This window comes from Prosthecobacter sp. Pr1 (assembly GCF_057652315.1).
Genome location: NZ_JBYFBS010000005.1, coordinates 1 through 115,343, shown reverse-complemented (window position 1 = coordinate 115,343; position 115,343 = coordinate 1). Strand labels below are relative to the sequence as shown.

Sequence of the window (115,343 nt, the reverse complement as noted above, 5' to 3'; positions counted from 1 at the left end):
AACCGCTTTCCCGCGGCGAAATGACCAAGAAGCTGTGGGAATACATCAAGAAGAACGGTCTGCAGGACCAGGCCAAGAAGACCAACATCAATGCTGACGAGGCACTGAAGGCTGTCTTTGGTGGCAAGAGCCAGGTGACCATGTTTGAGATGACGAAGCTCGTCTCGGCTCACGTCAAGTAAGCCCGGCGTCCGCAGTTCCCTGAGCATCGGGGAAATCGCGGTGAAAGGCACCCTTTCCAAAACCCGCAGATCAAGCTGATCTGCGGGTTTTTTGCGTCTGGGTGAGGCTGTCTGCTGGGAGGGGATAGGGCATTGACCGAGGGCTGCCGCATGAGCGCTCAAATCTCCCTTGCATCGTCCGCTCTTCCGAGTCATCTCAAGGGAACCTGCTCGTCACCACCACACCTTGGCAACCACCGACTCTTCACGCACTCTCGTAGCCATTCCTGCCCGCTGGGGTTCCACCCGCTTCCCAGGCAAACCGCTCCACCTCATCGCCGGCAAACCGCTGGTGCAGCACGTCTGGGAACGCTGCCAGGAGTGCCGGCAGATCGACGACGTGATCATCGCCACGGATGACGCCCGGATTGCGGAGGCTGCGGCTGGATTTGGGGCGAAATTTGTCCTGACTGCCCCGGAGCATCCGAGCGGCACGGATCGCATCGCCGAGGCGGCGAATTCGTACCCGGACCACCGGGTTATCATCAATGTGCAGGGGGACGAGCCGCTGATCTCACCGGCGCTGATTGATGAACTGGCGCGTACGCTGCGTGATGACCCAGGTGTGAAGATGATCACTGCTGCCGCGCCGATTCAGGATGCCGCGCAGATCAGCGATCCGAACGTGGTCAAGGTCATCTTCGACACGCAGGGAGATGCGTTGTATTTTTCGCGCTCGCCGCTGCCGTACCTGCGTAATCCGGAGGCCTGGCCGCGAAGCTACCGCCATCTGGGCATCTACGGCTTTCAGCGCAGCTTCCTCTTTCAGTTTGTGGCGTGGCCGCCTTCGCGGCTGGAGCAGACCGAGTCTCTGGAGCAGCTACGCGCCCTGGAAAACGGCTCCCGAATTCGTGTGGTGCTGACGGACGAGCTCTCGCCCGGCGTGGATACGCCGGAGCAAGCTGACGCGATTGAAAAGCATCTTCAAAAACAATCTTCTTGAACTGCGCCCCGACAACCTCCAACCGAAGAGAATCCATGAAATACATTTTTGTCACAGGCGGCGTCGTTAGTTCACTTGGCAAGGGGCTTGCCGCCTCCTCTCTGGGCACGCTGCTCGAACTCCGTGGCCTGCGGGTCATCATGCAGAAATTTGACCCGTACCTGAACATCGACCCGGGCACGATGAACCCGTACGAACATGGCGAGGTGTATGTGCTGGATGACGGTGCGGAGACCGATCTGGACCTGGGCCACTATGAGCGTTTCACCCACACGAATCTTTCGAAGCTGAACAACCTCACCTCCGGTCAGGTGTACCAGAGCGTGCTGGACAAGGAACGCGCCGGGAAATATCAGGGGCGCACGGTGCAGGTGATCCCGCACGTGACCAACGAGATCAAGGCGCGCATGCACGAGGTGGCGGAGAAGATGGGCGGAGACGTGATCATCACCGAAATCGGCGGCACCGTGGGTGACATCGAAGGCCTGCCTTTCCTGGAGGCCATCCGTCAGTTTGGCCATGAGGTCGGCGTTGGCAATGTGCTGTTCATTCACGCCACGCTGGTGCCGTACATCAAGGCCGCGCAGGAACTGAAGACCAAGCCCACGCAGCAGAGCATCGCCAAGCTGCGCGAGATCGGTATCGCCCCGCACATCATTCTCTGCCGCACCGAGCATCCGCTGGACCTGGATGTGCGGGAAAAAATCTCCCTGTTTGGCAACGTGCCCATCGACTCCGTGGTCGAGGTTCGCGACGTGAAGCACACGATTTACGAGGTGCCATTGAAGCTGCATGAAGAGCGGCTGGATGACAACGTCTGCCGCCTGCTCAATCTCACCACCCCGCAGCCGGATCTCACCCGCTGGCGCAACTTTGTGCAGCGCGTCATTCACCCCACGCACCACGTGCGGATCGGGGTCGTGGGCAAATACATCGAACTGCAGGATGCTTACAAGAGCATCTACGAATCTCTAACGCACGCAGGTGCCTCCCACGACTGCAAGGTGGACATCATCCGCGTCGATGCCGAGAGCATTGAAAAGGCCGGTCCTGAGCTTTATCTTACTGGTTTGCAGGGCATTCTCATCCCCGGTGGCTTCGGTGACCGTGGCACAGAGGGGAAAGTGGCCGCCGCCCGCTATGCCCGCGAAAAAGGCATTCCATTTTTTGGCATCTGCCTCGGCATGCAGATCGCCGTCATTGAGTTTGCCCGCAACGTATGCGGCTTGAAGGGCGCGACCAGCACCGAGTTTGACAAGACTACGGCGCATCCGGTCATCAGCCTCATGGAGGAGCAGAAGAAGGTGAAGCTGCTTGGCGGCACCATGCGCCTCGGATCCTGGGTCACAGATCTCGTTCCCGGCAGCAAGGCCTTCGATCTTTATCGAAGCGCCACCATCACGGAACGTCATCGCCATCGCTTCGAGTTCAATTCTGATTACAAGGAACTCATGGAGCAGAAGGGCATGCTCATCTCAGGCACTTCACCGAAGGGTGATCTGGCTGAAATCATTGAACTGCCCTCGCACCCCTACTTCGTTGGCTGCCAGTTCCATCCTGAGTTTCTTTCGAAGCCGAACAATCCGCATCCGTTGTTCTTCGGCTTCGTCAAAGCCGCCATGGATCACCATGCGGTGGCGGATCCGGTGTGCTGAGCGGAGGCTGCTTGAACTCCGTTTTGGTGCCTTTCGTGGGTGCTTCAATCTGAGGAAAAGCATCAAAGAGGTCGATTGACCAACCCACGGGGCGTCTTGTAGTTTGTGGTTGCAATCACACTCACAAATCATGCGCTCTTCCAATCCTACGCTTAGCGACCATGTCTTTGAGAAATCACGCTCCGGGAATCCGGCCGATGGAGTGATGACGCTCAATGGCACCGTGCTCAAAACCGCCATTCTCACCCTGCTGCTGGTCACTTCGGCCAGCTGGAGCTGGAAGATCCTCATGGGGGGCAGTGCTCCTGCCTGGTTCGGCTCTGCTCTCACCTATGGCTGGATCGTTCCTCTGGCGCTTGCGCTCATCATTTCCTTCAAGCCCACCACGGCACCTGCACTCGCGCCGGTGTATGCGCTGAGCAACGGTGTCCTCGTCGGCATCATCTCCGCCCTGTATGAGAAGGCCTTCGGTGGCATCGTCCTCACCGCCGTCATGCTGACCTGCGGCATCCTGTTTGCCCTGCTCGCCGCTTACTCGACTGGGATGATCAAACCGACCGAGAATTTCAAGCTGGGTGTTTTTGCCGCAACTGGTGGCATCGCGATTTTTTACCTGGCCACCTGGGTGCTTGGCATGTTTGGCATCCAGATTCCCGGCTTGTTTGGCAACGGATTGGTTGGAATTGCCTTCTCGGCATTCGTGGTCATCCTCGCCGCGCTCAATCTGGTGCTGGACTTCGATTTCATTGAAAACGGCTGTGCTGCCGGTGCGCCGAAGCACATGGAATGGTATGCCGCCTTTGGCCTGCTCGTCACCCTCGTCTGGCTCTATCTTGAAATTCTGCGCCTGCTTAGCAAGCTGAGCAGCCGCGATTGAATATCTTTTAGACTGCTGAACTCCAACCCGCCTCCTACCATGAAAACATCCCTCTTCTTCAGCCTCCTGCTGGCCAGCGCTACATTGAGCCAGGCCAATCCCGAAATCGCCACGATCATCGATCAGGAATACGGGGCGGCGACCTCCGAAGGCGTGGTGCTGCTGCAATCACCGGCCAGTGCCGCTGATCCTACGCATTGGTCCGTCTATGCGCGTGACCCATTCCGTCAGGGCGAACTCGTACGTGCCATCCTCACTGCTGAAAAAAGCGGCTGGGCGCCGAAGGCCGCCGGTGGCGGCACCAAGCTGCTCACGCGCGTGCCCCCGCAGGTCATCGCGTTCAACCGCATCAGATTCCGTTCTTCCGACGCGCTCAAAATCGCGCAGCAAAACGCGGCGCTGGCCAAGACGAACTTCGTCACTGCTGCTTACCAGCTCGCCGCCAATGCCACCACCGGGGCGCCTGAGTGGGGGCTCGCGCTCAATGGCACGGATGGCAATGAAGTGGGATTCATCGTCATCTCCGCCGAGACTGGCGCGGTCATTCATCAACAGTGGGACAACGGTCTGGCCAGCAATGTGCCCGGCGCGCCGGTTTCTTCTCCTGAGCCCGGTTCGAAAGGTGAACGTGCTGCCGACAACGTGAGACGTGCCGCGCGCAACGCCTGGGAATGGACCGGCGACACGGGGCTCGAGGTCGGGCACTTCTTCAAGCGGTTGTTTAAGGGCGGGAATTGATGCTGATGCGGGCTGCTGCCCGCAGTTCGAATGTCACCCTGAGTGATGCGGGCAAGAGCGCCCTCATCACTCTTCGGTATCCGTTTATAGCTCCACGGCCTGGTTCATCACTGCGATTTTCACGCTGCTTTCTCCGTGCTTTGCATCCAGGGCGGCTTTGAGGGCGGTGGAGCGGTCGGGTTCGCCGTGGACGAGGAAGACGTTTTTCTTTGGACCCTGGACACGATTGAACCAGCCTAGCAGTTCGTCGTGGTCGGCGTGACCTGAGAAGGAGTCGAGGATTTCAATGCCGGCGTGGACCTCAAACTCGTCGCCGAGGATGTTCACGTGCTGGTGGCCTTCACGCAGCTTCCAGCCGAGCGTGTTCTCGGCGCAGTAGCCGACGAAGAGGATGATGTTGTGATCGTTGCCGACGTTGTTGCGGAGGTGGTGGAGGATACGGCCGGATTCGGCCATGCCTGAGGCGGAGATGATGATGGCCGCGCCTTTGAGTTTATTGAGGTTCTTCGACTCATTGACATCCCGCACGAGCTGCAGCCCCTCAAAGCCGAAAGGATCATTCCGCATGAATGCCGCCTCATGTACCGTGGGTTTGAGCTCATCAACGTGCAGTCGGAAGATCTCGGTGGCTTTTACTGCCAGCGGGCTGTCCACAAAGGTGGGGATCAGGGGGAAGCAGCCTTCGTGGCGCAGTTGATCCAGCGTGTAGAGAAGCTGCTGCGTGCGCTCAACCGCAAAGGCGGGGATGATGAGCTTGCCCTTTTGCTGCAGGATGCGGCGGATGATCCGGCAGATGTGCTCATTGGAATCCGTGGCCAGTTCGTGGTGCCGCCCACCATAGGTGCTCTCCATGATGATGTGGTCCACCTTCTCGCAGGCTTCGGGATCTGCCAGCAGGTCATTGTTGGGGCGTCCGATGTCCCCGGAGAACAGCAGGCGAGATTTTCTGCCGGTCTGGCGGTCGTCGATGTCGAGGATGACCTGCGCGGAACCGAGGACGTGGCCGGCATCGATGAAGGTCATGGTGACACCGTCGGCGATGATCATGGGGCGGTGATAGCCCACGGACACAAACTGGCGCATGCAATTCTCCGCATCCTCCATGGTGTAGCTGGCTTCCAGCAGCGGCAGGTTGTCATTTTTGCGGTGGCGGTTGAGCCAGTTGATGTCGCTCTCATGAATGTGCGCCGCGTCCGGCAGCATGATGCTGCACAGATCGCGCGTGGCGGGAGTGGCGAAGATGTTGCCGCTGAAGCCGCGTTTGCACAGGTGAGGCAGATTGCCGCTGTGGTCGATGTGCGCATGTGAGAGCACGACCACGTCAACCTGCTGCGGATCAAAGGGGAAGTCGCGATTGCGCTCAAAGGCTTCACTGCGCCTGCCTTGGTAGAGGCCGCAGTCCAGCAGGATGCGCTGGCCGTTGACGGTGATGAGATGCTTGGATCCGGTGGTGGTGCCCGCAGCACCGCAGAAAGTCAGTTTCATGGTTGGATAAAAGGTGGCCAGTTGCGCCGCAACTGACTGTCTGTCTGGACCGGTTGCGGCGCAACCGGGCAACTTTATTTCATCCGATACGCCTCCACTTCCGTGGTGAAGGCAAATGTGTTCGGATACTCTGCAGAAAGCTTTTCGTGATGATCAAGGTAGCTCAGGCGGATGAAGCGTGCTTCCGCGTCAGGGAAATTCAGGTCGGCGCGTTCTGCCTTGCCGAGCGGAAACACATGCCTGCCGACTTCGCGGAAGGTCCTGCCATCCGTGCTGACGGAGACAGCGATGGTCTTGGTCGAGCCGACGGTGGGAACACCGACGCGAACGAGGTTGAGAGGGTGGGCTTTTTTGAGATCAATCGTGACGTGCTTGGGAAACGTGTCGGCGTTGCTGGTGGCGTAGCAGTTCGGCGGAAACTCTGCATAGGAGCCGTCGGTCAGGCCGGTGTCCCAGCCGTAGGCGTTTTTGTCGCTGCTTTCCCAGGTGCAGCCACGGGCGAGGTTCTCACCAAGATCCGGGTCCACCGGCCAGTGTGTGTGGAAGGCGGTGGCGGGAAGGCCGTCCTTGTTCATGAGATTGGCGATGGCGAGCTTGCTCCAGGCAAAGCGGGCACGGCGGGGTTCTGGGACAGCGGCGGTGCTGATGAGGACGCTGCTGCCGTCGATTTTGGCTTCGGCGGGGTGGAAGATGCCGTCCTTGCCGGCGATTTCGAAATGTGTGAGCGGCTTGCCATCACGCGCAGCGAGGCCGCTGGCTGCGTGATCAAATTTCACGCGGATGGAGCTGCCTTCAGTGGCGTGGCTGGCATAGAGCGGGCCGTTGGGTTCGATCTCACTGCGGCCGTAGTTCTTTGCCAGCGCCCAGAGTGACAGGCGGCGGGCGACTTCCTTTTTATGCGCGGGGTGGATGTCGGATGCTTCACCGATGTCCGAGATGGTTGCCATGCCGGTGTTCGGGATGTTCAGGCATTCGCGCTGCGCCTGCCAGAACTGCGGCAGGATTTCCACGTCTTCCGCGCCATATTGCCATGGGGCGATCTGCACAAAGTAGAAGGGCAGATTTGGCTGCTGAAAGACGCTGCGCCAGGAGGCGAGCAGGGCCTTCGTTTTCTCTGTGTAGGTGAAGCCTTCCGCATGGTTTGACTCCCCTTGATACCAGATGGCACCACGAAAGGCGTAAGGCACCAGCGGGTGAATCATGGCATTGTAAAGCGAGGTCGGCGTGACTTGGTTCAGCGGCAGCACCGCAGGCTGTGCTGGCATGGCGGGCACGGCCTGTTTCTGACTCAAGGCAGCGCGTGCGGCCTGCGTCCAGCTTTCGATGGCGGCCAGATACTTCTCATTCTCGGCGCGGTAGGAATCGCTGCCGGGAAGCTTGGAGCGGATGTCTGCGGTGAAATCCTTCAAGGCGGGCACGGCTTCAAAGCCCTCCAGGCTGGTCCAGGGTTCGATCCGCGTGCCGCCCCAGGCGCTGAGAATGATGCCGACTGGGACTTTCAGCTCCTCCTGCAGCCGCACGCCAAAGTAATACCCAATGGCAGAGAATGAGGCGGCGCTTTCCGGTGAACTGCGCGCCCAGGCGGTCTTCACGTCATCCTGCGGAGTCAGCGCCACGGTCTTCGGCACTTCGATGAGGCGCAGATTGGGATGCGTGGCTTTGGGAATGTCTGCGGCGCTGTCCGGCTTCATCTGCATCTCCCACTCCATGTTGGACTGGCCGGAGGCCAGCCACACCTCGCCGACGAGCACATCCTGAATGGTCACGTTTCCTGCTTTCAGCACCTGCGGCTCGGCATTGGCGGCAAGCGGGTCCAGTTTCACCATCCACTTGCCGTTTGCATCGGCCTTCGTGGTTTTTTTCTGCCCGGCAAACTCGACTGTGACGTCCTCGCCCGGGGATGCCTTGCCCCAGACAGGCACCGGCAGATCGCGCTGCAGCACCATGTGATCGGTGAAGATGGACGGCATTTGCACTGCAGCATGTGTTGTGGTCAAAACAGCAAGGCAGGTGCAGAGAAGCAGCATTTTCATGGTTGTTCGCGAATTCTGGCAGGCTTGCCGAATTGCGCCAGCAAAACGGTGCGATGAATTGCGTACTCATTTCCTGCTTGGCATTCACCACTCAGTCCATCATCGTTCCAAGTTCCAATCATGCGCCTCCTCCTCACCCTCGCTTTTCTCGTTCAATCTGCCACCGCCGCCGAATGGACCATCTCAACCTTTGCCGGGAATGGCACCCAAGGGGGCAGTGGTGATGGCGGTCCTGCCACTGCGGCGCAGATCGACAATCCCTTTGGCGTCACACGCGGGCCGGATGGTGCCATCTGGTTCTGCGAATATACCGGCCAGCGCATCCGCCGAGTGGCCCCCGACGGTACGATCAGCACCATCGCGGGCACGGGAAAGAAAGGCTACAGCGGTGATGGTGGCCATGCTTTGGAGGCGACCTTCAATCTGCCGCATGAGTTGCGTTTTGATGCGAAGGGGGATCTGTATGTTGTCGATATGTCGAACCACGTCGTGCGCAAGATCGACATGAAAACGAAGATGATCACCACCTTCGCAGGCACCGGCGTGGCGGGGTACAGCGGCGATGGCGACCTGGCGGTAAAGGCTCAGTTCAAACAACCCCACAGCATTCAGTTCGGCCCCGATGGCAGCCTCTATGTGTGTGACATCGGCAACAATGTCATTCGCAAGATCGACATGAAGACTGGCGTGATCAGCACCTTTGCCGGTACCGGGAAGCCGGGCGCGACACCGGATGGTGCGCCTATCGCAGGCACGCCGCTCAAAGGCCCCCGCTCACTGGATTTCGACAAGATGGGCAATCTCTGGCTGGTCACGCGCGAGGGGAATCAGGTCTTCAAATTCGACCTCAAGGCGGGCACTATTCATCACATGGCAGGCACGGGGGCCAAAGGTTTCAGCGGCAACGGTGGTCCGGCCAAACTGGCGACGCTGAGCGGGCCGAAGGGGGTGGCGATTGACGCGGCTGGCAATGCCTGGCTGGCGGACACGGAGAGCCACAGCGTGCGCATGATCGATGCGAAAACCGGCAATCTCGAACTCATCGCCGGCACTGGTGAAAAAGGCGACGGCCCGGACGGCAATCCGCTTCAGTGCAAAATGGCGCGCCTGCATGGCATCTTCTGCGATGCAGACGGCACCGTGTATATCGGCGACAGCGAAACGCACCGCGTGCGTCTGCTGAAGCAGAAGTAATACCACTACGAGCGGTGGAAGGCAGAAATGGACAGGTTTGCCTGACGCAGGCGGCTGGCGATTTCCTGCGTCATTTCCTGCAGCAGCGTGATCTTCAGCGAGGGGTTGCGCTCGTTCAGGGAATCAAACCAGGCTTTGGTGATGACCACGCATTCCACCGGCTCCAAGGCCACGATGTCTGCCGAGCGCGCTGAGCCGTCCAGAAAAGCCATCTCACCCACGGTCATCCCGGCGGTGAGGACGTCGATGCGCTTGCGTGTTTGATGATCGGTATGGATCTGCACCTCCACGGTGCCGCCGACCAGCACCAACATCTCAGCGGCCATCTCTCCCGTGCGGATGATCGTCTGATTGCTCGCATACTGACGCCGCTGCAGTTCTTTTTCGAGAAAGGCGATGTCTTCATTGGTGCACTGGCGGAAAAGGGAGCAGGATTTAAGCGACAGCGGTGCATGCGGACGCCACGAGACGCCTGAGACTTCGAGCAGCAGGGAATCCTCACAGTGCTCCAAGGCGGCATCCATGGTGGGGAAGATGTCCGTTTCAGCGATGCCGACGGTGCGCAGGGAGGTCATGAGCTTGGCGGGCTGGCAGAAGATCACGCGTACTCCGTGGGGGGCCAGGCGAGCGCCGAGGTTGGCCAGCAGGATCAGGCTCACGGAGTTGGCGTTGACGACTGCACGCAGGTCAAAGATGATGTGCTTGCACTCTGCGGCAAGCGACGTGGCGTGGCGAATGACGGGCTCAATGGTGGTGAAAGTGAGCCCGCCCTGAAGTTCCATGACCTGGATCATGGAGCCGTTTACACGCAGCAGCTCGCGCGCCTGCGGTGTCAGCCGACGGCGTGAGACCACCTCGCCACCATGATAGGCCAGGCGGATGGCTGAGAGAGGAGTCGCGGTCGGATTGAGCATGTGCAGCGCCAGCTCGCGAGAGAGATCCATGCAGACTTTGATGCCGCGATCGCTGTTGCCCTGCTTGTCCAATGGTGGTGAGAAAATGCCGATGCCCAGCTGGCCGGGCAGCACGGCCAGAATGCCGCCGCCGACGCCGCTTTTGGCGGGCAGGCCCACGCGGTAGATCCATTCGCCGGACCAGTCATACATGCCGCAGGTGGCCATGACGCCCAGCACGTTGTCCACGTACTCGGAGGGGATGACTCGTTTGCGAGTCAAGGGCTGGATGCCTTGATTGGCCAGTGTGGCCCCCATCAGCGCCAGATCCCGGCAGGTGACCTCCACCGAGCATTGCTGGAAATAGGTTTCCAAGGTCTCATCCGGGTCTTCATCCAGGATGCCGAAATTGCGCAGCAGCCAGCCGATGGCGCGGTTGCGGTGTCCGGTTTCGCTTTCACTGCGATAGACTGACTGATTGATCTCCAGGGGCCTTCCGGCAAAGCCGCTGAGGTAATTCACCACACGGTCGATGCGGCTCAGGCCGTCTTTTTTCAAAATCTGCCCGGCGGTGGCGATGGCCCCGGCATTGATCATGGGGTTGAAGGGGGCGCCGGTGCCTTCCTTGAGGCTGATGGCATTGAAAGCTTCGCCCGAGGGCTCCACGCCGATTCGCGACAGGACATGGTTTTCACCACGGTCTTCCAGCGCGAGGCCGTAAACCAGGGCTTTGGAGATGGACTGGATGGTGAAGGCATGGCGGGTGTCGCCAACTTCATAGACATGGCCGTCGCGCGTGGCGATGCAGATGCCAAACAAGCGTGGATCGGCCTTGGCCAGTTCTGGGATATAGTCTGCGACATGACCGTCCATGCTGGACGCGTAGCGTGAATACAATTGTTCGACGTACTCTTGGATGGGAGAGAGCATCCTAATGTTAAAGCAATCGCCATGCCGAGTGCGTAAAATTCTGAAAATGGATGCATTGGCGATGTGAATATCGGTTGGAAAAAACCGGTGCTTCAGCAAGTATCTCTCTTCACCACCATGATCTCACTCCGCACCTGTCTCTTTGCCCTAAGTCTGCCAATCTTTGCTCACGCAGATCAAATCGTGCTTGTCGCCGGCGGGGGGGCGCAGCATGCCATGGACATCGCAGCGACGGATGCTGTGTTGAAGGAGCCCTTTGGCACCGCTTTTGACTCCGGCGGGCACATGTGGATCGTCGAGATGGTGTCTGGCAACCGCCTTCTGCAGGTGGATGGCGGCGGCACCATCCAGCATGTGGCCGGTCAAATGAAGCCCGGAGACAGCGGTGACGGCGGGCAGGCCATTCGTGCGCAGTTTAATGGGCCGCACAATCTGGCCGTGCTGCCCAATGACAATGTTTTGATCGCTGACACCTGGAACGGCCGGGTGCGTGTGGTGGACGTGAAGGCGCGCATTGTTTCGAATCTCGAAGGCTGGCGTGCCCCTGCTGGCAAGGAAAAGGGAAATGGCCCTTATTGCATCACGCTGAACTTTGAGGGGACCAAGCTCTACATCGCGGATCTGCTGCAGGTGCATGAACTCGATCTGGCCACTCATCAGAGCAAGGTGATCGCTGGCAATGGCAAACGTGGCAGGCCAGAGGATGGTGCCGTGGCCACGGATGCTCCGCTCTCAGATCCACGTGCTGTGGCGCCCGACCGTCAGGGAAACATCTATATTCTCGAACGCGGTGGCAACGCGCTGCGAGTGGTCGATAAAACCGGCCATATCCGCACTGTGGTCAATGCCAGCGGCAAAAAGGGTGGGGAAGGGGATGGTGGTCCCGCGCTCGAAGCCACGATGAATGGTCCCAAGCATCTGTGCGTGGACAAGGATGACAGCGTCATCATTGCGGATGCCGAGGCTCATCTGGTGCGCCGGTACGTTCCGACCACGGGCAAGATCGAGCGCATCGCCGGGACAGGCAAGCAGGGCAGTGCGGGAGTGGGTGGAGATCCCCGGCAGTGTCAGCTTTCGCGTCCGCATGGCGTCACCATCAAGCCGGACACGGGGGAGCTTTACATCACGGACAGCTACAACAATCGGGTGCTGAAGATTGTGAAGCAGTAGGTGGCTTATTTCCCCGGGTCATTTCAAAATCGGCGCTGGGCTGATTTTGAGGACCAGGGGGCGGTGATCGCTGGCTTTGTAAAAATCGCGGTCGGCGTGGACGAAGGAGTTGCGGGTGTCGATGTGCGGCCGCAGCAGGCGGCTGGTGAAGCAGTAGTCGAGGCGTGAGTAGATGTCCGCAGTATCCCAGAAATGGGTCCAGACCTCGCCATTGGCATCGCGCAGGAGGACATCTGTCAGGGACGTCTCGGCGGATCGCGGGCTGCCCATGATTTCCGCGAGGGAGGGTTCGTTGCGGTGGGCGTTGAAGTCGCCGTAGGCCAGGATGCAGGCTCCTGGCTCCTGGGTGAAGATGGAATCGATGTGCAGGCGCAGAAGACGTGCTTCATTGCGGCGCATCTCGGCCTGGTCGGCCTCGGAAACCGTGCGCATGGACTTCAGGTGCACTCCCAGGAGATGCAGGTCAAAGGTGGGCGTGATGGCGATCGTCACATCGAGAATGCCACGCTGAAACGGCAATGTCTGGGCACCGATTTGATAGGTGAGCGTGGTTTGCGTGTTGCGTGTCTTGATGGGCAGGCGCGAGAGGAGTGCGAGACGGCGTGCAGGATCGCCTCCATGGGCTAGTTCGGTGTAGGGCAGATCCACGCCTGCTGCTTGCAGGCGCTGCTGTAGTTCCGCCAAGTCATCGGCGGTGCCGATTTCACAAATGCCGAGGATGTCGGGGCGGATGGCGGCCAGTGTTTTCACCACCTGGGCGCGCTCAGTTTCGGGCTTTGGGGTGGGAGGTTTGCCGATGGATCGCTCCATCGTCAGCCAGTTCTTCAAATTGTAGGAGCAAAAAGTGAGGCTCTCCGGCTCTGCGGCGGACAGGAGTGCCGCGAGAGCAAAAAAAACGGCGGGTCCCAAGACCCGCCGCGTGAACTGTGGAAGTGGCAGCATGCCAGCGGATGGATTCGACTAGGAATCTTCGACGTTGGCTACGGGCTGACGCTTTTCCTGAGGAGGCGTGATTTTTGGGCGCTCGACTTCTTCCTGGGCGTTCTGGAGCTCCTGCTCGAACTCGGTGCGGGCCTTTTTGAACTCGCCCATGCTCTTGCCCAGGCTGCGGGCAAAGGTGGGGAGCTTTTTCGCGCCAAACAGGACGAGAATGAGAATGCCGATAATGATCATCTCAGGCGTGCCGAGAGGACCGATTGCAAGGATGGATGTGGGGTTCATGATGGTACTAGGTTTGCATTGTTCGTGGTGACGTGCAACGCGGACTTTAAGTCGTTCCCAGTGGGGCCATGGTCCTTTGCGCGGAGTGAAAACGACCCGGCAGGAACGCCGTGGTGATGTCTTCTGTGTTATTTAACGCCGCAACGGGCTGGAGGTTAGCAAAAAACACCCAATTTAGATATTTTTGTTTGGCTCAGCTGCCTGAATGGCCCCGTCTTCGTCTGGTCCTGCGTTGGAACCAGAGTTTGGCGATTGCACAGGCTCTCTGTGCGCGTACCAATGCGCTCACTATGATTCATAACGTTTATTTCTGGCTCAAGCCTGATCTTTCTGCGGAACAACGCGCCACTTTTGAGACGGAGCTGATGCATCTGCTCGAAATCGACTATCTCGTGCATGCCTTTGTGGGCAAGCCTGCGGACACGGAGAAGCGGCCCGTGACCGACCATTCCTTCAGCTACTCGCTGACGCTGCATTTCAAGGACCTGAAGGACCATGAGTTCTACCAGAAGGAGTGCCCGAAGCACCTGCGCTTTGTGGCGGCGTGCAAGACGTTCTGGGAGCGGGTGGTCATTTACGACAGTTCTCCGCTGCATTGATTTCTTTTTTTCACGGCCATGTCCTACACTTTTCCGAAATCCGCGGAGCTCTTCGCCCGCGCCCAGCTTAGCATCGCAGGTGGCGTCAACAGCGGCATCCGCAAGATGGAGGTGCCGGTGCCTCTTTATTTTGACCACGGCAAAGGCTCGCGTCTTTTCGATGTCGATGGCAATGAGTACATCGACTTCCAAATCGGGCAGGGGGCCATCCTCTACGGTCACGCGCCGGAAGGAATGGCCAATGCCATTGGCACCCAGGCGCACAAAGGCACGCACTGGGCTGCGCAGAGCGAACTGGAGATCGAGGTGGCCGAGAGGCTGCAGAAGATGATCCCGGGTGCGGAACGCGTGCGCTTCAACAACAGCGCGACCGAGGTGGTGCTTTCAGCGCTGCGACTTGCGCGTGCACACACCGGCAGATCGATGATTTTGAAGTTTGAAGGTCACTACCATGGCTGGGGAGATGAGGGCCTTGTTGGATATGCGCCACCTCCGGGACAGTGGGGAACCGAGGACGATCCCTCCCGCCTGCATCCCAGCAAAGGGGTGATTCCCGAGGTGCTGAACACCTTTGTCGTGGCCCGCTGGAATGATCCTGCGCATTTGCGTCAGCGGGTGGCGGAGCATCACGATCAGATCGCCGCGATCATCTTTGAGCCGGTGCTGTGCAACACGGGCTGCATGCCTGCGGTCGCTGGCATGCTCGAAACGATCCGTGAGTTGTGTGATGAGAACGGCATCGTCATGATCGCGGATGAAACGATCACCGGTTTTCGATTTGGAGCGGGCTGCGCGCAGTCGTATTATGGCTTCACGCCCGATCTGACGATCCTCGGTAAGGCCATCGGTGGCGGTGTGCCGTTTGCCGCGCTGGTGGGCAAGGAGAAGATGTTTGCCAAGATCATGAGTGGCGAGGTCGTGCATGCGGGCACTTTGAATGCGAACCCGCTCTGCCTTTCCGCTGCGAAGTGGTGCCTGGATGAGGTGATTGCGCTCGGTGACAAGCATCCTGCATCCATGATTGCGCTCGGCGAGCAGTTGATGGCGGGTTTGAGCAAACTGGCTGCGCAGCATGACATCCCGCTGCAGCCGCAGGGGCCCGGCCTCGTCTTTCATGCCACCATGCTCAAGCCTGGTGCGCCGGAGGGGGCGATCACGAACTACCGTGACTACGCCCTGCGTCAGGATGCGCCGCGCTGGGCCCATCTGCGCCGCTGCCTTCTTGAAGAGGGTGTGCGCGCCATCGAGCGCGGCCTGTGGTTCATCAGTCTGGCTCATACCCAGGCGGACATTGATGAAGCCCTGCAACGTGCCGCGCCCGCCTTTGCCCGCCATGCGGCGGAGTGGAAAGCCCCGTGATATGAGTCATGATCAGAGTGATGCTGCCTTTCCAGGCGAGGTGAAGACCTCGCCTGTATCACTCCTGATCGCGACGATTTCCTGTTTGGGTATTCTTCTGGGCATTTGGTATTCTTGGGAAGACTGCCTGCATGGTGAAATATCACCGCAGACAGCCTCCCTGTTTTTTGCTCCGGTCGTTTGGATCGCCTCGCGCCTACCTCTTGTGGATCACCGATTCCATCGCTTCTCACTGGCCTCGGCTTTGTGTTGTTTTGGGCTTGGATGGTTTGTTTATCTGACTGGCATTCGTATGGGTTACATGGACTGGGTCGCGGTACGCGGGGCGGTGCAAAATCCACATTCACAGAGCCTTTTGCTAGGTTATTTGGGGTTCTCGGTTTTGGTCTGCGCTCTGGCGGTTTGTTATCCTTTCAAATCTAGCAATACTCTGGAGCCATGCTGATCTCCGAGACCTTTTATTCCGTGCAGGGTGAAGGCTCGCTCGTGGGCGTGCCTTCTGTGTTTGTGCGGACTTCCGGCTGCAATCTGCGGTGTACTTGGTGTGACACGCCGTATGCCTCGTGGAAGCCGGAAGGTGTCGAGATGAGCTTGGAGGAAATCGTTGCCGTGGTGCAGCGTGAGCCGACGCGCTTTGTTGTCGTCACCGGCGGCGAGCCGATGGTGGCGAAAGGGATGCCGGAGTTGCTGGCTCAGCTGCGGGGAGCGGGGAAGCATATCACCATTGAAACGGCAGGCACGATCGCGCCGCAGGGCGTGGCCTGTGATCTGGCCTCCATCAGCCCGAAGCTGGCGCATTCCACGCCGAGCGAAGCGAAGGCTGGCAAGGCATGGGCGGAGAAGCATGAGCAGTTACGTCTGCAGCCGGAAGTGCTGCGTGCGTGGTGCGAGAGCTACGACTACCAGCTCAAGTTTGTTGTCGCCACAGAGGCGGACGTGGAAGAAGTGCGCGCGGTGGTGACGTCCATTGGTGTGTCGGTGCCGCCGGAGAAGATTTTGCTGATGCCGGAGGGTATCACCCAGGAGGCGCTCAAGGCGCGGCAGGCCTGGCTGGTGGATGTGTGCAAGCGCACGGGCTGGCGTTACTCTCCGAGGCTGCACATTGATCTGTTTGGCAACAAACGCGGGACATGAAACGGCGGTCGTCGAGCGGGTCGCGATTTTTGTGGTGGCTGCTGTGGCTGTCTCTCGCGCTGCTGCAGGCTTGGAATCATTACCGCGACAAACCGGTGTCGACCCAGTCGCCGGAAGCGGAGAGCCGGTTTGTGACGCTGGCCGATGTTCAGCTTGTCGAGGATTCTGGCAATGATGGCGACAGCTTTAGGATAGCGTACGAAGGCGGCGAGCATGTGCTGCGATTGTACTTTGTCGATTGTCCGGAAAAGCGGTTGTATCCGCTGGTGAAAAACCGGCTGAAGGATCAGGCTGCTTATTTCGGGGGCTTGAGCATTCCGCAAACGGAGCACCTGGGGTTGGATGCGAAGGTCTTCACTGAGAAACTGCTGCATGAGCAGCGCTTCACCATTCAGACTCGCTGGGAGCGCGTCTATGACAGCGCCCGCTCCTATGCACTGGTGTTTTTTGATGATGGCGAGGAACTCTCTGAAAAGCTGGTGAGGGCGGGACTGTGCCGGATTCACACCAAAGGGACGTGGATGCCGGATGGTCGCGGGGAATTCGACTTTGAAACGCATCTGCGTGCGCTGGAGAAAGATGCGAAAGCCGGGAAGCGCGGTGCGTGGGGGAAGCCGAAGCCGGTGCCTTCTACATCAAACCCGTGAGCAACGGCACATCCGCCGGGGCGAGATTGTAGCTTTGTAACTGGGTGCGCTCCAGCCAGACCAGCGCGGTGTGCTCATGAGGATGGGGCTCGGAGCTTTCAGGAGTGAGTTCGCAGATGAAGGGGATGAGTTCGATGCTGCCCCAGTCGTAGGCGTGGACGAAGGGCGTGAGGGTTTGCGTGATGCGCACAGTGCAGCCGAGTTCCTCTTGAAGTTCACGGTGCAGGGCGGTCTCGGCGGATTCACCGGGCTCGACTTTGCCACCGGGAAACTCCCACAGGCCGCCGAGCTTTTTGTCCGGGGGACGTTGTGCGAGCATGATGTGCTCATCACGCACAATGATGGCGCAGACGACGGGCACGGGGGGAGCTGGTTCCATGAGCGTGTCTCAGACCTTTGCGACGGTCAGCGCGGCCTTGGCGGTGCGCACGGCGGCGTCGGGCATGCTGATCTTGGCCATGTTTGCCCGCATGCGGCGGCCTACGGCGCTGTTGTTGGTGAGGATGCTTTCGACGGCGGCGGCGGTTTCCCTGGCGGTCTTGGTGACGATGCCGCCATCGTGCTTGGTGAGCATCTCGGCATTGCCCTCCTCCTGGCCGGGGACCACGTAGTCGATGACGGCGGGGATTTTGGCGGCGAGCACCTCATGAAGGATGGCACCACCGGCCTTGCAGATGACGACGTCATGCGTGCGCAGAAATTCCGGAATGCGCTTGGTCCAGCCGATGATCTCGATGGTGCCGGGCGGCATGGAGTCCATGAAGCGCCGCAGGACGTGGTAGAGGCGCTTGTCGTGCTTGCCAACGGGCAGGGTCATCGTGACGCCGCTGCGGAAGAGGGGCTTAAGCGCCTCCAGCGTGGCTGCGACGCGTCGGCCAGTTGTGGAGGGCAGGTAAAGAATGCGGGCATGCGAAACCGGTGGCTGCTCGGGAAGAGGCTCTGTGAATGCGAGATCCACAGGGAACCCAGTGACGCGGATCTTTGATTCCGGCACGCCGTAGCCGACGACTACTTTTTTTGTCTCGTCATCGGCCACGCAGAAGAGCTCGCTGCCAGACATGACCCAGACGCGGTTCACGCTGATGGAGTCGGTGATGACGGTGCAGAGCGGCGGCACGGCCTGCTGTTTGGAAAGGGTCTCAAGCAGGATGGCATACAGCGGATAAGTGCTGATGATCAGTCGTGGCTGCTCTTGCTTGATGCGCGCTTTGAGAGCGTTCACCATGGCGGTTTGCCAGAGGGCGTCCGGCCCGGTGACGGAAGGCTTGCCCATAAGGTCATAGGTCATGCGCCAGCCGGCCGGCCAGTGGGTGATGGCGAATTGGTACAGGCTTTTGCACACATCGGATATGCGAGGCATGGACTCGCTGATGAGATCGCTGGTCTCGATTTTCTCATTGGGGCACAGACGGGTCAGAGCCTCCGCCACAGAGCGTGCGGCGGTGTTATGCCCATCGCCAAAACCTGCGGTTAGGATCAAAATCACTGCGCATCGCTGGCTGAGAAACGAGTGAAAACAAGCGAAAAGGGCAGGCAAACTCGTGGGTTGACATTATTTCGTATTTGTTAATAATCAGGATTTAACATGACTCGGCAACGTGCCAGAACCACGAGCCAGACGCTCGCAGCCACCGTGACCCTCGCAGTGGTGCTGATCATGCTCACGCCGCTGCGCCGAGGCGCACTGGAAAATCAGTCGCGGCAGGCAGGCTGGACACCGCTGCTCAATCTGGGCGGCATGGCTGACAGCAATTCATTCCACCGTTTGTACGCCTCTCCTGCACACTTTGCGGCGAGCGATCGGCCTCTCTGCCGCCAACCTTCCTCCATTCCGGTGCCATGAGCGGCCGGTTCAAGCCTCCGGGGCAGTGTCCGGTGTGTGGTGAGTGGGTGCCCCGAGGAGCCGCTGCTTGCGATGACTGCGGAGCTTGTGCGAAGTCTGGCTGGAGCGGCGACACCCATACGGATGGTCTGGATCTGCCCGATGACGAGTTCGACTATGATGACTTCGTGGCGCGTGAGTTTGGCGGCAAGACCTCCAAGCAACCGCTGGGCATGAACCTCTGGTGGTGGGTGGCGCTGGTGCTGCTGCTCATCCTGGTTGTCGGCGTTCTGATGCCGCTGTTTGGGTGAGTGGGGGATCTCTCCGCTTCACTCGGCGCTCAAGCAGTCAGGGGCATCAAGGAGGCGGAACTCTCAGAAATTCCATTGATCGGATGGGTCCGAAAGACCTGAGCGGACTTCATTGGAGGTGGCGCAAAGATGCGGCTGAGAACTTCTGCAAGCTGGTGTTCATCACAGGGTTTATCCAGAAAGCTGGTGACCCCTAATGCTCTAAATTGGCTCTGGATCTCATCCTCCAGGCGACCGCTGGAAACGATGATTGGAATTTTGGGCAGGATTTTTCTGAGCATGCCCACAAAGGAGAGTCCGTCCTGGTTCGGCATGTGCAAATCGGTGATCACGGCGTGGACAGACGGATGCTCTGCCAGCCATACCAAGGCTTCGAGACCGTCCCGGGCCAGCACGACCTGGAAATTCATGCGCTGCAGCACTTCTCGGGCGATCTCCCGCACCGTCGTTTCGTCGTCCACGAACAAGATGATTTCGCCCTGACCGTAAAAAGGCATCTTCTTCTGAGGCACCTGCTCGGGCTCGGCGGCGGAAGCGTCGGCAGGCAGAAAAGCGGTGAAAGTCGTCCCCTGGCCGGGGGCGGAGGACACTTCAAGAAAACCATCGTGGCCCTTGATGATGCCCATGACGGTGGACAGGCCCAGTCCGGTGCCTTTGTCGGGTGTTTTGGTGCTGAAAAAAGGATCGAAAATGCGGTCGCGGATTTCCGCAGAAATACCTGTGCCTGTGTCATTCACCTGGATTGCCACAAAAAGACCGACCCTGGCATTGGGGGGCATGCCAGGATGCACGCTGCTGATTTCCACCTTCCTTGTCGCCAGTGTGAGCCTGCCACCCGAAGGCATGGCGTCCCTGGCGTTGACGCAAAGATTCAAAAGAACCTGATGAAGCTGTGTGGCATCAGCCAGTACCGGGGGGAGGTTTTTTTCACGCTCCACCGTGATGGTGATGTTTTTTGGGAAGGTACACTCCACGATGGCTCCCATTTCCTGGAGGAGGTAGTTGACCTGAATGGGACTGCGTTCTCCCTCCGAGCCCTTGGCAAAGGTAAGCAGCTGGCGGATCATGGCTGCGGCGCGTCTGACACTGCTGTCAAACAAGTCCACGATGCCGGGTGCGCCCGGATACTTCGCTTTCAGCAGATCCACTCCCATCATGATGGGGGCCAGTGCGTTGTTCAGGTCATGTGCAATGCCGCCCGCCAGTGCGCCGAGGGCTTCCTGTCGCTGTGAACGAAGCAGCTGCTGTTCCAGCGCCTTGGCTTCGGTAAGGTCATGATTGACGGCGAGAATGCCGTCAGGAACGCCTTGTGCGTCTGTCAGCAAAGTGAGCTGACAAAAGACGACCAAGGCACGCCCTTCTTTGTTCTTTTGGCGTGTCTCACCATGCCACTGACCGACGCGCAGCACTTCTTGAAAAATAGCGCCGATCCGTTCCTCGGGTTCGCGGAATATCACACGTAGCACGGAATCGCCGCAGATCTCAGACTGCGTGTAGCCGTAGAGCTTCGTGGCCGAGGGATTCCAAAAGCTGAGTGTCATGCTTTTGTCGCACACAAAAATGGCATCGGTGGCCTGGTCGATGAGGCGGGCCTGACGGCGGATGTGTTCGGTGGCCTGCTTGCGCTGTTTCAACGCATGGTATTCTTCCAAGGCACGCTGGACGGCCGAAGGGAGCCGTTCCAAGCGCTGCTTGAGAAGGTAGTCTGTGGCACCTGCTTTCAGGCATTTGACCGCTTCTTCGGCCTCGATCGCTCCAGAGACAATGATGACCGGAACGTCGGGACAGCTTGCCCTGGCCAGGATCAGAGCAGTCAGGCCGTCGAAGTCCGGAAGATTAAAGTCACAAAGAATCAAATCATGACCCCGTTGTGCCAATGCCTGCTCATAGGGCCCGCGGCTCATGACATGGCTGATCTCACAACGAACACCGTTGTCATCCAGCAGATCGGCCACCAGCGTGGCATCACGCAGGCTGTCGTCGAGATGCAGGATTCGGGTGGGCGTGGATGGAGCGTGCATGGTGTCGGCCTGGCTCTGCGATTACTTTCTCACTTCATGGCTGGGCTGCACGCTGCACGGAGGCGGTTCGTTCATCATCGCCCAGAACCCGCCGACCATTTTCACGGCTTCGACGAATTCATGGAAGCCCACAGGTTTCACCACATATGCATTGACCCCCAGATGGTAGCTCTTGACCAGGTCCTGCTCTTCGCGCGAGGAAGTCATCATGACCACGGGAATGACTTTGAGGTCCGGGTCACCTTTGATCTGACGCAGCACCTCCAGTCCGTCGACCTTGGGCATCTTCAAGTCGAGCAGGATGACGGCTGGTTGTTCGTTGGTGCGGTCCGCGAACGGGCCGCGCCTGTACAGGTAGTCAAGTGCTTCGGCACCGTCGCGCAGGGTGACCACTTCATTGGCCAGATTGTAGGTGGCCAGCGCATCCAGCGCCATTTCAGTGTCGCGTGGACTGTCATCGACGAGGAGGATTCGTTGGAGGTGTGACATGGATTGGGTCGGGTTGAATGCTATGAATTCGTTGATCGTTTCAGGGTGAAGTAGAAGGTGCTGCCTTCACCTGGTTTGCTTTCCGCCCAGACACGGCCGCCGTGCCGGGCGATGATGCGGCGCACGTTTGCCAGGCCGATGCCCGTGCCTTCGAATTCATCCGCGCGATGCAGCCGCTGGAAGACGCCAAAGAGCTTGTGCGCGTACTGCATGTCGAAGCCCACGCCATTGTCGCGCACAAACAGGATGAGCCGTCCATCCTCCTCACCAGCCGTGCCAATTTCGATCAGGGCCGGATCGCGCGGGCGGGTGTATTTCACCGCGTTGCCCACCAGATTGACCAGCACCTGCCTGAGGACAGCCGCATCTCCGGTGACCACGGGCAGCGGTGCGATCTTCCACTCGATGTTTCGATTCTGAGTCGTTGGCTCAAGCCCGTGAAGGGCTTCCTGCAAAAGGGTGTTTAGTTCAACCGAGCCTTCACTCATTTCAATGCGGCCCATGCGGGAGAAGGCGAGGAGATCGTCAATGAGCTGGCCCATTTCCGTGCTCGCTTCGTTGATGATTTTGAGATAGCGCCGGGCTTTCTCTGACAACTGGCCGTCGATGTGTTTTTGCAGCATTTCGACATAGCCCTGAATGTGCCGCAAAGGCGCACGCAGGTCGTGGGATACCGAGTACGAGAAGGATTCCAGCTCCTTGTTGGCTTCGAGCAGCTGTTCGGTTTGATGCTTTAAGTTCGCGTTGAGCCGTGCAATCTTCGCGTCTGCTTCCTTTTGTTCGGTAATGTCACGGCCCGTGGCATAGGTCAGACCTCGTTCGGCCTCTCGCTGGGCTTTCCAGGAAATGCAACGCCATGAGCGGTCTTTGCGCTGATATCGGTTTTCAAAATGAATGGTTCGTTCGCCGCGATTGAGTTTTTCCATTGCAACGAGTGTGCTGGCATGTTCCTCCGGATGGACAAAATCCAGGATGGGCTTTGCCTGCATTTCATTGGATGTGTACCCGAGTGTCTGGGTGAAGGCCGGGTTGACTTGCTTGAAAAAGCCGTCCGTTCCGGTGATGCACAGCAGATCAAGTGAGAGGGTGAAGAAGCGTTCGCGTTCGGCCTCAGCCTGCTGGCGGGCGGAGGTTTCCTCGTCGGCGCGGCGATGCAGCCGTTGATTCTGACGTGAGACATAGAAGGCTCCAAGCGCTGCCAGAGTACTTGAGACTGCAATCGTCATGGCATGCGACTGCCAGAGGGTGATTTTTGGAAAAAACCACATCTTGATGAACTGGTAAACGGTCATCAAAACCGCGGTGGCCAGCAGCACCATGAACGAATGAACGTATGAGTTTTTAGAGCTCATACGAAACAGAACTGGTGCCAAATGGTGAAGCGGCCTTCCTGAGCTTTCAGTTGCTCTGGATTCAGACGATCTGGATCGAGATAAACAACGGACGTGGGTTTGCCTTGCGAGTCATTGTTGTGATGTAGCAGCAGAGGCATTCAATATGTGGGCTGGCAAAAATGTGCTCCACATCATATCCTTATACATGCTGATAATTGTTACAGTTGTGTGATCCTCAATGATCTAAGGCTATGCTTATGCATTTTTGGGCGCAGGTGATAAGTGGTAATCCAAGTTGCCAGATCTCCCAATGATTGGTCCCGGCTTGGCCGCGCTGCTAATGGCGAATGTTCATGGGATAGAGGTGATGATAACGCCCGGATTTGACGGATCACTTCTTCCTCAGACGCTCGTTCAATGATCGAGGATGATCACGGGGTCGCCGCGCCCATGTCCTTGCCATTCAGCACGGCCAAGAGTGTCAGATCGACGAGGAGCTTCTGCACATTGCAGCTCGATGCCGCGAAACTTTTCTGCAGATCTTCCAGTGTTTGCGGCCCATAGGCCAGCGGCTGCTGTTTGACGAAATGATTGAAGAGCTGGCGGATGAAGGCGCGATGGCCGTAGGGGCTGCTGGCGACGTAGTTCACGATGTCGCGCGGACCGCTCAGGTGCACCACCTTGCCTTCGTCATCGGCAAATTCGCCAGCGGGATTCACCGGCTTGTTGTTGTCCTGCGTGCGCCAGCGGCCGATGGCATCGAAGTTTTCAAGGCTGAAGCCGAGCGGGTTGATAGTGGAGTGGCAGGACATGCAGGTCTTGTTGCGCGTCAGCTCGGTGATCTTTTCGCGCATGGTCAGCTTCGGATTGAAGTGGCTCTCATCAAAGGTGACCGCCATGGGTGGGGGACGCAGCGAGAGGCCGACGATGTTGCGCGTGAGAAAGACACCGCGATGGATAGGCGAGGTGGCACGGCTGGAAGCCAGTGAGGAGAGCAAGTATGGATGGGTGACCACACCGGCGCGCTGCTTGGGATCAAACGCCACCTGCTGGAAGTCGCTGCCCTGCACTGGCTTGCCGTAGAATTTGCCGAGGCGGTCGTTGAGCAGCAGGTAATCGGCCTGCAAGAGCTGGCGGTAGTCGGACTGAGGGCTCCAGACGACTTGGTCGAGAAATTCGAAGAGGGATTCGCGCAGGTCTGCCAGCACGCTGTCATCAAAGCCGGGGAAGATCTTCAAGTCCTTGGCATTGCCCTCGGCACGTTCGAGTTCCAGCCAGTGGTGGAAGAAGCCGTGCAGCTTTGCCTTCGTGCGCGGGTCTGGCAGCATGCGCTGAGCCTCAGCACGGATCTGCTCGGGAGTGTGCAGTTTGCCTGACGTGGCTGCCTGCATGAGTTTTTTGTCAGGGATGGAGTCCCACAGCGTCAGGGCCAGACGTGAGGCAAAGGCGAAGTCGTCGGGCTTTTCGATTTCGCGCAGTTCGGGGTAAAGAAACTGCGGGGACTTTAGCGTGAAGAGCACCACGCGCTTCACGGCCTGCTCCGGGCTCTTGGCGGAGGTGAACAGTTTTTCCACGTAGAGCTGCTTTTGTTCATCTGTGAGTGGGCGGCAGAAGGCGGCCTCGACGAAGGTGAAGGCGAACTTCTTGAGTTTCTCCAGGCGGTCTGGCGCGTCAGCTTTGGTGCCGGCGAGTTCGTTCAGGTTTTCCTCCACGTGTTCGGCGGTGGAGATGGCAGCCTCCGTGGCGGATTGATCCCAGCCTTTGGAAATGGAGGTGCCGCGCTCATAGCCCACGCTGCGGTCGTCGGCTGGAAAGTTGGTGCGCACGATCATGAGCTCGCGTGGGCGGTCGGTGCGCAGCGCGTGCTGAGGGATGATCTCTGTGACGCCATGGGGCGGCTTCCACAGGAGTTCGATGGAGGCGGACTGCTCCTTGAATTTGAAATGGTCCAGCCGCAGCCGGTAGGCGCGGCCACCGACGAGGAAGATGCTTTTCTTTTCCTCGCGCACGGTGGGGCCGGCGCTCACCCAGGCATCAATCAGGGCATCGTTTTCGGTGGTGTCATTGATCCACAGGCGTGCGCCGTTTTCGGTCTTCAGGATGAATTCGTAAACGCCCGTTTCTTCGGCAACCACGCTGCCTTCCCAGGTGTCCTGAAACTGCTCGGCTTCCATCTTCGCATTGTCCGGACTGCCTGCGTCAAAGTGAAAGGCCACCTGCGGATCGACACGTTCAAACTTGTAGTTTGGGCGCTTGGCTTTGATGCCGTCTTTCGGCGTGGTATCCACCGCCTTCTCGCCGGGCTTAGGCAGTTCGACGCCGCGATAATTGGCTTTCAAGCCTGCCTCGGCATTGACGGGGCGGTCAAATCCCGGGCCCATGCGGAAGCGTCCGATGAGGTCCATCACCGAAGCGCGATACTGAGAGATGGTCAGGCGGCTCAGGTCCTGATCTGGCGGTTGGCTGCGGGCCTGTGCTGCGGCGGAATAAAAGGACTCATAAATGTAGGCGGCCACCTGTTTGGCGTCCTCCCCCACGCAGGTGCCTTCCTTGTCCTCCGGCATGGTGCGTTCGATTTTGCGCGTCAGCGCATCAAGGGTGAGATCGCCGGTGAGGGGATCGTCAAACTTGTCCTTCACCCCCTGGCCTTTGGCGCCGTGGCACTCCTGGCACATCTTTTGGTAAATGACGGCACCGGGATGCTCTGCGGCAGGAGCGTACGCCGTCAGCAGGCCAAGCGTGAGCCAGGCAAATCGAGAATGGGGGGATGTTTGAGCCATGAAAGGGGGTGAAACTTGGCTAAGAGAATAATCCCTTCACCGCAACCCTCTTTCATCAGGCTTACGGTTCCTTGGGCTCCTTGGAGGTGTCCTTGTAGGCTGCTTGTTTGGTCCGGATTCCCTCAATGGGCCAGCCAGTGAGCCGGGCGGCCGTTTCTGCCTCTTCCGCAAATCGTTTGGGCAGTGCTTTGAAATAGGCTTTGGCCTCCTCGGTTATTGCTTTGCCGCGCCAAGGATGATTGATGATGTAGCGGCCTTGGATGAACTGAGGGTCTCCCGTTTCCTGAAAGACGATGTCCTCGGGAAAGTGCGCATTGTCATAGCGCACATGCAGGCGGGTGATGAATGTGCTGCCCTGCTCGGGGCGTGCATTGTCTTCGCCTTTCAGCCAGTCGCAGCCCAGCTCTCGGAGTTCCTTGAGGGGGACGGGATCGCTGCTGCAGGGATCGCACCAGCCCATGTCCCAGTAGTACTCGGTGATGACGGAACTCATCTTCTCGCTCTCGACCACGCGGTCGAACATGGCGCGGTAAAAGTTGGCGAAGTCTGCCTTGATGAATTCCGGCACGTTCTTGTTTGTGTGCATCTGGATGGTCCGGTAATTGGTGGATTCCACCCGCCCGTTGCGGTTCAGCACATACACGATCATGTCCTGCGGCCCTTTGGCGTTCACCGTGCCCAGCCGGAGGGGCAGCATGAATTTGCGGCTTTTGAAGCTCACTCGAATCGGGCGCAGCCATGTGCGGCCTTCCTTGGCCTGCCTCTCCATATTCACCTTCGCCACAAAGAATTTCATGTTCTGGCGGATGTAGCTGTCCAGCACCGGCTCAGCGCCTTCGGGCATCTTGTAGCTGTTTTCATTCAGCCAGATCACCAGCCCGTCACTCTGCTTGGCGGACAGCACCAGGATGTCGTACTCACCTGCGGTAAACTGCTTCTCTATAGTGACTCCGCGGGCACGCGCACCGTCGGAGAAGATGCGTTTGGCGCGCGAGTCCTCCATCATGGGTGCAGGCGCAATAGGGTTCTTCGGCGCGAAAGACTCATTCGGATCCGGGTCCCAGTACTCCACAAGACGCGGGGCCGAGTAGGCATCCAGATGATCGAGCAGTGCTTTCTCCACCACCTTCACATCCTCTTTGTCGATCACCGTCGGCACAGGAATCACCAGCGCGAACTCCTTCGGATCTCCCTGATAATCACTGGCCATCGTGATGGAGGTGGTCTTGCCATCCCGCACCAGCGCGACCTGCGATGACTGGTTGTAAAGTTTGCTGTCAGCACGCGCGACGTAGAAGCCGCAGAAGGCGGAGGCGGTGGCCGGCAGCAATGCGGTGGTGAGCAGGATCAAAAGAGGATGTTTCATGCGGTGGCGGGATTGATCTCAAGTTTGTCGGGTGTGGAGTCGCCCGGCCAGGAGTAGCGCCCGGCGGGCAGCAGAAAATCGAACAGGGGAGTCAGCAGCGAGCAAACCGCCAGCGACCACAGCAGCCCATTGGTGCCAAACATGCGGAACTGCCACCACCACCCGCCCAGCGCCACCAGCACGGCAAACACCACGCGCCCGGCTCGGGAGTCCGGCGTGGTGCGCGGATCGGAGATCATGAAAAAGGTAAACAGCAGCAGCGCGCCGTTTTGCAGGCGGTGCAGGGGAATCGTCATCGGCTCATGCAAATACAGCGAGCGTCCGATCAGCAGCGCGATCCAGGAGAAAAGAAACGTCAGCGCCACATCCGCGCGTCTGGCCCGTGTGACCACCAGCCCGCCGAGGCAGGCCATCAGAAACGCAAAGAACGCCACATTGCCCCACTGGCCCGGGCTCACCCACACGCGCCCGTCACTCACCAGCATCAGCAGCACGAGGGCAAAGTTGGTGGGATTGAAGACATGCTTACCACGCCAGCGCAGCGTAAACTTGGAGCCGATGGCAATGAACGCGGCCAGCACCGCCAGCCACCACGCGCTGCAGCGGCACAGCAGGCACAGGGAGATCCCGGAGATGAGCGCGCTGCGCCATTCAAACCGAAGATTCATCCAGCTGGAACACAGCCACTGGCATCCCACCACGCTTCCCAAAATCATCGCTGCACGCGTCACCGTGATCTCAAAGTCCAGTCCCACGATGCCATAAAGCAGCAGGGAACTGAGCACGGCGATTTGGTAATGGCGCGGATCGAGAATCATGAGCGATTTATAGCAACACAGGCATCCATCTTTGTAAAATAAAGAATCGTCCTAAAAGAGGTCAGCAGTGCAGTGCTTCTCAGCCGCCCGCATTCAATGACACCCGCAGCCACCGCAGCCCTGCGCTTTGCGAGCGCCCAGCTTGCGCTCGATCTCCAGCGATGTCGGCGTGATCGCCAGTCCTCCGAGGGAGGTGCAGCGGTGCTCGCGCGGCATCATGGCGGCGACGTTTTTGGCGGCGTCGATCACTTCATCGAGGGGAATCAGCGGATCGAAATCGGCGAGGGCCATGTTGGCGCAGGAAAGGGCGTTGCTGGCGGCCATGACATTTTTGCCAAGGCAAGGGGCCTCGACGCGATTGGCGATGGGATCGCAGATCAAACCGAGCATGCTTTGAAACGCCATTGAGGCTGCGGCGATAGCCTGATCCCGCGTTCCGCCTGCGAGTGTGACGAGTGCGGCGGCGGCCATGCTGGCGGCAGCGCCACCCTCCGCCTGACAGCCGCCCACCTCTGCGGCAAAGGTCCAGCGCGTGGCGATGAAGACGCCGATGATTCCGCTCGCGAGCATGGCCAGAGCCATGTCCTCCTCGGACTTGCCGAGAGCCTCCGCCATGCCGATCACCGCACCGGGCAGCGCCGCACAGGCGCCCGCCGTTGGTGCGGCAACGATGACGCCCATGGAGCTTTTGACCTCCATCAAGGCGGTGACGTAGAGCACGATGCGATTGAGCGCTCCGCCATCGAGGAGCCTGCCCGCCTGCATGAGCTCATTGAAGCGCCCGCTTTGATGTCCGAGCACGCGATCTTCATACTGCGTGCCAGCGATGCCGCTGGCGATCGACTTGCGGAGGATGCGCACGATGGTGATCATCTTGTCGATGACTTCACGCTCGGTGAAATTTCCGCGCGCCATTTCATACTCGACGGCCAGTCGCCACAGTGGCGTGTGGCGCTCGCCATCGTGGGTGAGCATCTCAGTGCAGCTTGTAAACGGCACGCGCATGTCTTTACGAGAAGGCACGGGGAGCACGGGAGAGAGTCGTTTGACGGCAATGACGGGCAGGTGATCCGTGGCTACAAATGCCGCCGACTTGACTTGGAGGATCTGGCATTCGCCTGCGTCATGATGCAGGACTTCATCGGCCTCAAGTTCTGCGGAGACGGTCTTTGGCAGCCAGATGAGCGTCTCATGATAGCCACCGTCCATGGGCATGGGCACGCCATCAATGCTGAACACCTCCATCATGCCGCCTCCGGTTGAGATGGCGATGAGCGTGTGCTGTTCATGGGCATTGCGGAGCATCAGCCGATAGGTGTTTGGATGCGGATCTCCTGCGTCCACGGTTTCGATGCGCAGCTTGATCCCGGCATCTGCGAGCGCCTGCGCGGAGTCGGGCAGCCGCTCATCATCGGCGTCCCAGCCGAGCAATCCGCCAAAGAGACCCATGTCACTGCCCTGGCTTTCATGTGTGGTGGGCAGCGAGCCTGCACGGTCAAACTCCACCAGCACGTCCGTGATGTTTTCCTCCATCAGATCACGCGCCAGCCGCCCGATGCGCAGTGCCGCAGCGCAGTGAGAGCTGGAAGGTCCGCGCATCACCGGACCGATAACGTCATTGAAGATGGAGACGGCGCTCATGGTTGTTTGGGGGCGGCGCTGCGGCCTTCGGCTTTGGATTTGTCGAGCAGGGCTTTCAACTCGGCGGCGATTTCGGGGTGTTTGAAATAGAGGTTGGTGGTTTCACCGGGATCACTGGCGAGATCGTAGAGTTGGCCTGGTGCTTCAGGTGCAACTTCGGGCAGAGCGAATCGTTTCAACTCGGGGTTGGCATAGTTGTTTCCGCCAGAGCCTCGGTGGTCGATGTATTTCCACGAGCCTCGGCGGATGGAAAGCGTGCGCTGTCCGCCGAAGGCCTGCGCGAGGAGATACGGGCGGACCGGTGCTGTTGCTTTGCCTTCGAGCACTGGCAGCAGATTGAAGCTGTCCTCTGCGGAATTGTGCGGAAGCTCCGCGCCGGTGACCGCGGCGAGGGTGGCCATCACATCGGTGAGGCTGGCGAGTTGATCGCTGCTGCTGCCGTTTTTCACATGACCCGGCCAGCGGACGATGAGCGGCACGCGGTGGCCGCCCTCCCAGGCATCACGCTTCATGCCGCGCCAGGGTTTGGCGCCATCGTGATCATGATCGCTGCGCATGTGAACGACGCTGGTGGTTTCGGGGCCGTTGTCGCTGGATAATAAAACGATGGTCTTGTCCGCGATGCCGAGCTTGTCGAGTTCCTTCATCAACTCACCGATGATGTGATCAAGCTCGCCGATGAAATCGCCATGCGGGCCGGCCTGGGTTTTGTGCTGGAACTCAGGCGCGGCAAAGGACGGCAGATGCACGGCCTGGGTGGCGTGGTAGAGGAAGAAGGGCTTGTCCGGCGTGGTGCGCATATGCTCTTCCATGAACTCGCGGCTTTTCTTGAGGAAGAGCAGATCCACTTCCTCCATCGGGAAATCTGGGGCGATGAGGCCTGCGCGGCAGTCGTTCGCGTACGGGTGCTTGGACAGTTTCGATTTGTCGATGGGGGCCGTGGGTGGCACGGGTATGTGGTCGCCATCAATGAAGGCATACAGCCAGTCGGTCGTGGGGCAGCAGGCTGTGCCGAAGAAGTGCTCAAAGCCGTGATCCAGCGGCCCACCTTCGATGCGACGTGTGAAATCAATGCGCCGCACGTCTTCCAATCGACCTTGGCGAATCGCTTCGCCGAGGCTGTCGCGAAAGGTGAGGCCTACATGCCATTTGCCGATGGCTGCGGTGGCGTAGCCCTGGCTTTTTAGCAAGGCGGGAAGTGTGAGCCGGCCCGGCGCAATCAAAGAAGGACCGCCAGCCCCCTGAAACACCGTGCCGCCATTCGGCACCCGAAATGCCATCTGGCCCGTCATGAGGCTGTAGCGTGATGGCGTGCAAACGGTGGCCGGGCTGTGTGCATCGGTGAACCGCATGCCCTCACGCGCTAGGCGGTCGATGTTTGGTGTGGGGACCTTCGACTGATCATTGTAGCAGCGCACATCGCCGTAGCCGAGATCGTCCGCGAGGATGAGCAGCACATGGGGCTTTGTGACCGCGAGCGCGTGGCCGCAAACCAAGGTGATCTGCAGCAGGAGCAAGCCCAGTGATCTCATGAGGTGCATCGATGGCTATTTTTCCAACTCCTGGCGAGTGGCGATTGGGACATAGCCTGCCTCAAGGCCATTGGGTGGTGTGAGGATCAAGGCGGGATCAATGTGCGCTAGTGTGCCGACATCGGGTGGAACGAGGTAGTCGCGGTCTTTGGTCCAGGCACGGTGAAGTTTCTCCACTCGGGCCTGCACTTGCTCACGCTCTTCGTCGGTGAGGTCGGCATTGAGCATCGCGGGCTGGTCGGCGAAGCGATACCAATAATAGGTCACTACACTGCCATCGCCGAGCCGGGCTTTGAAGGGGCCAGCGGCGGGGCCGGGTTTCTTCCAGCAACTGGCTGCATCATCAGGTGTGGTACGTGGCTCCTGCGGCTTTTCGGCGGGTGGCTCAAAGCAATGCTGCGTGAGGCCCAGTTCCGCAGGCACTGCCTGAGGCGGCAGTACATTCCACTGCGGCTTTTTGCCATTGGTTCCCAGCGCGTAGTATTCCGGAAGAGTGACGAGCGAGCTACTGCTGCGTGTGAGTTGTTTGCTCCACTGATAGCCAAAGGTGATTGGATCTGGTGTGAAGGAGGTGGCAAAGTCCCTCCATGCCAGCGGCACTTTCTCCTCCCGCTTGGTGCCTGGTGGATAGATGCTCCAGTTTGAGCCGCCGCCTGCGCGGAAGGTATGAACAACGGATGCGTTTGCTTTGATCGCGCCATCGGCAGGTGCGCCGCCATCGAACCATTTTTGCACGTCATCCCACAGGGCTGCTTTTTTATAAGCAGTGAGCCGGTGCAGCACGGTGGATGTGCCGTCGGGGCCGATGGGGAATGCCGTCGGTGCCACGCGTGCGTATTCCTTGCCGGTTGCGTCTTTTGTGAGAACGGCGGGCACGTGTTGCGTCTCCATCTGGATGGCTTTGTTGGGGCCGGCGGGGCGTGAGTCGAGCAGCATGTCTGCCCACTCCGGGTGGTCGACTGTGGCCTGAGTCCAGAAGAAGGGTGTGAAGAAAGTGGCGGGCCCCTTGAAGTTTGCGGTGTTGAGAAAGAGCGTCCAGCATTGATTTCCTGTGGGCGTGTTCCTGCCCGCCGTGGTGGTTTTGGGATTGGTTAGCGGCAGAGGCAGATAGCCGTAACCAAAGAGTTCGCCACTGGTGCCTTGCTTGAGGTTCAGGCCATCCAGTGGAAACAGCAGCCACGGGCTGAGCTGTGCCACGCCATACTGCCCGCGCGGCTTTTCCCAGGTGCCTGCGCCGTAGCCGGGGCCATTGGCAATGAAGGAAAAATTCGGCCCCACGCCGCCCATGATGAACTTGGGCGTGGTGGTGGGGAAGTGTGTGTCACGCCACCAGCCGAGCCCGCCTTCGATGTCGGTGTAGCATTTGCCTTCTGGTTTTTTCCCCTCCTCGTACTGCGGATGCATCCAGGTGCCGCAGAGTCCTGTTTGGAACTTATGTCCGGGATAAGTCGACACCAGCGGCCATGCTGCGGCGTAGAGGGAAAAGCCGCCGTTGAACTCCTCCGGCACTTTTTCCGCAGGACCAAACAGATAACCGGCCATCTCGCCCTCCTGGGGTTTCGCCGCAGGCGATTGCTGCGTAGGATGAACAATGGCTTCAGCGAAGGCGCGGCCCATGAGTGCAAAGGTCTTGGCGCAGCCGAGATAATGGTAGCCGGCATTGGATGCGCCGCGTTGCCAGAGAGCCACTTCAGCAGGGGAGATGAGCTTCGCTTCGAACTGTTTCAAATACTCGCGCTTCTGCTCTTCGGTCATGTGGCCGTTGGCGTTGGCGTGGTCTTTGTGCTTTGAGTTTAGGTGGAAGCCCATCTGGCGGACCTGAGCTCTCTTGTCGTCGATGACTCCGAGTTCCTCTGACCAAAACGGCGCGGTCTGCACGGCGACGACGTTGCCTTTGAACTCGGGGAGCAGTGATGGCGCGGTCATTGCCTCACGGAAGGAAAGAATGTCAGGGCTGGCTTTCGCGCCGCCGATGCCCATGACGCCAATGACGAATGGCATCTGGGGGGCGTTCAGATCCTTGCGCACGTCGCGGATGAACTTGGCCAGCAGGTCGCTGTAAAGTGCATACCGCCCGGGCTTGCCGCGCTCAGGATACGTGTGGCTGTCCACCATGTCGTTGAATCCCTGCAGCCAGACGAAGCCCGCGATTTCGTAGCCCTGTGTAGCGTCGTAGGCCGGGCACACGCGCTTTGGATCAGCGAGAACACGCTTCACATGCTCGACCATGTAGCGATAGAAGCGCCCAGTTTCCTGTTTCTTCTCCGCAAGCCACTGGGTCATGTCCTTCGGGACACCGTGACCCGGCGGGCCGTAGTAGAGCTTCTTCTGGTAGTCGTTGAGTTCATACGGCCCCGCGCTCGGCGGGCGGAACTCGGTGTTCAGGCTTCTGCCGCCCCACGCGGTCTTGATGATAAGCACAGGTTCCTTCAGTGCAGCATCCATCGTGAGGCCGAAGGTGAACTCCGGCCCGATCTTGCCGTTCGGCTTCGTCGCATCGTCTCGCGCGCCAAAGCCAGCCGTGAGCTTGCCGGTGCCCTCTCCATTCGCGCTGCCGTCGTATTTGCCGGTGTAGTATGAAATCCAAGTGTGATCGCACACTGTCGGCGTGCCATCTGCTCCGCGCATCTGTTTCAACAGCGGCGCGGTGGCGGGATCATCGCCGATGTAGTCAAGCGTCTCGATCTTTGCATGCCCCTCCATGTTCGACTGCCCGGCGAGGATGAAGACCTTCAGCGGCTTCGACGCAGCGGGCAGCGACATGGCAAGGAACGAGGCGAACAGGAGAATGTGTTTCATGATCAAGTTGGTTGGATACCCCAGAGTTTCTCAAGCAGGGCAAGCATTTCGGGATCATGCTGCTTCAGCTCCGCGCGCGTGAAGGGAAAGAAATCATTGCGGGTGAAATAGGCCTCCGAGCTTTCGGCAAAGTATTCCTTTGCGTTGGTCATGGCGTAGGCTTTGGCCAGCCGCTTGCGCCCTTCGGAGTCCTGCCTCTGCACGCTGTCGTATTTTCCGGCAGCTTTTGCATGCTGAAAGGCGGCCTCGATCTCCGCATTTTCAAAGCCGAGCACGCGGTCATGGTAGGCATGGGCCAGTTCATGCAGCGCAAAGTTGGGCATGCGCCGCATTTCGGCCTCAAAGATGCGCACGTTGGAGAACTCCACGCCTTTTGCCATCATGGGGTCGCGGCCGTTTTCCTTGAGCCAGCCTGAGCCGGGGTGGTATTCGGCGCGTGGTTGTGACTTGGGGTATTGCGGATTGAAATACAGCGGCACCTTGCGCAGCTCCACCACTGCCTTGGCCGGAACGACCCGCACGATTTCCTGCAGCTGCAGCGTCAGCAGCTTCAGCGCATTCGCTGTGGCCTCTGCTTCATGGTCCAGCAGTTCAGGGCTGATGTGCACTTTCCAGCCTTCAATGTCGCGGATCTCGCGCCCACTATTGGCCTCCGCATCACGCTTCCGTGCCTTGGCCTGGATCAGCTGCCGCGCTGCCTGCATCGGCTCAGGCCACGAGAAGGCCGGGGCTTTGGTGGGATCATATCCCGCCATGTGGCCGGTGAGCCGTTTTGTCGGCTTGGTGTAGTGCAGCTCCGTTCCTCCAAAGACCTCGAGGCACAGCGCAGCGAGACCTGGATCATACTCGATGAGCTGCGTGCGCAGATGCACATGATTGTGGTCATGGTCGTTCACGCGATTGTCGTCAAACCAGCTTTGCACGCCTTCCGCCCAGTATTCGTGATGATTTACGCTGGCGTACTTGCCGCGCCATAGTCCGGCCTTCATCGCTGCATCATAGGCCGCCTTCAGACGTGTGTCGAAAGTCGGGTCCACGTTCACCATGCCGCGCAGATGAATGCTATGGGCAAACTCATGGATGACGATGCACTCCTTTTCATAAGGATCGCCGGGAAAGGCCAGCACGTTTTCTTCGGCGCAGGAGCAGAAAGGATCGGTCCTGCTGCCGCCCAGGCCGCGTGCGCGAACGTCCCAGTAAGTTTTGGCCGTCAGGTTTTCATAACCCTTCACCGGCTTGTCTGCGAGACGGGCAAATTCCGGCAGATCGGTGGTGTATTCATCATGCGCCAGGATGATCATGCGTGCGCCGCTGTCGGTCATTGCCTGGCGGACGTCTGGCCGATGCGCAAGCATGAGACCGAGAAGGTGGGCCACCTCCTTGAGTGCATAGGGATTGACCTTGGCCGTAGCCACGATGGGGAAGCCTCCTGCGCTGGTGCGCTGGGTGTAGCATGCCGGCACGCCATCCTTCGCCGCGGGGTCGTAGCGGAAGCCCTGCACCGGCACCTTGCTGATCACCTCTGTTTCCTTGTCGCTATCCACAATGACAAAGCGATGCCCGATGGAAGTGCCGATGATGTTGTCTGCGCCGGGTTCGATTTTGCCATTGGCAACACGCACTCCTTCCGGATTCAGCCAAAACACCTCCACTGCATTTGGCGCTGCATTGATGATTTGGAGCTTGGGGCGGTCCAGCGCCAGCGCAGCCGTCGATACGAAGAGAAGGGTGGCAAGTGCGGTTTTCATGCAAAGCGGTCGGGTGACATCAAATCGAGCGACAAGGGTGGATTCTCTCCTGCAAGCAGATCGCTGATGATCTTTCCTGTCGCGGGAGCGAGGCTGAGGCCCATCATGGCATGGCCGGTGGCGAGGGTGAGGTTTTTCCAGCGCTGGGTGCGGCCGATGTAAGGCATGCCATCGGGTGACACGGGGCGCAGGCCGCTCCAGGGTTTTACTTTGGCGAAATCACTTTCCTTAAACGCTGGGAAGTACTGCGGAAACGCCCGGGTGATGCCACTGACGCGGCGCTGGGTGATGGATTCATTGATGCCGGCCATTTCCATCGTGCCACCGACGCGCAATGCACCATCCATGGGGGTGACGGCGAGACGGGACTCCGTGCAGATGCTGCACAGATTCGGAAGTTGGGCGGGCTGCGGCAAAGTGAGGCTGTAACCTTTGCCTGCTTGCATCGGCAGATTGAGATTCAGTGACTTTGCCAGATCTGCGGACCAGACGCCGCTGCAAAGCACCACTTCCTGACCTTCGACCTGACCTCTTGTTGTATTGATCGCGCGCAGGGTGCGGTCTTCGACCTTGAAACTTTTCACTTCTGTTTCCCATAGAAACTGAACGCCGAGGCGTGTGAGTTCAGTTTCGAGGGAGGAGATGAAGCGTGAGGGTGAGAGATGACAGTCTCTGGGAAAGAAGACGCTGCCGCAAACATCCATGGTCACGTTGGGATCGAGTGAGGCGGTGGCTTTGGCATCGAGGACTTGGGCGGGGATGCCGAGGGCATTTGCCTGAGCGGCCATGTGGGCTTCTTCATCAAGAGTCTGCTGCTGTTTGCAGAGCATGAGGAGGCCATTTTTGACCAGGCCGAAATCGAGGCCGATGTCTTTGAAGCACTGGCGACTTAGCAGGCTGAGGTCTCGCAGCACAGGTGCGGCGGCAGCGGCGCGTTGGGCGGTGGCTGCTTTCCAGAAGTGCAGGCCCCATGAGAGGAGGTCGAGATCGAGGCGGGGCTTGATGTAAAAAGGAGACTCGGGATTCCACATCCAGTTGAGGCCTAGTTTGACCATGCCAGGGGCTGCGAGTGGAATGAAGTGGCTGGGGACGATCATGCCGGCATTGCCAAAGGAGCAGCCATCGCGTTGCGCGGGCTTTTGATCGATGATGGTGACCTGCATGCCGCGACGGGCGCAGTAGAGCGCCGTGCTGAGGCCGATGACGCCGGCACCGAGGATGGTGATGCGGGTGCTCATGGCTTTAAATGGCGGACGAGAAACTCCATGCGGAGGCGTGAGCCGTAGGGTGTCTCGGCGGCGCCGTGGCCGGTGCCAGTGATGGGCATGAAGTCGAAGGTCTTGTTGGCTTTTTGGAGGGCGCCGACGACTTGGGTTGTAGTGGCGGGATCGACGTTGGTATCGAGTTCGCCGACGATGAGGAGGAGGTGACCCTGGAGTTTGTGGGCGTCGTCTTTGTTGGAGCTGCGGGCGTAGCTTTCATCCACGGGCCAGCCCATCCACTGCTCGTTCCACCAGATTTTGTCCATGCGGTTGTCGTGGCAGCCGCAGTCGGCAACGGCGACGTGGTAGAAGTCGTGGTGATCGAGAAGGGCACGCATGGCGTTCTGGCCTCCGGCGCTGCCGCCGTAGATGCCGACGCGGGTGAGGTCCATCCAGGGGCGGGTTTGGGCGGCGGCTTTGATCCAGAGTTTGCGGTCGGGGAATCCGGCGTCTTTGATGTTTTTCCAGCACACATCGTGAAAGGCTTTGCCGCGATGGTTGGTGCCCATGCCGTCGAGTTTGACGATGATGAAGCCCAGCTCGGCGAGGATGTGCTGATTGAGAAGGCGACCGAAGTCCTTGGGTGCGAAGGCGCTGTGAGGTCCGGCGTAGATGTCTTCGATGACGGGATATTTTTTTGCGGGGTCGAAGTGCGAGGGCTTGATGAGGATGCCGTGGATGTCGGTGGTGCCATCGCGGCCTTTGGCGACGAAGCGCTCGGGCATGGTCCAGCCTGCGGCGAGGAGTTTTGTGGCATCGGCTTTTTCCAATTCGCAGACGAGGCTGCCATCGCGGCTGCGGCGGAGTTCGTGGACGGGCGGGAGGTCGGCGCGGGAATAGGTGTCGGTGAAGAATTCGCGGTTTGGGGAGAACTCGATGTGGTGATTGCCGTCGCCTTGGGTGAGTTGCTGGAAACTGCTGCCGTCGAAGTTCACGCGGCAGAGATGAAGGTGGTAGGGATCCTCGTCTTTGCGCAGGCCGCTGGCGAGGAACCAGATCTGGCGCTTTGAGTCATCGACGTGAAGGACTTCGCGGACTGGCCATGAACCTTTGGTGATCTGGTTTTTTACTTTGCCGGTTTGGGTGTCGTAAAGGTAGAGCTGGCACCAGCCGTCGCGCTCGCTCATCCAAAGGAGCTCGTGAGAGGAATGCAGCCAGTGACGCCAGGTTTTGTGGGTGTAGTCGATGAAGGTTTTGGAGGTTTCTTGGATGACGATGCGAGCTGTGGCGGTCTGGGCATCGGCGGCGAGGATGCGGTAGAGCTGGTGGCCGCGCTGGTTGTAATTGAAGTAGAACTCGCGGCTATCCGGAGACCATGTGACATCGAGCTTGCCGGATTCGGTGAAGGGGTTTGGATAGAGGTCCGTGGGCACACGAATCTTCTGGCCGTCTTTGCGGGTGATGATCATCTGCGGCTTGGGCAGGGGATCTCCGGGCTTGAGGTAGTCGAGGACTTTGAGTTTGGGTTGAACGCCTGCTTTGGGAGAAGAATCCACGATGGTGATCTGGCGGCGCGTGACGGGGGTGGCCTCGCTCGTGACAAGGAATGCGCCGTCAGGTGATCTGAAGCCGGGCTCCCTGGGCTTCTTGTCTTCCACTTTAGCTTTAGTGATGCCTCTGCCATCGATGATGAGTGTCTGCACCAAAGGGCCGGCTTCGATGATGGCAAGATGTTCGCCGGTGCGGCTGGTGATGAGCCAGACATGGCCGTCGAAGGTGTGCTGCTCGCGTTCTGCGCCCGCGCGGATGCCGCCGTAGCGGATATGCTCGCCCTGCTGATTGACCCAGAAGAGATCGACGTCGGCATCGAGTTGATTGATGAACTTGAGGCCGGATTCCTCGCCGGTGCGGGAGGTGCGGCGGAGTTCGATATGGGCGGTGGAGGATTTGAGCGCCTCCTGCTCTGGCAGGCCGAGGGCTTTGAGTGATGCGGCCGTTTTGCGTTCGCCGGTGTCGGCCTGGATAAGGACAAACTCTTGGGTTTTTGGTCCGGATTGAATGCGGTACCAAAATGACTTGCCGCCGGGGAGCCAGTTTGCTTTGACGCGATCACGGAAGACGAGGTTTTCGGTGCGCTTGGGCAGGCTGAGTGCTTGCTCGAAGTCAGCAGCCATGGCGCTCGTTGATAGAAGCAGCAGCAGGATTGATTTCATGGGATGCCAAGTTGAAACGGATCAGCAGGATCAAGGATGAGAGTGGACTCGGCAGTGATGAAGGCGGTGCCGGTGATGGTGGGAATGATGCCGTTTTCCGTGAGGATGTAGCTGCCTTCGAAGACGCTGCCGATGATGCTTTCCTGCCGCCAGATTTCATCGGGGGCGAGTTTTCCATCTGCGGCCAGGCAGGCGAGCTTGGCGCTGGTGCCGGTGCCGCAGGGGGAGCGGTCGTATTCGCCGCCGGGACAGAGGACGAAGTTTCGGCTGTGATTTGCGGGATCGTGCGCAGGGGCGAAGAGTTCGACGTGATCGACCTCGGGGAATCCGGCGGCATGAATGGCATCACGCATGGCGAGGCTGGCCTGGGTGAGCTGGGGGATGTTTTCGCGCGTGAGGGCAAGGCCGTGATCGGACACCAGAAAAAACCAGTTTCCACCATAAGCGACATCTCCGCTGGTGCCGCCTGCCTGAACGGCTTTGGCTTTGCGGTAAGAGGGAACATTGCGGATGCTCACCCGGCCATCTTCATGCAAGGTGGCAGTGACGATGCCGACGGGGGTTTCGATGCGGTGCTCGCCTGACGAGATGCTTCCCAGATGCCGCAGGGTGGTGATGAGGCCGATCAGGCCATGGCCACACATGCCGAGGCGGCCGACGTTGTTGAAGAAGATGACGCCTGCTATGCAGGAGGCATCCTTGGGCACCGTGAGAAGTGCACCCACGATGACTTCATGCCCGCGTGGCTCGCAGAGGATGGCGCGGCGGTAGGTTTCGAGATCCTCGGGACTCATACCGCCAAGCACGACACGCGTGGGCTCGCCGCCGGTGTGGGAGTCGATGATGGGGATGCGCTTCATAGCGGGCGCCGGGCCAGTGCATCGCGGATGATTTTGAGGACCTGTTCGCGTTCAGTTCCTGTGAGGGGCAGGCGGGGCTCGCGGCACCACTCTTTGCCGAGGCCGGTTTCCTGACAGAGGAGTTTGATGTATTGCACGAAGTGGATGTGGGTATCCAGCTTCATGAGGGGCTGCATCCAGCGGTAGAGGGTGCGGGCTTCATCCCAGCGGCCTGCACGGGTGAGTTCCCAGAGATGCTGGTTTTCTTTGGGGAAGGCGATGCCGCTGCCTGCGACCCAGCCGTCGATGCCGAGGATGCTGCATTCGAGGATGAGGTCATCCACGCCGGTGAAGAGCTGGTAGCGATCTCCAACTAGATTACGCAGTTCGGTGATGCGGCGTGGGTTGGCGCTGCTTTCCTTGATGGAGGTGAGGTTTTCGATGTCGGCGATCTGGGCGAACATCTCCGGGGTCACATCGGTGTGGTAGCCGATGGGATTGTTGTAGAGCATCCAGGGCAGGGGCGTGGCCTTGGCCAGCGTGCGGAACCAGTGCTCGGTCTCGCGCGGATCGCTTTTGTAAACCATGGGTGGCATGACCATGAAGCCGGCGGCGCCGAGCTGCTCGCCATCCTGCATGTATTGAATGGCGGCACGCGTGCTCGTCTCTGCCACGCCGCTGACCACGGGGATGCGGCCTTTGGCGGTTTCGATGGCGCACTTGAGCACGGCGCGTTTTTCATCGGGCTGCAGGCATTGGTTCTCTCCGAGGGAGCCGCACACGATGAGGCCGGAGATGCCGGAGTCGATGAGGGCTTCGAAGTGGCGGGCTGAGGCGGGGAGATCGAGGGACTGATCTTCGTGGAGTTGAGTGACGACTGCCGGGAAGACGCCGGACCATTTGGGTAGAGACATGGCTGAGGATGATTCGGGATGGCTGAAGGGTCTTGATTGCTTTTTGACCGATGGGCTGCCAATTCAGTCAAAACCATGGAATCTCCCGGCCCATTCTCCGAGCACGCGACGACGGAGGCGCTGTTTGATGCGCTGCCGGATGTGGTGTTTTTCATCAAGGATGCTGCGGGCCGGTATGCGCGGGTGAATCAGACGCTGGCGGACCGCTGTGCGGGAGGCGACAAGACGAAGCTCATTGGCAAACGGCCTGCGGAGGTGTTTCCGGCGGCGCTGGCCTCCAGCTATGCGAGGCAGGATGAGGCGGTGCTGAAAACGGGAAAGCCGGTGGAGCATCAGCTGGAGCTGCACATTTATCCCGGACACAAGGCGGGCTGGTGCCTGACCACGAAGCATGCGCTACGGGCTGTGAATGGGCGCATCATCGGAGTGGCTGGCATCTCGCGGGATTTGAATGCACCGAGTGACAAGGCGAGTGGCTTCGCGGAACTGGCGGCGGCGCTGAAGCACATGCAGCAGCACTTTGCGGAGAGCCTGCGCATCGAGGACATCGCGAAAAAGGCGGGATTGAGCGTGTATCAGTTCGAGCAGCGGGTGCAGCGGCTGTTTCAAATGAGTCCGCTGCAACTGCTGCACAAGCTGAGGCTGGATGAGGCGACGTGCCTGCTGCGTGAGACGGATCACTCGCTGGCGGACATTGCCATCGAAACGGGGTGGTGTGACCAGAGCGCGTTTACGCGGCATTTCTCGCGGTATGCGGGGATGGCACCGGGGAAGTACAGGGGATTGAATCGGGATATATAATTTCCATAGAACGACGCTTGCCAATTTCATCAGGTGTTTGTAGCCTGCTTGGATGTCGCGTTCCTTGATCGCCCCTACGGGCCATTCCATGCCTTTGTCAGGCGGGGAGACCTGTGTGGGGAGCGATCCGTCGGTGCAGATTCCGGTGCGGGCGGAGATGGGACTGATGCCGAGGCATTTTGTGATTGCTGAGCTCGATGGCGGCTGGCATCTGGGGGCCTATGACGGGGCTGCGGTGTGGGTCAATGGACAGCCTGTGCGCGTGACTGCGTTGCACGATGGAGACCGCATTGTAGCCGGACAGCTGGAACTGATTTACCGGGATGTACCCGAGGCGACGAGGGGGCCAGTGATGCAGGCGCAGCCAATCCTGATGCCGAATTCCTTTCAGCCGCTGCAAATCGATCCTCCCCCCATGATGGAGGAGCATGAACAGCCATCTGTCGTCCGAACTCCGATGCCCGAACGTGTACCTTCACCGCGCGTCATTTACCGTACCGAGCTGGGTGATGTGACCAGTCTGGCGGGGGGCAAGCGGGATCACCTGCTGATGATTTTGATAGGCTTGGTGCTGATAGGTATCGGCGGATTGATCACCAAGCTGGCCTTTTTCGATGTGTCCGGGCCGCTTAAACCGGCTGACCTCGTTATCAAAGAAGGGCGGATCACGGGAGTCTCGGTTCGTGGCCGGAAGGCGAACCGGACCACGGAACTGCACACCGATCTGGGGCTGCCGCGTACCATCGAACTACCGGACGATCTGCGCTACAATCCCATGTGGAGCCGACCGGGCAGTGTGGCGAAAATTGGGTTTGTGAAAGAGCATTTCGACAACAAGAAATTGAACATGCTGGGCACTCAAGGAACGCTGGAGGTGGCCACGCTGGAAGTGGACGGCACGCAGTACCGATCACTGGCCAAGCACAATGCGGAGGAGGAAAGTCAGAACCAACTCCTTGCACTGGCTGGGCCCGGCATGGTGCTGGGCGGGCTGTTTGTGATGATGTTGGGCTGGGAGAGGTGGAAAAGCAGGCGTGCGGCGCGGCGGTGACGATGAGTCACCGCGCAGCCTGGCGATTGTCCTTGTTTTCCTCAATCATGCCATCAGCGCCTTCACGGGCTTCGCGGGATTGACGCCGATGAGCTTGGCGTCGAGGCCCTGGAACTTGAAGCTGAAGCGGTCGGCATGGAAGCCGAGGAGCTGGAGGACGGTGGCGTGGAAGTCGCTGATGTGGAGAGGGTCTTTGACGATGTTGTAGCTGAAGTCGTCGGTCTCGCCGTAGATGGCGCCGCCTTTGGAGCCGCCGCCGGCCATCCACATGGTGAAGCAGCGGGGGTGGTGATCGCGGCCGTAGTTTTCCTTGGTGAGGCCGCCCTGGCTGTAGATGGTGCGGCCGAATTCACCGCCCCAGATGATGAGAGTATCGTCAAACATGCCGCGCTGTTTGAGGTCTTCGATGAGGGCGTGGCAGGGCTGATCGACGTCTTTGCACTGGCTGGGCATGCGGCCACCGACGTTGCTATGGTGGTCCCAGTTGTTGAGGTAGATCTGGGTGAAGCGCACGCCGCGCTCGGCGAGGCGGCGGGCCATGAGGACGCTGTTGGCAAAGGTGCCGGGCTTCCGGGCTTCTTCGCCGTAGAGCTTGAAGATGTGCTCGGGTTCGCTGTTGATGTCGGTGAGTTCGGGCACGCTGGCCTGCATGCGGAAGGCCATTTCGTACTGCTGGATGCGCGTGTGCGTTTCGGGATCGCCGACCTGCTTGTAGTTGATCTCGTTGAGGGCGTTGAGACCTTCGATGGTGCGCTTGCGCACGCTGTCAGGGACGCCGGGCGGGTTGTTGATGAAGAGGATGGGATCGCCCTTGCTGCGGAAGGAAACGCCTGCGTGTTCGCCTGGCAAGTAGCCGTTGGACCAGAGGCGGGAGGAGATGGCCTGCTCCTGCTCGCGGTTTGTCGGCGTGGCGATGAGGACGACGAAGGTTGGCAGGTTCTCATTCATGGAACCCAGGCCGTAGGAGGCCCAGGAGCCGAGGCAGGGGCGGCCGGTGATCTGATTGCCGGTCTGCATGGCGCAGATGGCGGGTTCATGATTGATGGCCTCCGTGTGCAGCGAGCGCATCCAGCAGATGTCGTCGGCGTTTTTGGCGAGGTTGGGCAGGAGATCGGAGTTCATCCACATGCCGCACTGGCCGCGCTGGGCGAAGTTGAACTTCGAAGGTGCGATGGGGAATCGCGCCTGGCCGCTGGTCATGGTGGTGAGACGCTGGCCATTGCGGATGCTCGGCGGCAGGTCTTTGTCATACCACTTCTGCATCTCGGGCTTGTAGTCGAACAAGTCCATCTGCGCAGGACCGCCAACCATGTGCAAGTAGATCACGCGCTTCGCCTTCGGCGGAAACTGCGGCCCCATGGCGGCATTGTTTGAGGCGTTGGCAAATGATTCGCCGAGGAGAGATGCAAGCGCAGCACCACCGAGTACATTTTTGCCGCGCGCGAAAAGCTGGCGGCGGGTTTGGTACATATCCCATTCGTGGAGAAGGCTCATAAGAAGTTACAAGTTTAAGGTTTAAAGTTTCAAGTTGCCGAAGGGCGAGGGGCTTGTCAGCGGAGGCGGGTGGATTTGAGATGTGAGTCGAGCCAGATGGCGTCCTCGGGTGCGAGAGGGGGCTCGGGATCGCGGCTGTAATCAGTGCTCTTGTCGAAGCCGCAGTCGGCATGGCACAGCTCGGCGAGTTCCTGAAGATTCAGCCAGATGTCCTGGTCGTCCGGGCGAAGGGGGACGCGGATGGCGGGGAGGGGTTGCTGATAAGTGACGCGATAAAGCTCGCGCTGGAGGGGCAGTTCAGCGCGAAAAACAGTCGTGGCATGAGGAGGCAGGCGACCATTGTCGATGCGGATCGAGTCTGCCATGTTGTCGTCTTCAAACTGAAGAAGAGCGAGCCCCCATTTTCGAATGAGATCGATCTCAACGAGATTGACTCCCGACTCCATGAGGCCGAGTCGCTTTTGAAGATACGCATGGGCTCCCACGCCGTGCTTGTTAGTGGGGCTGAGAAACTCGATCACAGTCACCAATTCACCGCTGGTTTGTCGGATGGTTAGATGCCGGGGTTTCGGGGAGGTGACATCCCGCACGATGGGCGGTGAAAAATTGGGCGGGGCGGAGGCCAGCAAGGTATCTTCGCGTACCTTCCAGACGCTCACGTCAGGCTGGATCTCTTTTTCGTCCTTGAAGCGAGTGGAGATTTTCATGCCTTCTTCAATGGAGGCTCGCAGGTCCGCCGGCATCTGCCGCTGCAGGCGAGAAAGCGAGGCTGCGATCATGCACGGATGCACCTGAAACCACTGCTCTTCAAAGTAGGGGTTCAGTCCCGGGAAGGGGTATGGGGCATCGGCGGGCACTTGGGGCTTACTTGTTCAGGACTTCGTCCAAATTCATGAGCTCGTTGCAAAGCATGGTCCAGGCGGCGAGTTCGGGTTTGGGGAGGTTGGCGTCGGGTTTGGATTCGCCGACTTTGAGGAGGGCTTCGGCGTCGGCTGACTGGGCGCTGTAGAATTTGCGGAGGTCGGCGAGGCTGGCGGTGAGGATGGGTGTTTCCTGGGCTTTGAGCGGACGGCAGAGGACACGCTCGGCGATGTCGGTGAGCCTGGTGGTGTCGTCACCTTTGACGTTGTTGAGGGTGTGCTGGGCGAGGTTGCGGGCGGCTTCGATGAACTGGGGGTCGTTCATGGTGACGAGGGCCTGCAGCGGGGTGTTGGTGCGGTCGCGGCGGACGCAGCTGACTTCGCGGGTGGGGGCGTTGAAGACCTCCATGTTGGGTGAGGGGGCGGTGCGCTTCCAGAAGTTGTAGAGGGTGCGGCGGTAGAGGTTTTCGCCGTTGTCCTGCTTGTACTTTTCGGTGCCCATGCCGACGACTTCCCAGACGTTTTCCGGCTGGTAGGGCATGGTGCCGGGGCCTCCCATCTTGGGCGAGAGCGAGCCGCTGACGGCGAGGGCGTAGTCGCGGATCATCTCGGCGTCCATGCGGAAGCGCGGGCCGCGGGAGAGGAGGGCGTTGTCGCGGTCTTTTTCGATTTTCTCCGGTGTGAGGATGGCGGCCTGACGATAGGCGGAAGAGGTGACGAAGAGCTTGAAGAGGCGCTTCACGTCCCAGCCGCTGGTGCGGAATTCCACGGCGAGCCAGTCGAGCAGTTCGGGGTGCGTGGGTGGATTGCCCATGATGCCGAAGTCTTCGGTGGTCTTGACCAGACCGGTGCCGAAGAGCTCCTGCCAGAAGCGATTCACCGTCACACGTGCGGTGAGGGAGTTCTCCGGACTGACGAGCCACTTGGCGAGACCGAGGCGGTTCTTGGGGGCATCGGCGGAAAGTTTGCCGAGGGCTGCGGGCACGGCGGCATCGACGGCCTCGCCGACTTTGTCATACTGGCCGCGCATGAGGATGTTGGCCATGGGCTTGGTGTCCATGCGTTCTTCCTGGATGTGGGTGAGTGGGCTGCGGGCTTTGATGGCATCCTGCTCGGCGGTGAGCTTGGTACTGGTGGCGAGGGCTGCCTGATAGGCGGCGTCGCGGGTGACGAGGAAATGCTCAAAGAGTGCCTCCTGCTGCTTGGGGCCGCGCTTTTTCGCAGCGAGCATGGTGCGAAGAGGGCCCACTTTGGAAAGCGTCTGCACTTCGGTGGCGGAGAGCTGGCGGTCGTAGATGCGCACGTCCTGCACGCCGCCATCGCTGAAGTAGGCGCCATTGCTGCGCTGGCCGATGCGGGTGGGTGTGGTGGTTTTGATGCTGCCTTTGAGGGCATTGGTGTCGGGCTTGATGGGAGCTTCGACGCCATCGACATAGATGCGCACGCTGCCAGCTTTGCCTTTGCCATCGTAGGTGACGAACACATGCTGCCACACGCCGGGACGCAGGGCGGGTTTGGCGGTGGAGACCTTGATGGCATCGTCAGGCCATTTGCTGACGATGTGAACGGAGAGGCGGGTGTCGCTCTGGAAGAGGTCCCAGCCGCGATAGCCGTTCTTTTCATCCATGCGGGCGAGGATGCTGCCGGAGACTCCGGCGCGATCTGCGCGCACCCAGGCGCCATAGCTAAAGGCGTGATCTTTTTCGAAGTCGCCCACGTCACCGATTTCAAAGGTGCCGTTGGGTTTCATAACGGGGGCTGGGCCGAGTTTGCCATCGGGCTTCCAGGTGACTTCACCGACGGCCTTGAAGGTCTTGGCGGTGCCGCAGGTGCCGGTGACTTCGCTGCCGGTGCCTTCATTGAGGGGCACATGGGCGGTGACGCCCTTGGTGGGCACGTCTTTGTCCAAGTCTTCGGGCTTGGCGCTGGTGAGCCAGAGGTCAAAGAGCGGCTTGGCGGCTTTGCGTGAATCGTTCTGCTTCGTTTTCGCGGCGGCGATTTCGGTGGGCAGGGCGGTCCAGCGCGGACGGTCTTTGTCGGTGGGCAGTACGAGGATGGGGCCGAGGCCGTCCTTCACGTTGCCGTCCTTGGGCTTCTGCGTGGTGTTGCGGAAGAAGGCGGCGAGGGAGTAGTAGTCCTTCTGCGTGATGGGGTCGAACTTGTGATCGTGGCACTGGGCGCAATTGGTGGTGAGGCCCATGTAGACCCAACCGAGAGTCTGCACACGATCACTGGCGTAGTTGGCCAGGTTTTCTTCGTCAATGGTGCCGCCTTCATTGGTGGTGATGTTGCAGCGCTGCAGGCCGGTGGCGATGAGCTGGTCTTCGGTGGGCTTGGGCAGGAGGTCGCCGGCGATCTGTTCGACGGTGAATTGATCGAAGGGCTCGTTGCGATTGAACGCTTTCACAACCCAGTCGCGGTAGGGCCAGATCTCACGCTCTTTGTCGAAGTGAAGGCCGTGGGTGTCTGCGTAGCGTGCGGCATCCAGCCAGTAGCGCGCGCGGTGCTCGCCATAGGCGGGGGATTTGAGGAGTTCATCGACGAGCGCGGAGTAGGCGGCGTCGGAAATGGGGGCGCCATCCTTCGGCGCGTAGCGGGCCACGAGTTCCGGTGAAGGTGGCAGGCCGGTGATGTCCAGCGAAACGCGGCGGATGAGCGAGTGTGCATCTGCCTGCGCGTTGGGCTTGAGGCCGGCGGCTTCGAGCTTGGAGAGGATGAAGCGATCCACCGGATTTTTGATCCACGCGCTGTCTTTGACCTGCGGCTCCGCGGAACGCTGCGGGGGGATGAGAGACCAATGCGGCTGCCATGAGGCACCTTGGGCGATCCATTCCTTCACCAGAGCGATCTGCTCCGGCTTCAGCGTCTTGTGCGATTCCGGCGGCGGCATGAGCTCGTCTTCATCCTTGGTGATGAGACGCTGGAAGAGGTTGCTGATCTCCGGCTGGTTTTTGATGACCGTGGGCTTTTCACCTTCCTTGGCAGTGAAGAAACCGGCCTCGGTATCGAGGCGCAGTCCGGCTTTGCGCGTTCCTGGATCGGGGCCGTGGCAATGGAAGCAGGCGTCTGCAAGGATGGGTCGGATGTCCTTGTTGAAGCCAATCGGCTGCGCCGCAACTGCTGAGGAGGCAAGGAGCGTGAAAAGCAAGGTGGGATTGAAACGCATGCAGGTTTTGCGGTTTGGTATGAAAATGTTGCTGACTGGTATGATTATGCTTACGAAGCTTTCGCGCGAATTTTTGCGCCGATCTGGCTGATTTGTGGCCGACATTTGTCGTCAGACCATCGCACTGCGCAGCGCGAGGCGTTCGGATTCTGGAAGGCTGCTGGCGGTGATGGCGTGCCAGGCGGCGTTGATGTCGATGCGGCTCCAAATGGCGGCGAGGCAATTTCCCAGACTCAGACGCTCCTTGGGGGTTCTTACATGGGTGAGCAGCATGAGCGCCAGATCCGGCCGGTGATGTTTGATGACGAGAAAGAGGTCTTTCAACTCCGCGTCATTGAATGAGCGGATGACTTCCTGATCGCCGAGCAAGGCATCGAGCTGAGGCAGATCGCGGGTGTGGCCGCGGTGGAGGCTTGCGGCGATGCGCCGTAGCTGCTCGCGGCGCTGGAGCAGGGAATGCTGGAGGTACTTCATGACTCTAGAATACGCTGAGAGCTGCAATGCCGTCTTGCATGGGCATGGCATGCTTGTGTAAAATACGCGCATTATGGCGGCGATTTCACCACAGGCATTTCTACGACGGGTACGCGGTGCGGAGCTGGCGCGGCTCTTTGACCTGCTGCCGGATTTGTCGTTTTTCATCAAGGACCGCGAGGGGCGCTTCATGGCTATCAACCGCCGAGGGTGCGACTACTGCGGGGTGAAGCATGAGAAGGATGCCATTGGCAAAACCGACGAGGACTTCTTCCCGCACAGCCGCGCTGCTGAGTACCACGCGGATGATGAGATCGTGATGCGCACGGGGACGCCCATTGTGAACCGTTTGGAAAGTGCGCCGGAGGCGGAGGGCTCGCCGCGCCTTGTCATCTCCAGCAAGATCCCGCTGCGTGATGCGGAGGGAAACATTATCGGCGTCGCCGGATTCTCCCGCCAGGTGGAGCAGGTGCGCAGCCGCAGCTCGGGGGAGGCGCGCTTTGCCAAGGTGATCGAGCAGATGCATCAGCATCCGGACGCTGCGCTGAGCAGTGCAGCGATGGCGCGCATGTGCGGGCTTTCACAGAGCCAGTTTGACCGCAGCTTTCGGCGTGTCTTTGGCTCCTCGGCGCGGCAGTATCTGCTGCGCGTGCGTGTGGAGGCCGGCTGCCGGCGGTTGGCGGAAACAGAGGAGACGGTGGCTGCACTGGCGGTGGAGCTGGGTTTCTTCGACCACGCGCATTTCACGCGGTGCTTTCGGCGCATCATGGGGCTGACGCCGGCGGAGTATCGGGAGCAGCGGGTGCCGAAGGGGACGAAGCGGGGGTGAGGACGAGGGATGGTTGTTGCAGGGGCCTGAGCCAGAGGGATGGCCGCAAAGAAACGCAAAAAATGAAAAAGTTAGAACGGAAACGGGCAGGTATTCACTACAGACACCTTGGCTGAGGATAGCTCGCCAAGATTTAAACATGCTCTAGGTTTTGCGAAACTCCGGTGCGCGTCTGGCCTGTGTGATCTGCTCAAACGCATGCCCCAGTGCGAGGATGCGGGCATCGGCGTTTGCGGTGCCCATGAATGAGAAACCGATGGGGAGGGAGTCGACAAAACCCAGCGGCACGGTGAGGTGTGGGTAACCGGCCACGGCGGCGGGGGTGCTGGCGACGCGGTCGTTGGTGTCGCCGTGGGCGAGATCAATGCGGCCGATGGGATCGTTGGTGGGGCAGATCAGGGCGTCGAGCTGGTGAGACTGTAGAGCGGCATCGATGCCTTCCGGGCCGGCGAGGCGACGGGCTTTTTCTCTCAACTCGGCCCCTTCGGCGATGATCTCCGGGGTGCTGAGTTTTTCCGCCTGCTCGAAGAACTCCTGGTCGAAGTGCGGCATTTCTGCTTCGCGGTTTTTTTCGTTGAAAGCGATGAGTTCGGCAAGAGAGCGCACGTCGCTGCCGCGCTGTTCGAGATAAGCGTTTAAATCCGTGCGCAGCTCGATGAGCATGGCCTGCCAGGAGAAGCTACCTGCGGCGCCCGAGTTGGGCAGGCGCACCGGATCGATGATGACGGCTCCGGCATCGCGCAATTTTTTGAGCGCGATTTCAAACAGGGCGAGCACCTGCGTGTTTTTGCCGCACTGGCTGCGCACCACGCCGAGGCGTGCGCCTTTGAGTGCGTCTGGTTTTAAATCGACGGTGAAACCTGTGGCGAGCACCTGCATGAGAAGGGCGGCATCTTTGACGGTGAGGGTCATGGGGCCTGCGGTGTCCTGCCAGTGGGTGATGGGGATGATGCCGCTGCCGCTGATGCGGCCGACGGTGGGCTTGAAGCCGACGATGCCGCAGGCGCTGGCGGGGCTGACGATGGAGCCGTTGGTCTCCGTGCCGATGGCTGCGGGGGCGAGTCCTGCCGCGACTGCGGCGGCAGAGCCGGAGCTGGAACCGCTGGCACTGTGGGTGAGGCTGTGGGGATTGCGGGTGAGGCCGCCACGTGCGCTCCAGCCGCTGGTGGAATTGGGCGAGCGGATGTTCGCCCATTCGCTGAGATTGGTTTTGCCAAGGATGATCGCGCCTGCTTCACGCAAGCGGGTGACGAGGACGGCATCGTGCTGCGGCTTGTGATCGCGCAGGGCCAGCGAACCTGCGGTGGTCTGCATGGCGTCTGCGGTTTCGATGTTGTCCTTGATCAGAATGGGCAGACCGTGCAGTGGGCCGGGCGGGCGCGTGGCGGCGAGGGATTTTGCGGCTGGGTTTAACTCGATGACGGCATTGATTTGCGGACCGCTTTTGTCGATCTGCGCGATGCGTTCGAGGAAATGCTCAACCAGCAGCAGGGGCGTGGTGTGTTCCGCTTTGAGCATGGCGGAGAGTTCGTCGAGCGTCGTGTAGGGCAGGGGACTGTGGTGCTGTTTAGCGCATGATGCCGGACACAGGGCCAAAGCGGCGGATTGGAGCAGGCGGCGGCGGTTCATGGGGGGAAGGGGCTAAGATCCGGCATAGCGACCCATGAACAGGATCAAGCCGGTGGTGTCGTGCTGCAAAGCCCAGATGAAAGGACGGTTGGCATTGAAGCTGACGAGCCGGCGTTTGGGCTTTTCGGATTCGCCGAAAAACGGAGCTGCTGGGGCCGCTGAGACGGCGGCGGCCTCTGCCCCGAGTTCATTGACCTCGATCATGGCTTCATGCGCGACGTCGCTGATGAAGTAGCCACCGCCGGGCAGTCCTTTGGAAAGGTTGGCGGTGTCTGTTTGAAAAAGACTCTTCACGCCCAGTGTGTGCCAGAGCGCCTTGAGGCTCAGCTGCGTGCTGTAACCGAATCTCGGCAGCATCAGATTGACATCACAGTCGGCGCTCTGTTTTTGGATGGAGTTCCAATGCTCGAGTGTGAGCCCGGTTTCGATTTTCTTGCGGGAGGCTTCATCACGAGGGAGCAGCACCAGCATGCGGACCTCATGGTCTGTCATGGGCATCGTGATGAATTGCCACGATTCAGACTCTGCGTAGTGGGGCGACTCTGCGAACTGCATCATCATTGGGAGCATGACGGTTCCTTTTTCAGGAGTGTGAAATGCGCGCGGCTTGGTTTTTTCCAGTTCAAAGGGGCTTTTCCAGCGGCCTTTGAGGAAGAGGGTGTTTACCGCGACGACGGACTTTGCCGGGGCTGAAAAAGAGGATGGGCCTACGATCTGGGGAATGCGGCCCCGTGTTTTTTCACGCACCCAGAGATTCACAGCCGCAGCAGAGGCGGCGGCGTTTCCGGCGGGCAGTTTGTGCAGCGAGGCTCCAAACAAAGTCTGGGAGGTGGAAAGAAAACCGGGCTCAAAGGTGGCCGGGCTGGCCGCCCAGAGCGAGTTTGTCATTTCCATGGTCAGGGAGCCGCGTCTCACCGTGTCCGCCAGAGCGGAGCGCATGGCGCTGAGATCTTCGGTCTCCTTGGCTGAGTCGCCCTTCAGGTGGGCCAGCGCTGCGAGCTCCTTGCGGCTGTCACCATCCGCTGCGGTCATCAGGAGGGCGGCCATCTGATGGGAGCTGAAGGGGGAAAAACAGAAGTTTCCCTCCGTCAGCGGGCGGAAAAGCTGAAACAGCTCAAAGGCGTGCTCATTGACCGCCTGTGCCGCCAGCTGGGGCTGCGCTGCATGACTGTGGAAGGCAAGGAGCATGCTCAGAATGCAAGTGCGCATCCCTGAATCCTAGTCCGGGCGGCCGGTTTGGCGCAAGTTTGGAATGCACTGCGGCCCTCGAAATCGCGTCCCTTCTGATTTTTATCATTGTCACTTCAGAGCCGACATGATAAAAACCGCGCCTTCGTGAAATTTTCTGTCTTTCGTTTGGTCGCTGTTTTCCTTGTTTCTTCCGCTGCTTTGAGCGCGGAGGAACCCATGCTGCCGCAGGCTTTGGGCGCCGGTGCGTCGTTTCATGCAGACGGGCCGCGTGGCTTTTTGAAGCCTTCCAAGTCAATCAAGCCCCCGGTTAGCGCCGTAGCGGCGGTTCCTGCGCCTGCCATTGTGCAATCGCCGACAGCTGAGACCCGCCTGCGCAGGCTGGTGGTGGTTTCGGGGGCGATGACGCCGGAAGCCATCCGTGACACGATTCTCGCCTGCGGGCAAACACGCACGCCGGTGACCACGGCTGGCGGTGTGAATGCGCCTGCGCCCATGCTTTCTGATCTGGCCGGGTTGTTTGGCTCGACGGTGACCGAGGACACGCAGAAGAAAGTTTTGGAAACTGTGCGCAAAGGCATGGGATCGTCGGTCAAGCCGCTCCAGAGGGTGGAAGTGGTCGGCTGGCTGCCCAGTGAAGGCGTCATGGCCGTGGCGGTGTATCCGGAAAGCTGAAAGTGCTTTCCATGAAAAGTGCCCCGGTCGAGAAGCCTGCTGCGGTAACGGCAGCTGACATAGTTTTCGCACCTGATCCGATTGCGCCAGCGATTCCACGTGTCCTGCTGGCAGAGGAAAGCCTGCCCTACCGGCGTGTGATTCGCGAGGCGCTGATGGCCTTCCGCATCTGCGAGGTGGACGATGCTCCCAGCGGAGAGCGTGCCTTTGAGCTGGCGCTGCAGCGTGAGTACTCGCTGTTTTTGTTTTCGCTGCCGCTGCCTGACATGGCGGGCGACATGCTGGACCGCCTGCTGAGCAAGGCCTACCCGATGGTGCATTCCGGCGTGCATGCCGCGCCGCCGGTGATTTTCCTTATTCAGCCCGGGGATGGGCTGCGGTTTCAGGAACTGCAGCGTGATGTGCGCGTGCGTGGCAGCATGCCGCTGCCGCCGAAGCTCGATGTGCTCCTCGCTGTGACGGCATCCTTGCTGCCAGAGCGCCAAGGATTTAACTTCCCACCTTTCCCCCCCCCTCATGTTCCCTGATCCTCAGCGTCGCAGTGTCAAAATTTGTGGCATCACCCAGCCCCAGCAGGCTGCGGTGATCTTTGCGATGGGTGCGGATGCCGTGGGCATCAATCTCTGGCCCAAGTCGAAACGCCACATGCCCCTGGAGGTGGCGATGAATTCACTGCAGAACGTGGCGGCAAAGAATGCCTTGGTGGCCGTGCTGGTGAATCCGGATGCAGCGCTGCTGGATGCGGCGATCTCCAGCCAGTTGTTTCAAGCACTGCAACTCCACGGTGATGAAACGCCGACGGATGTGGAGCGGCTGATGAAGCGCGGTGTGAACGTCATCAAGGCGCTGCAGGTGCGAGATGCGGCGTCTCTGGCGCAGATCGGCGAGTTTCCGTGCGAGTCGATCTTGCTCGATGCCTACAATCCCGGCACCTACGGCGGTGGCGGGCATGCTTTTCCGTGGGAACTCGCTGTGCGTGCCAAGGAAATGTTTCCAACCAAGAACTTTCTGCTCTCCGGGGGGCTGACCCCTGACAACGTGCGTCAGGCGGTGGAGCAGACGCAGCCCCTAGCTGTGGATGTGGCCAGTGGTGTGGAATCGCTGCCGGGCAGCAAGGATCTGCTGCAAGTGGCGCGGTTTATCTCTGAAGCTCGGGATGGATGGGCGGCGGGGAGCATCAAAGAACTCACGGAAGGGGAGGCAGAGGTTTAAGGCTGCCGAAGAATGGGCCACTGAAGGTGGTGAGGGATGGAGAAACAGAGTGCTTGTGCAGCTCTCGCCATTCGTCATTCTGCATTCGTCATTTCCTTCTTATGCAGCCAGATCCTTTCCGCCTTCGCCTTTCCGCCCTCATGGGCTTCCTCGCCATCGCTCTGGGGGCTTCGGGCGCCCATGGGCCCGTGCATGACAAACTCGTGGCTGCTGGAGAACTCGCCCATTGGGAGACTGCGGTGCAGTATCAGCTGCCGCATGCCGTTGTGCTGCTGCTGCTCACGCTGCTGGCCAGCAGCAAACCGATCATGGTCTGGGCCTGGCGCCTTTTTTTCACGGGCATCCTGCTGTTCAGTGGCTCGCTGTACGTGCTTGCCTACACCGGAACGAAATGGCTGGGAGCCGTCACTCCACTGGGCGGATTGAGCTTCATGGCTGCCTGGGTTTTGATCGCGATGTCGGCGAAAGGAAAATAAGTGCGAAGTAATCTGCGCGACATGCGAAAAACACGTTGCGTCATGATGGGAGCTTGCTCCTATACCGGCCCTTCAAGTCAGAGGCTCGGTAGCTCAGTCGGTAGAGCAGGGGATTGAAAATCCCCGTGTCGGCGGTTCGATTCCGTCCCGAGCCACCTCTTGATTTGAAGAGGTGGTGGCGCTGAATGCGTCAAGTTTCACACGCTTGAACAGAGCCACGATCACCGCACCGATCCAAGGTGCGATCAGACCAGCCGCTTCTCTCCGCCCGTGTCTTTTTTCTTGGCATCATTCAAGGTGCCGGGACACCAGCAGTGATTGTCATACCACGCTCAGTTGAAAACGAGTCCTGCAGGCAAGCCGCCCTTTTCGCGAGATGGGGTGGGTATGACAGCGTAGGACGGTCGTGGCGAAGCCCGCCCGTCTATGAGCGTATGGCAAACACCCCGGCGTAGGAACGTCCTCGCAGTCGGGCGGTTTGGCGCAGGAGGCGGCAGGCGATGGACACACGCTTGACGCCAAACACGACCGACCTACGCCCAGAGCGCTGGTCTCGCAACGGTTTGAGAAAACCTCTTCGCCGGGCCCAGCACACAGACCTGTTATTAATGGCTCGTGGTATCAATTCCAATTGGAGTGGTTTGGTTCTGGGCCACAGATCATCCACTGCGGAGATCGACTGCCACGCGTCACCCGCTGCCATTTTGCGAGGGGCTGCTTTTGCAGATGGATGCTGCGCGGTCGTCTGGAACGGGAGCCTCAATCCAGGAGCTTCACGCCGCCGGTGTATTTTTTCACGACGTCGGGATCGAGCTCGAGGCCGAGGCCGGGGGTGGTGGGGATGGCGAGCATGCCGTCGGCATCGAGGGTCCATCCGCCGAGGGTGATTTCGTCGATGAAGGGGGAGCCGGTGAGGTATTCCACGAGATCGGTGCCGGGGAATGCGGAGGCGAGATGGAGATCTGCGGCGAGGCCGACGGCGGTGTTCCAGCCGTGAGGGATGAACTGCACGCCGTGCTCCTGCGCCATCCAGGCAATGCGGCGCTCTTCGCTGATGCCGCCGACTTTGGTGACGTCGGGCTGGATGATGTCGAAGGCGCGTGCCTCCAGAAAGGGCTGAAAGGCCTGACGGCGTGTGAGGACCTCGCCGCCGCTGATCTGCACGGGTGAGTGCTCGCGGAGTTTGGCGAAGTCTTCGAGGGAGTCGGGCGTGAGGGCTTCTTCAAACCAGTGCACGTCGTAATCGGCGAGCATCTTCGCTGTGTTGAGGGCCCACTTGTAGCCGTTGGTCCAGTGCGCGTCGCTGCCACCGGCATCGACCATAAGCTTGCTATCGGGGCCCACAGCCTCACGTGCGGCGTGGACGATGGCTTCATCGGTGGCGGCATTGCGGCGGCCAAAGGGACCCCAGCCGATTTTGAAGGCGCGAAAGCCCTGGGCTTTCACCTTGAGAAGGTGGTCACGCAGTTTCTCGGGCTCATCCATGAGGAGCGAGGCATAGGGCTGCACGCGCTCGCGATAGCGACCGCCGAGGAGGCGGCCGACGGGCTGCCCGGTGGCCTTGCCGAGGAGATCCCACAAGGCGATGTCGATGCCGCTGATGGTGTGGGTGATGGAGCCACCGCGACCGAGCCAGAACATGTTTTGATGCAGCTTCTCGCTGACGCGCTCGGGTTCGAGGGCGTTCTCGCCACGATAGAGTGGCTCGAGCACGGCCAGAGCGGAACGGACGAGCGCATCGTTGGTGAAGACGCTGCCGAGACCGACGGCGCCTTCATCGGTGTGGACGGCGATGAGGGTGTGGACGCAGTCTTCGGGGCGGAGTTCGTTGCTCCAGCCGCCTTCGGGGGTGGCTCCGCGCAAACCTGCGCAGCGGATTTCTCGGATTTTCATGGGTGACGTTGGAAGAGCTTGGCCTGGGGTTGAAAGGGGACTTCAGTATCGAGCGGGAAGATGGGGCGGGCGCAGCGGGTGTGGCCGAGGCTGCGGAGATTGGCGCTGGTGGAGCCGGGCGCATCCACATCGATGTAGCGTGCGGCCCAGTCTTTGAACATGTGGCGCTCGCACTGCGGCGACTTCACGACGACAGCGCCGAAGTGCTGGGGATCGCAACCGTGCGCGAGGAAGAGGGCGCGATCATAGAGACTGACCGCGCGGCTGGTGACGATGAGCGTGATGTCGCCGGTCTGAATCACGGCAGTGGGGCCGGCCTGCCAGAGCTCGCGGGTGGTCTCGCTGTGAAACCAGCCGTCTGAGAGCATGCGCACGCTTCCCTTGATGTGAAGTGGTGTGAAGCGGGCGGGATCCAGCGCGCCGCCGACGGTGGTTTTGACTGCATGGCCAATACCGGCGCGCAAGGCGGCTTCCACCGCAGCGGGATCGACGATGGGGATCAGGGCGGTGCCGGCATAGCCTGCGTCGAGCAGGGCGCGAAGGATCGCATTGCTGTCGCCGGAAGCGCCGGAGCTTGTGGCATCTGCGGCATCGACCAGCACGACAGTGCCGGAGGTATTCTCTTTTGTCTGACGCGCGGCGTCCGCGAGGCTGGTGAGGGGAACCTGCATCTTTTCGTGATGTTCCCAGAACAAGCTGGCGATGCGCAGGGCTTCGCGTTCGGCGAGGGCGGGATCGTTGTCCGTCACGACGAAGCTGTTCGAGGCGAGGGCGGGAACATCGGTGAAGGGATTGCCCCACATCATCGCGGCGGAGAGTCCGCCTGCGCTTTGCTCGACCTGCATCGCGGCATTCACGGCGTGACGAATGGAGCCGGAGGCGGTGATGAGTTCATCCCCACGCACGAGGGCGGGCACGCGCACCTTGGCGGTGACGGGTTTCACCTCGCCAGCGACGATGCGCAGGAGCAGGCGCGCGGAACGCTCGCCGGTGCTGAAGAAATCGACATGGGGGTAGGTGTGAAAGGCCACGGCGGCATCGCTCTGCTCGAGCATGAGGTCGGTGAGGATGCCGTGGAGATCGAGCGAGATGACGATGGGCACGTGCTCGCCGACGATCTTGCGCGTCTGCTGCAGCAGCCAGCCTTCCGGGTCATCCAGGCTCTGCGTTGCCATTGCGCCATGGAGGGAAAAGTAGATGCCATCCACCGGCGGTGCGGCCTTGATGCTGGAGAGCAACTCGTCCGCGATGCGCTCAAAGGCCACATCCGCGAGCGTGCCGCCCGAGGTGATGAAGTGGGCGCTGCAGGTGGGAACGAGTTCCACGCCGGGCGTTGCATCCAACACACTCAAGGCTCCGCCGACTTCACTGCGCACCTGACGGTGGTAGTCGAGAATGGACTGGCCGTGACGGAGCGTGAAGTCGTCGTATCCGCTCAAGAAGGGATTGAAGGTGGAGACTTCCTGTTTGCATTCGGCGATGAGAATTCGGGGCATGAGAAAGCTATTCTACGGTGCAACAACGCCAGCCTTCCGCCATTCCTCGTCAAAGTAGCCGGCGCGGATGATTTTCTCCTCTGCGCCCACCTTGATCACCGCCCAGTCGCCGAGACGAGGGAAGAGAAGGTAGTTGAAGGCGGCGAATTCCTGTTCGTGAAACGTGTGGCCGCTGTTGATGACGAGGTAGCGGTTTTTGGCGAGCGGACTGGCGGTGATGAAGGCTGGGGAATGATCTTGGGCGGATTGTACTTCCATGCCAAGCCGAAGCTCGTCGCGAGTCCATGTGAGCGGGAGCTGCGGCAGAGTTTTGGCGATCCATGAATTGCTGCCGGGATCGCCGAAGAGGATGAGGTGCTTGTCGCGCACATCGTCCTCGGTGACTTCGGAGTCGTCCTTCACGGGCAGGGGGCCGCGCATGTAGCGGGCCCATTCGTATTCGAAGCGTTGCAATTCGGCGGCGGCCCAGGTGTTGACGGCGGGGTTCCATGCTTTGCCGGTGCCGCGCACGCAGAGGAATGGCGTGGCGAAGGCGTCGTCGATGGGGCCTTGCAGGCCGGGTTGCTTGCCGGTGAGCTTGATCTCTTTGCGTGGGCCATCGCAGCGCCAGGTGTCGCCCGTTTTGGTGAAGACGAGGGCGTCGGAGGTTTGGTGCGGCGGCAGCGGGATGTCGGCACCGGCGATGCGGAGCTTGATGATGGGGCGATGGATGGCGAAGCGGGTGATGTTGCGGACTTCGCTGACGTCGATGGCATCGGCAGTCACGCTGGCGCGGAACTCGGCGCGTTCGTAGTGCCTGCCGAGGCTGAGGAGTTCGAGCCAGTGGCAGCGGTTGTATTTGAGCGTCCAGGTGACGAAGCGAAGCTGCTGCGGATCGTGATTGAGACCCTTCGCAGCGAAATCGGCGATGCGGCGCATCTGCTCGGCGTGCGTCTTGGGATCAATGACATGCCCCGTGCCCTGCGATATGAGATTGGTGAATGGAACGCCCTCTTTGGCGAAGGCCTGGCCCATGATGACGTGCGCCTGGAAGAAGGTGTCTTTGTCGCCGATGCAGGCGATCTCCGGGACCATGGTGGCGTTTGCGGCGTAGTCCACGGAGTCGAGCATGTGCAGGCCGAGTTCCTGATGCGGTGGCAGCGGACCGACCTTGATGAAGCCGGGGATCGGAGTTTCTGAGAAGCGGTGCGTGTCCACGTATCCGCAATAGGGGCCGATGGCGACGAAGCGGTCCGGGTGCTTCAAGCCGAGGTGCCAGGTGCCGGAAGCGCCCATCGACATGCCGCGCAGCACGATGCGGTCGCGATCAATCTTGTAGTTCCGGCAGACGGCCTCGATGGCTTCAAACACATCCGTCTCGCCGGCCCAGCGGTAGCAGTTTTCCACGCGGCCGAGCGGGTGAAGCTCAATGTAGTCCATATCGGGTGCGTTGCCTTTTTCTTCGTCGCCTTCATCGAAACGGCTGATGAATTTCAGCTCGCTCATGCCGACGGGTTTGGAGCTGCCGTGCAGCACCACATCGAGCCGCATGGGTTTGGAGCCGTCGTAGCTCTTGGGAATGATCACGCCGTAGGGCTGCGTTGAGCCATCGATGGCGGAGACGTAGCCGCGAATGACTTTGCCGTGCTTGGTGGTCCACGGAGCCGTCGCAGAGACGGCACGTTCTTTGTTGCGCTCGACGGCACGTTCGATGAGCCGGATGTCTGAGGGTGAAAAGGCGGTGTCGAAGGACAGTGCGTGTTCCACCGCTGCGGAGAAAAGGCCCATGTCTGCGGTCAAACGGTCCCGTTCGGCATTGGAACGTTGGATCATCGGAGACGTGGCTAGTTTCGCCATCCACACACCTTCCTGCTCAAACGTCAGTGCGCCTGCCTCACGGAGCACGAACTCCATCGCAGCGACGGTGTCCTCATAGGTCGTCGAGTGTCCGCCCATTTCGCGGTGGATGCTCAGGACCTTGCGTTTGGCCTGCTTCAACTTTTCCGCAAGTCGCAGCACGCTCTGCGGTGGCACCACATCATCTTTGCCGCCGGTGGTGAAGGCCGCCGGCATGGTGAAATTCTCCGGCCAGAACTCCGCGCTGCGTTTTTTGTATTCATCGGGCTTCTCTGTTTTTGAGCCACCATAGGAAGCCGTGCGGGCGTCCTGGAACTTGTCATAGTCCACGAGGTTCGCGATGCCATTGAGGCTGCACACGCCTGCGACCAATTCAGGATGCAGCGCGGCAAGGGTCAGCACGGCGGTGCCGCCCATGGAACCACCCGCGATGAAGACACGGTTCACATGATGGCGCTTCTTCAACTCACTGATGATCTGCAGCAAATCGGCTTCCGCTGCGGGGCCCATCCACGAGGTTTTGGCGCGGTAGTCGGGCGAGATGAAGATGAGTCCAAACGTTTCGGCAACATCGCGCAGTCCTTTGCACTCGCCGCGTGAGTCTTTGATGAACTGCCAACGGTCGGAGCCGTGGCCGTGAAAGGCGATCAACACATCATGCGCCATCATGGGCTCAAAGGATTCTGGCAGGATCTCCACGTAACGCTGCTCGGTGCCATCGAGCGTGGATTTGAAGGCGATGTCCTGTGGCTCGGCAGCACGAGAGTGGCCGAGAAGGAGGGCGATGCAGAGAAGGGCTTTCATTTGCGTGCTCATGGGTGTTTGCGAGGAATCACCGGCAGCACGATGTGGGAGGCCTGGCCGGTGCTGTGCATGACCTTTTGCGTGGCGACGACGCTGGTGGTTTCGAGGCCGATGTTGTCCGCGCCGGTGTTGAGGTTGCGCAGGTAGTAGGGAAAGAAGCTGCTGGAGATCTCGACGCGGATGCGGTGGCCTTTCAAGAAGGCGTTGGAAGTCGCCCGCCAGAACTCGATGGTGTATTCATGGGCCTGACCGGGCGTGATGAGGCTGAGCTTCGCCGGATTGAACGAGCCGTTGTGGTCGGGGTCGCGATGGCGGGCGCGCATGACGCCTTCGCAAAGCATGGCGGAGAAGCCGTCTGGCTGCACGTCGATGAGGCGGACCATCCAGTCGGTGTCACGGGCGGAAGTGGCGGCGTAGAGTTTGGCGGTGATGGGGCCGGTGACTTCGACTTCCTCCTCCAGCGGCGGTGTGGTATAAACTAACACGTCGGGGCCGGCGGATGACTTGCGCGTGTCGGCGGCGCCGTCTTCCAGATGCCCGCCGGTGAAGGGCGAGCGCGTGGGTTTGGCGGGATCATAGACATAGGAGTCGGACGCGGGCTCTCCCGCTGCGGGCGGTGAGGTGCCCAGCGTGCCGTCGCCGTTGAGGGAGTTCGCGTGGCCGCCGCTGTGGAGGTAATACTTGGTCCAGCGTGTCTGAGGGAGAGGCCAGTCCTGCTCGGCGGACCATTGGTTGCGGCCCATGACAAAGACGTGCACCGGCGCGTCGTTCATCACGTTGTTGTCGATGCCTTTGAGCCAGTGATCAAACCAGCGGCAGACATAGCCATCCCAGTCGATGACCGCCTGCTCGCCGTAGTCGAAGGCACCGAGCTTGCGGCTGGAATTGATGATGTGCTGCCAGGGGCCGATGACCATGCGTGGGTGGCGTGACTCAAGGGTCGCGCCATGCTGTTTCATGGCGAGGAAGTTCATCGGAGCGCCAGGAAAGTCAGCATCAAACCAGCCCGTGGCCGCGAGGGATGGTACTGTGACTTTCGCATACTCCTCCGGCTTTTGATAGGCGATGCCCTGCCAGTAGGGATCCGACGACGTGTTGCCGCGAATCCACTTCTCAAACCATGGCGCATCAAGCGCGCCGCGCAGTTCATTCAGCTTCAGGTAGGGCAGCTGCATGTAGTCCGCGAGGCGGCGCTCTTCGGAGGCAAAGCCGCCATACGGCCCCGGTCCCATGGTCTGGCCGACACGCCCCGCATTGGCACCGCCCCAGTCGAGCATCCAGGAAACCAGCACGCCGTTTTGATACGGGGCATTGAACATGGCATCCGGCGGCGCGACCTCCGGCACGATGGCCTTCAGCGAAGGCGGAGTCTGCGTGGCCGTCCACCACTGCGCCCAGCCCATGAAGGACAGTCCCATCATGCCGACTTTGCCATCGCACCACGGGCGCGAGGCCAGCCACTCGACCAGATCATAGCCATCGGTCTTGTGCTTCGGATCAAATGGGTCCCAGGTGCCCTCCGAATCAAACCGCCCCCGCGAGTCTGCGACGGCGACGACATAGCCACGTTTCGCAAACCATGCGGCGCGTTTCTGAAAGCCGGGATTGTTGCTGTAAGGCGTGATGATCAGGATCGCTGGGAAGCGGCCTTCGGCTTTCGGCTGTGCGACATCCACGGACAGTTTCACGCCATCACGCATGGCGGCCTTGTGGCCGCGGGTGGCTTTGACCTCGAACTTTTCGGCGGAGTATTGGCCGGGATCGGGAGCTTCGCCATGAAGCGGGGCGAGTGCCGCCAGCAGGATGGCGGTGAAGATGAGGAGCGGCTTCATGAGGTTCAAAGGGCGGATCGCATCAGCTGTGTTTCGATGTCCATGCCGACGCGTTCGCTCCAGGCCGACTGCATGGTATTGAACCAGAGGCCGGGTTTGCCGGTGCCGATGGGGATGTTGTTGATCTTGGTGCAGGGGGCCAGGCAGTAGGGCGTGGTGGTGAGCCAGGCTTCGTCGGCGTTGATCACATCGTAGGGCTGGAAGTCTTTTTCGATGAACTGCATGCCGATGCCTGCTGCGAGCTCCTTCACCGTCTGCAGGCTGACGCCCCAGAGGATGTTGCGCGTCGTGGGGGAGATGATGGTGCTGTCTTTGACGATGACGAAGTTGGAGCCGGCGCACTCGGTGACGTTGCCATCGAGATCGAGCAGCAGGGTGATGGCGCGCGGATCGACGGCCTGCGACTGTTTGTCGGCGAGGAACCAGTGCAGGCGGCTGCGGTTCTTCATCTTCGGCTCGACGCATTGTGGCGGGATGTGGCGGATGGAGGGCGTGACAACATGCGCGCCCTCGACGAAAAGATGCCGCCACATGCTGAAGCGCAGGGGAAAGGAGTGAATGCAGATCGTCGGTGACATGGGACCTGCAGCGCCTGCGGAGCCGGCGTAGAGCGCGTTTTCTCCAGGGGTGACGAAATGGACGATGCCGAGATCCTCGTCCGGCCGCAGCAGCTTGCAGTTCGTTTCGGCAAGCTCGTTCGTTTTAGCCAGCATCTCCTCCGGTGACAGGGGCAGCGCGATGCCGGCATACTTCAAGGAGCGGTAGAGCCGCGCCACATGATCCATGGCGCGATAGGGCTGATGGCGGAAGGTGCGGGTCATCTCCGTGAGCGTCGCGCCGAGGACGATGCCGAGATCGTAGATGTTCAGTTTGGCCTGCGAGGCGGGCAGGAAGCCGGTGTTCAGATAGACGACGGGTTCGTTCATAGGGTTTTAAAACAAGGGTTCTCAGCGGTGATCAGGTGCGCCCAACTCATACTTCACATGAGCCTCCACTTTCTCGATCTGCAGGGCGGATTTTCCGGAGGAGACGCGGGCTTCGACTTCGTTCACGCCCTGCTTCCATGCGCTGAGCGGCACGGCGCAATCGAGCCGCAGCAGACGTTGTTTGGGATTCACGGGACGTGGTTTGTAGCCGGAAGTGGGCTGGGGTTTGGGCGAGAAAATCTGCGCATCCTTCCATTCGGGATCACGCGTCGTCACGGACAGCAGCGTGCCGTTGCAGCGAAGCTCGAACACATCGGCCTCGGTGGCCTGAAACAGAATGCAGCGGAGGGTGAGGCTGGTCTTCACAGCGTCAGTGGGTGGTGCATCGCTGATGTGCAGGGTGAACTTCGCGGTGCGTGGATCGTCGGAGAAGGAATGGGGGAGGGGAGCGGTGTCGTTGCGATTGAAGAAGCCGTCGGCCCAGGGATAGCCGCCGCGTCGTTCGATGGCGAAGAACTTGGCCTTGCCTGCCATGCTCTGCAGCGTGCCCGCTTCATGGTAGGCGGCCTGATGTGAGGGCGGGCCAACTTCAGAACCGGTGATGAGGCAGGCGGCGGCGGTGCCGATGGACCAGTTGAAAGTAACCACGCTGTCGGCACCGCGTTGAAGGTGATTGGCGAAGACGCCGCGCAAGTACTCGATGGAACCGTAACGATAGCCGTCGGTGGCGTGATGATCGTCCACGCAGGGCTGAAGCTGCACGGTCTTGCCGACCGCCGCACGAATGCCTTCTACATCGACATCCATCGTGCGTGAGCCGAGCGTGAGGACATCGACGAGATGCTGCTCCGCCCACGTCTTCACATCGAAACCGTCGGCCTGGCAGCCGGCGAGCGTTTGCGGGACTTTTGCCGCCAGCAGGAGAGGACGTCCGAGCTTCTCGGCGACGTCGAGTAGCATCATGCGCACCATGCGCATGAACTCGGTGACGTGATCGCGCAGCTCCCACTGATGACCGACGGGCAGGCAGGGAATGTGGCGGGAGAAATCGATCTGGATGCCGTCGAGATCGTAGCGCGTGACGAGTTCACGCAGGAGGTTCACCTTGTGTTCACGCAGTCCGGCGGCGGTGAGATTCCACATGCCCTGTGGCCACCACGTGGCGGGAATGACCCAGTTGGGGTGCGCGACCTTAAGCGGATGCGGCTGCTTGGAGAGGCCGCCTTCGGGAAGGCATTCGACTTCGCTGATACGGTGGTTCCAGAAGACCTCCAGCTTGCGGCGGCGGGTTTCATTGATGAGCTGCTCGACCCAGTCCACGCCATCACGCAGCCACTGCTTTAACAGAGGATGGTCCACCGGGAGCTCGATCTTGCTGGGGTAGGAACATCCGAGCGGACTGCCGCCGATGTCCCACCAGATGGCGTCGATTTGACTGCCGGGTTCGTCTGCATAGGAGAAGACGGCATCGCTGAAGCGGGGGAAGGAGGTGTCGCCGTTGCGGTTGTGCTTCCAGTAGCTCCACATCGTGTCATTGGCATCGTATTGTACCACGATGCGGCGGCGGCGCTGCTGCATCAACTCGCGATGAGCGGCGGGTAATTCCACCGGCTGCGTGTTTGCGGTGGCAGAGTGGAGCAGACGGGGGCTGAGCAAGGCGGCAGCGCTGGTGTGGAGGAAGGTGCGGCGGTTTAGAGGTGAAGACATATCATGGGGGAAGTTGTGTGTCTTACTTCGATGATGAAGGCTCGACGCGGACGCGCCAGAAGAGCTCCTCGGGTTTGGCGTATTCATCGGCGAGGTGGTCATGGATGGGTGAAGTGCCCTGCTGGTGATCTAGAATGGCCGCGCGTTTGATTTCGAACTGCGCGGGGGGCAGGGTCACGCGGCGGTCTGGCGCGGCGGCGGGCGGAGCGCCATGGACGACGTAGGTGAAGAAATCGCCGTGGTAGCTGGCGGAGAGGATGGCATCGCGGACGAACAGGAAGGCCGTGCGATGATCGCCATGGGTGTCGGCTTCATGCGTGACATAGATTTCCTTTGGCTGACGGTTGCGGATGATCTCCGCGATGTCACCCACCACGTTTGCTTTGAGATAAGGCGCGGGCTGGCCGTGCATGGTGGAATGATAGTCAGGCGCGGTCACGCCATAGGTCGCGCTCTTCTGCGTGAACATCTGCCGGAACGGTGTGCTGCCGTCCATGGCGTAGATTTTTTCCAAGCCTGAATCGGGATAGCCGAGGAAGATCAAGCCGTCCTTCGGCAGACCGAGGCGCGCCAGCGCCCGCACGGAATGCTGCTGCCGCAGAGCGCCTGCGCTGATGAAATCTGCCGCAGTGAGGTGGTCGCGGTCCTTCTTGGCGGCGGCTGCTGCAAGGGCCGGATAGCCATCACCGCTGGTGATGACCACGACGCCGACATGCTGGTGCTGCTCCAGCGCCTGGAGCATGACACCGGCGCAGCCGATCACTTCGTCATCGGGATGCGGAGCGATGACCAGCACGTCGAGCGGTGCATTCTGAGCCAGTAGCGGAGATGACCATGTCAGTCCTGCTGCAACGATGAGCGTGTGGAGGAGGCGGTTCATGGTGCCATGTTTTTTGAAGGCCGACCGATGGGCAGCAGGCTGGCGAGGCTGCCGCAGACCACGCCCGTGGCAAACGATCCCGGCATGATCCACATGATGCTGATGGGGGGCAGACCCAGAGGAGTGGCATAGGCGATGCACACGGCCGTGGCGATGCTGGCCAGAGCAGCCACCAGTGCGCCGAAGGTCGTGGCCCGGCGAACGAACATGGCCAGGAAAAAGAGCACGAACAGCGGTGCGGTGAGCAGATTCACGGCGCGGAAGCAGACATCGAGGAGATTGCCCTCGATGCGGCTGACCAGCTGGCTGATGAGGATCACGGCGATGCCGATGGTGGCGGAAATCCAGCGCGCCAGCCGCATGCGGCCGGCATCGGTGAGCGGTGATGAGCGGAAGCGCACGATGAAGTCTTCGGTGATGACCAGGGAGGAGGAGTTCATGCCGGACGACAGGCTGGACATGGCAGCCGCGAGCACGGCGGCGATGATCACGCCGGTCATGCCAGCAGGGAGGCCGACCATGACGAAGCGCGGGAACAAGCGGTCAGCGCCGGTGACGAGGCTGGCGGATTCGGTAAACAATTCAGGATGCCGGGTGAAATAGCCCACCAGTGAGAGGCCGACCAGCCCGAGCAGGATGCCCACCAAGGCTTCCGAAGCCAGCGTGGTGAAGAGGGATCTGCGAGCCGCCCGTGCATCGCGCGTGGCGAGCCAGCGCTGGATCGCCATCTGGTCCGAGCCGAAGGTGCAGACAAACCATGCGAATGAAGACATGATCATGCCAAGGAATGTCATGCGCGTGGTCGAGTCGAAACCAAAGCGCGGCTCATCCCAATGCGCCGCCCATTGATGCGGCCACCATGCGGAGACGCCGCCGAGATCCACGGTGACAATCACGATCACCGCGACCGCGCCGCCGAGCATGATCAACGACTGCACTGCATCGGTGAGGACGACGGCGCGCAGGCCGCCTTCTGCCGTGTAGATGAGCGTGACGACGCACATGACCACGCTGGCGAGCAGTGTTGCCTGCGGGCCGAGACCGAGCATGGGGGCGAGGACTTTGTCAGAAGTCGCATAGAGGATCGTCGCCATCCAGAGCAGGCGCATGGACAGGAACATTGAGGCGCCGAGCAGGCGCACGCTCGGCCCGAAGCGCTGCTCCAGCATCTCATAGGCACTGGCGGCCTGCTGGCGCATGATGAAGGGGATGATGCCCCAGCCGACGACGATGCCGATCAGCGGAAAGATCGCATACTGCACGAGCTGCATCGGCCCGTGTTTGATCATCTCGCCAGGGACCGCGAGGTAGGAGAGCGCACTCGTCAGCGTGGCGAAGAGCGACAGCCCCACCGCAAAGGGGCTCATGCGCCGGCCACCGAGCATGTAGTCGTCGGTGGTCTTGTTGCGCCGTGCATAGTACTGGCCGATGACCAGCATGCCGCCGGCGTACGCTGCGATGACGAGCCAGTCCAAGAGTCTCATGCGATGTGGAACAAGGGAGAGAGCTTCATGCCGAGGCCTGGGTTTGGGCGAGATCGCGTGGGAAAAAAGTGCGGATGCCGAGGATCAGGGCGGCACCGGCCACGAGGTAGGCGAGGGCGGTGATGGAGAGCAGGCGGTCGATGCCGAGCGTCTGTTTCCACATGCCGCCAAAGAGGGTGGCGAAGCCGGAGGTGATGGCACCGCAGAAATTGAGCATGCCCACGGCGGTGGCGCGGGCGGTGGTGGAGACGATGTCGAAGGTGGCAGAGAAAATGTTGGCGATGAAGAGCCCGCTGAACAGGCCGAAGCCGGTGGCGGCGATGCGTGTGACGAGCAGCGTGTCGCTGTTTCCGAGCGCATGAATGCAGGGCGCGGAAAGCACGAGACCGCAGACCATGAGCCAGAAGCGCGCGGCTTTAGTGCGACGGTAAAGCGCATCGGCGAGCATGCCGCCCGTGATGACCCCTGCAAAGGTCGCGGTTTGCAGGAAGACGGTGGCGTTGAAGGCGGCGTCGGCCTGGTTGAGGTGGAACTTGTCGTGCAGGAAGGCCGGGAGCCAGCCGTAGAGCAGCCAGAGGCCAAAGACGAACACGGGGAACACCAGGCAGAGCAGCAGGAAGGTGCGTGAGCGGGCGAGGGCGCCGAAGGTGATGCCCGCCGTGGTCGTGCTCTGGTCCGCCTGCGGCTCTTCGACGCGACGCAGGAAGGCGAAGTAAGGAATCGCATACAGCACGCCGACCGCGCCGAGGGCGAAGAAGGCTCCGCGCCACTCGCCGCGGTCCGCCATCCAGCCGCCGAACCAACTGCCCGCCACGGTGCCGGCGATCTGCCCCGTCATGAGCACCGAGACCGCACGCGAACGCCGCGCGGCGGGATACGCGCCCGCCGTGAGCGCGACGGCACTCGACATGTAGAGCGACTCGGAGACGCCCATGGCCGCGCGCATGGCCAGCAGCGTGGCTCCTGACGCGACGAGGCCGGTGCCGATGGTGACGAGGCTCCACACGACGAGGCTGAGCACCACGAGCAGGCGTTTGGAAAAGCGATCGCCGAGGTAGCCGGAGATGGGGCAGCCGATGGCATAGATCCAGAGAAACACGGTGCCCACGAGGCCGAGCTGCTGGTCGCTCATGCTCAGGCCGGACTTCAGCGAAGGAAACATCGCGAAAACGGCCTGGCGATCGCAGTAGTTGAGGAAATACGCGAACCACATGAAGGCGACGAGCGCCATGGCGCTGGTGGCGGCCTTCGGAGAAGCGGATTGCGCAGGGGATGAATTCATGCGCGCAGCACTTCACGTTCGCTGACTTGTCTTGCGATCACCGCCACGCAATCGCCCTGCTGAGTGAGGCAGGGCGCGCGCATGGTGATGAGATAACCGGCGCTCTGCGCGATGATAGCTTCCGGCGCACGGTCGGGCCGCTCCAGGTGATGGATGTGGCCGACGGTCTGACCTTTCTTAATCTTGGCGCCGAGATCGACAGTGACCTCAAAGATGCCGGACTCCGGCGCGAGGATGTAGTCCTCGCGATTGGTGGCCTGCGTGATGATGGCGGGGGCTTTGCGGGGCTGCACACGGCCTTTGAGCGCGCCGACGTGGATGAGCACGTTTTTCAAACCGTTCTGGGTGATGCGATGAACGCTGGCGGGAACGCACTCACCGCCGCCGAGTTCGGTGGTGATGACGAGCTTGCCTTGGTTCTCCGCCTCCACCGGCAGCAGGCCCGTGCCCGCGATGTCCGCGTAGATGAAGCAGAAGTCTGTGCCCCAGGCGAGCATGGCGGCGAACATCTTGGCGCGCTGCTCACGGTCCGGCACGAGGTGCATGTGAGAGCAGGGCACGAACTCCATGCTGCGCCCACCTGAGTGCATGTCGATGACGACATCGCTGAGCGAAAACAGCACGGTGCGCAGATAATGGGCGATCTGGCTGGTGACGGGCCCCTCGGCATCGCCGGGGAAGGCGCGGTTCATGTTCATGCCATCGAGCGGAGACAGGCGCGTGGCCGCACGGGCGGCGGGCAGGTTCAGCGAGGGGATGAGGATGATGCGGCCGGTGACTTTCTCCGGCGTGAGCTCGCGTGCGAGTTTCATGGCGGCGATCTGGCCCTGGTATTCGTCGCCATGATTGCCGCCGAGCACGAGAACGGTCGGCCCTTTGCCGCAGGCGACGGTGGTGATTGGGATCATCACATTGGCCCAGCCGCCGAGGTTGTGGGAGTAGGGAACCTGCAGGAAGCCCTGCTGCTTGCCCGGTTTGCCGAAGTCGAGGGAGGTGATGACCATCACTCCATTACGGAGCGAGCAGGCGTGACCTCACGGACTAATTCGCTGGAGCTTAAACCGCAGCCATTATGAGGAGTCCCAGACGTTGGGTTTGATGCGCAGAACCTGCGGAGCAATCAATCCTGCCCGCCGCCATAAGGAAAGCGGCAGACGACGCTGACACCGCCACGGGCTCTGGATTTGATGGTGAGACTGCCGTCGATGAGGTTGGCGCGGTAGTCCATGACGCGCAGGCCTATGCCTGGATGTTCGTGAGTGCGTTTGCCGAGGCCTGAGCCGTTATCTTCGATCTTCAGCACGGCCTCGTGTTCTCCCAGAAGTTGGAGAGACAGCTTGATTCTGGAGGGATGGCCATGGCGCAGGGCGTTGTTGGCCGCCTCCTGGGCGATGCGGTAGATGTGCGTCTCTTTTTCCGAGTCCTCGATTTTGATGTCAGGATTGACCTCGCAGGTGCAGGTGGTGCGATGGTTGGTGCGGATCGTTTCAGCCAGCAGCTGGAGTGCTCCGCCCAGTCCACGATTTTTCACGGATGCCGGAGACAGGCTGTGGGACATGCGCCGGACTTCCTGAATGGCTTCCTGAATGAGATGGTGGATGCGGGCGGCGCTCTGGCGCTGATCACCGGTGAGTTCGGATTCGAGCGCTTCAATCAAGCTGGCCACTCCCGTCATCGTCTGCCCGACACCGTCATGCAGGTTGTGTCCGATGCGCGCCTGCTCCTGCTCGGAGATTTTGAGGACTTCTTTTTGCAGGCGATTGCGCTCCGTGAGGTCGGTGCCGGTGACGATGATGCGATCCACGACGCCTTCGGGCGTGCGGGTGATGATGCTGGAAAGCGCGACGACATGGCGCTTGCGGTCTTTGCCGATGAGAGTGACCTCCCTGGAGTCAATGTTTTTGCCGGCCAGCATTTCCTTGAAGCGCTTTTGCGAACGCGCCTTTTCCGCAGCCTCCATGAAGTCGGATTTCCAGGGCGGCTGTTTGCCGACGAGATCCTTCCGTTTGTAACCGAGCATCTGGAGGGTGGCTTCGTTGGCGTGGATCAGATTGCCGTGCCGGTCCAGCAGGATGATGATGGCCGAGGTGTGACTGGCCAGGATTTCATTGAAGCCGAGCTCCCTGCGGTAGTTTGCCTCCGCCAGCTTGCGACTGGTGATGTCCTCCACCATGACGAGCATCTGGTTGGGGCGTCCGCTCATGGTGCTGAGCAGGGAGGCATTGAGATTCACCCAGACCACGGAGCCATCTGGACGCAGGTAGCGCTGCTCCACTTGAAATTCCGAGGACTTGGCTGCTTTGAGCTGCTTGTGCAGATGATGGTTCTTGGCGTGGTCATCCGGGTGGGTGATCTCATCAAAGGCAATCTTCAGCATGTCTTTGCGCGACCTGCCCATGATTGTGCAGAAGCGGCGGTTCACATCCACAAAGCGGCCCGTGGTGAAATCCACGAGGCCGACGCCCACGACGGCCTGCTCGAAGATGGCGCGGAAGCGAACCTCGCTCTCAATCAAAGCCTGCTCCGCCTGCTTGTGCTCGGTGATGTCCTGAAACGTGCCGATCAGCTTGACGGTCTGGCCGTTCTTGCGAATGGCGAATCCTTGGGTGCGCGCCCAGAAGCGCCGTCCTTTGGCGGTGAGGACCGGCAGTTCCAAATCGTAGGCTGTGCCGTGTTCGATGGCGGCTTTCACAGCTGCGCGGATGACCTGCTGCTCCTTGTGGGAGTAGAAGCTGATCGCTTGTTTCAATGAGGGAGTCGTCTTGCTCTCGATCTCGAAAAGCCGGCAGGTTTCGAGGGACCAGAAGAGCTTCTTGGAGGCCACCTCCAGCTCCCAACCGCCGATTTTGGCCATCTCTCCGGTACGCTCGAGCAGCTCCGTCGTCCGGGCCAGAGATTGCTCCACCTGTTTGCGCTCCGTAATGTCCTGCATGATGGCGATGTGCCGCGATGGGGGCTCGCCTTTTTTCCACATGGGAGAAATCGTGAGGTTGATCCACGTGATGCTGCCATCGGCATGAAGGTGGCGTTTCTCAATGGTGTAGGTTTGGATCTTGCCGGCCTTCAGCCTCTCCATCTGCTCCAAATTCGCCTGCCAATCGTCTGGGTGGGCGATGTGCATGAAGGTCGTGGCCAGCATCTGCCTGCGTGTGAGCCGAGCAATGTCGCAGGCCCGTTGATTGACGTTGAGGAAACAGCCTGTGTTGCTGTCGATCAAGGCTACACCGACTGCGGCCTGTTCAAAGATGGCACGGAACTGCGCATTGCTCTCCTGCATGGCGGCCTCGGCGGCCCGGCGTGCGGAAGTGTCGGTCAGCAGTGCCATGGCCCCCACATAGACCCCCTGGTTGTTGGTGATGGGATTGGTGGAGACAAACGCCCACAGAGGCGTGCCGTCTTTGCGCATGTATTTGAACTCGAACTGATCTGAAATGCCTTTCTTCCGGTTCTTGATGTGCGTGGTCAGCAGGGCCTTGCCCTCATCGTCCAGAAAGTCGCTGATGGGGCGTCCGATCATTTCCTCCGGCTTGTAACCCATCATCCTCGCCATCTTGGGATTGACGTAGTCAGTGAGCGAACGGGCATCGATCGTCCAGATGCCTTCTTCGGCGGTTTGCACGATGCGGCGGTAAAGCTCCTCGCTTTCATGCAGCGCCAGCTCTGAGTTGCGGCGTTTGGTGATGTCAATGATGCTGCCGGAAAGGTGAGTCGCACGGCCCTTGGCATCCATGACCGGGGTCACGGAGATTTTGCCGTATTTGATGCCCGACGAGTGGTGATAGGTTTCATCCCAGCGAACGGTCTGATGGCTGCGTATCGATTTGCGGCACTGCTTCAGCACGCGTGCGCAGGATGGCTCCGGGATGATTTGTTCGATGCGTTTGCCGATCACCTGTTGCGGACGCAGACCTGCGACGGCGAGAAAACGGTGATTGGCAAAGTGGAAGCGCAGCTGCTGCCCCGGCTCCACGGAAAGGCTGAAGAGGGCGGCGTCGACGCTGTTGTAAAACTGAGCCAGCTGTTCAGCAGTGGCAACAGATTCACTTCCCGGTGTGAGTGATGCAGCAGTGGCCTTGGCTTTGCGCCGGGCCGCCGTCTGGGGAGATTTCTTCATGCAAGAATGCAGTCGCTGATTTTAACAGGCCCGACCTTATCCACGGGGCAGGGGCGAAGCAAGCAGGATGGCAGGACGGTCAGACGATGATGGCGCTCGCCACAATCTCTGCAGCGAGCCCGGGAATCTTCGCGAGGGTCCTGGCAGGGGTGTCGCGCATGGCCGGCACATGCAGGGTGTCTTTTCCCAGGCTGTGCAGGAGACGATCCAAGGCCTGGCCGAAGGCGGTGACTGCGGCACTTTCCTCCTCTGCGTCATGACGCAGGTCATTGAGCAGGGCCACATGCTCGTAGCGCTGCAGCCATTCGTTGGCACGGGGGCGGTATCGCTCAATGATCAGGCGCATGAGGCTTTCAGCGGAACGGGGCTCGGCTTCGCGCAGCACCTGATAGACGAGGCAGCGGGCGACATCTGCGGCAGCGGTGATCAGTCCCGGTTCATTGACCCCGATCTGGTCGTGAGCGAGGCTCCGGTGGCGGTGCTCGAAATGAAAGCCCAGATCCACCTGACACTGCTGCTCACCGGGCAGATGACGGAAGGCTTCGCAGAGAAGGGCGATTTCCAAGCCCCAGCCGCCGGGAAGACAAAAGCATTCGAGTGCCTGCATGTCGGCGGCAAATTCACCCGAGAGCGGGTAGCGGAAGCTGTCGAGATGTTCGAGCATGGGCTTCGAGCCCAGCACATCACGGCATGCCTGGATGAGAGGGAAGATCAGCAGCCGCGTCACCCGGCCATAAAGCCGGTCCGACACCCGGCTGTAGTAGCCCTTGGCAAACCGATAATTCATGCGCGGATGAAGCAGCGGATAGCAGAGCCGCCACAGCAGATCACGGCTGTAGTTCAGGATGTCCGTGTCGTGGCTGACGATGACGCCGCCAAAACTGCGCGCATGAAGGTAGGCGATGCCCATCCAGATGTTTGAGCCTTTTCCTGCGTGGGGGCCGGCGAGTCCGGCCTGGTCCATACGCTGATAAACTTGAGAGAGCTGCGGTCCGTCATTCCAAAGAATATGGGCGGTTTTGCCGCGCAGGTTTTTGCGGATGAGCACCAGGGCCCGCTCGAGTTCGGCGGCGTCCATTCCATTCATGCTCAGAATCACCTCGGAGATGTGACCTGCCTGGGAGACCTCTTCAAGAATGCGAGGAAGGGCTGGGCGCTCGCACTCGGCATAGAGCGCGGGCAGCAGCAGGGCCACCGGTTTGTCCCGCGCCCAGTCCAGCATCTCAGTTTCACGGGCTGAACTGTCCGCGTGTGCCAGGTGGTGGAGGGTGGGCACGCGCGCGTGCTGATAAAAATCTGCCATGGAGGTTGGAGAAACCCTCAATTACACAGTCCCAGCGCTGCGTGAAATGAAAATGTTCAAATCTGCACGGAGCTGCTGCCGTCCGAGTGATGCTTTTCGGAACTGTCGTCATCCGCTCCATTGAGTGCCAGCGTCTCTGCCTCGGGGTCGATCTCCACCGTTTCCGCCTCGATCTCGATCTCCTGCCGCCATTTGCGCGAGACCCATGGACGTACCAAGCCATACAGCAAGTAACTGACAAACAGCACGGCGGGCATCCAGTGCCAGTTCATGACCGTGAAGGCGATGACGAAGATGGTGACCAGGACCCAGTGAAAGGAGCGTTTCGTGCGCCAGTTCACGGCCTTGAAACTGGGGTATTCCAGATTGCTCACCATCAGGTAGGAAAGGAGTGCCATCAGGCCTGCAAGAGCATACTTCCAGTTGCCGATCTCGCGCTCGGTACTGTCCAGCCAGATGATGAGCAGGGTCAAAGAGGAAATCACACCTGCCGCCGCCGGGATGGGGCAGCCGCGGAAGCCTTTCATGCTGCTTTTCACATCCGCCGCTGCGAGGCAGTTGAACCGCGCCAGGCGCATGGCACCGCACACCAGATAGACGCATGAGATCAGCCAGCCGAGGCCTTTGGGGGTGTCGATCTCTTTTAGCACGATGTCATGCACCAGAAGTGCCGGTGCCACACCGAAGGAGACGATGTCCGCCAGGGAATCCAGCTCCCGCCCAAAGGGGCTCTCCGTGCCGCCCATGCGCGCCACGCGGCCGTCGAGCGCATCGAACAAGCAGGCGAGGAGGATGAAGACGATGGCGTAGTGGTAGTGCTGGTAATTGTTGAGATCGACCGACGTGGTCATCGCCAGATGGCGGCCGTCAAAGATCTCCAGGATGGCGACGAAACCGCAAAGAATGTTACCCGCCGTCATCAGAGTGGGCAGGACTGGGATGCGTGGCTCGAGTTCTTGAGACATGGCGTGCAAGGTGAATGCAGAATGAGGAATGTCGAGCCGAGAGAACGAAAGGGAGAGTCAAGGTGTAGACACGAGATCAATCCAGAAGCCTAGGCCATGCTTGGCTACTCTTACCAAGGGCTATCGGACGCGTGAGCCGTAGCGTTTTATCGTACTGCCGCTGGGGCGTGCTGGCGGGCCTCCGCTTGCATTGGGTGGTTTTGCCGTTATGGCATGAATTTCCACCATGCCCACTGCTGAACTTCCGCCGCTGACCGGCGACATGACCATGAGCCAGGTGCTCCAGGCCTACCCTGGGGCGCAGAGGGCTCTGTTTGCGCGCTACCACATCGGCGGCTGCCGGAGCTGCGGCTTTCAGCCGGGAGAAACTCTGGCGCAGGTGTGCGAGCGGAATGAGAACATCCCCGTGGCGGAGGCCGTGGCGCATATTCAGGAAAGCCACAAGGGCGATTCCTCGCTGCAGATCTCTCCGCATGAGCTTGAAGTGCTGCTGCGAAACAAGCCGGACCTTGTGCTGCTGGACGTGCGCACGCGTGAGGAGCATGAGGCGGTGAAGCTGCCCGGCGCGCGCCTGCTCACGCAGGAGCTGGTGCAGGAAATTTTCACCAGCGGTGACAAGACGCAGACGGTGGTGCTGTATGATCACACCGGCTCGCGCTCGCTGGATGCGGCGGCGTATTTCATCGGACATGGATTTGGCGAAACGAAATGCCTCACCGGCGGGATTGACGCCTACAGCAGTGAGATTGATCCAAGCCTGCCGCGTTATCGTATCGAACTTGAAGATTGAATCACGACCATGGACGAAGCCGCACTCCAGCAAGCTCTCACGGACACCCAGAATCTGGGCGAAATGCCCGACGCCGATGCCGTGGGCACCGTGGGAAGTCCTGATTGTGGCGACATGGTGCGCCTGTGGATCAAATACAAAGAGAAGGACGGCAGGAAGGTCATCGACAAGGCCAGCTTTCAGAGCTTCGGCTGCCAGACGGCCATCGCCGTGGCCAGCATTGCGACTGAATTGATTCGTGGCAAAACCAAGGAGGAAGCGCTCTCCATGTCTGCCGAGGAACTTAGCAAGCCCCTCGGTCCGCTGCCGCCCATGAAGATCCATTGCGGACAGATGGTTGAGGGCGCGCTGCGCGCCGCGCTCGAAGCTGAAAACAAGCCAGAAGCCAGTGCTGCTGCTCCAGTTGTTTCTGATCAATCCGGCACTTTGGCGGATGCTCTTAGTGCCGCTGGCAAAACCCAGGGCAAAATCAAAATCGTCCTCACGAGCTAGTCTCAACATTTTTTCACTCTCATTTCCCCATGCACTCCTCCCTTGAACTCAAACGCGAAGTCGATGCCGTACAGATCCCCAGTGGCGATCTGATCAAGCTGCCGCTCGGCATGAAGGTCATCATCACGCAGTCGCTCGGCGGCACCTACACGGTGGCCACGGACTTTGGTCTTGCCCGTATTCAGGCGGGTGACGTGGATGCCCTGGGTATTGATCCCGAAGCCAGCAAGAAGGAGCAGGACAGCAGTTCCTCAAACATCCCCGCCGATGTCAGCGATCTTGAAGGACAGGTGTGGAATCAGCTCAAAAACGTCTATGACCCGGAAATCCCGGTCAACATCGTCGATCTGGGCCTTGTGTATGACTGCAAAGTCGAAGCCGATGCCGATGGCAAAAACAAAGCCATTGTGAAGATGACCCTCACGGCCCCAGGCTGCGGCATGGGGCCGACGATTGCCGCTGATGCGCAAAGCCGCATCATGACCATCGAAGACATGGACGACGCTGCGGTCGAACTCGTCTGGGATCCGGCGTGGAACCAGGGGATGATCAGTGTTGAAGGGAAGATGAAGCTGGGGATGATCTGAGGGTTGGCATCTGGCGGATAGGTCTTCCAGCTGTCGTAGTCCCGAAACTCACAACGTGTGGATTAGAAGAGGATTGTGCGGTAAACCTGCCTTTCTGGCATCACCGCACACTCCCATGCTCCACATGTCCCGGCAGCGCGCCGGGGACGTTTTTGAAATCAAAGTCCGGGACGACTTCGGCAGCGAGGGTGGAGATGCGGTGGTGGAGCTGATAGACGGCGGGGCGGGTGTCTTTGGAGGCGTCCACGTAGCGGTTGCAGAGGAAGATCACGAAGGTGCTGGAAAAGGGATCAATCCAGAGCATCCGCCCGGTCCAGCCGGTGTGGCCGTAGCCGCCGATGGGGAAGAGGGCGCCACGGTGGAGAGTATAGTCGTGCGGCGGGCTGCGGTAGGGGGTGTCAATGTCCCAGCCGAGGGCGCGGCGCACGGGTAAGTTTTTGGCATCGGGGCTGGTCAGGCCGGCAGGGCTTTGCACGCTGGTCATGAGCCTGACGGTTTCGGGTTTGAGGACGCGCACGCCATCGAGTTCGCCGAGATTCAGCATCATGCGGGCAAAGCAGGACATGTCCGCCGTGCTGGTGAAGAGGGAGGCATGCGCCGAGACGCCGCCAGCTAGCCGGGCCACGGTGTCATCCACCAGGCCGCGCTCCGGCGCGCTGGAGGGCGCGACACGTTTCAACTGCTCGCCGCCGGGACGAAAGACGGTGTCATTCATGCGCAGGGGGTGGAAGATTTCTGAGGTGCAGAATTCGTCAAACTTCCTGCCGGTCACGCGTTCGATCACGCCGCCAAGAAGCATGGTGCCCACGCTGCTGTAGGCAAACTGGGAGCCGGGCTCAAACAGGAGCTTCGTGTGGCAGATCTGCCCGACGGCTTCGTCGTGAGTGGTGAAGGGCTGTGTTTTGGGATTGAGATTGACCGGCAACCCGGAGGTGTGCAGCAGCAAGTGGCGGAAGGTGATTTTCTCACGTCCTTCGCCGGTGAACTCGGGCAGGTGCTGTGAGACGAGGTCATCCAGCTGGAACAAGCCGCGCTCGATGCAGAGCATAGCCGCGCTGGCGGCTGCCATGACTTTGGTGATGGAGGCCACATCAAAAAGGGTATCCTCGGTCATCGCCTCAGCCGCGGGTTTCAGCGCGCGCTGGCCATAGGCTTTGTGGTAGGCCACGCCATGGCTCTCCACCCATAGGGAGGCACCGAGGATCATTGAATCATTCACGGCCTGCTGGATGGTGACATCCAGTTCATTGAGTTTTTCAACACGCAGCGCGGTTTTGGGAGCTTCTTCCGCATGCGCAGGGGCAGTTCCCCAAAAGATGGCGAGAAGGATCGCGACGAGTGTCCTGAGGTGTTTCATTTCGCCTTCGACGGCAGCAGCTTGAGGACCGCGGCGGCGACTTGCGCAGCCTGCATGGCCCTGCCTTCCGGCTTGTAGTGCAGCCCGTCGGAGCAGCACTCGGGGTGTGGCAGCATGAGCGCGTAAAGATCGTCCACGGGGATGCCTTCCTTTGCCATCAGTTCGGCGGCGATCCGGTTCCGCTCCTTCACGTTTTCGTTGCGTGCGTCGAGCTGCTCAAATTTGCCATTCACATGGGATGGTGTGCTGCTGGCCCAAATGAGCTTCGCCTTGGGCGCGAGCTTGCGGAGGTGAGCGAGCATGTGCGGCAGAAATTCGGCATACTCTTTTTCACTGACCGCACCGATGCCGTGCAGGCCGTTGTTGAAGTGAATCACGTCAAAGGTCTCCGCGCCGAGCACGGCGGCGATCTCGGCATGCAGGACGGGATCTCCCACACAGCGCGAGGTGGCGAGGCGCGCGACATAGGCCTTGCCGGTGAGCAGTTTCTCCACGTCGGGTCCGTAACCCTGGGTCACGGAGTCGCCGATGAGCAGCACGCGCGGCAGGTCGTGCTTGTTGGCGTTGGGCATCCAGATATTGCACCACTCGGTGCCTTCGCGCGGCACGACGCGGTCGGCGGCCGGGGTGAAGGTGGCCAGCGTGAGGAAAAGCAGGGCGAGTTTCATGAATTAGACTCCGGCGATGATCTTGTTGAGGCGGTCGTTGAATTCGGGCAGGGGCAGGCCGTTGTCTTCAACCGTGATCCAGCCGTTGTAACCGACATCGTCGAGGGCCTGACGCATTTTTGGCCAGTCGATGCTGCCATCCCGCGGATGCACGAACTTGCCGCTGTGGTTGTCCGGCGCGAGTGCGTAGTCCTTGATGTGGATCTTCTTGATGAGGCCGCCCAGCGTGTGGATCCAGTCGTGCACGGGCACAAGGTACTTCACATGGTTGCCCACGTCGTAGTAGGCCTTCACAAACGGGTGGTTGAAGGATGCGACGAAGTTTTTGTACAGGTCCGGACGCACCCAGAGGTTGTTCCAGACGTTCTCGAGGCCGATGATGACGTTGAGCTTCTCGGCCAGCGGAATGAGCTTCGACACCTGCTCCTTCGATCCGTCGGTCGATTTGTTTTGCAGCGCGATGTAGCGCTCGAAAGGTGTGTTGTCGCCCTTCACGACACGGCTGACGTGGCCTGTCTTTTCGTCGAACTCGATGTCGAATTCCCACGGCTGCGGCATCTTCACGGTCGGCCCGCCAACGCGGCAGGGGACGAGCAGGATCGTCTCTGCACCGAGCCAGTTGGCCGTGCGCAGGGCTTTCTCCGTCACCTCGTAGCTCGCGGCGACCTGCCCCGGATCATCGCTGTTGAACTCCGCCCACCCGCGCAGCACGGAATGCACCTTCAAACCGATGCTTTCGACGAGCTCACGCGCCTTTTTGGCCTCCGTTTCGTCATCAAAAAGATGGGAAACCTCCACGCCGTCGAATCCGGCCTCTTTGAGCTCACGCAGCGCCTTTTCCTCCGGCTTGCCGATGATCTTGGCCTTCTGGATCGTCGTTTTAAACGCCGCCGCGTGCGATGAGGAAAGGAATGACAGCGAGGCGGCGCCAGCAGTGGCAAGGAATTGACGACGGGACGGAGAGGAAGCGGTTGGTTTCATCGGAGAGCCAAACGAGTCTGAAGCGCGATATGTTGCCGCGCTTGCGGCAGGAAAGCACAACTGTTGGAGCACCGGAATTCAAGAAACGAGTGCGGGTGAAAGTGGAGAGGGGGCGGCTTCTTGCCCACGCTCCTCATGAAACGTCTCTTTTCGCTCAATTTTCGAGCGGTGGAGTCGATGAGATTTTGTCCTTCCTTGCGTGGCAGAGGCGAGAGTGATGGGCCGTCCTTCACTCTGAGGAGGGAATTCTTCGTCTAGTGAGCTGACGAAGAATGGCGGACAGGGAGGGATTCGAACCCTCGGTACCGATTAAGGTACACACGCTTTCCAGGCGTGCTCGTTAGACCACTCTGACACCTGTCCAAATTCTTGCTCCGGCAAAAGGAGAGCGCGGATAGTGGCGCAGTCGGAGAGACAGGCAAGCGATTTTGCCTGATGATTTTGGCTTTAGTGGGCCGGCTGCTCCGACTTCACCCATGCATGCACGATGTACGTGGAGGCTGAGGAGCCCAAAGCGGTGACGGCCTGCTCCTTGGTCAAGGAGGGGGAAGTGGAGGTGACGGTGACTTTTTGGGTGCCGGGTTTGTCTCCGGGAACAATCTGCACCTTGGAGACGCCTTCAAGCTTGGTGAAGGAGGCGGTGACGTGATCTTTGCAGCCGGCGCAGACCATGCCGGTCATCTCGGCGATGTAGTTGACGGGGGCATCTCCAGCCATGGCAGGCAGGGTGAGGAGGGTCAGAAGGGCGAGAAAGAAAGCAGGGCGTGTCATAAGCGAGGGGGTGGAAACAGATATACGATGACTTTGTGCATCCAAGTCCAAGTTTGTGCGGGGATGAAACGTTGATGTGGAGAATTTTTTCAGATAAAGATTTTTCCTGCGCCCATCCGCGTTTTGCCTTGTTTAATTTTCCGACCATGAAATTGACTCAACTCCTGCCTCTGCTGGCCTTGGTGCTGGCATCTCCTGCCCCTGCGCAAACACCTGCGGCTGAACCTGAGAAACCTGCAAGCAAGGTGATTCTCACGCCAGCGCAAACGGATCACATCCTCAAAGAACTGGAAAAAGTGGAGGCTCAGATTGGCAAGGGCAGGGGCTCCGTCTTTGGTGCGGCCATGGCGAAGTTCCGCGAGGGAATGGCCAGCCCGGCGGCTGCGCTGGCACTGTATTTGGACTGCTACAAGCTGGAGCACTTTGATCGCAAGAACCTGAAGCAGGCCGATTTCATGGACTGGCGGAACAAGAATGAGGCAAATCTGAAAGATGAGGATTTCAAGCAGGCGCTGTGGCTGCAGCTTGAGTACCTCGTGCTGACAATTCAGGCGCAGGAGATTGATGAACCCAAGAAAATGGCTCCGATCGTCAATTCGGTGCAGGCTTTTTTGGGCAAGGCAATCACTGCCGTTCAGGGAGCCACCACTCATTCGGCCTCAGGGGCCGTTACGGACAAGGACGCAAAGGGTGCTGGCCAGGGTGGCGGCGGTGGCGGGCGTAGAGGCGGTGGTGGCAACAACGTGCCTGCCGGAGACATCATGGGTACCTTGCGTCAGTCCGTGGCCAGTTCCGAATTTGCCAAAGCTTACTCTCTGGAAGACTTCTTGAAGCGGAAAGAATGGGAGTATCAGCCGCTGAATGTCAGGGGCATTTATTCCAACATTGTTTTCCCCTATTATCTGGCGGAAAAGCCCACTGATCTGCCTGCACAGTGGGATTCCCGCATGAGTGCGGAGGTGGCCATGCAAAAGGCCATCAAGAGTGAGACCGAATTCAATGAATTCTATAAAGATGCGGGCCCGCGCATGATCTGGGAAAAGGACAATTACCTGGTGCAGAACAATGTCACTCCAGTCAATGCGCTGGCAGACATGCTGAAGGTGATTCAGACCTACCCGAGCCATCCGGATGCCTTGAACTGGCTGAAGGAATTCCGTGATCTGGTGAAAGAAGTCTCCGAGCCAACTGCAGAAACGGCTCCGGTGGAAAAACCTGCGGGCTCGCAGTAGCCGAATTGCCCCCACATGACCCGCTGGCTTGCATCGGTGCTCCGCAGCTTTGGTCCTGCGCTGGCGGGATTGGTCTGGGCGCTGAAAACGCAGAGAAATCTTCAGGTGCATGGCCTCGCCACGGTGCTGGTGGCGGGCTTGGGCCTCTGGCTGAACCTGGCGGCCTGGGAGTGGTGTGTGGTGCTGCTGGCGGTGGGACTGGTTTTGGCGGCAGAACTGCTGAATACGGCGATCGAAGTCCTGGCGGACCGCGTGAGCAAGGAGCGTGAGGAACCCATCCGTCTGGCAAAAGATGCGGCAGCCGCAGCGGTACTGGTGGCGGCGCTTGCGGCACTGGGAGTGGGATTGGTGGTCTTTTTGCCGAAACTCTGGCGCTTGCTTTGAGAATATTCCGCCGCCGCCTTGACGCAGCGAAGCACACTTCTATGATGCGACGCTTTCACGCACCCCCCAAACTTTTACCGAATTCATCCCGATGGCCATTCTCGTTGAAACTGACACCCGCATTCTTGTTCAAGGTATCACCGGAGATTTCGGCTCGCGCCATGCGAAGGCGTCCATCGACTACGGCACCCAGCTGGTGGCTGGCGTGACACCAGGCAAGGGTGGTCAGATTTTTGAGCACGGTGGCAAGAAGGTGCCGGTGTTTGACACCGTGGCTGAAGCCGCCCGTGAAACCGGCGCGACCGTGAGCGTGATCTTTGTGCCGCCTCCATTCGCAGCAGATGCGATCCTCGAAGGTGTCGATGCGGGGCTGGACCTCGTGGTGGCCATCACCGAAGGCATTCCGGTCAATGACATGATCAGGGTCAAGGCTGCCATGAAAGGCAGCAAGACGCGCCTCATCGGCCCGAACTGCCCCGGTCTTGTGACTCCAGGCTTCGGCGACAAATCGCATGGTGGCTGCCGTATCGGCATCGCTCCAGGGTACATCCACAAGCGTGGCAATGTCGGTGTCGTCAGCCGTTCCGGCACGCTCACTTATGAAGCCGTGTGGCAGCTCACGACGCGTGGGTACGGTCAGAGCACTTGCGTGGGCATTGGTGGTGATCCGGTGAACGGCACCAACCACCTCGACGTGCTCAAGATGTTCAACGATGATCCTGAGACCGAAGCCATCATCATGATTGGCGAAATCGGTGGCAATGCCGAAGTCGAAGCGGGTCTCTGGGCCAAGGACAACTGCAAGAAGCCGATCGCCGCCTTCATTGCAGGAGCCACAGCACCTCCCGGACGCCGCATGGGCCACGCCGGTGCCATCATCGGTGGCGCTGACGACACTGCTGCTGCCAAGAAGAAGATTCTCGCGGAGTGCGGCATTGCCGTGTCTGACTCACCTGCTGACATGGCTTCCACGCTTCTGAAGCGCTGGGGCAAGGCATGATCTGAGATCAGAAGCAATGTGATGCGTCACCGACAGTGGTGATCCACGATAAGCAAAGCCATTAGCGTGAGCTGATGGCTGTTGTTTTCGTCATGGTCACGCTGGGATCTGTCAGCGGATAGAACCTCACCGTCTCTTTAGTGACGGTGGCCGTTTTGGGCCTTTCTTCATGATCGTCGACTGAGATGCAGGCGCAGGCTGCCAGTGATATGAAGACAGCAATAGTTTCCAGAATTGGATGTGATTTCATAACATCTCTTCTTCGTTGGGATTCCCTTGATCGCGTGTATCCAAAATGGGCCTGGGCCCAGCCTTCGGCTTCACGTCACCTTCGGCGCATATTTCGAGAATTGTGCCAGGAGCGGGCATGGGACCGTGTCTCATGCCGGTCCGATGAGGTGGTTAGCGGCAATCGCAGTCGCTGTCGCAGTTTTCCTTCATGTAGCGTTTGATAGCTTCCTGAGATTCTCCGGTGCGCTTCTGGATGCGGCCAATGAGTTCGTCTGACTTTCCTTCTGCAAACTGGAGGTCATCATCTGTCAGATTGGCCCATTTTTGCTTGAGCTTGCCCTTCAGGATATTCCAGCTGCCTTTGGTTTCTGTCGCAGTCATAACATTTTGGGGTTGATGTTTTGACCGCCTTGTGGCGGCAACTGGATTTCGTTGCGCGCGCACATTTTAGCGTCAGGGCGATGGCCCATGCGCGAGTAAGGGGGGTATTCCGCATCAACGGCGGAGCCGCTTCAGGTCACGTCAAGCCACCTTCAACCAGTGCCACTTGAAATGGACGCAGCCTCAGTTCCAGAAATGGAACCATTGATTCAGCCATCCAACAACGGCGGCGATGGAACCGAGGACAAGCATGCCTTCGGTGAGCATGCGCAAGCGCTCGCTGCGGCGTGCGCGCTGTCTGGCGATGGGGACGCGGCGATGACGTGGGGCAGGGGATGCCAACTCCATGGGCGGTACCATGTTCACGTTTGCCAGGCGGCGCTGGCGCTCAATGCGTGGAGCTGCGGTGATGAAGCATTCCAGGCGGTGAATCTGACTGTTCAGTTCATCCGAGCGTTTCGTCAGACTGCGTGATTTACGCTGAGGCGATGCCTCTTCCTTCAATGCCTGCACGGGCTTTGGACGACGTGACCGGACTTTGCGATTGCCAGAAAACAGAGCCATAAGGATGAGAGGTGAGGGGTTCGCTAAATCAGAACATCAGACGAATGAGGACGATGGCGACGATCACCGTGCCCATGAGAGGAAGGGTGAAGGCAAAGCCACGGCGCATCCAAGTCTTCAGGTCATCGGCGTGAGAGCCGAAAGCGGGCATTACAGTTGCGCTTGCGTCGTCGAGATTGATCGGTCCACCTGCGGACACGCCTTCTTGCGGGCCCATGGCGTGCAGACGGCGGATGCCTTTGGCGTAGTCGCCTTCGGCATCGTCAATGGCGGCCAGGGCTCCGTCGAGTTCTTCGCTGACTTGGGAGCGATGCCATTTTTCCGGCTGGAGGGATTTCAAAATTTCCTGATGACGGCGGAATTCGTCATGAATGGCGGCAAGATCCTCAACACGCTTCTGGGCGTCGTAGAGTTCACGTTCGACCAAGCTGGCAGACCGGGTGATTTTCTCGACGAGATCACGCTTTCCGGCGACGAACCGCTCCTGCTTGATGCGCAAGGCTTCGAGGTGCTGCTTCTGGCGTTCGATCTCTTCCTGCTGGCGCCGGAGCTCCTGCAACTGCTCCTGAGCGGCCTTCACTTTGGAATCGACATTCTCAAGGGATGAGGCAACAGCGTGGCCGTCCATGAATTCGGGAGCATCTTCAAAAACAAGGAGATTATCCTCGTTGTAGCCGTTGGCAGTGGCGAGAGCGGGTGCTTTGCGGGTGATCATGGGAGTACTGGAAATTATTTCCAGTATCCAAATACTACAGATGTCTTAAGTATTCCAGATTTTTCGTCTGTCTTTTGGCAAAAAAATAGGGAATGCCTCCAAAAGCCACGGTTAACACAGCCAGTCCAGCCAGCGCAGCCAGTTCGATTTTGCCGTTGGAGCCCACCATGGCCACGGCATCCTGCCTGAGATTCTGCCAGGAAGGGATCAGCAGCAGGACCATTCCGCCAACGATGTATACAAAACTGGCGATCAAGCAGACCGTGCCGCCAAAGCCGGAGACGATGCGCGCGGGATTGGACTCCCGAAAATTGGGCACCAAGGCGCCGAGGGAAAGCGCCAGCGAGGTCAGTCCGTAGCTCAGCATCAAAATCGAAGCGCTGAAAAAGAGAATGCGCTGCCCTGACAGGCCGAGCGAGATTCCCGAGACCACGACCAGCGTCACCATGACAAGGGCCAGCACGCTGGCGCTGAGGCGGAGTTTCAAGGCCAGCACACGATGCAGCGGCAGGGGCGAGAGCCCCAAAATCCACAGACGCTGCCCCTCCAGGCTGAATTGCGGGTAGATGAAACGGGTCGTGAGTGTGGACAGTGCGAGGCAGCAGACCAGCAAGTTTAAATGACTTACGATGGTGATCCAAAACGGATTCTGCAGATCGTAGCCCAGCTTGCGCAGGTTCATGGAATAGATCAGGAGCAGACCAAAAATGATCGACGACTGCCCCCACTGCACGGGTTCGCGCAGGAATGTGCGGACTTCCTTCACCAGCAGCGCATAGGAGGCGCGGTCAAGCGCCAGAATACGGCGCAGCCAATGGCTCAGGCGTCCACGTCTGGCACGTGCCTGGGGGGCTTTGGCTTTGCCGACGACTCCGGGCGCCGCACTCATGATGCGATTCCAAGCCGGATAATAGAAGGCGCTGGCGATGCGCGTGGTGATCAGAATGCTCATCAGGGCATTGGCCAGGAGGACAAGGTTGAAGAACATGGTGCGCTCGAAGGTGCCGCGTCCGGCGGCTTGAATTGTTTCCGCCACCCATGAGCTGGGCAAAAGCGGATGCATGCAGATCTCCGTGTGCCGCAGGATCTGGTTCAAGCTCGCGCTGAGGTCTCCGGAGTTTAAGGACTCCACGCTGGAATGCCAGATGGGCAGGGTTCGGATCAGCAGCAGAACGACGACTGCGAGCAAGGGCTTCCACATCCAACGTTTGGCCCAGAGCACAAGGGCAATTAGCAGCCAGGTGGAAACATTGGCTGCGATGGTCACCAGAGCCAGCACGGCAGGCAGCACCACCAGCATGAATTTGGCATCTGCCTTGTAGGTTTGGGCCAGAGCCAGCAGGATGGGGGTGGTGAGCAGCAGCAGTCCCCAGCTTGCCAGCAGCATGCCTTCCAGAGTCTTCCACAGCACCAGGCTGCGCGGGGGCAGGGGCAGAGCAATCTGCCATTCCATGTCTTTTCGCCGGAACAAGCTCATGCCGGTGATGGTGGCATTGGAGATGACCAGCATCACGAAGAAGAAAAAGAAGAGCAGAAACACCAGCCGCTCCGTGAGCAGCGGGCCGATGAGGGGCAGCTTCATCATGAAATCCAGCCCACGGCCCACCAGGAGGTAGGCTGCGAGGCTGTACAGCCCGAGGAACGCGCCAACCGTCACGCTGAGAAGGCGGTTTTCGCGCATGCCAAAGCGCAGCTTGTGCCGCAACATGCGCCCGTGGGTACGGGCCAGCAGCCATGTGGCGGATGAGGTGGTCATGCCTCGATGCCCACGTTATTTGTTTCCGAGCACATTCTGCTCAATCACGTTGTCTTTGCCGCCGACAATGCTGAGAGAGGGCTCTTTGCTGCGCTTTTCTCCTTCACGGTCATCGCGGATGATGTTTCCGGTGACCATGCTGTTGGTCACCTGCTCCAGGCGGAGTCCCGTGCCATCTGAATCCAGAATGCTGTTGTGGGAGATTTGAAACCGGTTGCAGGATTCGATGTCCACTGCGGCACGCTGCTTCCAGACGCCGCTGATGACGTTGTTGTTAAAGATGCTGTCGGTGCAGCGCTGGAAGACGACGCCGTTTTTCTCCGCATTGTCGTTGCCGTTCACGAGGTATCGCGGGTTGCGGTCAAAGTTGTTTCCGGTGACGACGATGTTGTCGCTGTCCGTTATGACAAGATCGTGCTGGAAGCCTTCCCAGAACGTGTTGCCGGTGATCGTCACACCCCGTGAGTGCTGGATCTCCACATTGACCTGCACATCGCTGAACACATTGGCGGTGATGGTCACATTGCCTTCGCGGGTGTGCTCGCGACCTGCGCGGCGCAGGAGGGATGGATCCGTGCCGGAACCGATGATGCGGATGTTGGCTGAATCCGGTGACTTGTGCGTGTGCTGCAGGGTGCAGCCGGTGATGGCGACCTCGCCGATGGAACCGCCGCGTGAGTCGAGCATCACATTGGCGCTGGGCGGTCCATCCTTGGCGTGATTGCCCTCGATGTCGCATGTGCCGATGTGCAGATTGCGAACGTTGCCCCCCACGGAAACGACACCGCCGCCGCCGTTGTAACTGATATGGCTGCCCACGATGTTGGACTGGTGCAGGTTCACATTGTCGTAAAACACGCCGATGCCGGTGTTGTGGTAGAAGTGACAGGCTGAGATCAACACGTTGCGGTTGCGGGTGGAGAGATGCACGGCGTGCCGGCATTCACGAATGACGACGCGGCTGAGCGTGATCTGCATTGTGCCCGTTGCCTCGATGCCATCAGCCTCGGCATCTGCTCCGACGATTTCGATGCCTTCCACCATGGGCGTGCGCTGGCTTTCCCAAACATCCGGCTTGAATGAATCTGGTGCCGCCGAGCCTTCATGCGTGCCCACGAAATGCAGCGCTGGCCCGTCGCCTGCCATGATCAACCGCACGGTGCCGTCTCCGGTGAGCGCCGCGAAGCCGGTTTTTTTCAGATCGATCTTCACGGTTTGCGTCAGCAGGTAGGTGCCTTTGGGAAGCTTGACACTGCCCACGGTGTCAAAGAGGTGTTGAATCGCCGCCGTATCGTCCGTCTTGCCATCACCTACGGGTTGCTGGCCGAGTGCCACACTTGCTGCTGCGAACAGCAGGAGAAAAGATTTTGAGAACATTTGTGCAGCCTAGCCGCCTGCCGGGGATTTCGTCAATTTGAAGCTGTGGTGGGTGTTGAGAAATCGTCTCAGTGCAATCACTTGAAACCCGCGCCTTCCACGCCACGTATCGGAATCGCTGTTTTAATCCAACATCCTATGAACCCCACCGCTCGCATTTTCGCTCTTATTGTCGGCTTGAGCACCACTTCCGCTTTCGCGCAGGCAGATCTGTCCGAAGCCTTTCTGCCGATGTTCATGCCGCTGCCTGCCGAGGTCGCGTCCCCGACGAATGAACTGACGGAAGCGAAGATCAATCTGGGGCGCCAGCTCTACTTTGAAACCCGCATTTCCAAAGGCGGGAAGATGTCCTGCAACTCCTGCCACGTGCTCGACAAATACGGCAACGACAACCTGCCATTCTCTCCGGGGCATGAAGGCAAGCTGGGTGGCCGCAGCTCGCCTTCGGTGTACAATGCCGCGCTGCACGTCGCCCAGTTCTGGGATGGCCGTGCGCCGAGTGTGGAGGAGCAGGCCAAAGGCCCGGTGCTCAATCCCGTGGAAATGGGTGCTCCCGATGAGGCCTTCGTCATCAAGGTGCTCAAGAGCATGCCCGGGTATGTGGATGCCTTCAAGGCTGCCTTCCCCGGCGAGGCTGATCCGGTGAACTACAACAACTTCGGCAAGGCCGTGGGCGCGTTTGAGCGCAAGCTGCTCACGCCTTCCAAGTGGGACGCCTTTCTCAAAGGCAACAAGGATGCCCTGACCGCCGAGGAGAAAAAGGGTTTTGCCACCTTTGCTAAAACCGGCTGCGTCACCTGCCACAATGGCGTGGGTGTCGGCGGCATGATGTATCAGAAGCTTGGCCTTGTGAAGGCCTGGCCTGATCTCAAGGACAATGGCCGTGCCGACATCACCAAGAACGATGGCGAGAAGGGCTTCTTTAAAGTTCCCAGCCTGCGCAACATCACCGAGACCTATCCCTACCTGCATGACGGTTCCGTCAAAACGCTGGAGCAGATGGTCCAGAAGATGGCCGAACACCAGCTGGGCAAGACTCTCACTGATGAAGAAACCACCTCCATCGTCACCTTCCTCAAGTCTTTGAAGGGCGATCTTCCCGCAGACTACATCAAAGCTCCCAAGCTGCCAGAAAGCACCGCCGAGACTCCCAAAGCGTAATTTGAAGACTTCATTCTGAATCTTCTCATCAGCCGGGCCGCACAGCCCGGCTGATTTGTTTTCAGCGCCTGCGTCTGAAAAGAGCGATTCCCATGGCCAGTCCCAGGAGGAGCAGGCGGGAGGGCTCCGGCACGATCATGACAACGGCAATGGTGCCGTTGGTGGTGAAGCCGCTGATGTCCCAGAAGTAACCCGAACCGGAAATGTCCGGGAGATCGAGACCGCTGGCTTCATCGCCATTGCCGGTGAGATAGCCGGTGAAGGTGAAGCGGCTGGCAAAGGTGGGTGATGAGGACAGTCCGGACCAGTCGAGCAGGTTGAAAACTTCCGGAGCGGTGGGAGTGAATGCATCTGCTGTCACGGTGAGGTTGCCGTTGAACAGCAGAGTATTCGTGCCGGTGCCCACGATATTCAGCCTGTCGGAAGTGCTTCCGGGATGGATGCCGAGGATGATCGTGCTGCCTGTTTGGAAATCGATGCTGCCGGAACCGGACACTGGCTGGAAGGTGAGCGTGCCGTAGTTGCTTTGAGCCGTGCCGTCTCCTGCCTGAACGATGGCGCTGCTGCTGGCAGTGAAACTGGAACCTTGGATCACGCCGGTGCCAGTCAGGGTGCCGGTACTTTGTACGGTGACTGCTCCTGTGCCGGTGGTGCCTGTGCCATTGCTGCCGATTTGCAGGACACCAGCGCTGACGGTCGTTGCTCCCGTGTAGGTGTTGGCACCGGAGAAGATCTGTGTGCCAGCACCGGTTTTAGTGAGAGCAAGAGTGCCGTCAGTGCCCGTGCCATCACCATTGCGCAGTGTGCCGCTGAAGCTTTGTGTTCCAGAGGCGACATTCGCGGTGAGTGTGCTGGTGGCTGCACTGCCAGATTCGTTTTCCACAATGCCCGCGCCGCCTGTGCTGCTCAGGCCGCCGACGGTTTCGTTTTTGTTGTTGAGGCGGAAGATGCCTGCGGTCGTGCCGCTGCCATTGAATGTGAGGATGCTGGTGTCGGCGATCTGGTCGCTGTTGATGAGCTTCAGCACCGCCCCGGTGGTGCCGTCACCGACGGTGATGTTGCCGGCAATCGCATTGGCGCCTGCGGTTTTCGAGAGATCCAGCTCACCGGCATTGATGCTGGTGCTGCCGGTGAAGGTGTTGGCAACTGCACCTGAAAGCGTGAGCGTGCCGAGACCATTTTTGGTCAGGCCGCCTGAGGTGTTGACTGCGGTGGTGATCGTGCCCACCACAGCTCCGCTGCCGCCGCCTCCGAGCAATGATACGGTGGGAGTGGAAGTGTAGCCGACGCCGGGATTGCTGATGGTGATGCTCAGCAGTTTGCCATAGGTGGGGCTGGTGGGATCGAGATCCACCGTGGCGAAGGCTGTGGCACCTGAGCCACCGCCGCCGCTGATCTCCACATACGGGGCTCCGTAATAGCCGCTGCCGCCATCGGTGACGGCAATGCTGGCGACCCCATTTCCGGTGGGAGCGTTCAAGGCGATGGGGACCGTGACGTTGAAGCCGTTCGTGTTGATCACCGCGCCGCCATTGTAGGTGCCGAAAGCGCCATTGACATAGGCGGTCAAAGTTCCTGTGCCACCTGTGCCGCTGACGGAGATGAATGCGGGGGTGTTGGCGGAAGCCTGCAAAGTTCCGCCATTGAAACTGACGTAGGAATTGATGGCGGCGCCGGTGTTGTTGTAGTGGACGATCTGGTTGTTTATCAGCGTGCCTGCATTGAGGTTGAGGTAGGCAGTGCCGAGCGCTGTGTTGTTGTTCTGCTGGCCGAAGGTGATGTTGTAAATTGAATTGTTCACCACGCCGCCCGCCATGGTCATGGCGCCCTGCGCCGTGGTGGTGGCCGTGGCTGCGCTGCCGCCGCTGCGGAATCCCAGCGCGATGGCGTCTCCAGTCCGGAGCACCTGGCCTCCCGTGACGGTGAACTCCCATCGCTCGTTGCGGAACATGATGTAGTTGGACGTGTTGAGCGTGCCGCCGCTGACCTGCAGCACGGCAATGGAGGCGGTGGTGGTGCCATCCAGCGAGTCCACGCGCTTGGTATTAATGGTGCCCGAGGACAATAACAGGCCGCCATAGCCTGTACCACCAAGGCCGATCCCCGCCTGAGAGTCGGTGGTCGTGAGCGTCAGTGCACCGCCGCGGATGACGACCGCACCTTGATAACCTGCACTGGTGCCAATGCTCAGGTTCTTGGTGGAGTAATCCGCCCCAGTGCCCAGAAACAGCATCCCCGGTGCGGAAGCTGAACCTACGGTCGTGAGCGCCGTGCCGTTGGTCAAGGTGTTCGTGATCTCGAGCACGCCATTGGAGACGGTGATGTTGCCCGCAATGTTGACGCTGCCGCTCAGCAGCAGATTGCCCATGCCTGTTTTGATGATGCCGATGGCACCGCTCACCGAGGTGATGGCGGAAGAGATGGTGAGATCGTGCGCGGCATTGAGGCTGTCATTGATGGCGAAGGTTCGTGTGGCTGCGCCCAGATCAAGCGTGCCACCCGTGATCAGTGCTCCCAGAGGATTGTTGGTGGCACTCACCGTCACTGTGCTGCCGAGTGTGAGCACTCCGCTGCCGATGTTGATGGTGCCCTGGCTGGTCGCGCCCGAAGTGGCATCGTAAAAGGTGATGGCTCCCGAGGTCCAGTTATAGCCACTCAGAGAGAGCAGCGCCGAACTGCCGCCCCCGGCTCCGGAGAGGAGAATGGCTGAGGTGGAGGAGACGGCATTGGTGATGCCAAACTGGAGCGTGCCGCCAGAGGTGATGGTGATGCCACCCGTGAATGAGTTGGCGGCATTGATGAGAAGTGTTGCGCCTGAGTTGATCGTCGTAGCGCCTGCGTAGGTGCTGGCACCGGTGAGAGTCAGGCCGCCCGCGTTGAGCGTTGTCGTGCCGGTGTAGGTGTTTGTACCGCTGAGGGTCAGGGTGCCAAGGCCCGACTTGATGAGAGCGAGAGTGCCATCCGTGCCTGTGCCGTCTCCATTTCGCAAGATGCCGCTGAAGGTCTGTGCGCCGGAGTCTACATTGACCGTGAGCGTGGCTGTGCCCGTGGCACCGGATTCGTTTTCCACGATGCCAGCACCGCCTGTGCTGATGAGGCCGCCGACGGTTTCATTCTTGTTGTTTAGGCGGAGGATGCCTGCGCTGGCACCGCTGCCATAGAGCGTGATGAGGCTGGTGTCGGCGATCTGGTCGCTGTTGATGAGTTTCAGAATGGCCGCAGTGGTGCCATTGCCGAGGGTGATGGCGCCTGCGATGGCATTGACGCCGGCGGTTTTGGAAAGATCCAGCTCACCGGCGTTGATCAGGGTCACGCCTGTGTAGGTGTTGGCGACGGTGCCTGAGAGTGTCAGGATGCCGAGACCGTTTTTGGTGAGGCCGCCGTCCGTGGCATTGTCTCCGTTGATGCTGGAGTGGTTCAGCGCCCGCGCGATGCCGATGGCGAAGCCGTTGTTGTCGATGACCACACCGCCGTTGCGCACATTGACGGTGGTCAAGGCAGTGTCCAGCAGGCTTGTGATCGCGCCATTCGCTTTGATGGTGCCGCCGTTGAAATTGACAGTGGAAGCCCCCACCGTGCCGGCAGTGATGGTGCGGAGGGTTGCCAGGGTCCCACCATCCAGACTGAGGGTGCCCGTGCCAGTCGTGTTTCCTGCGGTGTTGGAGCCGAGGAGAATCGTGCCGGTGGTGGTGCTGGTGTCGAGCAGGCCGGTGCCGGAAAGGGTGAGAATGCTGGCACCCCCAAGCTCTCCATTGGAGTAGCCTGCGCCGAGCCGGATGGCCACCGCCGGACCCGCCACGCTGACGGTGCCGCCAGAGATGTTGAGAAATCCCCCGGCAGTGTTTGCGCCACGACCCAGCACGAGCCCGGAGGAAGCCGTGCCCAGTGTGAGAGTGCCGCCGATGACATTGACGGTGGCGCTGGTGCCTTCGCCGATCCGGAAGGTGGAGCCTGTGCCGGAAAGGTACTCGATGCCTGAAAAATTGGTGGTGCTGTTGCCTGAGAAGGCTGTCTGGCCCAGCGGATTGGCTGCTGATGCCCCCAGTGTACCGGTGACATTGAAGGTTCCACCGTTCACGGTTAATCCTCCGTTGTTCAAATAGGTCGTGCGGGTGTAACTGCCCGAGAGGTTGGTCGTGCCGCCGCTGACGGTCAGGTTTAACGCGTCAGTAATTGTGCCTTTGAGATTGAGGGTGCCGGCACCTGATTTGCTGATGTTAAAACCACCACCTGCGATGCTGTAGGCAGTGTCAAAGGTCAGGGTGCCTGAGCCGGAGAAGGACAGACCGGCGGCCATGGATAGGTTGGACTGGATCAGCGCCTGTGTGCCGGCATTGGTGACGATCACATTGCCGCCGAGGGTCAGGGTGTTTCCATTGCCCGCGAGCGTGTAGCCATCCACACTGAATGTCAGACCGCCGGCGGTGACCGCCTCAGTGAGCGTGGCTGTGCCCGCCGTGCCTCCAAAGGAAGCGACGTCGTTGGTGGCATTGGTCCATGCCTGCATGGCAGTGGAGTTGGTCCAGAAAAGAGAGGTCGTATTCCAGTTTCCATTGCCGCCGGTACCGCCACCGAAGGTGCCGTCGGCATCCCAGAAGAGGGTGGCGGCAAGGGAAAGCGAGGGCAAAAACAAAAGCGCGAGAAGAGGTGCACAGATGCGGCTACGCCGTGTAGGGTGAGCGACGGCAGAGAGAGGTTGCATGGCTGAGGGTTGCATGACGCCTCGTTCTTAAGCATTCGCGAGACCATGGGACGCATCGCGCAGACCCTAAATAAGGCGAAGCTGACCCTTTTTGTGCATTCTCCCTCAGCAGCCGGAAACTAGCGCCTGCGCCTGAGAAACAGCAGGCCGAGACTCAACCCCAATAAAATCCAGCGGGAGGGCTCTGGCACGAGGACGATGGCGATGGTACCATTGGTTGTGAAATTGCTGATGTCCCAGGCGTAGCCTGAGCCTGAGATATCGGGAAGGTCGAAGCCGGCGGCTTCGTCCGAGTTCCCGTAAAGCTGGCCGATGTAGTTAAAGCGACTGTCAAATGTAGGCGAAGATGCGAGACCGGACCAGTCGAGGAGATTGTATACTGCTGGCGCGGTGGGGGTAAAAGCCGTGGCTGTGATGGTGAGATTGCCACTGAACAGCAGCGTTGTGGAGCCAGTGCCAACGATATTGAGCAAATCGGAGGTGCCGCTTGGATTTAGCCCGAGAATGATCGTGCTGTCCGACTGAAAATCGATCGTTCCGGAACCTGAAACTGGCTGGAAGGTGAGTGTGCCGTAGTTCCCCTGAGCGGTGCCATCACCCACCTGAATGGTGGAGCCGCTGGCCGCTGTGAAACTGGAGCCTTGAATGACTCCCGTGCCGAGGAGAGTCGCGCCACTTTGCACTGTGACCGCGCCTATGCCGGTGGTTCCCATGCCTGAGAGGCCGACTTGCAGGGAACCTGCCTCGACGAGTGTGGCACCGGTGTAGGTGTTATATCCCCCCAGGACAAAGGCTCCTGAGCCGGTCTTTGTGAATGCCACAGTGCCTGTGCCGCTGGTGTTGTCCACGATTGAACCGAGTTGCTGGCCCGAGGTGTCTCCTGTGCCCACTGTCAGCGTGGTGGTGGTACCCGTGGCGTTGTTGAAAATCGTGCCGCCAGGCGTGACATTGAGAGCACCCAAGGAGGCGTTGAACCCATTTAGGTCCAGAAAGCTCTGGGCATACATGGTCACCGTGGCTGTCGCAGAGATCTGACTGGCTCCTGCCAGCTTTACTGTGGCGCTGCCGTAGGCGGCACCGACTGTGCCGATGATCAGTTTCGACGATACCGCCACGGCGCCGCCTGTTTTCGCCAGCACGAGCGTGCCGCTGTTTACCGTGAGCCCCGAAGATCCGGAGAGGGTGTTGTCGGTGCTGCCACCGAGAGTCAACGTTCCGGTTCCGGCCTTGACCACAGAGAGGCTTGTGCCGGTCAAAGCACCGTTGAAAGTGGAATCGGGCATCGTTTGACTCAGCGGATTGCCAATGGTGAGAACTGAGTTGGCCGTGGTTGTCACCGTGCCGCTGCCATTAAGTGAACTGATTGTTTGTGAGGTGCCAAGGGACAGGGTGTTACCTGAGGCCATGGACACCTGGGCAAATGTGCCGATCGCGGTGGCGTTGTTTAGGCTCAGTGTGATCGCGCCGCCGGTGCCTGCCAGATTAATTTGAGTGCCATCCACCAGACTACTGGCCGCTGCGGCAAGTATGACGCTGCTGGCCCCTGCGCCGCTGTTTTGGAAAGTGATGATGCGTGGTGCGATGGCTTGGTCGGTCAAGGCTCCCAGAGTTAGACGTGCGTTTGCGCTGGCGGTGCTTTGCACATCGAAGATGGGATTCCCAGGCGCCAGTGATGGGCCACCGATGGTGATGGTTGTGAGGGTCAGGCCGATCGTGCCACTTGTCACATTGCTGCCAGCTTTGACAGTCAGAGTGTTGCCGCCGATGATGACGGCACCCAGTGTGAGTGTGGTGCTTGCTGCCCCAGCGGTGGCGCGGTCAATGATGATGGTCGAGTCTGCCAAAACATTCACTGCTCCGCCCACTGTGCCGCTGGAGTCAAAGCCCAGGCTCAAAGTTCCACCGTTCATGGCCATGGCGCCGGTGCCTACCACGGCGATGGCTGTTGCGGCCTGCAACCGGAGCGTGCCTTCATCGATCTGATTTGTGCCGCTGCGTGCGCTGGCTGCAACGCTGGTGACAGTCAGCGTGTTGGTGCCAAACTTGGTGAGCAGCGCATTGCCGGTGATGCCGCCCGCGTTGTTGATGAGGATGTCTCCCGTGCCGCCGATTTTGGCGTAAGACCCCTGCACCACGGTGCCCGTGATCGTGCCAAGAGAGGAACTGCTGTTGGTGATGGCGCCGCCACCGTTCAGCCCCATGCCGCTGATGGAGATGAGGTTGCGGTCTGTACTCTGCCCGTTGAGATCCAAGGTGGCGCCGGCGCTGATCGTGACGCCGCTGGTGGTGCCCAGTGCGGTGGAGTTGCCCAGCTTCAGGATGCCTGCGCTGACAATCGTGGCACCGGTGTAGGCGGAAGTTGTGGGAGCCAGTGTCAGGGTGCCCAGACCGTTTTTCGTCAGCGCCAGAGTGCCGGTGCCATTGCTCAAGGTGCCGGTGAAGGTCGTGCTCAGCGGGGTGCTGCTGTTGGCGTTGCCGACGGTCAGCGTGAAGACGCCGCTGGTGGTGACCGTGCCACTTCCTGCCAGAGAGCCGAAGGTCTGCGCGGCGCCGAGGTTGATCACGCTGTTTCCGTTCACCGTCACCTGCGCCAGCGTGCCCAGCACTGTGGCGATGTTGAGGTTCAAAGTGACACCGGCATTCGTGCCACTGTTAAGCTTCACCACCGTACCGTCCACCAGGCTGGCCATGGCTGTCGCAAGGGTGACGTTGCTGTTGGTGGCGGATGTTCCTGTATTCGCGAAGGTGATCGTCTTGGCCACGCCCTGGTCATTCAAGGCACCCAAGGTGAGCGTGGTTATGCCGTTGGTCGATGTGGCGGGGCTTTGTACATCGAATGTGGGGTTGTCGAGCAGCGTGGTGGCTCCGAAGGCAATTCCGGCATTGGTGCTCGCGGTGGTGACATTGCTTCCAGCCTGGATGGTCAGGGTCTGCGCCCCGATGGCGAGAACTCCGAGAGTGTGAGTGAGACCGGCACCGGCGGTGAAGACATCGGAAACAATGGTGGAACTTGCCGTCACAGAGACGGGATAGGCCACCACCGAAGCCGTGCTGCCGAGACTCAAGGTGCCCCCATTGAGGATAATCGCCGCTGCGGAGGTGCCGAGGGCGGAGGTGGAGTTGCTGATGCGCAGGGTGCCAGCGTCAATGCGAGTCGCCCCGGTACGTGTGCTCGCGAGCGCAACGCCGGCATTGTTGCCCACAGTCAGAGTCCCCGAGCCGGTTTTGACCAGGAGGTTGTTTCCAGTCAGTACTCCAGTGGAGGTGATGTTGCCTGTGCCGCCGATGCTGGCACCGATGCCGCCCGTGCCATTGCCCAAGCCGATGGTCAGCGCCCCAATGCTGGCATTCGTGACGCTGTTGTTGATCAGCGCCCCCGCATTGCTGATTCCTGTGCCGTTTAAGGTGGCGGTGTTGATGATGATTTTGCCGTTGAGGTCGAGCACCGCGCCCACCTGCACTGTTGCGGTGGATGAGCTCAGTGCTGCCGCGTTGCCGAGAATCAAAGTGCCGGCATTGATGCTGGTGGCTCCGGTGTAGGCGTTGGCAACGGTCAGCGTCAGCGTGCCTGCACCGTTTTTGGTCAATCCCCCCGTGGTGGTGCTGGTGATAGCGACCTGAATGCTCAGACTGTCGCCTGCAGCGTCTGTGCCAATCACCAGATCACCACTGCCGGCCGTGGTCAGGCCGGTGGCGGAGCCTGCGTCTGCGATCACAGCAGCCACGCCGCCGGTGATCAAAATACCACCGGCGCTGTTCGTGCCGTTGTTGATCGTCAGCAGGATGCCGCTGTCGAGGGTCAGGGTGTCACCGCCCGAGAATTTTATGCCTGCATTGACGATGGCCGAACTCGTCTGCGCAAAGGATCCGCTGATCAGGTATGGATTGAGATTTCCTGCGGTCAGGCTGCTGGTGGCCGTGGTGGTGGTGGCCGCACCGATGACGCCGGAGGTGGATGCGGCGAAATCAGCGCCGTTGAAATAAAGGCGCGCATTGATGATGCCATTCGTGTTGGTAGTGCCGGTGATGCTCACACTGGTGCTGGCGGGTGAGACGATGTTCAGGCCTGAGCCGAGTGCCGGAGTGACGAGGGAGGTGAAGGTCAGGGCATTCGTGCCGGAGGCAGGTGCATCCACTTTCAGAACACCGCTGCCGGAGGTGAGGGTGAGAGCGCCGAATGCCTGCGTGCTGGCGAGGGTGGCGCCGCCGTATTCAAAGGTGCCGCTGCCAGTGTAGGTCAAATCTGGCACGGCGACAGAGCTCCAGCTTCCTGTGGTGCCATCGCCGAGTTTCAAGGTTCCTGCATTGATCGAGATGGCTCCAGTGCTGGTGTTCACGCCGAGAAGGGTCCAGGTGCCTGTGCCGTTCTTGGTCAGTGTTCCTGTGGTGGTGCCGATGATGCTGGAGATGCTGCCATCTCCCGCGCCAGCGAGGATCAAGCCGATGCCCGTGCCTGTGATTGTTCCCGCATTCGTGAGATTAAGCGTGCCGCTGTCTGAGGCGATGGTGACTGCGGAAGTGGCAAGTGTGAGCAGGCCTGTGAAGTTGTTCACTCCGCTGACATTGACGAAGGCACCGGTCTGAATGTGGATGCCGTTGGAGCCTGCAAAGCCTGAGCCGCCGTTGAGGGTCAGCTTTTCCGCCGCCGTGGTGATGCCACCCTCAATTTGCAAGGTGCCGCCGTTGGTGACGGAGGTGGTGCCGGCAGTCGAACCCAGGGCGTTCGCGCTGCGAATGTTCAGGATGCCGGAACTGACGGTGGTGCTGCCGGTGTAGGAATTGTTACCCGCCAGGATCAGGGTGCCAAGTGCGGTCTGGGCGGAATTTCCGGCCACGATGCTGCCGATGTTTGTACCCTGGGTCACATTCCCGCTGATGGTGAGCTGGTCGGTCACACTGGTGATGGCCATGGTGCGGGTGGCCGCCACTCCTGTCCCTGTCAGTTGGAGCGTGCTGCTGCTGCTGATGGTACTGACCCCGAAGAATGTCATCGTTCCGCCTGTCTGATTGATGGTCAGAGTGCCGCTACCTGTAATCGTGGTGCCAAACGAAGAGGAAAGGGTGAGCACAGTCAGATTGAAGCCGTTCAGGTCCAGGGTCGAACCCGCATTCAGTGTCAGTGCCGTTAAAAGTGGAGCGGCCTGGTCACTGGCACCGAGGCGCAGGGTGGCATTGCCCGCAGTGCCGCTGGCAGAATTCCCGATGGTGAGGACGCCGCCGCTGATCGCAATGGCACCGCCGGTTTTCGCCAGGACCAAGGTGCCCGAGCTGACCGTCGTAGCGCCGGTGTAGGTGTTCGAATCGCTCCCATCCAGGGTCAGCGTGCCGAGCCCCAGTTTGGTCAGTGCAAGTGTCCCTGTGCCGTTGGACAGCACGCCGCTGAAATGGGTGTCCGGAAGCGTGTAGCTCAGAGCGTTGCCGACGGTTAAAATGAAAGTGCCGGTGGCGGTGACTGTGCCGCTGCCCGCGAGCGAGCCGAAAGTCTGCGCAGCGCCGAGACTGAGAGTGTTGCCTGAAGCGACGTTCACTTGCGCCAGAGTGCCCAGCGCGCTTGCGACATTCAGATTCAATGTCAGCGCTCCGCCATTGTTCGCGAGATTCACGACCGTGCCATCGACCAAGCTGGTGGCAGCGACTCCCAGTGTGACCGTGCTGGCCACCGTGCCGCTGTTTTGGAAAGTGATCGTGCTTGGAGAGATGCCCTGATCGGTGAATGCTCCCAAAGTGAGCGTTAGCGCGGCGTTTGCCGAACTCTGTACATCGAAGGTCGGGTTGCCGGGCCGCATGGAGACTCCGCCGATGCTGACCGCGCCCAACGTCAGGCCGATCGTGCCGCTGGTGACGTTTTCGCCCGCTTTCACCGTCAAGGTATTGGTGCCAAGGGTCAGTGTGCTCAGAGTGGTGATCGTGCCGCCTGCACCCGAAGTGGCCCGGTCAGCGATGATGGTGCTGTCATTGAGGAGGTTGACCACATTGGTGAAGGTTGTGGTGGCATCAAATCCCAGGCTCAGAGTGCCGCCATTGAGAGCGAAAGAACCCGTGCCAACGGGGGCGATGGAGGCGGCCGTCGCCTGCAGCCGCAGGGTGCCGGCGTCGATCTGGGTGGTTCCGGTACGCGCGCTCGTCGTCGTCGAGTCGATCACCGTGAGCGTGCCGCTGCCGGTCTTGGTCAGCAGCACGTTACCGGTGATGCCGGTTGAATTGCTGATGGTGATGTTGCCGGAGCCGCCGATGCTGGTGGAGGTGGCCAGTGCCGTTGTGCCGGTGACAACCGCCGTTGTAACGCTGCTGTTGATGAGAGCGCCAAAGCTGCCGACGCCGGCGCCGTTGATGGAAATGAAGCTGCGGTCAGTGGTCTGGCCGTTGAGATCCACGGTGCCTCCGGCGGTGATGAGGAACCCGCTGGTCGCCCCGCCTGCGGCGGTACTTGCCAGTTTGAGGGTTCCCGAGCTTACAGTCGTTGAACCTGTGTAGGTGTTGTTGCCGCCGAAGATCAGAGTGCCTGTGCCGATCTTGCTCACAGCACCTGCGCCGGTGAGCGCTGCATTGACCGTGACGGTGCCCGCTCCCCCAAAGGTGATGACGGAGGAATAGGAGATGACGCTGGAGGCCTGGATCGTGAGCGTGGCGGCGGCGTCTGCGGCGATCATGAACATGGCGTTCTGGGAGATGGAGCCGGTGATGAAGTTGTCGCCGCTGAGGCTGCGTATGGCGCCGTTGTTGGCATCGCCAAAACCGCCAATGGCTGCGAGGGCGCGGCTGATGGTGACGCCCCCGGAAAGTGCCAGGGTGGCTCCGTCCACCACGGTGACCGTTCCTGATGTGCCGAGCGCCCCGTTGCTGCGGACCTCTAAAATGCCGCTGGAAATCTGCGTGCCGCCGGTGTGCGCGTTGGTTCCAGTCAGCGCGGTGCGTGAACCTGGTGCACCATTGATCACCAGCGAGACAATGCCCGTGCCGTTGTTGGCAAGGTTGGAGTTGATGGTCAGAAGCTCGGTGGTCGAATTGTTGGTGAGGAAGAGCTGCCCGGCGGTGGCAGTCACCGTGCCGCCGGCGGAAAGCGTACTGGTCAAGCCTGCGGTTCCCACCGTCAGGCTGCGCGCGCCATTGACCAGTTGAATCCCTCCCTGCGTGCCCAGGCGCAGTGTCTGACCGGTGCCCAGGGAAATCTGCCGGTCCGTCGTGATGTCGGCCATGGACAGCGTGTTCAGGTAGGTGGTGCCTGCACCCAGTGTCAAAGCACCGGTGGAGCTGCTGTTGATGCCCACATTGGAGGTGGTGGCAAAAGGCGTGGAACTCAGGCTGCTTCCCGTTGTGTAGAAGATGTCACCTGCGTAGCCGTTGCCCAGCAGTCCACCCGCGGGCAGCGCCCAGCTTCGGCTGCCATTGCCACCGGTGTAGGTCAGCCACGGACCGACGAAACCATCCGCCTGTGTCGTGGTGATGGCACCGGAGGTCGGTGCGACAACGGCCAGAGTGGCATTCACATCGGTGTGTGTGAGCGTGCCCAGGCTGAGATTGACCGTACCCCCCACACCCGAATAAAGCTCCAGGGAGCTGTGAGTGCCGCTGACGATCACATTGGCAAGCCGCTGACTGTCCGTCTGACCGTCCTTGCCCATGAGGCGCAGGACGCTGACGGAATTTCCACCGATGAAGTTCAAATTTCCCGGCGTGGCGAGACCATGGTAGAGAATGTCATCCTGCGGCGAGGTGGCTGCAGTGAAATCAAGAATGGTGACGCCGCCGGAGTAGGTGCTGAGAGCACGGCCCAGAGTAGTGGCGCCGCCATAGGTGTTGGCGGCGGCCAGCGTCAGGGTGCCGTCGCCACGCGTGAAGGCAAAACGGGTGAAGCCGTAATTGTTGCCGCCATCGGTGATCGCTGAGTTGATGAGAATGCCGGTCGTCCCGAATGCTCCGCTGAAGTTGGTGTGCACGCCCGCGTCCGCCGTGAGTGTGATGCCGCCTGACACGATGGTGTTGTTGCCTGTGAAGCGGATGGCTCCGTAGGAGGTGCTGGAGAAGGTCAGGCTGTTGCCATAGCCCGCCAGGTAAAACGACTGGCTGTAGTTGGCGTTGGTGCCTCCCAGCACCACAGAGCCGCCCGCCTCCACCACGATGCCGCTGACATTTTGCACGGTGTTAGGAGCGCCGAGTGTGGCATAAATGCTGCCTGCAATCGTGAGCGTGCCCGTCAAGTCCGGGTTGGTGACCATTCCCAGCGTGATGTACTGGAATGCGGTGCCGCTGCCATATTTCTGAATGCGCAGGTTATTGGCCTTGAGTCGGAGATTGCTGCCGAGCTGGACGAACTGGGAGCCACCGGAGGAGAGGTTTTCCATCTGAATCAGGCCGTTTGTACCGAGGTCGATGATGCGTCCGGCCACGTCCCCCTGCAGCGTGTAGATGTTGTAGCTGGTCGGCGTGGTGGTGAAGCCGCGGAAGTTCAGGGTGGTCAGCTGAATGTCCGTCTGGACAGTGATGGTGATCGGGGCTGAGGAGGTTCCGGTGGTGGTGATCAAGCCGCCACCGATGTCCGCAATGGCCGTGGTGGAGTTCACCCAGGAAGTGTTTGTGGAGCCATCAAGCCAGTTGGTGTTTGAAGTGTTCCAGACACCGCTGCCGTTTTGCAGGCCGCTGGTGGAAGTGTTGGCATCCCATGTCAGTGTCTGGGCGCCGGCGGTGAGAGAAGTCAGCAAAAGTGCTGCGATCCACAGATGGCCGATTCGAAGTGAGCGGCAAACAAAGGTGAGGTATTGCATAAGTGATGCTTATTCAGCACTCCTTCGCTAAGCACCTGCGAGACCACTCCAGCATTCATGCAGACCCCGAATCGCGCAAATGAGACGCTAATTGTGCAAACGATTGTTACAAGCCATCAGGGCACGATGATGGCATGCAGGCATTGGCTTCACCAGGCATGTAAATCAGCATGCCAAGTCACTTGGTCATGGCCGGGCGTGGGCGCGGATAAGGGATTTCGGTACGCTGGTCGGGATGCTTTGCACCCGGTTTCTTATGAGCAGCGGTCGTGACACTGGAGAGAAACTGCAGCCTGCTGCTGCTGGTGCCTGATCCTCGAAGCTCCTCGAGCAGTTCATCAACACCCTCCAGCACGCAGGTGGGCTGGTAGACGTAATTGCGCAGATCTTCGAGGCGTGTGGATCCGGTCAGCACCAGGCAGGCCTGCATGCCAACTTCGATGGCACCCCGGATGTCTGTCTCCATCGTGTCACCTACCATCATCACTTCTTCGGTGTGGCGCTGCAGCAGCCGCCTTGCACGCTGGAACATGTAGGGGTTTGGTTTGCCGAGGAAATAGGCGCGCTGTCCCGTGCTGGCTTCCAGATACGCAGCCAGAGCACCTGCGCCGGGGCGGGTCACTTCCTTTTTCACGGGACACCAGTTGTCTGGATTGGTGGCGACCAGTCGCGCACCTTTTTCGATGAGTTCATGAGCTTTGGAAAGTTTTTCCGTGGATTGCATGCCTTCGCCAACGACCACGTACGTGGGGCGGATGGAATCATTGGGGATGCCTGCCTTTTGCAGCGCCAATGTCAGCCCTGCATCGCCCATGACGAAGGCTGTACAGCAAGGGTGGTTCTCCGCCAGAAACTCGGCGGTGTTCATGGCGGCTGTGTAAAAATGCCGTGCTGAGATCCCGTGGATTCCCAGATGGTTGAGTTTGACGACCAGATCTTCGGGCGTGGGTGCAGAGTTGTTGGTGACGAAGAGGAAAGGGGTCGAAGTCTCGATGAGGTGATGAATGAATTCCGCCGCCTTGGGCAGCAGCTGGTTTTCGCGGTAGATCACACCGTCCATGTCGATCAGCAGTCCTTTGGTTTGAGGCATCGTTTCAGAGGGGGTAGAGTTTGGCGCAGGCTTCACAGAATTGTCTGCATGCTTCGATGAACTCTTGTTCTAAGCATGCGCGAGGCCACCATTCCGTCCTTGCAGACCCCGAATTGAGCAAAGCAGACGCTGTTTGTGCATTCTGCTTCAGGAAGGCTGCATGATCCTGCTGCGATAGACCAGGGGGACGCAGTGCTGATGCTCTCTGAACTGCCGCTGGAAATGCGCAGGTGATACAAAGCCGCAGTCCATGGCAATCTGGCTGACGGTCAGGTCTGTTTCTGCGAGCAGAAGGCAGGCACGCGCGATGCGCAGCTCATTCACATACTGAGGCACGGTGCGTCCGGTGCTTTTTTTGAACAGACGGCTGAAAGCACTTTTACCAAGGCCGACGATGGCTGCCAGATCGGCCACATAAATAGGTTCTGGAAGATGGGATGCGATGAATTCACACGCCATGCTGATGCGGTCGGATGTCCCGGGTCGTGGCTGCGGCAGGACAGGAGATGAGATTTCCCGCAGTTCCTCCGAGTTTGACAGCAGATCAAGCAACTGCAGCAGCAGGATCACTCGCTTCATGCCATGCACATGGAGCATTTCCTGAACGATGCGCGTGGCGGTCAGCCGGGTGATGCCTGTGACCTCCAGGCCTTGGTCAGCACGTTGAAACAACCGTCGCACGGGTGTCATGGATGAGCGCTGCATCCAGTCCTCATGTCCTGGCAGTTGCGGCATGAACTGTACGACGATGGCCTCCACCTCTGTGAGAGGCGTGCCCGGCGCAGGCTGGTTGCGGTAATCGTGCGGCACATTGGAGCCCAGAAAGACGAGATCTCCAGGCTGGATCGAAGAGATGTTGTTGCCGATGAGTCGTTCAGTGCCGCCTTTCAACACCAAAGTGATCTCACACTCCGGGTGGTAATGCCACACACAGCCAAAATCCTGTCCGCGCACGACCTCGCATACCACCGGTTCGGCGGCTGCAAGCGGGGAGAGCATTTCAACAATGGGTTTCATCTGTTGCTCGTGCTGAGAAAATGCAGGATCCCGTTCCTGCAATGATAGAGGGCGAACGTGTCAAATCGTTCATGAAAACAGATACGAATCAAAGCTGCGTACAGAAGTTCATTTCTTGGATGAAGGATGAAAGGCAGAGTCGATTTTAGGCGCAAAAGAAGTTTCACAGTGCGGAGGTGAATAAACCTTCAGGCGAGGCATCAGGCTATGTGCATGGCTATGCAGCATGCGTGCCACCTGTTGTCGCTATGCCTGTCATCTGCACAGATGTGTGTTCATCTGCGACATTCGTATCACTCCAGCTTTACCGGCCCCACACCTGCAAGCCCGTCACTGGCAGCAGCGCATCGGCGGCGGCACGCCATGCCGGAGTTCCGGCTTTTTGAAAGAGTTCGTAGATGAGCTTCTTGCTGTGCGGATTTGCGACAGAGTTTGGTGCATTGCGCCATAAACCAAGCCTCAGGCCACCCTCGTGAGCATGATCTACATGACGGTGGTAAATAAAGGCGTCGATGGTGGGCTGGGTTTGAATCTTCTCCCATGCATATGCGTAGGCGGCGGCCTGAAGCTTTTCGCCCTCGGGCGTGAGAAGTGTGTGGAAACCCTGCTCGCTGAGGATAATGCGGCGTGGCTTTCCATGGAAGAGAAGTTCAGGGCGCTCCAGATGTTTTGGCAGCACCTCGAGGTTTTTGAAAGTGACCTTGTTGGTGTTGTCATCGTGCGTGACGGTTTTATCCGCCCAGGCGCGTGGATTGCCGAGGTCCTCAGGGTAGGGATGCCAGGCGACATTCCAGTCGAAGTCGCCGCGCTCACGCACGAGCCTTGCAAAGGTATCGAGGAAGTCGCGACCCAGGGTGGCTTCCTGCGGACTCACGTTGTGCATGCTGCTGCTCCAATGATGATCGGAGGAGAGGTAGGTGCGGGCGTTCAGGGAATGTCTGCGAATGGCTTGGTGCATGATGCGGAAAGCCTTCTCATATTCGCTGGCGGCAGTTTCGAGCGGCACGAGGCCCATGTTGTTCCAAAGAAAGTGAGAATTGACCTCGTTGCCGATGATCCAGCCCCAAACGCGTCCGTGGTCGGGATGAGCTCCGCTCCAGCGTTCTGCGAGCAGGTCCATGACGGCGTTCAGAAACCCGCTCGTCGTGTTCACGGCCCCGACGCTGAACTTGTAATCTTTGCGATGTCCCGGATGCAGCACGACGGCGTCGATGGCCGGGTTTTTCGAGGGATAGGCAATGATGATGAGATACACGAGCACGCCCTTGTCTGAGAGCGGCTTGATCTGGCGGTCCAGAGAAGCGAGATAATTTTGATTAAAAATAAACTCGCCGGTTTCAGGTTTCGATTTGGGATCAAACAGGCCGGTGAGGTTCACATTGATGCCCGCGTGGTGAATGCCAATCGCCAGCGCATCATCCACCATCTGCACCTGCAGGCCCTTTTGATTCGGCGGCGTGGGAAACGGATCGCTGTTTTGAGCAAAGGCGATTTGCGTGAGGAGGAGGCCGAGAAGAAGATGACGCATGAGTGATGAGACAACCACCGCAGCGAATGAGCAACTGCAAGCTGCCTGTGAACGCTGCGGCAAACCCGAAGCGGGGAAGTTTGGTGACGAGTTTATCTGCGACGAGTGCTACGCTGCCTGTGGGTCGTGCTGCGCAGGGGAAGAGGGGTAAGGACGGTTCTTTTCCTTTTCCGGTGCGAGCGGGCCAGCCCCGGGACATAATATTCAGGATCAGTATGGTGCCTGACACCACATGGTCCTGGGGCAAGGGCTCAGCAGCGTGAACCCATCACGCAATAGTAATGAACAAGGCAGGGAGTGAGGCCACGCGGGGAAGGGGGAGATGAACACCCAGCCACAAGGCCCCCATCCACCCAGTATGGTCACAACAATGCACAACATGCGTTGAGACGTGGTTCATTCCATTCGTAGGTTTCCGCATGTCTCTCACCTCCTTCTTCCAGCCTCGCAGCATTGCTCTTGTCGGAGCCACGGAGCGTGACGGCAGTGTGGGCCGTGCGATCTGGGAAAATCTGCGCGGCTTTTCAGGCCCGGTCTTTCCGGTGAACACCAGACGTGCGGAGGTGTGCGGCGTGAAGGCTTACCCGAATATTGCGGCACTGCCGGAGGTGCCTGAGATGGTGATCATTGTGACACCTGCAAGCACGGTGCCGCAGCTGGTGGAGGAGGCTGGGATGGCGGGCGTGAAGGCGGGGATTGTTATTTCTGCAGGGTTCAAGGAAACGGGGCCAGAAGGTGCGAAGCTGGAAGCGGAGGTGCTGGCAGCGGCGAAGCGGTATGGCGTGCGCTTGATTGGGCCGAACTGCCTCGGTTTGATGAATCCGCATGCAGGGCTGAATGCGACGTTTGCCAGCAGTGTGGCACAGCCGGGAAGGGTGGCCTTCTTGAGCCAGAGCGGGGCGCTATGCACGGCTATTCTGGACTGGAGCCATGACCAGCATGTGGGCTTCAGCGCGTTTGTTTCCACTGGTGCGATGGCCGATGTGGGTTGGGGGGATCTGATCCGACACTTCGGAGAGGATCCCAACACGAGCAGCATTGTGATTTACATGGAGTCCGTGGGTCATGATGCGGCGGCATTCCTGGCGGCGGCACGGACAGTGGCGGCGCAAAAGCCCATCGTGGTGATCAAGGTCGGCCGCACGGCAGAAGCCTCGCGTGCAGCCGCTTCACATACCGGTGCTTTGACGGGCAGCGATGCGGTGCTGGACGCGGCACTGCGACAAAGCGGTGTGCTGCGCGTGGATACGATCGAGGAACTGTTCGACATGGCCGAGGTGCTGGCCAAGCAGCCGCTGCCCACTGGGCGGAGGCTCGCGATCGTGACCAATGCGGGTGGTCCCGCTGCGCTGGCGACGGATGCGCTGGTGCTTGGTCATGGGGAGCTGGCGGAGCTTTCGGCGAAGACAATGACGGAATTGAACGCGCTGCTGCCCGCGCACTGGAGCCATCACAATCCAGTCGATGTCTTGGGCGATGCAGACGCGGTTCGGTTTGCAGAAGCATTGCGAATTGTTGCCGATGACGCAGCTGTGGATGGTGTGCTGGCTATTCTGACTCCGCAGGCCATGACGCATCCCACGAACATCGCTCAGGAGGTCGCGTGGATCGCAGGCCAGATCAACAAGCCGCTGCTGGCGAGCTGGATGGGGGCGCAGAGTGTTCAAGAGGGACGCGGCATTCTCAATTTGGCCGGGGTGCCGACATATGACTACCCCGATGAAGCTGCGCTGGCATTTGTGCGCATGCGTGAGCATCGGCTGCGCCTGATCTGGCTGAGCGAAACGCTGAGTGCCCATGCCGATGATGATGACAGTGAAGCTTTGCCTTTGGTGGGGGAGATGATTGACGCAGTACTGAAGAGCGGGCGCACTCTGATGACGGAGCAGGAAGCCAAGCAACTGCTGCAGGTGGCCGGAATTCCCATCGTGGAGACACGCGCGGCCTACGATGAAGCTGCGGCTGTCGCTGCGGCAGAGGCACTTGGGTATCCTGTGGTGGTCAAGCTGCTTTCATCCACGATCACCCACAAGAGCGACTGTGGTGGCGTGCAGCTCAATCTGCTCAATGCCGCCGCAGTGCAGCAGGCGTGGCGGTTGATCTGTGACAACGTCATGCACCTGCATGGCCTGTCTGCTTTTGAAGGGGTGACGGTGCAGCGAATGGTCACACAGAAGGGCATTGAATTGATCCTCGGGGCGAGCGCAGACGCGCAGTTCGGTCCGGTGTTGCTGATTGGTGCGGGCGGAACTTTGGTGGAGGTGCTGCAGGATCACGCGCTGGCCCTGCCGCCGCTGAATCATGCGCTGGCACGGCGCTGGGTGGAGCAGACGAGAATCGCCAAAGTGCTGCATGGCGTGCGCGGCCAGCCGGCGGTGGACCTGGCTGCGCTGGATGATACGCTGGTGAAATTTGCGCGGCTGGTGCAGCACGAGCGGCGCATCGTTGAACTGGATATCAATCCGCTGCTGGCGACGCCGGACGGCATCATCGCGCTGGATGCACGAGTGGTGGTGCGGGCCTAAATGGTCATAGGTGCGATGCACGGGTTCATGCCTCACGTAATGACATTTGCTCATCTAAATGTGGCGGCAACCGCCTGTTTAAACTGAGAGAAGCGGAAAGTTGGCAGATTCGTTGGTTGCTTGTATTTACGTTTGCTGCGTGAGATCAGCGGCGTCCAGAAGGACGCTGGAAACGAATTGTTTGAGTATGAATCCATTTTTTAAACACCCTCTTTTCGTGCTGGCGCTGCTGCTCGCGAGTTGCGGGCGCACTCCCTCGGGGCCTCCCCCTGCAGCACCGGGACCACCCGGACCCATGGAAGTGGGGGTGATCACCATTGCGACGACGCCTGTGACGCTGACACAGGACCTTCCAGGGCGCATCTCAGCTTTCCGTGTGGCCGAGGTGCGGGCGCGCGTCAGTGGCATCGTCCTGAAGCGTCTCTTCAAGGAGGGCAGCGATGTGAAGGAAGCGCAGGTGCTCTATGAAATCGATCCGGCGCAGTATGAGGCTTCTTACGAAAGTGCGTTGGGTACGCTGGCCCGTGCCGAAGCGGGTCTGAACTCCGCGCAGTTGAAACTGAACCGCATGAAGTCGTTGATCGACTCCCATGCCGTGAGCAAGCAGGACTATGATGAGGCCTCAGGCAGCCAGCGCGTCAATCAAGCGGAAGTGCTGCTAGGCCAGGCGGCGGTGAAGACCGCGAAAATCAATCTCGACTACACCAAGGTGACGTCCCCGATCACCGGACGCATCGGTCTCTCACAGGTCACGGAGGGGGCTTATGTGCGCACAGATCAGGCGACGCTGCTCTCCACGGTGCAGCAGATCGACCGGGTCTATGTGGATGTGAACCAGCCCAGCAGTGACCTGCTGCGTCTGAAGGCGGCCCTTGCGAGCGGCAGGCTCAAGGCGGATGCCTCGGGACAACCGCGCGTGAAGCTGGTGTACGAAAACGGCGAGATCTATCCCGAGGAGGGCACGCTGGAGGTTTCTGACGTGACAGTGAACACGCTGACCAATTCCGTGACCGTGCGGGCTGTGTTTCCAAACCCACGCGGCGATCTTCTGCCCGGCATGTTTGTACGCGCCCGACTGGAAGAAGGCACCACGCCGGATGCCATCCTCGTGCCGCAGCTGGCTGTCACTCGCAATTCGAAGGGCGAACCGACCGCGATGGTGATCGGAGCGGAGAGCAAGGTCGAGCTGCGGGTGCTGGAGACTCCGCGTGCTGTCGGCAATCAATGGCTGGTCACCTCCGGGCTCAAGCCGGGCGATCAGCTCATCATCAACAATCTTCAGAAGATCCGCCCCGGTGTGCCGGTCAAAGTCGCTGCGGATGCTCCTGCTCCAACCCCTGGCGCCGCCAAGTAATCCACGATGTCACGCTTCTTCATCGACCGGCCTGTTTTCGCGTGGGTGATCGCCATCATCATCATGCTGGCGGGGGCGCTTTCCATTGAAAGACTGCCCATTGCCCAGTATCCGAGCATTGCGCCGCCCACCATCGCGATCATCGCGACGTATCCTGGAGCTTCCGCGAAGACGCTGGAAGACACGGTGACGCAGGTCATTGAGCAGAAGCTCAACGGCATCGACCACCTGCGGTACATTGAATCAGCCAGTACTTCGGACGGCACCGCGACGATCACCGTCACGTTTGATGGTGAAGCCAATGCTGACACCGCGCAGGTGCAGGTGCAGAACAAGGTTGCGCTCGCCATTCCATCGCTGCCGCTGGAAGTGCAGCAGCAGGGCGTGCAGGTGAACAAATCGGTGCGCAACTTCCTCATCGTCGTGGGGCTCATTTCCACGGACGGCAGCATGTCCAACACCGACCTCGCCGACTACAATGCCAGTGTGATGAAAGATCCCATCAGCCGTCTGCAGGGCGTGGGTGAGATCCAGGCCTTCGGCACGCAGTATGCCATGCGCATCTGGCTGAATCCCGACCAGCTGACCAAGTACCAGCTTTCCACGAATGACGTCATCGCCGCCGTGCGTGCGCAAAATGCGCAGATTTCCGCCGGTGCGCTCGGGGCGCTGCCCGCCACGGAAGGCCAGCTTCTAAATGCCACGGTCATGGCGCAGAGCCGTCTGCAGACCCCGGAGCAGTTTGGCGCCATCTTGCTGCGCGTCAGTCAGGATGGCTCGCGTGTCTTCCTGCGGGATGTCGCACGCACGGAGCTGGGCAGTGAATCCTACAACGTCATGGCGCGCTACAATGGCATGCCAGCCAGCGGCATGGCCATCCGGCCTGCACTGGGTGCCAATGCACTGGAGACTGTGGACCTCGTGAAGAAGAAGGTGGAGGAGCTTTCGCAGTTCTTCCCGCCTGGCGTGAAGGCCATCTATCCCTACGACACCACACAGTTTGTGCGCATCTCCGTGGAGGAGGTGGTGAAGACGCTCATTGAGGCTGTCATTCTCGTCTTCGTGGTGATGTTTGTCTTCCTGCAAAGCTGGCGTGCCACACTGATCCCAACCATCGCCGTGCCTGTGGTGCTACTCGGCACGTTTGGTGTCATGTCGGCGGCCGGGTATTCCATCAATACACTGACACTGTTTGGTCTGGTGCTCGCCATCGGCCTGCTGGTGGATGACGCCATTGTCGTCGTCGAAAACGTCGAGCGTGTGATGCAGGAGGAGGGACTTTCGCCGAAGGAAGCCACGCGCAAATCCATGGATCAGATCAGTGGTGCGCTCGTGGGTATCGGGCTGGTGCTCAGCGCGGCCTTTGTACCCATGGCCTTCTTCACGGGGTCCAGCGGTGTCATTTACCGGCAGTTCTCTCTCATCATTGTCAGTTCGGTCACGCTCTCCGTGCTGGTCGCGCTGATTCTCACACCGGCTCTCTGCGCCACCTTGCTGAAGCCGGTGGCCAAGGATCACGGCATCAACAAACGCGGCCCCTTCGGCTGGTTTAACCGCGCCTTCGAACGCACGGCGGATCATTACACAAACGCGGTTGCCGTGTTTCTGAAGCACTACGTGCTCTCTCTTATCCCTTATATTGCCATCGCCGTTGCGGTTGTTTTTCTTTTCGAGCGCGCACCCACCGGCTTCCTGCCGGATGAAGATACTGGTGTGCTCTTTGCCATGGCCCAGCTCCCGCCCGGCTCCACACGTGATCAGGCGGATCAAGTGCTGAAGAAAATGGAAAAACATTTCTTCGAGGAGGAGAAGGACGTGGTCGAAGGCGGCTTCGGCGTTCTGGGTTTCAGCTTTAGCGGCAATGCGCAAAACCAGGTGCTCATGTTCGTCAAACTCAAGCCCTGGGGGGAGCGCAAACTGGCGGCGCAGAAAGTGAAGGCCATCCAGATGCGCGCCTTGGGCAAGTTTGGGCAGATCAAGGAAGCTCTCGCCTTCGCTTTCGCGCCACCCGCAGTCTTGGAACTCGGCACCGCGACAGGCTTTGACATGCGCTTGGTCGATCTCGGCGGACTCGGGCATGAGGCACTCATGGATGCCCAAGGTCAGCTTCTCGGCATGGCCGCGAAAAATCCCTTCCTCGCCTCAGTGCGCCCCAATGGACTTGCGGACACCGCTGCTTATCAGATCGAAATCGACCAGGAAAAAGCCAGCGCGCTGGGTCTCTCTCTGGCAGACATCAATGCCTCCCTCAGCACCATCCTTGGTTCCACCTACATCAATGATTTCATCGACAAGAACCGCGTGAAACGCGTGATGATGCAGGGAGACGCACCGTTCCGCATGCTGCCGGAGGACATCAACCGCTGGTATGTGCGCAATGCCCAGGGCGGCATGGTTCCGTTCTCCGCCTTCTCCAGCTCCTCCTGGAAAATGGGATCGCCGAAGCTTGAGCGCTTCAATGGCTCGCCGTCGCTTTCCATCCTTGGTGAGCCGTCTCCGGGGCACAGTTCCGGCGAGGCCATTCACGAGATCATTCAGATGGCGAAGTCACTGCCGCCAGGCATTGGCGTTGCCTGGGCGGGGCTGTCGTATGAAGAGCAGATGTCGGGCTCCAAGGCCTCATCGGTTTACATCATCGCTTTGCTCATGGTCTTTCTTTGCCTTGCCGCGCTCTATGAGAGCTGGGCCATTCCGTTCTCGGTGATGATGGACATGCCGCTCGGTGCGCTGGGGGTTGTCGCCGCCACGCAGTGGCGCGGCATGCCCAATGACATCTATTTTCAAATTGGCCTCATTACCATCATCGGCCTCTCGGCCAAGAACGCGATTCTTGTCGTGGAATTTGCCAAGGAACACTTTGATCGTGGAGCCACGCTCATCGATGCCGCGCTGCATGCTGTTCGCCAGCGTCTGCGTCCCATTTTGATGACGTCCATCGCCTTCGGTCTGGGGGTGCTGCCACTGGCGATCAACACCGGCGCGGGTTCTGGCAGTCAGAATGCGATTGGCACAGGGATTGTCGGTGGTGCGGTGACGACCACGTTGCTGGGGCTGTTCTTCGTGCCGTTGTACTTTGTGGTTATTCTGCGGCTGTTCCGGGTGAAGCCGCTCAATGCGCCTGAAGGGCATAAGGCTGAGGCAAAGTAGTCCTGAGGGCGCCTCCATTTGGACTGCGGTCGCGAAGTGAGGAACGAACGCAGCTACCGCTTTCGACGTGCCGCATGGTAAGCAAATACCCAAGGAATTCCAAAGGCGGGAGCCAGCAGCCTTTTGCAAGCCGGCGAGTACACGAATGCCTCGAGACGCTCGAAAGCGGCAGCTACGCAGCAGCACTCCAAAAACGCTCCGCCTGGCAGCAGTCTATTTGGACTGTGATTACGCTGCGAGTGACTCACGCTTTGATGACGCCCTTCAGCACCTTCATCTGAGAGGCTGCGCGCTCCTCGACAAAGGCCATCGCCTTTTTGACCTTGGCCTGGGCCTCGGGGTAGTCTTTGTGGATGCTCATGAGGATCTCGAACATCTTGGTGGCCGGGGTGGAGTCGAACTCGGGGGCCCATTCTTCCAGGCCGATGTCCTTGAACATCCAGCACTTCGGCGAGTGGAACTCGGAGAAGGTGTGCATCATCGGTGTGCCCATGGCCAGGGCCATGATGGGCGTGTGCGGCTCATGGCAGATGACGGTGTGGGCGCGGGCGTAGAAGGAGCAGGCTTCGTCCACGTTCCAGAACTCGTCGAAATTGACCACGTAGGGCTTCAGGTCGTCCGGCAGGGTGTCGTAGATGAACTTCTTGTTGTACTCCATCTCCTTGTTCACCTCCGGGGCGATGACCACCTTGAACCCCGTCTCCTTCACCCACATCGCGATGAGGTCCTGATAGACTTTCGCGCGGCGGGTGTCATCGGCGATGTTCTCGGGCGTGGGATGCAGTGTGTTGAGCTTCTGCGACCGTTTGTCATCCACGCCGGGGCTGCTGGGGGAATGCGTGCGGAGTTGGATGGTGATGAACTTCTTTTCCTCCAGGCCGTGTTTCTTCATCCGTGCCAGCGCCTTTTCGTCATCACGCACATCAATACCAAAGCAGCCATCGGGTCCGAATTCCAGCACGGGTGGCTTTACGCCCGCGTCCTGCAGCAGTTTCAGCGTCTTGGAATCGCGGCAGTAGATGTAAGCGGCACTATTCAACAGCGCGATGCGCTTCTCCGCATCCTTCCCCGTCACCATGTCCGGGAAGTAGGACTGCCCTTGCAGGCCCCAGGGCTTGCCCATCTTCTGGCAGTAGATCATGGAATCCGTGCTCTGCCCCATGCCGGGTCCGCGCAGGAAAAAGTCGCAGCGTTTCACCACCTCCTGCACCGCACCGCCTTCTTTGGTAAGCGAGCCCTTCACGATCTCCAGCTTAGGAAACCGCTTCATCAGCATCGCATCCACCGCCTCATTCGTGTTCATCGCCCACAGGATGACCTTCGCCTCCGGCAGATACTGCTCAATGAAGCGCAGTGTGCCGGGAGTGTGGCCGATGTCGCCGATGTTCTTCGTGGCCCAGCCGCATTGAAGGAGGACGGTTTTTTGAGGGGTGGCGGTCTGCGCGAATGCAGACAGGGCGGAGGAA

Annotated in this window: 86 protein-coding genes and 2 tRNA genes (1 of these 88 running past the window's edge); 32 read left to right on the top strand and 56 right to left on the bottom strand. The window is 59.9% G+C overall.

Translation table 11 applies throughout. The features are described 5' to 3' along the window. The 5 genes from AC24GY_RS10105 to AC24GY_RS10085 all read left to right on the top strand — a co-directional run. Positions 1–182 carry the 3' portion of an SWIB/MDM2 domain-containing protein gene (locus AC24GY_RS10105; protein ID WP_422314952.1) on the top strand. It extends 100 nt beyond the left edge of the window, so 182 of the gene's 282 nt are visible here — the last part of the coding sequence; the start codon falls outside the window, past its left edge; its stop codon occupies positions 180–182. 226 nt (positions 183–408) lie between these two features. Continuing rightward, entirely contained in the window at positions 409–1,164 is a 756-nt protein-coding gene (kdsB, locus tag AC24GY_RS10100) for a 3-deoxy-manno-octulosonate cytidylyltransferase (RefSeq protein ID WP_422314949.1), read from the top strand. Between the two features lie 35 nt (positions 1,165–1,199). Beyond that, entirely contained in the window at positions 1,200–2,819 is a 1,620-nt protein-coding gene (pyrG, locus tag AC24GY_RS10095; protein ID WP_422314947.1) for a CTP synthase, read from the top strand. A 130-nt stretch (positions 2,820–2,949) separates the two neighbouring features. After that, the gene (locus AC24GY_RS10090; protein ID WP_487682508.1) at positions 2,950–3,696 is read left to right on the top strand and encodes a Bax inhibitor-1/YccA family protein; all 747 of its coding nucleotides are present in this window, start codon (positions 2,950–2,952) and stop codon (positions 3,694–3,696) included. 39 nt (positions 3,697–3,735) lie between these two features. Further along, entirely contained in the window at positions 3,736–4,434 is a 699-nt protein-coding gene (locus AC24GY_RS10085; protein ID WP_487682506.1) for a hypothetical protein, read from the top strand. An 84-nt stretch (positions 4,435–4,518) separates the two neighbouring features. Here the strand turns inward: AC24GY_RS10085 and AC24GY_RS10080 are convergent, their stop codons facing one another. Both AC24GY_RS10080 and AC24GY_RS10075 read right to left on the bottom strand, forming a co-directional pair. Beyond that, positions 4,519–5,919, bottom strand: a complete 1,401-nt coding sequence (locus tag AC24GY_RS10080; RefSeq protein WP_487682504.1) for an MBL fold metallo-hydrolase RNA specificity domain-containing protein — start codon at positions 5,917–5,919, stop codon at positions 4,519–4,521. 74 nt (positions 5,920–5,993) lie between these two features. Then, positions 5,994–7,889 (bottom strand): sialate O-acetylesterase, encoded by a 1,896-nt coding sequence (locus AC24GY_RS10075; protein WP_487682502.1) that lies wholly within the window; start codon positions 7,887–7,889, stop codon positions 5,994–5,996. 183 nt (positions 7,890–8,072) lie between these two features. Here AC24GY_RS10075 and AC24GY_RS10070 point away from each other — a divergent pair, with 183 nt between their 5' ends. Then, positions 8,073–9,146: an NHL repeat-containing protein gene (locus tag AC24GY_RS10070; protein ID WP_487682500.1), complete on the top strand. Its 1,074-nt coding sequence runs from the start codon at positions 8,073–8,075 to the stop codon at positions 9,144–9,146. A 5-nt stretch (positions 9,147–9,151) separates the two neighbouring features. Here AC24GY_RS10070 and glsA read toward each other — a convergent pair whose 3' ends face one another. Continuing rightward, a complete protein-coding gene (gene glsA, locus AC24GY_RS10065) occupies positions 9,152–10,969 on the bottom strand; it encodes a glutaminase A (RefSeq protein WP_487682498.1) in 1,818 nt (605 codons plus the stop codon). A 117-nt stretch (positions 10,970–11,086) separates the two neighbouring features. Between glsA and AC24GY_RS10060 the strand changes: the two genes are divergently transcribed. After that, positions 11,087–12,139, top strand: a complete 1,053-nt coding sequence (locus tag AC24GY_RS10060) for an NHL domain-containing protein (RefSeq protein ID WP_487682496.1) — start codon at positions 11,087–11,089, stop codon at positions 12,137–12,139. A gap of 18 nt (positions 12,140–12,157) precedes the next feature. On the opposite strand, the gene AC24GY_RS10055 is transcribed toward AC24GY_RS10060, so the two are convergent. Together AC24GY_RS10055 and AC24GY_RS10050 are read right to left on the bottom strand one after the other, a co-directional pair. Continuing rightward, entirely contained in the window at positions 12,158–13,048 is an 891-nt protein-coding gene (locus AC24GY_RS10055; protein ID WP_487682494.1) for an endonuclease/exonuclease/phosphatase family protein, read from the bottom strand. A gap of 51 nt (positions 13,049–13,099) precedes the next feature. Continuing rightward, positions 13,100–13,360 carry a Sec-independent protein translocase subunit TatA/TatB gene (locus AC24GY_RS10050; protein ID WP_395731087.1) on the bottom strand — a complete coding sequence of 87 codons (261 nt, stop codon included), beginning with the start codon at positions 13,358–13,360 and terminating at the stop codon, positions 13,100–13,102. A gap of 290 nt (positions 13,361–13,650) precedes the next feature. Between AC24GY_RS10050 and AC24GY_RS10045 the strand changes: the two genes are divergently transcribed. The 5 genes from AC24GY_RS10045 to AC24GY_RS10025 are packed head-to-tail and all read left to right on the top strand — an operon-like array spanning position 13,651 to position 17,099. Next, positions 13,651–13,959 carry a Dabb family protein gene (locus AC24GY_RS10045; protein WP_422314924.1) on the top strand — a complete coding sequence of 103 codons (309 nt, stop codon included), beginning with the start codon at positions 13,651–13,653 and terminating at the stop codon, positions 13,957–13,959. Positions 13,960–13,977: 18 nt separating this feature from the next. Further along, positions 13,978–15,318: an aspartate aminotransferase family protein gene (locus tag AC24GY_RS10040; protein WP_487682492.1), complete on the top strand. Its 1,341-nt coding sequence runs from the start codon at positions 13,978–13,980 to the stop codon at positions 15,316–15,318. Between the two features lies 1 nt (position 15,319). Further along, entirely contained in the window at positions 15,320–15,763 is a 444-nt protein-coding gene (locus AC24GY_RS10035) for a hypothetical protein (protein ID WP_487682490.1), read from the top strand. Next, entirely contained in the window at positions 15,757–16,452 is a 696-nt protein-coding gene (locus AC24GY_RS10030) for a 7-carboxy-7-deazaguanine synthase QueE (protein ID WP_487682487.1), read from the top strand. The genes AC24GY_RS10035 and AC24GY_RS10030 overlap by 7 nt, the downstream gene beginning before the upstream one ends. A gap of 29 nt (positions 16,453–16,481) precedes the next feature. Further along, the gene (locus tag AC24GY_RS10025; protein ID WP_487682485.1) at positions 16,482–17,099 is read left to right on the top strand and encodes a thermonuclease family protein; all 618 of its coding nucleotides are present in this window, start codon (positions 16,482–16,484) and stop codon (positions 17,097–17,099) included. Here the strand turns inward: AC24GY_RS10025 and AC24GY_RS10020 are convergent. Together AC24GY_RS10020 and AC24GY_RS10015 are read right to left on the bottom strand one after the other, a co-directional pair. Beyond that, complete coding sequence (locus tag AC24GY_RS10020; protein WP_487682483.1) at positions 17,083–17,478, bottom strand: (deoxy)nucleoside triphosphate pyrophosphohydrolase; 396 nt, start codon at positions 17,476–17,478, stop codon at positions 17,083–17,085. The two genes, AC24GY_RS10025 and AC24GY_RS10020, sit on opposite strands and share 17 nt — an antisense overlap. Positions 17,479–17,487: 9 nt before the next feature. Beyond that, positions 17,488–18,585, bottom strand: a complete 1,098-nt coding sequence (locus AC24GY_RS10015; protein WP_487682481.1) for an MGDG synthase family glycosyltransferase — start codon at positions 18,583–18,585, stop codon at positions 17,488–17,490. Between the two features lie 99 nt (positions 18,586–18,684). Between AC24GY_RS10015 and AC24GY_RS10010 the strand changes: the two genes are divergently transcribed. Then, positions 18,685–18,942, top strand: coding sequence for a hypothetical protein (locus AC24GY_RS10010; protein ID WP_487682479.1), 258 nt, complete (start codon positions 18,685–18,687; stop codon positions 18,940–18,942). Beyond that, a complete protein-coding gene (locus tag AC24GY_RS10005; RefSeq protein ID WP_422320538.1) occupies positions 18,939–19,232 on the top strand; it encodes a hypothetical protein in 294 nt (97 codons plus the stop codon). The genes AC24GY_RS10010 and AC24GY_RS10005 overlap by 4 nt, the downstream gene beginning before the upstream one ends. Positions 19,233–19,261: 29 nt before the next feature. Here AC24GY_RS10005 and AC24GY_RS10000 read toward each other — a convergent pair whose 3' ends face one another. The 14 genes from AC24GY_RS10000 to AC24GY_RS09935 all read right to left on the bottom strand — a co-directional run bounded on the left by AC24GY_RS10000 (position 19,262) and on the right by AC24GY_RS09935 (position 40,928). Beyond that, positions 19,262–21,253, bottom strand: a complete 1,992-nt coding sequence (locus AC24GY_RS10000) for a hybrid sensor histidine kinase/response regulator (RefSeq protein WP_487682477.1) — start codon at positions 21,251–21,253, stop codon at positions 19,262–19,264. Positions 21,254–21,274: 21 nt separating this feature from the next. After that, entirely contained in the window at positions 21,275–21,742 is a 468-nt protein-coding gene (locus AC24GY_RS09995; RefSeq protein WP_422320536.1) for a response regulator, read from the bottom strand. A 20-nt stretch (positions 21,743–21,762) separates the two neighbouring features. Further along, the gene (locus AC24GY_RS09990; protein WP_487682475.1) at positions 21,763–23,094 is read right to left on the bottom strand and encodes a sensor histidine kinase; all 1,332 of its coding nucleotides are present in this window, start codon (positions 23,092–23,094) and stop codon (positions 21,763–21,765) included. A 413-nt stretch (positions 23,095–23,507) separates the two neighbouring features. Beyond that, the gene (locus AC24GY_RS09985) at positions 23,508–25,856 is read right to left on the bottom strand and encodes a DUF1592 domain-containing protein (protein WP_487682473.1); all 2,349 of its coding nucleotides are present in this window, start codon (positions 25,854–25,856) and stop codon (positions 23,508–23,510) included. 61 nt (positions 25,857–25,917) lie between these two features. Beyond that, positions 25,918–27,222 (bottom strand): DUF2330 domain-containing protein, encoded by a 1,305-nt coding sequence (locus AC24GY_RS09980; protein WP_487682471.1) that lies wholly within the window; start codon positions 27,220–27,222, stop codon positions 25,918–25,920. After that, on the bottom strand, positions 27,219–28,040 hold the full coding sequence (locus AC24GY_RS09975; protein ID WP_487682469.1) for an RnfABCDGE type electron transport complex subunit D: 822 nt from the start codon (positions 28,038–28,040) through the stop codon (positions 27,219–27,221). Before AC24GY_RS09975 ends, AC24GY_RS09980 begins: the two co-directional genes overlap by 4 nt. Positions 28,041–28,133: 93 nt before the next feature. Further along, complete coding sequence (locus tag AC24GY_RS09970; RefSeq protein ID WP_487682467.1) at positions 28,134–29,681, bottom strand: L-serine ammonia-lyase, iron-sulfur-dependent, subunit alpha; 1,548 nt, start codon at positions 29,679–29,681, stop codon at positions 28,134–28,136. Next, complete coding sequence (locus AC24GY_RS09965) at positions 29,678–31,213, bottom strand: sulfatase family protein (RefSeq protein WP_487682465.1); 1,536 nt, start codon at positions 31,211–31,213, stop codon at positions 29,678–29,680. Before AC24GY_RS09965 ends, AC24GY_RS09970 begins: the two co-directional genes overlap by 4 nt. 15 nt (positions 31,214–31,228) lie before the next feature. Further along, positions 31,229–34,012, bottom strand: a complete 2,784-nt coding sequence (locus AC24GY_RS09960; protein WP_487682463.1) for a sialate O-acetylesterase — start codon at positions 34,010–34,012, stop codon at positions 31,229–31,231. 2 nt (positions 34,013–34,014) lie between these two features. Beyond that, a complete protein-coding gene (locus AC24GY_RS09955; RefSeq protein WP_487682461.1) occupies positions 34,015–35,760 on the bottom strand; it encodes a hypothetical protein in 1,746 nt (581 codons plus the stop codon). Continuing rightward, positions 35,757–36,998 carry an NAD(P)/FAD-dependent oxidoreductase gene (locus AC24GY_RS09950; RefSeq protein ID WP_487682459.1) on the bottom strand — a complete coding sequence of 414 codons (1,242 nt, stop codon included), beginning with the start codon at positions 36,996–36,998 and terminating at the stop codon, positions 35,757–35,759. Before AC24GY_RS09950 ends, AC24GY_RS09955 begins: the two co-directional genes overlap by 4 nt. Further along, the gene (locus AC24GY_RS09945) at positions 36,995–39,175 is read right to left on the bottom strand and encodes a prolyl oligopeptidase family serine peptidase (RefSeq protein ID WP_487682457.1); all 2,181 of its coding nucleotides are present in this window, start codon (positions 39,173–39,175) and stop codon (positions 36,995–36,997) included. Before AC24GY_RS09945 ends, AC24GY_RS09950 begins: the two co-directional genes overlap by 4 nt. Further along, on the bottom strand, positions 39,172–40,035 hold the full coding sequence (locus tag AC24GY_RS09940; protein ID WP_487682456.1) for a proline racemase family protein: 864 nt from the start codon (positions 40,033–40,035) through the stop codon (positions 39,172–39,174). Before AC24GY_RS09940 ends, AC24GY_RS09945 begins: the two co-directional genes overlap by 4 nt. Then, on the bottom strand, positions 40,032–40,928 hold the full coding sequence (locus tag AC24GY_RS09935) for a dihydrodipicolinate synthase family protein (RefSeq protein WP_487682454.1): 897 nt from the start codon (positions 40,926–40,928) through the stop codon (positions 40,032–40,034). Before AC24GY_RS09935 ends, AC24GY_RS09940 begins: the two co-directional genes overlap by 4 nt. 75 nt (positions 40,929–41,003) lie before the next feature. On the opposite strand from AC24GY_RS09935, the gene AC24GY_RS09930 reads away from it, so the two are divergent. Both AC24GY_RS09930 and AC24GY_RS09925 read left to right on the top strand, forming a co-directional pair. Then, a complete protein-coding gene (locus AC24GY_RS09930) occupies positions 41,004–41,729 on the top strand; it encodes an AraC family transcriptional regulator (protein WP_422322450.1) in 726 nt (241 codons plus the stop codon). 88 nt (positions 41,730–41,817) lie between these two features. Then, positions 41,818–42,780 carry an FHA domain-containing protein gene (locus tag AC24GY_RS09925; RefSeq protein ID WP_487682452.1) on the top strand — a complete coding sequence of 321 codons (963 nt, stop codon included), beginning with the start codon at positions 41,818–41,820 and terminating at the stop codon, positions 42,778–42,780. Positions 42,781–42,825: 45 nt separating this feature from the next. On the opposite strand, the gene AC24GY_RS09920 is transcribed toward AC24GY_RS09925, so the two are convergent. The 4 genes from AC24GY_RS09920 to AC24GY_RS09905 all read right to left on the bottom strand — a co-directional run bounded on the left by AC24GY_RS09920 (position 42,826) and on the right by AC24GY_RS09905 (position 48,774). Continuing rightward, positions 42,826–44,274 (bottom strand): DUF1501 domain-containing protein, encoded by a 1,449-nt coding sequence (locus AC24GY_RS09920; protein WP_487682450.1) that lies wholly within the window; start codon positions 44,272–44,274, stop codon positions 42,826–42,828. A gap of 56 nt (positions 44,275–44,330) precedes the next feature. Further along, positions 44,331–45,131 (bottom strand): DUF4058 family protein, encoded by an 801-nt coding sequence (locus tag AC24GY_RS09915; protein WP_487682448.1) that lies wholly within the window; start codon positions 45,129–45,131, stop codon positions 44,331–44,333. Positions 45,132–45,138: 7 nt separating this feature from the next. Further along, a complete protein-coding gene (locus AC24GY_RS09910; RefSeq protein WP_487682446.1) occupies positions 45,139–48,300 on the bottom strand; it encodes a DUF1553 domain-containing protein in 3,162 nt (1,053 codons plus the stop codon). Positions 48,301–48,411: 111 nt separating this feature from the next. Then, positions 48,412–48,774: a hypothetical protein gene (locus AC24GY_RS09905; RefSeq protein ID WP_487682444.1), complete on the bottom strand. Its 363-nt coding sequence runs from the start codon at positions 48,772–48,774 to the stop codon at positions 48,412–48,414. Positions 48,775–48,847: 73 nt separating this feature from the next. Here AC24GY_RS09905 and AC24GY_RS09900 point away from each other — a divergent pair, with 73 nt between their 5' ends. Further along, the gene (locus tag AC24GY_RS09900; RefSeq protein WP_487682442.1) at positions 48,848–49,603 is read left to right on the top strand and encodes an AraC family transcriptional regulator; all 756 of its coding nucleotides are present in this window, start codon (positions 48,848–48,850) and stop codon (positions 49,601–49,603) included. Between the two features lie 144 nt (positions 49,604–49,747). On the opposite strand, the gene AC24GY_RS09895 is transcribed toward AC24GY_RS09900, so the two are convergent. Together AC24GY_RS09895 and AC24GY_RS09890 are read right to left on the bottom strand one after the other, a co-directional pair. Further along, positions 49,748–51,232, bottom strand: a complete 1,485-nt coding sequence (locus AC24GY_RS09895; protein WP_487682440.1) for an amidase — start codon at positions 51,230–51,232, stop codon at positions 49,748–49,750. Between the two features lie 12 nt (positions 51,233–51,244). Further along, positions 51,245–52,420: a serpin family protein gene (locus AC24GY_RS09890; protein WP_487682438.1), complete on the bottom strand. Its 1,176-nt coding sequence runs from the start codon at positions 52,418–52,420 to the stop codon at positions 51,245–51,247. Positions 52,421–52,567: 147 nt separating this feature from the next. Here AC24GY_RS09890 and AC24GY_RS09885 point away from each other — a divergent pair, with 147 nt between their 5' ends. From AC24GY_RS09885 to AC24GY_RS09865, 5 genes are all read left to right on the top strand, one after another. Next, positions 52,568–53,095, top strand: a complete 528-nt coding sequence (locus AC24GY_RS09885; protein WP_487682436.1) for a hypothetical protein — start codon at positions 52,568–52,570, stop codon at positions 53,093–53,095. Positions 53,096–53,106: 11 nt separating this feature from the next. Beyond that, on the top strand, positions 53,107–53,622 hold the full coding sequence (locus tag AC24GY_RS09880) for a response regulator (protein WP_487682434.1): 516 nt from the start codon (positions 53,107–53,109) through the stop codon (positions 53,620–53,622). Further along, positions 53,612–54,307: a phosphoribosylanthranilate isomerase gene (locus AC24GY_RS09875; protein WP_487682432.1), complete on the top strand. Its 696-nt coding sequence runs from the start codon at positions 53,612–53,614 to the stop codon at positions 54,305–54,307. Before AC24GY_RS09880 ends, AC24GY_RS09875 begins: the two co-directional genes overlap by 11 nt. Positions 54,308–54,408: 101 nt before the next feature. Continuing rightward, entirely contained in the window at positions 54,409–54,783 is a 375-nt protein-coding gene (locus tag AC24GY_RS09870; RefSeq protein WP_422322472.1) for a DUF423 domain-containing protein, read from the top strand. Between the two features lie 82 nt (positions 54,784–54,865). Then, positions 54,866–54,938, top strand: a tRNA-Phe gene (locus tag AC24GY_RS09865). Between the two features lie 604 nt (positions 54,939–55,542). On the opposite strand, the gene AC24GY_RS09860 is transcribed toward AC24GY_RS09865, so the two are convergent. The 13 genes from AC24GY_RS09860 to pssA form a co-directional block, all read right to left on the bottom strand. Then, positions 55,543–56,676, bottom strand: a complete 1,134-nt coding sequence (locus tag AC24GY_RS09860; protein ID WP_487682430.1) for a mandelate racemase/muconate lactonizing enzyme family protein — start codon at positions 56,674–56,676, stop codon at positions 55,543–55,545. Beyond that, positions 56,673–58,172: a M81 family metallopeptidase gene (locus AC24GY_RS09855; RefSeq protein ID WP_487682428.1), complete on the bottom strand. Its 1,500-nt coding sequence runs from the start codon at positions 58,170–58,172 to the stop codon at positions 56,673–56,675. The genes AC24GY_RS09860 and AC24GY_RS09855 overlap by 4 nt, the downstream gene beginning before the upstream one ends. 12 nt (positions 58,173–58,184) lie before the next feature. Beyond that, on the bottom strand, positions 58,185–60,812 hold the full coding sequence (locus AC24GY_RS09850) for a prolyl oligopeptidase family serine peptidase (RefSeq protein ID WP_487682426.1): 2,628 nt from the start codon (positions 60,810–60,812) through the stop codon (positions 58,185–58,187). A gap of 8 nt (positions 60,813–60,820) precedes the next feature. Continuing rightward, on the bottom strand, positions 60,821–62,644 hold the full coding sequence (locus AC24GY_RS09845) for a CocE/NonD family hydrolase (RefSeq protein ID WP_422318907.1): 1,824 nt from the start codon (positions 62,642–62,644) through the stop codon (positions 60,821–60,823). A gap of 5 nt (positions 62,645–62,649) precedes the next feature. After that, positions 62,650–63,570: an aminotransferase class IV gene (locus AC24GY_RS09840; RefSeq protein ID WP_422318909.1), complete on the bottom strand. Its 921-nt coding sequence runs from the start codon at positions 63,568–63,570 to the stop codon at positions 62,650–62,652. A 21-nt stretch (positions 63,571–63,591) separates the two neighbouring features. Next, complete coding sequence (locus tag AC24GY_RS09835; RefSeq protein WP_487682423.1) at positions 63,592–65,277, bottom strand: family 10 glycosylhydrolase; 1,686 nt, start codon at positions 65,275–65,277, stop codon at positions 63,592–63,594. Between the two features lie 22 nt (positions 65,278–65,299). After that, positions 65,300–66,157: a PIG-L deacetylase family protein gene (locus AC24GY_RS09830; protein WP_487682421.1), complete on the bottom strand. Its 858-nt coding sequence runs from the start codon at positions 66,155–66,157 to the stop codon at positions 65,300–65,302. After that, on the bottom strand, positions 66,154–67,641 hold the full coding sequence (locus AC24GY_RS09825; RefSeq protein WP_487682419.1) for a sodium:solute symporter family transporter: 1,488 nt from the start codon (positions 67,639–67,641) through the stop codon (positions 66,154–66,156). Before AC24GY_RS09825 ends, AC24GY_RS09830 begins: the two co-directional genes overlap by 4 nt. 25 nt (positions 67,642–67,666) lie before the next feature. Next, complete coding sequence (locus tag AC24GY_RS09820; RefSeq protein WP_487682417.1) at positions 67,667–68,923, bottom strand: MFS transporter; 1,257 nt, start codon at positions 68,921–68,923, stop codon at positions 67,667–67,669. Then, positions 68,920–69,927 carry a succinylglutamate desuccinylase/aspartoacylase family protein gene (locus AC24GY_RS09815; protein WP_487682415.1) on the bottom strand — a complete coding sequence of 336 codons (1,008 nt, stop codon included), beginning with the start codon at positions 69,925–69,927 and terminating at the stop codon, positions 68,920–68,922. Before AC24GY_RS09815 ends, AC24GY_RS09820 begins: the two co-directional genes overlap by 4 nt. Positions 69,928–70,043: 116 nt before the next feature. Continuing rightward, entirely contained in the window at positions 70,044–73,037 is a 2,994-nt protein-coding gene (locus AC24GY_RS09810) for a PAS domain S-box protein (RefSeq protein WP_487682413.1), read from the bottom strand. 79 nt (positions 73,038–73,116) lie between these two features. Next, positions 73,117–74,340, bottom strand: a complete 1,224-nt coding sequence (locus tag AC24GY_RS09805; protein WP_487682411.1) for a glycosyltransferase family protein — start codon at positions 74,338–74,340, stop codon at positions 73,117–73,119. A gap of 56 nt (positions 74,341–74,396) precedes the next feature. Continuing rightward, positions 74,397–75,305 carry a CDP-diacylglycerol--serine O-phosphatidyltransferase gene (gene pssA / locus AC24GY_RS09800; protein ID WP_487682409.1) on the bottom strand — a complete coding sequence of 303 codons (909 nt, stop codon included), beginning with the start codon at positions 75,303–75,305 and terminating at the stop codon, positions 74,397–74,399. Between the two features lie 226 nt (positions 75,306–75,531). Here pssA and AC24GY_RS09795 point away from each other — a divergent pair, with 226 nt between their 5' ends. The 3 genes from AC24GY_RS09795 to sufT are packed head-to-tail and all read left to right on the top strand — an operon-like array spanning position 75,532 to position 77,174. Beyond that, on the top strand, positions 75,532–76,095 hold the full coding sequence (locus tag AC24GY_RS09795; RefSeq protein ID WP_487682407.1) for a rhodanese-like domain-containing protein: 564 nt from the start codon (positions 75,532–75,534) through the stop codon (positions 76,093–76,095). A 9-nt stretch (positions 76,096–76,104) separates the two neighbouring features. Continuing rightward, positions 76,105–76,587 carry an iron-sulfur cluster assembly scaffold protein gene (locus AC24GY_RS09790; RefSeq protein WP_487682405.1) on the top strand — a complete coding sequence of 161 codons (483 nt, stop codon included), beginning with the start codon at positions 76,105–76,107 and terminating at the stop codon, positions 76,585–76,587. 29 nt (positions 76,588–76,616) lie between these two features. Further along, positions 76,617–77,174 (top strand): putative Fe-S cluster assembly protein SufT, encoded by a 558-nt coding sequence (sufT, locus tag AC24GY_RS09785; protein WP_422321308.1) that lies wholly within the window; start codon positions 76,617–76,619, stop codon positions 77,172–77,174. A gap of 100 nt (positions 77,175–77,274) precedes the next feature. Here sufT and AC24GY_RS09780 read toward each other — a convergent pair whose 3' ends face one another. The 5 genes from AC24GY_RS09780 to AC24GY_RS09760 form a co-directional block, all read right to left on the bottom strand. After that, a complete protein-coding gene (locus AC24GY_RS09780) occupies positions 77,275–78,531 on the bottom strand; it encodes a serine hydrolase domain-containing protein (RefSeq protein ID WP_487682403.1) in 1,257 nt (418 codons plus the stop codon). Beyond that, the gene (locus AC24GY_RS09775; RefSeq protein WP_487682401.1) at positions 78,528–79,199 is read right to left on the bottom strand and encodes an SGNH/GDSL hydrolase family protein; all 672 of its coding nucleotides are present in this window, start codon (positions 79,197–79,199) and stop codon (positions 78,528–78,530) included. Before AC24GY_RS09775 ends, AC24GY_RS09780 begins: the two co-directional genes overlap by 4 nt. Positions 79,200–79,202: 3 nt before the next feature. Then, on the bottom strand, positions 79,203–80,180 hold the full coding sequence (locus AC24GY_RS09770; protein ID WP_487682399.1) for a sugar phosphate isomerase/epimerase family protein: 978 nt from the start codon (positions 80,178–80,180) through the stop codon (positions 79,203–79,205). Positions 80,181–80,453: 273 nt separating this feature from the next. Then, positions 80,454–80,543: transfer RNA gene (locus AC24GY_RS09765), tRNA-Ser, on the bottom strand. Between the two features lie 84 nt (positions 80,544–80,627). Next, positions 80,628–80,951 carry a heavy-metal-associated domain-containing protein gene (locus tag AC24GY_RS09760; RefSeq protein WP_487682397.1) on the bottom strand — a complete coding sequence of 108 codons (324 nt, stop codon included), beginning with the start codon at positions 80,949–80,951 and terminating at the stop codon, positions 80,628–80,630. A 146-nt stretch (positions 80,952–81,097) separates the two neighbouring features. Here AC24GY_RS09760 and AC24GY_RS09755 point away from each other — a divergent pair, with 146 nt between their 5' ends. From AC24GY_RS09755 to sucD, 3 genes are all read left to right on the top strand, one after another. Continuing rightward, positions 81,098–82,183 (top strand): hypothetical protein, encoded by a 1,086-nt coding sequence (locus tag AC24GY_RS09755; RefSeq protein ID WP_487682395.1) that lies wholly within the window; start codon positions 81,098–81,100, stop codon positions 82,181–82,183. Positions 82,184–82,198: 15 nt separating this feature from the next. Further along, the gene (locus tag AC24GY_RS09750; RefSeq protein WP_487682393.1) at positions 82,199–82,567 is read left to right on the top strand and encodes a diacylglycerol kinase family protein; all 369 of its coding nucleotides are present in this window, start codon (positions 82,199–82,201) and stop codon (positions 82,565–82,567) included. Between the two features lie 91 nt (positions 82,568–82,658). Then, a complete protein-coding gene (gene sucD, locus AC24GY_RS09745) occupies positions 82,659–83,567 on the top strand; it encodes a succinate--CoA ligase subunit alpha (protein WP_487682391.1) in 909 nt (302 codons plus the stop codon). A gap of 402 nt (positions 83,568–83,969) precedes the next feature. Here sucD and AC24GY_RS09740 read toward each other — a convergent pair whose 3' ends face one another. The 5 genes from AC24GY_RS09740 to AC24GY_RS09720 all read right to left on the bottom strand — a co-directional run bounded on the left by AC24GY_RS09740 (position 83,970) and on the right by AC24GY_RS09720 (position 88,591). Then, positions 83,970–84,179 (bottom strand): CsbD family protein, encoded by a 210-nt coding sequence (locus AC24GY_RS09740; RefSeq protein WP_487682389.1) that lies wholly within the window; start codon positions 84,177–84,179, stop codon positions 83,970–83,972. 183 nt (positions 84,180–84,362) lie between these two features. Then, positions 84,363–84,743, bottom strand: a complete 381-nt coding sequence (locus AC24GY_RS09735; protein ID WP_422321344.1) for a hypothetical protein — start codon at positions 84,741–84,743, stop codon at positions 84,363–84,365. 28 nt (positions 84,744–84,771) lie between these two features. Next, on the bottom strand, positions 84,772–85,458 hold the full coding sequence (locus AC24GY_RS09730) for a hypothetical protein (protein ID WP_487682387.1): 687 nt from the start codon (positions 85,456–85,458) through the stop codon (positions 84,772–84,774). A 34-nt stretch (positions 85,459–85,492) separates the two neighbouring features. After that, positions 85,493–87,214, bottom strand: coding sequence for a putative ABC transporter permease subunit (locus AC24GY_RS09725; RefSeq protein ID WP_487682385.1), 1,722 nt, complete (start codon positions 87,212–87,214; stop codon positions 85,493–85,495). Between the two features lie 15 nt (positions 87,215–87,229). Next, entirely contained in the window at positions 87,230–88,591 is a 1,362-nt protein-coding gene (locus tag AC24GY_RS09720) for a right-handed parallel beta-helix repeat-containing protein (RefSeq protein ID WP_487682383.1), read from the bottom strand. Between the two features lie 138 nt (positions 88,592–88,729). Between AC24GY_RS09720 and AC24GY_RS09715 the strand changes: the two genes are divergently transcribed. Beyond that, on the top strand, positions 88,730–89,752 hold the full coding sequence (locus AC24GY_RS09715) for a cytochrome-c peroxidase (protein WP_422321348.1): 1,023 nt from the start codon (positions 88,730–88,732) through the stop codon (positions 89,750–89,752). 61 nt (positions 89,753–89,813) lie between these two features. Here AC24GY_RS09715 and AC24GY_RS09710 read toward each other — a convergent pair whose 3' ends face one another. From AC24GY_RS09710 to AC24GY_RS09690, 5 genes are all read right to left on the bottom strand, one after another. Further along, positions 89,814–94,379 (bottom strand): autotransporter-associated beta strand repeat-containing protein, encoded by a 4,566-nt coding sequence (locus tag AC24GY_RS09710; RefSeq protein WP_487682381.1) that lies wholly within the window; start codon positions 94,377–94,379, stop codon positions 89,814–89,816. Between the two features lie 194 nt (positions 94,380–94,573). Then, positions 94,574–103,216 (bottom strand): autotransporter-associated beta strand repeat-containing protein, encoded by an 8,643-nt coding sequence (locus AC24GY_RS09705; RefSeq protein ID WP_487682379.1) that lies wholly within the window; start codon positions 103,214–103,216, stop codon positions 94,574–94,576. A 178-nt stretch (positions 103,217–103,394) separates the two neighbouring features. Continuing rightward, the gene (locus AC24GY_RS09700; RefSeq protein ID WP_422322915.1) at positions 103,395–104,306 is read right to left on the bottom strand and encodes an HAD-IIA family hydrolase; all 912 of its coding nucleotides are present in this window, start codon (positions 104,304–104,306) and stop codon (positions 103,395–103,397) included. Between the two features lie 147 nt (positions 104,307–104,453). Continuing rightward, positions 104,454–105,323 (bottom strand): helix-turn-helix domain-containing protein, encoded by an 870-nt coding sequence (locus tag AC24GY_RS09695; protein ID WP_422322913.1) that lies wholly within the window; start codon positions 105,321–105,323, stop codon positions 104,454–104,456. A gap of 304 nt (positions 105,324–105,627) precedes the next feature. Beyond that, positions 105,628–106,851, bottom strand: coding sequence for a DUF5722 domain-containing protein (locus tag AC24GY_RS09690; protein WP_487682376.1), 1,224 nt, complete (start codon positions 106,849–106,851; stop codon positions 105,628–105,630). Positions 106,852–107,270: 419 nt separating this feature from the next. Between AC24GY_RS09690 and AC24GY_RS09685 the strand changes: the two genes are divergently transcribed. The 3 genes from AC24GY_RS09685 to AC24GY_RS09675 all read left to right on the top strand — a co-directional run bounded on the left by AC24GY_RS09685 (position 107,271) and on the right by AC24GY_RS09675 (position 113,877). Then, positions 107,271–109,376 carry an acetate--CoA ligase family protein gene (locus AC24GY_RS09685; RefSeq protein ID WP_487682374.1) on the top strand — a complete coding sequence of 702 codons (2,106 nt, stop codon included), beginning with the start codon at positions 107,271–107,273 and terminating at the stop codon, positions 109,374–109,376. Between the two features lie 187 nt (positions 109,377–109,563). After that, positions 109,564–110,730: an efflux RND transporter periplasmic adaptor subunit gene (locus tag AC24GY_RS09680; RefSeq protein WP_487682372.1), complete on the top strand. Its 1,167-nt coding sequence runs from the start codon at positions 109,564–109,566 to the stop codon at positions 110,728–110,730. Positions 110,731–110,736: 6 nt separating this feature from the next. Further along, positions 110,737–113,877: an efflux RND transporter permease subunit gene (locus tag AC24GY_RS09675; RefSeq protein ID WP_487682370.1), complete on the top strand. Its 3,141-nt coding sequence runs from the start codon at positions 110,737–110,739 to the stop codon at positions 113,875–113,877. 244 nt (positions 113,878–114,121) lie between these two features. On the opposite strand, the gene AC24GY_RS09670 is transcribed toward AC24GY_RS09675, so the two are convergent. Then, positions 114,122–115,343: polysaccharide pyruvyl transferase family protein (locus AC24GY_RS09670; protein WP_487682368.1), on the bottom strand; the 1,222-nt coding region annotated here is incomplete at its 5' end.

Bases quoted from the DNA above. Each gene is read 5' to 3' on its own strand.
- AC24GY_RS10010 (WP_487682479.1), top strand. From the start codon at position 18,685: ATGACTCGGCAACGTGCCAGAACCACGAGCCAGACGCTCGCAGCCACC.
- AC24GY_RS09860 (WP_487682430.1), bottom strand. From the start codon at position 56,676: ATGAAAATCCGAGAAATCCGCTGCGCAGGTTTGCGCGGAGCCACCCCC.
- AC24GY_RS09970 (WP_487682467.1), bottom strand. From the start codon at position 29,681: ATGAGCGCCGTCTCCATCTTCAATGACGTTATCGGTCCGGTGATGCGC.
- AC24GY_RS09820 (WP_487682417.1), bottom strand. From the start codon at position 68,923: ATGAATTCATCCCCTGCGCAATCCGCTTCTCCGAAGGCCGCCACCAGC.
- AC24GY_RS09695 (WP_422322913.1), bottom strand. From the start codon at position 105,323: ATGAAACCCATTGTTGAAATGCTCTCCCCGCTTGCAGCCGCCGAACCG.
- AC24GY_RS09925 (WP_487682452.1), top strand. From the start codon at position 41,818: ATGCCTTTGTCAGGCGGGGAGACCTGTGTGGGGAGCGATCCGTCGGTG.
- AC24GY_RS09810 (WP_487682413.1), bottom strand. From the start codon at position 73,037: ATGAAGAAATCTCCCCAGACGGCGGCCCGGCGCAAAGCCAAGGCCACT.
- AC24GY_RS09990 (WP_487682475.1), bottom strand. From the start codon at position 23,094: ATGAGCTCTAAAAACTCATACGTTCATTCGTTCATGGTGCTGCTGGCC.
- AC24GY_RS09985 (WP_487682473.1), bottom strand. From the start codon at position 25,856: ATGGCTCAAACATCCCCCCATTCTCGATTTGCCTGGCTCACGCTTGGC.
- AC24GY_RS09880 (WP_487682434.1), top strand. From the start codon at position 53,107: ATGAAAAGTGCCCCGGTCGAGAAGCCTGCTGCGGTAACGGCAGCTGAC.
- AC24GY_RS10090 (WP_487682508.1), top strand. From the start codon at position 2,950: ATGCGCTCTTCCAATCCTACGCTTAGCGACCATGTCTTTGAGAAATCA.
- AC24GY_RS10000 (WP_487682477.1), bottom strand. From the start codon at position 21,253: ATGCACGCTCCATCCACGCCCACCCGAATCCTGCATCTCGACGACAGC.
- AC24GY_RS09700 (WP_422322915.1), bottom strand. From the start codon at position 104,306: ATGCCTCAAACCAAAGGACTGCTGATCGACATGGACGGTGTGATCTAC.
- AC24GY_RS09735 (WP_422321344.1), bottom strand. From the start codon at position 84,743: ATGGCTCTGTTTTCTGGCAATCGCAAAGTCCGGTCACGTCGTCCAAAG.
- AC24GY_RS10050 (WP_395731087.1), bottom strand. From the start codon at position 13,360: ATGAACCCCACATCCATCCTTGCAATCGGTCCTCTCGGCACGCCTGAG.
- AC24GY_RS09815 (WP_487682415.1), bottom strand. From the start codon at position 69,927: ATGGTCATCACCTCCCTCGACTTCGGCAAACCGGGCAAGCAGCAGGGC.
- AC24GY_RS09945 (WP_487682457.1), bottom strand. From the start codon at position 39,175: ATGAAATCAATCCTGCTGCTGCTTCTATCAACGAGCGCCATGGCTGCT.
- AC24GY_RS09955 (WP_487682461.1), bottom strand. From the start codon at position 35,760: ATGAAAACCGCACTTGCCACCCTTCTCTTCGTATCGACGGCTGCGCTG.
- AC24GY_RS09930 (WP_422322450.1), top strand. From the start codon at position 41,004: ATGGAATCTCCCGGCCCATTCTCCGAGCACGCGACGACGGAGGCGCTG.
- glsA (WP_487682498.1), bottom strand. From the start codon at position 10,969: ATGCTCTCTCCCATCCAAGAGTACGTCGAACAATTGTATTCACGCTAC.
- AC24GY_RS10035 (WP_487682490.1), top strand. From the start codon at position 15,320: ATGAGTCATGATCAGAGTGATGCTGCCTTTCCAGGCGAGGTGAAGACC.
- AC24GY_RS09685 (WP_487682374.1), top strand. From the start codon at position 107,271: ATGTCTCTCACCTCCTTCTTCCAGCCTCGCAGCATTGCTCTTGTCGGA.
- AC24GY_RS09905 (WP_487682444.1), bottom strand. From the start codon at position 48,774: ATGAAGTACCTCCAGCATTCCCTGCTCCAGCGCCGCGAGCAGCTACGG.
- AC24GY_RS09920 (WP_487682450.1), bottom strand. From the start codon at position 44,274: ATGAGCCTTCTCCACGAATGGGATATGTACCAAACCCGCCGCCAGCTT.
- AC24GY_RS10040 (WP_487682492.1), top strand. From the start codon at position 13,978: ATGTCCTACACTTTTCCGAAATCCGCGGAGCTCTTCGCCCGCGCCCAG.
- AC24GY_RS09740 (WP_487682389.1), bottom strand. From the start codon at position 84,179: ATGACTGCGACAGAAACCAAAGGCAGCTGGAATATCCTGAAGGGCAAG.
- AC24GY_RS10060 (WP_487682496.1), top strand. From the start codon at position 11,087: ATGATCTCACTCCGCACCTGTCTCTTTGCCCTAAGTCTGCCAATCTTT.
- AC24GY_RS09675 (WP_487682370.1), top strand. From the start codon at position 110,737: ATGTCACGCTTCTTCATCGACCGGCCTGTTTTCGCGTGGGTGATCGCC.
- AC24GY_RS09755 (WP_487682395.1), top strand. From the start codon at position 81,098: ATGAAATTGACTCAACTCCTGCCTCTGCTGGCCTTGGTGCTGGCATCT.
- pyrG (WP_422314947.1), top strand. From the start codon at position 1,200: ATGAAATACATTTTTGTCACAGGCGGCGTCGTTAGTTCACTTGGCAAG.
- AC24GY_RS10020 (WP_487682483.1), bottom strand. From the start codon at position 17,478: ATGGAACCAGCTCCCCCCGTGCCCGTCGTCTGCGCCATCATTGTGCGT.
- AC24GY_RS09780 (WP_487682403.1), bottom strand. From the start codon at position 78,531: ATGAAACACCTCAGGACACTCGTCGCGATCCTTCTCGCCATCTTTTGG.
- AC24GY_RS10080 (WP_487682504.1), bottom strand. From the start codon at position 5,919: ATGAAACTGACTTTCTGCGGTGCTGCGGGCACCACCACCGGATCCAAG.
- AC24GY_RS09770 (WP_487682399.1), bottom strand. From the start codon at position 80,180: ATGAAACCAACCGCTTCCTCTCCGTCCCGTCGTCAATTCCTTGCCACT.
- AC24GY_RS10085 (WP_487682506.1), top strand. From the start codon at position 3,736: ATGAAAACATCCCTCTTCTTCAGCCTCCTGCTGGCCAGCGCTACATTG.
- AC24GY_RS09690 (WP_487682376.1), bottom strand. From the start codon at position 106,851: ATGCGTCATCTTCTTCTCGGCCTCCTCCTCACGCAAATCGCCTTTGCT.
- AC24GY_RS09715 (WP_422321348.1), top strand. From the start codon at position 88,730: ATGAACCCCACCGCTCGCATTTTCGCTCTTATTGTCGGCTTGAGCACC.
- AC24GY_RS09855 (WP_487682428.1), bottom strand. From the start codon at position 58,172: ATGCCCCGAATTCTCATCGCCGAATGCAAACAGGAAGTCTCCACCTTC.
- AC24GY_RS09790 (WP_487682405.1), top strand. From the start codon at position 76,105: ATGGACGAAGCCGCACTCCAGCAAGCTCTCACGGACACCCAGAATCTG.
- AC24GY_RS09830 (WP_487682421.1), bottom strand. From the start codon at position 66,157: ATGAACCGCCTCCTCCACACGCTCATCGTTGCAGCAGGACTGACATGG.
- AC24GY_RS09980 (WP_487682471.1), bottom strand. From the start codon at position 27,222: ATGAAACATCCTCTTTTGATCCTGCTCACCACCGCATTGCTGCCGGCC.
- AC24GY_RS09950 (WP_487682459.1), bottom strand. From the start codon at position 36,998: ATGAGCACCCGCATCACCATCCTCGGTGCCGGCGTCATCGGCCTCAGC.
- AC24GY_RS09875 (WP_487682432.1), top strand. From the start codon at position 53,612: ATGTTCCCTGATCCTCAGCGTCGCAGTGTCAAAATTTGTGGCATCACC.
- AC24GY_RS09940 (WP_487682456.1), bottom strand. From the start codon at position 40,035: ATGAAGCGCATCCCCATCATCGACTCCCACACCGGCGGCGAGCCCACG.
- AC24GY_RS09725 (WP_487682385.1), bottom strand. From the start codon at position 87,214: ATGACCACCTCATCCGCCACATGGCTGCTGGCCCGTACCCACGGGCGC.
- AC24GY_RS09805 (WP_487682411.1), bottom strand. From the start codon at position 74,340: ATGGCAGATTTTTATCAGCACGCGCGCGTGCCCACCCTCCACCACCTG.
- AC24GY_RS09965 (WP_487682465.1), bottom strand. From the start codon at position 31,213: ATGAGATCACTGGGCTTGCTCCTGCTGCAGATCACCTTGGTTTGCGGC.
- AC24GY_RS09890 (WP_487682438.1), bottom strand. From the start codon at position 52,420: ATGCTCCTTGCCTTCCACAGTCATGCAGCGCAGCCCCAGCTGGCGGCA.
- AC24GY_RS09825 (WP_487682419.1), bottom strand. From the start codon at position 67,641: ATGAGACTCTTGGACTGGCTCGTCATCGCAGCGTACGCCGGCGGCATG.
- AC24GY_RS09705 (WP_487682379.1), bottom strand. From the start codon at position 103,216: ATGCAATACCTCACCTTTGTTTGCCGCTCACTTCGAATCGGCCATCTG.
- AC24GY_RS09900 (WP_487682442.1), top strand. From the start codon at position 48,848: ATGGCGGCGATTTCACCACAGGCATTTCTACGACGGGTACGCGGTGCG.
- AC24GY_RS10075 (WP_487682502.1), bottom strand. From the start codon at position 7,889: ATGCCGTCCATCTTCACCGATCACATGGTGCTGCAGCGCGATCTGCCG.
- AC24GY_RS09870 (WP_422322472.1), top strand. From the start codon at position 54,409: ATGCAGCCAGATCCTTTCCGCCTTCGCCTTTCCGCCCTCATGGGCTTC.
- AC24GY_RS09720 (WP_487682383.1), bottom strand. From the start codon at position 88,591: ATGTTCTCAAAATCTTTTCTCCTGCTGTTCGCAGCAGCAAGTGTGGCA.
- AC24GY_RS09835 (WP_487682423.1), bottom strand. From the start codon at position 65,277: ATGTCTTCACCTCTAAACCGCCGCACCTTCCTCCACACCAGCGCTGCC.
- AC24GY_RS10045 (WP_422314924.1), top strand. From the start codon at position 13,651: ATGATTCATAACGTTTATTTCTGGCTCAAGCCTGATCTTTCTGCGGAA.
- AC24GY_RS09935 (WP_487682454.1), bottom strand. From the start codon at position 40,928: ATGTCTCTACCCAAATGGTCCGGCGTCTTCCCGGCAGTCGTCACTCAA.
- AC24GY_RS09845 (WP_422318907.1), bottom strand. From the start codon at position 62,644: ATGAAGCCGCTCCTCATCTTCACCGCCATCCTGCTGGCGGCACTCGCC.
- AC24GY_RS09730 (WP_487682387.1), bottom strand. From the start codon at position 85,458: ATGATCACCCGCAAAGCACCCGCTCTCGCCACTGCCAACGGCTACAAC.
- AC24GY_RS09775 (WP_487682401.1), bottom strand. From the start codon at position 79,199: ATGAAACTCGCCCTGCTTTTCCTCACGCTGGCCACCTTCACCCCGGCC.
- AC24GY_RS09750 (WP_487682393.1), top strand. From the start codon at position 82,199: ATGACCCGCTGGCTTGCATCGGTGCTCCGCAGCTTTGGTCCTGCGCTG.
- AC24GY_RS09795 (WP_487682407.1), top strand. From the start codon at position 75,532: ATGCCCACTGCTGAACTTCCGCCGCTGACCGGCGACATGACCATGAGC.
- AC24GY_RS09995 (WP_422320536.1), bottom strand. From the start codon at position 21,742: ATGTCACACCTCCAACGAATCCTCCTCGTCGATGACAGTCCACGCGAC.
- AC24GY_RS09850 (WP_487682426.1), bottom strand. From the start codon at position 60,812: ATGAAAGCCCTTCTCTGCATCGCCCTCCTTCTCGGCCACTCTCGTGCT.
- AC24GY_RS10005 (WP_422320538.1), top strand. From the start codon at position 18,939: ATGAGCGGCCGGTTCAAGCCTCCGGGGCAGTGTCCGGTGTGTGGTGAG.
- AC24GY_RS09910 (WP_487682446.1), bottom strand. From the start codon at position 48,300: ATGCGTTTCAATCCCACCTTGCTTTTCACGCTCCTTGCCTCCTCAGCA.
- sucD (WP_487682391.1), top strand. From the start codon at position 82,659: ATGGCCATTCTCGTTGAAACTGACACCCGCATTCTTGTTCAAGGTATC.
- pssA (WP_487682409.1), bottom strand. From the start codon at position 75,305: ATGTCTCAAGAACTCGAGCCACGCATCCCAGTCCTGCCCACTCTGATG.
- AC24GY_RS10070 (WP_487682500.1), top strand. From the start codon at position 8,073: ATGCGCCTCCTCCTCACCCTCGCTTTTCTCGTTCAATCTGCCACCGCC.
- AC24GY_RS09680 (WP_487682372.1), top strand. From the start codon at position 109,564: ATGAATCCATTTTTTAAACACCCTCTTTTCGTGCTGGCGCTGCTGCTC.
- AC24GY_RS09975 (WP_487682469.1), bottom strand. From the start codon at position 28,040: ATGATTCTCGATCCGCGCCATTACCAAATCGCCGTGCTCAGTTCCCTG.
- AC24GY_RS09895 (WP_487682440.1), bottom strand. From the start codon at position 51,232: ATGAACCGCCGCCGCCTGCTCCAATCCGCCGCTTTGGCCCTGTGTCCG.
- AC24GY_RS10030 (WP_487682487.1), top strand. From the start codon at position 15,757: ATGCTGATCTCCGAGACCTTTTATTCCGTGCAGGGTGAAGGCTCGCTC.
- AC24GY_RS09960 (WP_487682463.1), bottom strand. From the start codon at position 34,012: ATGAAACACATTCTCCTGTTCGCCTCGTTCCTTGCCATGTCGCTGCCC.
- AC24GY_RS09760 (WP_487682397.1), bottom strand. From the start codon at position 80,951: ATGACACGCCCTGCTTTCTTTCTCGCCCTTCTGACCCTCCTCACCCTG.
- AC24GY_RS09840 (WP_422318909.1), bottom strand. From the start codon at position 63,570: ATGAACGAACCCGTCGTCTATCTGAACACCGGCTTCCTGCCCGCCTCG.
- sufT (WP_422321308.1), top strand. From the start codon at position 76,617: ATGCACTCCTCCCTTGAACTCAAACGCGAAGTCGATGCCGTACAGATC.